Genomic DNA, 113,544 nt, shown 5'->3' on the forward strand with positions numbered 1-113,544 from the left:
GAGCGGGGTGAGTGGGGGGCGCGTGCCCGGGGACCCCGCTCCCCCCCGCGGCCCACTCCCGCGCGCGGGGCGGGCGGTTGCCCCCCGGCCCGCCCCTTCTCGCGTCAGTCGTCAGTTGCCGCCGGCGCCCTCGGCCTGGGAGGCGAGCACGGCGGGCGGCGGGGTCGGGGCCGGGCCGGTGGTCTTGCGGCCGCGGGAGAGGCGACGCTCGGCGTACTGCGCGAGCTTCGACAGCGTGTAGTTGATCGCGATGAAGAGCACGGCGATCACGGTGTAGACCTGGATGGGGTTGCCCAGTACGCCGATGATCTGCTTGCCGATGTTGAGCGTCTCCTCGTAGCTGATGATGAAGCCCAGCGAGGTGTCCTTGAGGACCACCACGAGCTGGCTGATCAGCGCCGGCAGCATGATCCGGAAGGCCTGCGGCAGCAGGATCAGCCGGGTGCTCTGGAACGGGGAGAGCCCGACCGCGGCGGCGGCCTCGGCCTGACCGCCGGGCAGCCCCTCCATGCCGGAGCGCAGGATCTCGGCGATGACCACCGAGTTGTAGACCGTCAGGCCGATGACGAGGTACCAGAGGTTGTCGAACGAGATCCCGAACTCGGGGAAGCCGCGCGCCACGAAGAAGATGGTGATGACGACCGGGAGGCCGCGGAACACCTCGACGCAGACCCGGGTCACCACGGCCAGCAGCCGGTTGAGCCCACGCAGGACGTAGGCCAGGGGGGTGGCCATGCCGGTGAACCGCCGCCGGGTCAGGCTCTTGAGCTGGATCCGCAGTACGGCGAGCAGGGTGCCGACGACGAGCGACGCGACGATGGCCAACGCGGCGGCGATCAGGGTGTTCTTCAGCCCGACCCAGAGCCGCTGCCAGACCTGGGAGAAGTTCTCGTTCGACGGGTCGACGAGCGGACCCCACAGCTCCATCGAGAGCTGACCCTTGTCCGCCAGCGGGCGGTAGATCAGGAAGTACGCGCCGATCAGCACCACCGCGACCGCGACCAGGCTGCTGATCAGCGTGATCCGGCGCTGGCGCGGGCCGGGGACGTCGTAGAGGACGCTGGTCTGCCGGCTCATCGGGCCACCGCCTGTCGCTTCTCGATCTGGTCCAACAGGGCGCCGAGCGGCACCGTCATGATCAGGTAGCCGACGGAGATGCCGATCGCCACCGGGATGAAGGCGTAGCCGCCCGCGGAGGTGAGCTGGTCGGCGGTCTGGGAGAGGTCGCCCACCACACCGAAGAAGCCGACGAGCGCCGAGTTCTTGATCATTGCGATGATCACCGAGCCGAGCGGCACGATGGAGGCCTTCCACGACTGCGGCAGCACCACGTGGCGCAGGTTCTGGCCGAACGTGAGGCCCAACGAACGGGCCGCCTCGGCCTGGCCGGCGGGCACCGCGTTGACGCCGGAGCGCAGCGCCTCGCAGACGAACGCCGCCGTGTAGAGGACCAGCGCGATCAGTCCGAAGCGGAAGTAGGGCAGGTCGGTGCCGAGGCGGCTGAAGACCGCCTCCAGCCCGGGGATCCGCAGGAAGTTGGCGTTCGAGCCGAGCGCCGGCAGGCCGAACGCGGCGAAGAACAGCACCACGGTCAGGGGCATGTTCCGGAAGATGTTCACGTACGTGGTGCCGACGGCGCGCAGCGGCGGCACCGGCGAGATGCGCAGCACCGCCACGACGGCACCCAGGATCAGGGCGCCGATCGCGGCGAGTACGCAGATCTGGAGGGTGAGCCAGAACCCGCCCGCGAAGACGTCGAACTTGTCGATGAGCACATTCACGGGTCGGTTTCCTCCCCACCCTCCGGATCGGACGGATCAGTAGCGGTTGACGGTCGGGGCGTCGCCCAGCGTGGCGCCGAACTTGCCGGCGGTGTCGTCCCAGGCCTTCTTCCAGCTACCGTCCTGGAACGCCTTGTCCAGGGTGTCGTTGATGAAGTTACGGAAGTCGGTGTCCTCCTTCTTGACACCGATGCCGTAGGGCTCCTTGGTGAAGTTGTCGCCGGCCATCTTGAAGGACGCCTCGTCCTTGGCGATGTAGCCGAGCAGGATGACGTTGTCGGTGGTGACGGCGTCGACCTGCTTGCCCTTCAGGGCGTCGCGGCACTTGTCGTAGGTGTCGAAGAGCACCAGCTGGGTGGCGACGTCCTTGACGTACTTCTTGATCTCCTCGGCCGGGGTGGAGCCGGTGACCGAGCAGACCTTCTTGGTGCCGTCCTTGAACGAGTCCGGGCCGGTGATGGCGGCCTCGTCCTTGCGCACCATGATGTTCTGGCCGGCCTCGTAGTACGGCCCGGCGAAGGCGATGCGCTCCTTGCGCTTGTCGTTGATCGTGTAGGTGGCCGCGACCAGGTCGACGGTGCCGTTCACGATGACGTCCTCACGGACCTTCGACGGCGTCTCGACGTACTCGATCTTGTCCTCGGGGATGCCGAGTTCCTTCACGATGAGCTTCGCGACCTCGACGTCGAAGCCCTCCGGCTTGCCGGAGAGGCCCTTCTGGCCGAAGCCCGGCTGGTCGAACTTCGTGCCGACCTTGATCTTCTGGGCCTTGTTCAGCCGCTCCATCGTGCTGCCGGCGGCGAAGTTCTTGCTGCCGGCGCCGGTGTCCTCGTCGTCACCGTCGCCGCCGCAGGCGGCCAGGCCGAGCGCCAGAGTCGCCGCCGCGGCGACCGCGGCCATGCGCTTGTATCGCATACACATCTCCTTCTTCGACGGAGCCGCCCGGGGACGACTCCACTACGGACGCTCAGTGCGTGAGGATCTTGGAGAGGAAGTCCTTGGCCCGCTCGCTGCGCGGGTTCGCGAAGAACTCGGCCGGTGGGGCGTCCTCGACCAGTTGCCCGTCGGCCATGAAGACGACCCGGTTGGCGGCGTGCCGGGCGAAGCCCATCTCGTGCGTGACCACCACCATGGTCATGCCGTCGCGCGCCAGCGAGGTCATCACGTCGAGCACCTCGCCGACCATCTCCGGGTCGAGGGCGCTGGTCGGCTCGTCGAAGAGCATCGCCTTGGGCTGCATGGCGAGCGCGCGGGCGATGGCGACCCGCTGCTGCTGGCCGCCGGAGAGCTGCGCGGGGTACTTGTCCGCCTGGTTGGCGATGCCGACGCGGTCGAGCAGGGCCAGGCCGCGCTCGCGGGCGGCGGCCGGCTTCTCCTTGCGGACCTTGACCGGCCCGAGCGTGACGTTCTCCAGGATGGTCTTGTGCGCGAAGAGGTTGAACGACTGGAACACCATGCCGACCTCGCTGCGCAGCTTGGCCAGGGGCTTGCCCTCGGCCGGCAGCGGCTGCCCGTCGAACGTGATGGTGCCGTCGTTGATCGGTTCGAGCCGGTTGATGGCCCGGCACAGCGTCGACTTGCCGGAGCCGGACGGGCCGATCACCACGACCACCTCGCCCCGGCCGACGGAGAGGGACACGTCGTCGAGCACGTGCAGCGGCCCGAACCACTTGTTGACCCCGTCGAGCACGATCAGCGGGTCGCCCGTCGTCACGTCGTCCACCGTCCCTGTCGGTCGTGCCGGAACCGGGGTCGGTCGACCGCCGGTTGGGCAACTGTAGGCGGCCTGATGTGGCGGTACGCAACCCAGATGGTCACGGAGCGGTAACACCGGTCACCGGCGTCCCGGCGCGTCCGAAATCCGGCACGGCCGGAGCGTCCGAGTGGCGGCGACGTCCGGTCGCGGAGATCATGAGGCGATGACCGACACGTTCCGGCTGACCGATCACGCACGCGGTGGCGGCTGCGCCTGCAAGATCCCGCCCGGTGAGCTGGAGGCGATGGTCGCCGGGCTCGGTCCGAGCGGCGGCACCGCCGACCTGCTGGTCGGCCTGGATAACGGCGACGACGCCGCGGTGGTCCGGCTGGACGAGCGCACCGGCCTGGTGACCACCGCCGACTTCTTCACCCCGGTGGTCGACGACGCGTACGACTGGGGTCGCATCGCCGCCGCCAACGCGCTCTCCGACGTGTACGCGATGGGCGGCACCCCGCTCGTCGCGCTCAACCTGCTCTGCTGGCCGCGCGAGGTGCTGCCGCTGGAGCTGGCCCGCGAGGTGCTGCGCGGCGGGCAGGACGTGGCCCGGGAGGCCGGCTGTCACCTGGCCGGCGGGCACAGCGTCGACGACGACGGCCCGAAGTACGGCCTGGCGGTCACCGGCGTGGTCCGACCCGACGAGCTGATCACGCTCGACGCGGGCCGGGCCGGGCTGCCGCTGTCGCTGACCAAGCCGCTCGGCGTCGGCGTGCTCAACACCCGGCACAAGCAGACCGGCGAACGGTTCGCCGAGGCGGTCGAGTCGATGGTCCGGCTCAACCGGGACGCCGCGCGCGCGGCGGTCGAGGCCGGCATCCGCTGCGGCACCGACGTGACCGGCTTCGGCCTGCTCGGACACGCCTCGAAGCTGGCCCGGGCCAGCCGGCTGACGGTCGTGATCGACACCGCCGCGGTGCCGTACCTGCCCGGCGCGCGGGAGGCGCTGCGCGACGGGTACGTCAGCGGCGGCACCCGGCGCAACCTGGAGTGGGTGACGCCGTGGACGGACGCCGGCGACGCCGACGAGTCGGAGCGGCTGCTGCTGGCCGACGCGCAGACCTCGGGCGGGCTGCTGGTCGCCGGCGAGGTGCCGGGCGGCACGGTGATCGGCGAGCTGCTGCCCGCCTCCGACCGCCTGATCCGGCTGCGCTGACGCGCCGCGTCGGTGCGCGCGGCGGAGCACGATACCCGATAAACTGTCATCTTCCCGCTACTCAGGGCAACGTCGCCCAGGGAAATTTTGCCCGGAATGGTCACAGACCGGTAACTTGCCCCCGGTCGAGGTCAAATGCCCCCCACCATCGTCAGTAAGGCCCGATCCGGAGGCCGGTGGGACGAGCGCAGCGAGGAGGCGGCATGACCGAGCTGTGGAACTGGAGAATCGACGGCGGCGCGCCGGTGGAGGTCTACCCGGCGATGGCCGAGGCGCTCGGCCGGGTGGTGATGCCCCTGGCCGTCGCCGACCCGGTCCGGCTCCCCGCGTACGCGGTGGTCTGCGACGTGTGGGAGGCGCCCGGGGCGTACGGCACCGTGGTCGACTGTTACGGCGTGCCCGAACGCCTGGCCGAGCTGCCCGCGATCGCGGCGCTGGCCCGGGTGCTGGGCCGCAACTGCCTGATGCGCGACGACACGCTCGACGCCGGACGGCACCTGCTGGTCGCCCCGGACGGCACGATCCGCCCGGTGCACTTCGACGTGGTCGAGACCGACGACGGCGAGGTGCTCAGCAACCAACGCCTCTGCACCGAGGCCGACCCCGGCTGCCGGGGCTGGTCGCGCTGCCACCGCTCCCGGTGGGCGCCCGACTCGGTCGGGCCGGCGCTCGCCGCCGCCTGACCGGGTCCGCCCGTCGCCGGCCGTCGACCCGCCCGGATACGCTGTCCGGGTCATGACTACCGCAGCCGCGGGCAGCCCGCGCACCTATCAGGTGCGCACGTACGGCTGCCAGATGAACGTGCACGACTCCGAGCGCATCTCCGGCCTCCTGGAGGACGCCGGCTACGTGCGCGCCCCCGAGGCCGGCGACCAGCCCGACGTGGTGGTGTTCAACACCTGCGCGGTCCGGGAGAACGCCGACAACCGGCTCTACGGCAACCTGGGTCACCTGCGCCCCGTCAAGGCGAAGCACCCCGGGATGCAGATCGCGGTCGGTGGCTGCCTCGCCCAGAAGGACCGCGGCGACATCGTCCGCAAGGCCCCCTGGGTGGACGTGGTCTTCGGCACGCACAACATCGGCTCGCTGCCGGCGTTGCTGGACCGGGCCCGGCACAACGCCGCCGCCGAGGTGGAGATCCTGGAGTCGCTGGAGGTCTTCCCCTCCACGCTGCCGACCCGGCGCGAGTCGACGTACGCCGGGTGGGTCTCCATCTCCGTCGGCTGCAACAACACCTGCACGTTCTGCATCGTGCCGTCGCTGCGCGGCAAGGAGAAGGACCGCCGTCCCGGCGACGTCCTCTCCGAGGTGCGCGCGCTGGTCGCCGAGGGCGTGCTGGAGGTGACCCTGCTCGGGCAGAACGTCAACTCCTACGGCGTCGAGTTCGGCGACCGCTACGCGTTCGGCAAACTGCTCCGAGCCTGCGGCGACATCGACGGGTTGGAGCGGGTCCGGTTCACCAGCCCGCACCCGAAGGACTTCACCGACGACGTGATCGAGGCGATGGCCGAGACGCCCAACATCTGCCACTCGCTGCACATGCCGTTGCAGTCCGGCTCCGACGACGTGCTGCGCGCGATGCGCCGCTCGTACCGGTCGGAGCGTTACCTGGGGATCATCTCCAAGGTCCGGGCGGCGATGCCGGACGCGGCGATCACCACGGACATCATCGTCGGCTTCCCCGGCGAGACCGAGGACGACTTCGCGCGCACCCTGGACGTGGTCCGGGAGGCCCGGTTCTCGTCGGCGTTCACCTTCCAGTACTCCAAGCGCCCCGGCACCCCGGCCGCCACCATGGACGGTCAGTTGCCCAAGCAGGTCGTGCAGGAGCGCTACGAGCGGTTGGTCGCCTGCGTCGAGGAGATCACCTGGGCGGAGAACAAGAAGCTGGTGGGCGAGACCGTCGAGGTGCTGGTCGCCGTCGGCGAGGGCCGCAAGGACGAGCGCACCGGCCGGATGTCCGGGCGGGCCCGCGACGGCCGGCTGGTGCACTTCGCCACCGGCGACCTGGCCGGGCAGATCCGTCCCGGCGACATCGTGCACACCGCCGTCACGTACGCGGCCCCGCACCACCTGAACGCGGACGGTGCGCCGCTGGCGCACCGGCGCACCCGGGCCGGCGACGCGGCCGACGCGGGGCGCGCCCCGCGTACCCCCGGGGTGCTGCTCGGGCTGCCGACGATCGGCGCGCCGGCCGAGTCGCCCGCCCCCACCACAGGCGGTTGCGCCGTCCGCTGACCCGCCCGCGTCGAAGGAGGGGCCCCTTCTTAACACCGAGTGTTAAGAAGGGGCCCCTCCTCTACCGAATGCGTTAAGAGGGGGCCCCTCCTTACACCATCAGCAGGCGGTGCCGTTGAGCTTGACGGTGGCGGGGGTGGCGGCGGTGCCGTTGGCGGTGAAGCCGACGGTCACCGAGGCACCCGGCGCCAGCGACGACGCCCAGTTCGGCGCGGCGGCCGTGACCGTCGTGCCGGACTGCGTGACGGTGGCGTTCCAGCCGCTCGCAAGCGTCACCCCGGACGGCCAGGTCCAGGTGACCGACCAGGGGTTCACCGCGGCGGTGCCGGTGTTCTTCACGGTCAGCTCGCCCTGGAAGCCGCCGGCCCACGCGTTGACCTGCTTGTAGCCGGCGGTGCACCCGCCGCTCGGCGCCGGCGTGGTCGGCGTCGGGCCGGGCGTGGTCGGGTTCGGCGTGGGGGAGCCGGTGCCGGTCGGCGTCGGGTTCGGATTGCCGCCGCCGGACGGCGGGATCAGGTAGGGCTGGAGGATGGACTGCTTGGCCTGGTTGACAGTGGTCCAGTCGTCGTTGGCGATGCCGCCGGTGTCACCCGAGTTGGGGTTCCACGACCAGTAGGTGAACGACATGCCGTTGACCCCGGTGCCGGTGTAGGCCATCAGGTTCTCCAGCCAGATCCGGTCCTTCGGGTCCTGGAGCGTGGTGCCGAACTCGCCCATCATGATCGGCGCGATGTTCTGCTTGTAGAGGTAGCCCCAGTACTTGTCCCAGATCGCCGGCATGTTCGCCGGGTAGCTCGGGTCGTCGAACCAGGCCTGCCGGTAGACCGAGGTGGCGTACTCGTGCGGCGAGTAGACCAGCCGGTTCGCCACGTTCAACCGGACCGGGAACTGCCCGGCCTTGGAGAGGTTGCCGCCCCACCAGCCGCAGTCCTCGTCGTTGCTGGGGTCGTTGTCCCAGACGTTCGACAGGCCGCCGCTCGGGCAGCTCACCCCCTCCACGAAGATCAGCCAGTTCGGCTGCACGCCGAGGATCGCGTTGCCGGCCCGCTCGGCGGCGAGCCGCCAGTCGCGGGCGGTGTCGCCGCAGCCCCAGCAGGCGCCGGTGGCGGCCGGGTTGGTGCCCTCGGCGTGCGGCTCGTTGTGCAGGTCGGCGCCGATCACTGTGGGATTGTTGGCGTACCGCTGGGCCATCGTCTTCCAGTCGTTGATCCAGGTCGCCTCGGAGACCCCCGAGGTGTACCAGAGCGGCGACTGCCCGGCCGAGGTCGGCCGGTGGCGGTCCAGGATGACCCGCATCCCCTTGCTTCCCGCGTAGTCGATGACCTTGTCCAGGATCTGCAGCGGGGAGAGCCCGATCAGGTCCGGGTTGACGAAGTCGTTGATCCCGGTCGCGGTCGCGCCCGGCTTGATGGCGTCGTTCGAGTAGGGGATGCGCAGCGTGTTGTAGCCCAGGCGGGCCATGGTGTCGAGCTGGCCGCGCCACGGGTTGCTCGACCACAGGCCGTGGAAGGTCTTGTTGTCGGTCTCCATGCCGAACCAGTTGATGCCGGTGAGCCGGACGGTCGCGCCCGTGCTGTCGACGATCTTGTTGCCGCTGGTGTGCAGGTAGCCGGTTCCGGTGCCGCCGGCCGCCGCGGCGGCCGGGGTGGTGCTGACGGCCACGGCGACGAGGATGCCGGCCGCGGCGGTGGCGAGCGCCGTCAGGGCGCCGCCGAGGGCGGTGCGTCGGTGCATGGAAGCTCCACTTCGGATGCCCGCGCCGCACAGGCGCCGCGGGCGGCAGGACCAGGAGACACGGCACGCTCGTCATCGAGTACGCGGACAGCGTCCACCGGGCCGTGACGTGGACGGCCACCCAGCGGGAGGCACCGGCGACAGTCGACGGCGGTGATCAGCCGTCGACGCCCTCGCGCCGGTGTCGGAACCTGGCTCCGCCGCTCATTCTGATCAGCCCACCTCGATGCGTCAACCCGACCCCGACCGGCCCGGCTCCGGCCGCGGGCCCGCGCGGTCGGCCGGCAGGGGCGTGCGCGGCCGGTGCGCGCGTGTCCGGGCTGCCCGGCGCCCGGACACGCGGGAGCCCCCGGGTCGGGCGACCCGGGGGCTCCGTCGTGCGTGCGTCAGCCGGCCTGCTCGGCGAGCTGGAGGAACTGCCGCTTCGAGGCGAGCGCCGACTCGGCCTCCTTGACCCGGCGGTTGTCGCCGGCCGCCTGGGCCCGGGCCAGCCGGTCCTCGGCCTCGGCGACCTGGGCGCGCATCTGCGCCAGCAGCGGGTTGTCCTCCTTGGAGGTGCGCCGCCACGCCGAGTCCATCACCTCGCGGACCTTGTCGTCCACGGCCCGCAGCCGGCGCTCCAGACCGGCGGCCGCCTCGCGCGGCACCCGGCCGGCCTCGTGCCACTGGGCCTGGATCTCCCGCAGCTTCGCCTGCGCGCCCTTCGGGTCGCCGTCGACGTCGAGCGCCTCGGCCTCGGCCAGCAGCGCCTGCTTGCGCTCCAGGTTGCCCCGCTGCTCGTTGTCCCGCGCCGAGAAGACCTCACTGCGGCGGGTGAAGAACTCGTCCTGGGCGGCCCGGAACCGTTCCCAGAGCTTCTGCTCGGCCTCCTTGGCGGCGCGCGGCGCGGCCTTCCACTGGGCCATCAGGTCCTTGAGCTGGCCGGCGGTGACGCCCCAGTCGGTCGACTCCTTGAGCTTCTCCGCCTCGGCGACCAGCTCCTCCTTGACCGTCTGCGCCTGCTTGCGCTGCTGGTCGAGGGAGGCGAAGTGGGCGCCCCGGCGGCGGGTGAAACCGTCGCGCGCGGCGGCGAACCGCTTCCACAGCTCGCCGTCGGACTTCTTGTCGACGCCGCGGATGGTCTTCCACTCGTCGAGGATCTCCTTGAGCCGGTCACCGGCGGTCTTCCAGCCGGTCGACTCGGCGGCCAGCTTCTCGGCCTCCTCGACCAGGGCGGTCTTGCGGGCCAGCGCCTCACCCCGGGCGGCCTCGCGGGCGGCCTTGGCCTCGCCGGCCTTCTCCTCGGCGACCGTGGCCAGCTTGTCCAGCCGGGCGGCCAGGGCGTCGATGTCGCCGACCACGTGCGCCTCGGGCAGCGACGCCCGGATCCGGCGGATCGTGGCCAGCGAGCCGCCGGCGTCCGCCGCGCCCGAGTTGAGCCGGGCCTCGGTCAGGTCGACCTCCGTCACCAGGTCGGAGAAGCGCCGGGCGAAGTGGGCGAGCCCTTCCTCCGGGGCGCCCGCCTGCCAGGATCCGACCACCCGCTCGCCCTCGGCGGTCTTGACGTAGACGGTGCCGTCCTCGTCCACCCGGCCGAAGGCAGTCCAGTCGCTCATGTGCCCATCCTCGTTCTCCCGGCGTCGAGGGACCAGCCCCCGGTCGCCGCCACGGCGCAGCAAACTTTCTCCCGGCATTGTCACAGGTCCGCCCCCGTCCGTGTCGAGCGCCTGTCGTCGACCGTGACCATACGGTGTCGTACGCCCTCGATGACCGGATCGGCGCGGGGACGCACCGGGCGGCGACGATAGGTTGGAGCCGTGCCCCTGGTCGCCGCCGCCGTCTGCCCCCACCCGCCCCTGCTCGTGCCCGAGGTGGCCGGCGCCGCCGCGCCCGAGCTGGACGACCTGCGTGCCGCCGCCGACGCCGCGGTCGCCCGGCTGCTCGCCACCGAGCCCGAGGTGCTGCTGCTGGTCGGCGCGGGCCCCGGGACGGAACGTCTCGGCACGGCCGACTACGGGTCGTTGCGCCCGTTCGGGCTTGACCGGTTCGTCCGGCTCTGGAAGGTCAACTGCTCGGGTGTCGACGCGCTGCCGCTGAGCCTCACCATCGGGGCCTGGCTGGTGCACCGGTCCGGCGCCGAGCTGCCCCGACTGGCCTGGACGGTCGCCGCCGACGCCTCCCCGGCCGAGGCGGTCGCGCTGGGCGCGACGCTGGTCCCGGACGACGATCCCCGGTGCGCGCTGCTGGTGCTCGGCGACGGCTCGGCCTGCCGGGGTGTCACCGCTCCGGGCTACGACGACCCGCGCGCCGAGGCGTACGACGAGGGGGTCGCCGCGGCCCTGGCCAGCGCGGACGCCGACGCGTTGCGCGACCTGGACCCGGTGCTCTCCGCCGAGTTGCGGGCCGCCGGACGGGCGGCCTGGCAGGTGCTGGCCGGCGCGGTCGGCGCGGCGGGCGGCGACTGGCGCGGTGAGCTGGGCTACCACCGGGCGCCCTACGGCGTCGCCTACCTCGTGGCGAACTGGGAGCGGGCGTGAGCGCGGACGGGATCGTCGTCGCGGTGGTCGGGCCGACCGCCGCCGGGAAGTCGGCGCTGAGCATCGCGCTGGCGCACGCCCTCGGCGGCGAGGTGGTCAACGCCGACTCGATGCAGCTCTACCGGGGCATGGACGTCGGCACCGCCAAGCTGACCCCGGCCGAGCGCGAGGACGTGCCGCACCACCTGCTCGACATCTGGCCGGTGACCGAGCCGGCCAGCGTGGCGGAATACCAGAAGCTGGCCCGCGCGGCGGTCGACGACATCCTGGCCCGGGGGCGGGTGCCGCTGCTGGTCGGCGGCTCCGGGCTCTACGTGCGGGCGGTGCTGGAGCAGTTCGAGTTCCCCGGCACCGACCCGGCGCTGCGGGAGCGGCTGGAGGCGGAGCTGGCCGAGGTGGGTCCGGGCCCGCTGCACGCCCGCCTGGCCGAGGCGGACCCGGAGGCGGCGGCCGGCATCCTGCCCAGCAACGGCCGGCGGATCGTCCGGGCGCTGGAGGTGATCGAGCTGACCGGCGCGCCCTTCACCGCGTCGCTGCCGGCGCCCACGCCCTACTACCCGTCCGTGCAACTCGGGGTCGACCTGGACACCGCCCGGCTGGACGAGCGGATCGCGCTGCGGGTCGACCGGATGTGGGCCGACGGCCTGGTCGACGAGGTGCGGACGCTCGTCGGCGAGGGACTGCCGGCCGGGCGTACCGCCGGCCGGGCGCTCGGCTACCACCAGGTGCTGCGCTTCCTGGCCGGTGAGCTGACCGAGACCGAGGCGTACGAGGAGACGATCCGGGCGACCCGGCGCTTCGTCCGCCGGCAGCGCTCGTGGTTCCGCCGCGACCCGCGCGTGCACTGGCTCGACTCCGCCGCGCCCGACCTCTTCGGGACGGCGCTGCGGGTGGCCGCCGGGGATCGGGGATGATGGGGAGCGTGGAGTTCACCAAGGGCCACGGCACCGGCAACGACTTCGTCGTCCTGCCCGACCCGGACGGCACGCTCGACCTGACGCCCGGCCTGGTCGCCGCGCTCTGCGACAGGCGACGCGGGATCGGCGGCGACGGCGTGCTGCGGGTGGTACGCGCCGCGAAGCACCCCGACGGCGTCGCGCTGGCCGACGAGGCCGAGTGGTTCATGGACTACTGGAACTCCGACGGCTCGTTCGCCGAGATGTGCGGCAACGGGGCCCGGGTTTTCGTGCGCTACCTGCTGGCGACCGGGCTGGTCGCCCCGTCGGGCGGGACGCTGCCGGTGGCCACCCGGGCCGGTCTGGTCCGGGCGCGCGTCGAGGGCGCGGACGTGGCGGTCGAGATGCGGCGTCCGCGGCTCCACGACGCGGCCACCGCCACCCTGGGCGGGCTGACCCTGACCGGCGCTGCGGTGGACGTCGGCAACCCGCACCTGGTGTGCGCGCTGCCCGCCGCGTTGGATCTGGCCGGACTGGATCTCACCCGCGCGCCGGAGATCGACGCGTCGGTCTTCCCGACCGGGGTGAACGTCGAGTTCACCACGCCGGGCGAGTCGGTCGACGGCGCCGACGCGCACGTGCTGATGCGGGTCTACGAGCGGGGTTCGGCCGAGACGCTCTCGTGCGGCACCGGCGCCTGCGCGGTGGCGGCGGTGGCGCTGCGCGACGCCGACCGGGAGACCGGTGTGGTGGCGGTGGACGTGCCGGGCGGCCGCCTCACCGTCACCGTGACGCCCGACTCGTGCTGGCTGTCCGGTCCCGCCGTGCTGGTGGCCACCGGAACCCTCACCCCGAACGCGCTGCGCCCCTGACGCTCGGCGGCACCGCGCCGCGCCCGTCGTCGCCGGCGGCGTGCCGGCTCGACCCCGCTCGACCCCGCTCGGTCCCGCTCGGCAGGTTCGCCCGCTTCGGTCCGGCGGCCGGACTCGTGCGGTCGCGGCACTGCGGCTCCGCGGCACTGCGGCTCCGCGGGTGACCACGCAGCGTGAATCTCCGCGATCGATGTGCACTTTTGGTTGGTATGCCTCTCAGTCATAAATATGACTGAGAGGCATACGGCTCTCCGGGCGATCCTTCTTTACCGAACCGACACGCCGAGACTGCGCGTGCCGTGGGTGCCTCGGGCGACCACCCGGCCTGGCCCGTCGTGAGCCCCGTTGCCGCAGACGGCGTCGAGGCCGGCCCCGCCCTCCGCCGTGCGGCGGCCCCGGTGGGGCCCAGATCAGCCGATCCGCGACGGTCAGGTTCGCGGGCAGGTTCTGGGCGGCAGGTCCGACAAGCGGGTTCCGCCGGCAGGTCCGGGCGGCATGTTCGGTCGGCGGGCTCGGTCGCCCGGCGGGCTCGGTCGGGTGCCGCGGATCGGGACCTCGGCAACGCTGGTCAGGACGCCGCGCCGTGCTGGTCAGGACGCCGCGCCGTGCTGGTCAGGACGCCGCGCCGTGCTGGTCAGGACGCCGCGCCGTGCTGGTCAGGACGCCGCGCCGCGCTGGTCAGGATCCTGGACCGCGAGTCGGATCCTGGACCGCGCGGGTCGGGACCCTGAATCGCGCGGTCGGCGCGCGAGGCGGGAGGCCCGGCCGCCGAACGGAGCCGGCCTCAGGGGGTGGCGCTGGCGTTGGCGGCGATCTCGGGGAGGTCGGCGGGGCCCGGGTCGGCGGCCGGCGGCGGCGTGACGGCCGGGTTCTGCGCGGCGGCCCGCACGGCGGCGGCCACCGCGGGCGCGACCCGCGAGTCGAAGACGCTGGGCACGATCACCGTCGGGTTGATCTTGTCCTCGCCGACCACGTCGGCGATGGCCCGGGCCGCCGCGATCGCCATCTCCTCGGTGAACTCCTCGGCGTGCGCGTCGAGCATGCCGCGGAACACGCCCGGGAAGGCGAGCACGTTGTTGATCTGGTTCGGCTGGTCGGAGCGGCCGGTGGCCACCACTGCGGCGTACTTGCGTGCCTCCCGGGGGTCGACCTCCGGGTCCGGGTTGGCCAGCGCGAAGACGATCGCGTCCTTGGCCATCGCGGCGACGTCCTCGCCGGTGAGCAGGTTGGGCGCGCTCACCCCGATGAACACGTCCGCGCCGCGCACCGCCCCGGCCAGGTCGCCGGCGTAGTTCTCCCGGTTGGTGTTCTCGGCCAGCCACTGCCAGGCCGGGTTCAGGTCGGGCAGTCCGCGGTGCAGGGCGCCCTGCCGGTCGTACGCGATGATGTCGCCCACGCCCTGGCGCAGCAGCAGCTTCATGATCGCGGTGCCGGCCGCGCCGGCGCCGGAGACCACGACCCGGACGTCCGCGAGCTGCTTGCCCACGACGCGCAACGCGTTGGTGAGCGCGGCCAGCACGCAGATCGCGGTGCCGTGCTGGTCGTCGTGGAAGACCGGGATGTCCAGGGCCTCGCGCAGCCGGGCCTCGATCTCGAAGCAGCGCGGCGCGGCGATGTCCTCCAGGTTGATCCCGCCGTACGCCGGCGCGATGGCCTTGACGATCGACACGATCTCGTCGGTGTCCTGGGTGTCCAGCACCACCGGCCAGGCGTCCACCCCGCCGAAGCGCTTGAACAGGGCCGCCTTGCCCTCCATCACCGGCAGCGACGCGGCCGGCCCGAGGTTGCCCAGGCCGAGCACGGCGGAGCCGTCGCTGACCACGGCCACCGTGTTGCGCTTGATGGTGAGCCGGCGGGCGTCGGCCGGGTTCTCGGCGATCGCCATGCAGACCCGGGCCACCCCCGGCGTGTACGCGCGGGACAGCTCGTCGCGGGTGCGCAGCGCGACCTTCGGGGTGACCTCGATCTTGCCGCCGAGGTGCAGCAGGAACGTCCGGTCGGAGACCTTGCGCACGTCCACCCCGTCGAGCCCGGTGAGCGCGTCGACGACCTGGTCGGCGTGCCCGGCGTCGGCGGTGTCGCAGGTCAGGTCGACGATCACGTTGGTGGGGTCGGAGTCGACCACGTCCAGCGCGGTCACGATGGCGCCCGCCTCGCCCGCCGCGGTGGTCAACCGGCCGATGGAGGAGGCGTCCGCGGGTACCGCGATCCGGATGGTGATCGAGAATCCGGCACTCGGCAGTCGGGTGATGGCCACGAGAAAACACTCCTCCGTCGGCGCTGAGCGGCTCGACTGGCATTTCTACCCGCAGGTCCGGGCCGGCCGGCAGCCGGCCCCGCTACCGGTGGGTAGCGCCACGGGCATAACGCGGATGCGTCCGGCGTTGTCACATGTCAGGATTGCTGTCACGCGCCGAAAATTCTCGGCGATGCACATAACGGACAGGAGACGCGGTTTGCGCGAGCAGGAGACCTTCCATCCCTACGAGGACGACGAGCTCGACGCCACCACAGGTGACTACGAGCTGTCGGAGCGGCAGGCGCTGCGGCGGGTCCCCGGCCTCTCCACCGAGCTGACCGACATCACCGAGGTCGAATACCGCCAGCTCCGGCTGGAGCGGGTCGTCCTGGTAGGTGTCTGGACCGAGGGCAACCAGTCCGACGCGGAGAACAGCCTCACCGAGCTGGCGGCGCTGGCCGAGACGGCCGGCTCGCAGGTGCTCGAAGGGCTGATCCAGCGTCGCAACCGGCCCGACCCGGCCACCTACATCGGTCGGGGCAAGGTCGACGACCTGGGTGCGGTGGTGCTCTCCACCGGCGCCGACACGGTCATCTGCGACGGTGAGCTGTCGCCGTCGCAGCTTCGCAACCTGGAGCAGCGCACCAAGGTCAAGGTGGTCGACCGCACCGCGCTGATCCTCGACATCTTCGCCCAGCACGCCAAGAGCAAGGAGGGCAAGGCGCAGGTCGAGCTGGCCCAGCTCGAATACCTGCTGCCGCGCCTGCGTGGTTGGGGTGAGAGCCTCTCCCGGCAGACCGGTGGTAGCGGTCGTGGCGGTGGCGCCGGCGGCGGCGTGGGTCTGCGTGGTCCCGGTGAGACGAAGCTGGAGACCGACAGGCGTCGCATCCGGCACCGGATCGCCCGGCTGCGTCGCGAGATCAAGAGCATGACCACGGTACGCCAGACCAAGCGCGCCCGGCGCTCCCGCAACGCCGTGCCGGCCGTGGCCATCGCCGGCTACACCAACGCCGGCAAGTCCAGCCTGCTCAACCGCCTCACCGGGGCGGGCGTGCTGGTGGAGGACGCGCTCTTCGCCACGCTGGACCCGACCACCCGACGGGCGACGACGTCCGACGGCCGGCTCTACACGCTCTCCGACACGGTCGGCTTCGTCCGGCACCTGCCGCACCAGATCGTCGAGGCGTTCCGCTCGACGCTGGAGGAGGTCGGCGACGCCGACCTGGTGGTGCACGTGGTCGACGGCACCCACCCGGATCCGGAGGAGCAGGTCCGGGCGGTCCGCGAGGTGCTCGCCGAGGTGGGCGCCGACCGGCTGCCGGAGCTGCTGGTGGTGAACAAGACCGACGCCACCGACGAGGAGACGATGCTGCGGCTCAAGCGGCTCTGGCCGGACGCGGTGTTCGTCTCGGCGTACCGCGGGCGCGGGATCGACGAGCTGCGCGAGGCGGTCGAGCGGCGGCTGCCGCGGCCGGCCGTCGAGGTCCGCGCGGTGCTCCCGTACGACCGGGGTGACCTGGTGGCCCGGGTGCACCGGCAGGGCGAGGTGCTGAGCACCGCGCACCTGCCCGAGGGCACGTTGGTGCACGTGCGGGTGGGTCAGGCGCTCGCCGCCGAACTGGCCCCCTACCGGGCGGGTGACCGACTCACCAGCGAGGAGCGGGTGGGCGCGGGGCGGTGAGCCGTCCGGCGTCACCCGCCCGAAACCCCTGTCGTGCGACACTGAGCGCCATGCGGCACGTTGTCTCCTCGGTCATGCTCGCGCTCGGCCTGGTCGGCGCGGTCGTGGCGCCGGCCGGGCCGGTCGCGGCGGCCCCCGCCGCGGCCCCGGTGCTGGCCGCGGCTCCCAAGAAGAAGTGCACGGTCACCGACGACCGGCTGCGTGAGCTGTCCGGCCTGGTCGCCACCGCCGACGGCTATGTCGTGATCAACGACGGCTCGGACGATCCCGGCCGCAAGCGGGTCTTCTACCTGGACGCCAAGTGCAAGGTCGACAAGGAGGTCCGATACTCCGGTGACGGTCCCCTCGACACCGAGGACCTGGCGCTCGGGCCGGACCGTAAGACGCTCTGGATCGCCGACACCGGTGACAACATCGAGAAGAAGACCCGGCGCGAGCGTGTCGCGGTCTGGACGATGCCGCTGAGCGGGTCCAAGGAGCCGGTGCTGCACCGGCTCAGCTATCCGGGCAAGGAGCCGCACGACGCCGAGGCGTTGCTGGTCGGTGACGACAACCTGCCGCTGGTGATCACCAAGGATCTCTCCGGCAAGTCGGAGATCTTCACCCCGACCGTGAAACTGAAGGCGAGCGGCGACACCGAGCCGATCCCGATGAAGAAGGTCGGCGAGGTCACCCTGCCGAAGACCAACACGGAGAACAAGCTCGGCTCGCCGGGGCGGGCGCTTGTCACCGGTGCGGCCCGGTCGCCCGACGGCACGCGGGTCGTGCTCCGCACCTACGCGGACGCGTTCGAGTTCGACGTGGCCGGCGGCGACATCGTCAAGGCGATCAGCTCCGGCAAGCCCCGGGTCACCCCGCTGGCCGACCCGTTCGGCGAGGCCATCTCCTACACCCCCGACGGGAAGTCGTACGTCACCGTCTCCGACGGCGGCTCGCTGGACCCGACCGACCCGATCGACATCCTCGGCTACACGCCGTCCACCAGCGGGGTGGAGGCGCTGCCCAACGGCGGCAAGGTCGCGACAAAGGCGGCCGCCTCCCAGAAGTCCTGGCTCGAAAGCCTCTCGCTCGACGAGATCACGTACCTGATCGCCGCGGTCGGGGTGCTCGGCGCGCTCCTGGTCGGCGCCGGGGTGTTCGGCATCCTGCGGGCGCGACGCAAGCCGGCGCCGGTCGCCGCGGCCGACGGGTCGGAGCGCAGTGGCGAGTTCCCGGTGAACAGCGGCTTCCCACCCGGCAACCGGCCCGACGCCCCGCCGCGCGGCGGGGTCTACGGCGGCGGTCAGGGCGGCGTCTACGGCGGCTCCGCCAACGGCGAGCGGCCGGCGGGCGGCGGTGTCTACGGCGGCGGCCGCCCCGCCGGCGGCGCGGTCTACGGCGGCGCGCCCCAGGGCGGCCAGCCGGGCGGTGGCGGCGCGCAGGGTGGTCGGCCTCCGGGTGGTGGCGGCGCGCAGGGTGGTCGACCGCAGGGTGGTGGACGACCGCAGGGTGGTCGCCCGCCGGCCGGGGGCGGCTCCCAGGGCGGTGGGGTCTACGGCGGCGGTGGCGCGGACCGGGCCGGCCCGGGCGGCGTCTACGGCGGCGGCGGTGGCCAGGGCGGTGCGCGTCCGGCCGGTGCGCCGGGTGGCGCCGGCTACCGCGGGCAGCCGGGTGGCGGTGGCCGGCGTGGTGACGGCGGCCGGGCCGAGCCGCCGCGACGCGACTCCCGGGACCCGCGTGGCGCCCGCCGCGACGACGACCCCGGCCGCTACGGCCCGGTGCCCGGTGGCCGGGAGCCGCGGGGCGACCGCTACTGAGTCGACACGAGGGGAGGGGGCGACCGCCGGTCGCCCCCTCCTCCGTTCGTCAGCGGTCAGATCCGGCGCAGCACCGCGACCACGCGGCCCATGATGGTGGCGTCGTCGCCGGGGATCGGGTCGAAGGCCGGGTTCTGTGGCATCAGCCAGACGTGCCCGTCGCGACGCCGGTAGGTCTTCACGGTCGCCTCGCCGTCGAGCATGGCGGCCACGATGTCGCCGACCTCGGCGTTCGGCTGCTGGCGCACCACCACCCAGTCGCCGTCGCAGATCGCCGCGTCGAGCATCGAGTCGCCCTTGACCTGGAGCATGAAGACCTCGCCCTCACCGACCAGCTCGCGGGGGAGGGGGAAGATGTCCTCCACCGCCTGCTCGGCGAGGATGGGACCACCGGCGGCGATCCGGCCCAGCATCGGCACGTAGGCCGGCGCGGGTCGCTGCGCGCGGGCGGCCTCGTCATCCACGTCGCCCGGGGAGCGGACGTCGACCGCGCGCGGCCGGTTCGGGTCGCGGCGCAGGAAGCCCTTCTTCTCCAGCTCCTTGAGCTGGTAGGCGACGCTGGACGGGGAGACCAGGCCGACGGCCTCGCCGATCTCGCGCACGCTCGGCGGATAGCCGTGGCGCTCCACCCAGGTGCGGATGAACTCCAGGATCCGGCGCTGCCGGGCGGTGAGGTCGACCGTGGCCGGGTCGGGGAAGCTGCTCACCACCGGGGTGACCGGGCGCACCGCGGGCTGGGCGGCTCGGCTGCGCGCGGTGCGGGGGCGGCGGGACGCCGGCGGACCCGCCCCGTCGATCGGCTGCGGGTTCTTCTGCCGGCTGGCCCGGTCCTCGGTCACGTCCGTCCTCCCTGGTCGGCGCTGGGTGCCTCGTCGGCTCGTGGTGCGTGTGGTCTGACCGTATAGGTGAGATCAGCCATTTTCAAACATCTGTACGACGTCATGTCGGCGTGTCGCGTCGAAATCCTGGATTTCCGAACGGGTGTTCTGGTAGATGGTACGTCCCACTCGAACGAATGTTCCATCCCGCTGTGCCGTGACCGGGGGTGGCGGGTCGCCGTTTAGCTCCTCGGCGGGTGACGCGCCGGACACGCCCACCAACTTGACCTCGCTTGGGGGACGGCATACGGTCAACCCCTAGATGTAGTAGTCACATGGGCGTAAGTTGCCTACAGGTTGGGTTCAACTACCGAACGCACTCCCGCACGACGCACGCGGCGACGGCCGTCGAAGGACGGCTCCGCCGGGTCGAACCGTGCCCGGGGGTCGGTGGTGGTGCCCGTGGTCGATGAAGGAGGTCGGGCGATGCGGTGTCCGTACTGCCGGCACGCCGACTCCCGGGTGGTCGACTCGCGGGAGGCCGACGACGGCCAGCTCATCCGGCGGCGACGCTCCTGCCCGGAGTGCGGCAAGCGGTTCACCACCGTCGAGGAGGCGGTGCTCGCGGTGGTCAAGCGCAGCGGGGTGACCGAGCCGTTCAGCCGCACGAAGATCATCGGCGGGGTGCGCAAGGCGTGCCAGGGCCGGCCGGTCGACGACGACTCGATCGCGCTGCTGGCACAGAAGGTCGAGGAGACCGTACGCGCCAAGGGGGCGGCCGAGATCCCCAGCCACGACGTGGGGTTGGCGATCCTCGGTCCGCTGCGTGACCTCGACGAAGTGGCCTATCTGCGGTTCGCCAGCGTCTACCGGTCGTTCGACTCGCTCGCCGACTTCGAGCAGGAGATCGAGACGCTGCGGGCCGCCGCGCGCGCCCGTGAGGGCGCCGGTGCGCCGGTGGCGGATGCCGCCGGCGCGATCTAGCTGACATTTTCTGATTTCCGACAGTGTGACCAGGCGCGGTGGGTGACCGTGCCGACGAGGGGGGCGAGGGCGTGACGACCAGCAAGTCACGGAACAAGGCCGGGGCGGGGCTGAAGATCGAGCGCGTCTGGACGACCGAGGGGGTGCATCCCTACGACGAGGTCGCCTGGGAGCGCCGCGACGTCGTCATGACGAACTGGCGGGACGGCTCGATCAACTTCGAGCAGCGTGGGGTGGAGTTCCCCGAGTCCTGGTCGGTCAACGCGGCCAACATCGTGACCACGAAGTACTTCCGGGGCGCGGTGGGGACCCCGGAGCGCGAGTGGTCGCTCAAGCAGCTCATCGACCGGGTGGTCGACACCTACCGCACCGCCGGCGAGGAGTACGGCTACTTCGCCTCCCCGGCCGACGCGGAGGTGTTCGCGCACGAGCTGACCTGGATGCTGCTGCACCAGGTGTTCAGCTTCAACTCGCCGGTCTGGTTCAACGTCGGCACGCCGTCGCCGCAGCAGGTCAGCGCGTGCTTCATCCTGGCCGTCGACGACTCGATGGACTCCATCCTCGACTGGTACAAGGAGGAGGGGCGGATCTTCCAGGGCGGCTCGGGCGCCGGGGTCAACCTCTCCCGCATCCGGTCCTCCAAGGAGCTGCTCTCCTCCGGCGGCACCGCCTCCGGCCCGGTCAGCTTCATGCGCGGCGCGGACGCCTCCGCCGGCACCATCAAGTCCGGTGGCGCCACCCGGCGGGCGGCCAAGATGGTCATCCTCGACGTGGACCACCCGGACATCGAGGAGTTCGTGGCGACCAAGGCGCGCGAGGAGGACAAGATCCGCGCGCTGCGGGACGCCGGCTTCGACATGGACCTGGGCGGCGCGGACATCGTCAGCGTGCAGTACCAGAACGCCAACAACTCGGTCCGCGTCTCCGACGAGTTCATGACCGCGGTGGAGAACGGCGGCGGCTTCGACCTGCGCGGCCGGCTCGACGGGCAGACCATCGAGACGATCGACGCGAAGAACCTGTTCCACACCATCTCCCAGGCCGCCTGGGAGTGCGCCGACCCGGGCCTGCAGTACGACGACACGATCAACGACTGGCACACCTGCCCGGAGACCGGGCGGATCACCGCGTCGAACCCGTGCTCGGAATACCTGCACCTGGACAACTCCTCGTGCAACCTGGCCTCGCTGAACCTGATGAAGTTCCTCCGCGCCGACGGCGGCTTCGAGGTGGAGAAGTTCGTCAGGTCGGTCGAGTTCGTCATCACCGCGATGGACATCTCGATCTGCTTCGCCGACTTCCCGACCGAGAAGATCGGTGAGACCACCCGCGCCTACCGGCAGCTCGGCATCGGGTACGCCAACCTCGGCGCGCTGCTGATGGCCTCCGGCCTGCCCTACGACTCGGAGCAGGGGCGGGAGGTGTCCGCGTCGATCACCTCGCTGATGACCGGCACCGCCTACCGCCGTTCCGCCGAGCTGGCCGGCATCGTCGGCGCGTACGACGGCTACGCCCGCAACGCGGAGCCGCACAAGCGGGTCATGCGCAAGCACGCCGCCGCCAACGACAGCATCCGGCCGACCGGCACCGTGGCGACCGCCGTGCAGCGCGAGGCCACCAAGCAGTGGACGCTGGGCAACAAGCTGGGCGACAAGAACGGTTGGCGCAACTCGCAGGCCAGCGTGCTCGCCCCGACCGGCACCATCGGCCTGATGATGGACTGCGACACCACGGGCGTCGAGCCGGACCTGGCGCTTGTCAAGTTCAAGAAGCTGGTCGGCGGCGGCTCGATGCAGATCGTCAACCAGACCGTGCCGCGCGCCCTGCGCAGCCTCGGCTACCCCGAGGAGCAGGTCGAGGCGATCGTGGAGCACATCGCCGACCACGGGCACGTGGTGGACGCCCCCGGCCTGAAGCCGGAGCACTACCCGGTCTTCGACTGCGCCATGGGCGAGCGGTCCATCGCGCCGATGGGCCACGTGCGGATGATGGCGGCGGTCCAGCCGTTCATCTCCGGCGCCATCTCCAAGACGGTCAACATGCCGGAGCAGGCCACCGTCGCCGACGTCGAGAAGATCTACTTCGAGGGCTGGAAGCTCGGCCTCAAGGCGCTGGCGATCTACCGGGACAACTGCAAGGTGGGCCAGCCGCTGTCGGTGGCCAAGCCGAACAAGGGCGCCGCCGAGACGCAGGCCCCGGCCGCCGAGGTCGAGAAGGTCGTGGAGAAGGTCGTCGAGTACCGCCCGGTGCGCAAGCGGCTGCCGAAGAAGCGCCCGTCGCAGACGGTCTCCTTCTCGGTCGGCGGCGCCGAGGGCTACCTCACCGCCTCGTCCTACCCGGACGACGGCCTCGGCGAGGTCTTCCTCAAGATGTCGAAGCAGGGCTCGACCCTGGCCGGCGTGATGGACGCCTTCTCGGTGGCCATCTCCATCGGTCTCCAGTACGGCGTCCCGCTGGAGACGTACGTCAGCAAGTTCACCAACATGCGCTTCGAGCCGGCCGGCATGACCGACGACCCGGACGTGCGGATGGCCGCCTCGGTGATGGACTACATCTTCCGTCGCCTGGCGCTGGACTTCCTGCCGTATGAGCGCCGCGCGGAGCTGGGCATCTTCACCGCCAAGGAGCGGGCCGCCCAGCTCCGGGCCGAGGCGGAGGCGGAGGCGAGCGGTGCGGACCTCACCGCGATGGCCGCCTCCGCCCCGGTCGAGGCGCCCGAGCCGAAGACCGGCCCGGTGGCCCAGCCGGCGCAGGAGATGGCCGACGTCGCCGCCGCCAAGCCCGCGCCGTCGGTGGGCTCCAGCACCGAACTGCTGGAGGCCGTGATCGGCAAGGCCGCGGACGCGCCGCTCTGCTTCACCTGCGGCACCAAGATGCGGCCGGCCGGTAGCTGCTACGTCTGCGAGGGCTGCGGCTCCACCAGCGGTTGTAGCTGACATCGGGCCGAGTCGCATTCGGTGCGACGTCCGGTTCGTCGATGACGACGGCGGCGGGAAGACCAGCGACCGCCCGACCCGGTAGGGGTCGGGCGGTCGCTGTGGCGCGGACCGTCACCGAGGTGTTCGCTCGGAACAGCTCACTGCGTCGCGGACCGCAGAACGCGTCGTGTCGATCTAGGGTGATGCGATGACCGCCAAGCCCGTGACGACAGTGCTGTTCGACTTCGCCTGGACGCTGTTCGCCAGAAGCTCGGAGCGCTGGGTGGGCAACGCGGCGGCATCGATCGACCGGACACTGGCTGCCGGTGAGGCGCACCGGATTGCCGGCGACTTCGCGGAACTGTTGCGGGAGACGGCCACGGATCCGGCCCACATCGCCCGAGACCTGGATCCGCGAGTCTGGGATCGAGCGATCCTCGCCGTGCTGGAGCAGATTCCTGGCGTGGACCGGGCGCTGGCATCGGTCTTGCACGAAACACACGCCGAAGCGATCGAGCCGTACGCCGACACCGCCACCACCCTGTCCGCGTTGCGGGACAGCGGTGTTCGCATCGGCGTCGTCAGCAACGTCGGCTGGGACATCCGCAAGTGCTTTGCGCGCCACGGACTCGACGGCCATGTCGACGCGTTCGTCCTGTCCTACGAGGTCGGCTTCGTCAAACCGGACCCTCGGATCTGGGGCGTCGCCCTCGAAGCCCTCCATGCCGCACCGGGCGAGACCCTGATGGTCGGTGATCATCCCGCCGGTGACGGCGGATCGGTCGCCGCCGGCATACCGGCGCTGATCCTGCCGATGGTGGATTCGACCGCGCAGAAACGCGGCTTCGAATACGTGCTCAGGCTTGCCCGGGTTCCGTCCTGACAGGTCTGCCGCCGGCACCCGGAATTCCCGGCCCGGGTGGGCACGGTCACAGAACGGGGCGTGCCGGAAGCTGGGATGCTCGGGCGATGAGCACCGCCGACGCCTATCAGGCGTTCGCCGACCGCGAGGCGCGCGACGTCTCCCCGACGTACCACCGGTTGTCGCGGGCCGTGGCGCGCGACCCGGACCTGCTCGCGTCGCTCGACACGCTTCCACCTGCCAAGCGCCAGCCGAACCTGCTCTTCGGCGTGGTCCGGCTGCGCGGCGGCCCGGTGGACGACCCGGCGGCGTTCCGCGAGCACGTGCTGGCCCACTGGCCGGACGTCGCGGCGCAGATGCGGGCGCGGGCGACGCAGACCAACGAGGCCGGGCGCTGCGCGGTGCTGCTGCCGGTGCTGGCCGCGCTGCCGCAGCCGCTGGCGTTGCTGGAGGTCGGCGTGTCCGCCGGCCTGTGCCTCTACCCCGACCGGTACGCCTACCGCTACGGCGACCGGCGCGTCGGCGACGGCGAGCCGGTGCTCGACTGCGCGCTCACCGGCGCGGCCCCGCCGGCCCGGCGGCCGGAGGTGGTGTGGCGGGCCGGGCTGGACGTGAATCCGCTCGACGTCACCGACCCGGCCGACCTGGCCTGGCTGGACGCGCTGATCTGGCCGGAGCACCGGCACCGCCGGGACCGGCTGCGGGCCGCCGCGGCGGTCGCGGCGGCCGACCCCCCGCTGCTGGTCCGCGGCGACCTCGTCGACGACCTGCCGGCGCTCGCGGCGCGGGCGCCGGCCGGCGCGACGCTCGTGGTGTTCCACAGCTCGGTGCTCTACCAGGTGCCGTCCGCGCGTCGGGCGGCGTTCACCGCGCTGGTCGGCACGCTGCCCGGCCACTGGCTCGCCAACGAGGACCCGGCCGTGCTGCCGCACGCGCAGACGCCCGCGCCGCCGGACGGCGGGTTCCACAACGTGCTCGCGCTGGACGGCCGGCCGTTGGCCTGGACCCGGGGCCACGGGCAGGCGGTCACCTGGTTCGCCCCGGTGCGGCCATGACCACGCGCCCGGCCGCCGTCGACGCGTTCACGCGGGAGGTGGCGGCGCTCGGCTGGGTGTCCGACCTGCTGGTCGCCGGGTCGCTCGCCACCGGTGGCTACCGGCCCGGCGTCAGCGACCTGGACCTGGTCGCGGTGGCGGACGGGCCGGTCGACGCGACCCGGCGGACCGAGCTGACCACCCTGCACCGCCGGTTCGACGCCGGTCCGGCCGCGGGCCTGCACCTGGGCTGCGTGTACGTGGCAACCGCCGCCGTCGAGGACGTCCAGGCGCGCCATCCCACCTGGACGCATGGGCAGCTCGTCCACCGGATCCTCTCCGGCGTCACCCGCGCCGAGCTGGTCCGGCACGGTCATGCCCTCCTCGGCCGGCCGCCGGATCAGGTCCTGCCGCCGATGACCGACGACGACGTGCGCGCCGCGGCCCGGGCCGAACTGACCGGCTACTGGGCCTGGGCGGCCCGGCGGCCCTGGTTGTGGCTGGACCCCGACCTGGCCGACCTCGGGCTCACCTCGATGGCCCGGGGGCGGCATGCGGTGCGGCACGGCGAGCTGATCGGCAAGGACCGGGCCGTTCCCGCCGTGGCCGCGCCGTCCTGGCTGGTCGAGCAGGTGCGGGCACGCCGCCGGGGCGAACCGGTCACCTCACCGCGGATCCGCACCGCGCTGATCGCCTGGCGGGACGCTCGCCGGACCGTCGCCGCGGCCCGCCGGGAAACGGCCGGTCGGGGCGGCCGCTGACCTGCGGGCCGCCCGCCGTCCCGGCTCAGTCGGGCAGCGAGTCGACCGCCGAGGCGAGCACCCCGCGCAGGTCGGCCTCCGCGCCGGCCGGCAGCGTCTCCGGCTTGACCACCTGGTACGCGACGCGCACCTCGTAGGTGTCGCCCCGCCAGGCGTAGCCGTCGAACCGGGTCTCCCCGCCGTCCCACGGCGTCACCGCCACGCAGGAGTTGTCGCCCGGTCCCTCGCCGGTCAGGTCGACGGCGATCCGGGAGCACCGGTTCCGTCGCCACGTCTCGTCGTACATGCCCTCGGCGTCGACGCCCACGGTGACGAGCAGGTCGCCCCGCATGGAGGTGCCGCTGGTCAGGTCGACCGCGCACTCCCGGGTGCCGCTGCGGTCGCCGAGGTTCGCCGAGGCGGTGGGTCGGGCGCCGGGCGCGAGCCGGGCCAGCAGGTCGGCCGGGAGCAGCGCGCAGGGGTCGCGAAGCTCGTCCGGCGTGGCTGTCGCGTCGGCGGCACAGCCGGCGGTGGCCAGGAGCGCACCGGTGACCACGAGCATTGCGGCCGATCTCGTCATCTGTCCTCCTTGGACGGTCGCCGGGGACCGTAGCAGCGCCGTGCTACCCGCAGATTTCGCGGTGACCCCCCGTCCACATCCCGTTCGACAGTGCGGGGTGGGTGAGTAGGGTTCGGGCGTGGACGAGACGGGCTGGCTGACCGAGATCCGCACGGCCTACGACACCGTCGCCGAGGACTACGCGCGGGTGCTGCCGGACGTGGTGGAGCCGCCGCTGGACCGGGCGGTGCTGAGCGCGTTCGCCGAGACGGTCGGGCCGGGCCGGCCGGTGCTGGAGGTCGGGTGCGGTACCGGTCGGGTCACCGCCCACCTGCGACGTCTCGGCCTCGACGTGGCCGGCGTCGACCTCTCACCCGGCATGGTGGCGGTGGCCCGCCGGGACCACCCGGAGCTGAGTTTCGACGTCGGCTCGATGACGGAGCTGACCGCGCCGGACGCGTCGCTCGCCGGGCTGGTCGCCTGGTACTCGATCATCCACCTGCCACCGGAACTGCTGCCCGGGGTGTTCGCCGGCTTCCGCCGGGTGCTCGCCCCTGGCGGTCACCTGCTGCTCGCGGTGAAGGCGGGCGACCGGCTCGACCGGCGGGAACAGGCGTACGGGCACCGCGTCGGCCTCGACGTGCACTGGCTGCCGCCGGAGCGGCTGGCCGCCCAGCTCACCGACGCCGGGTTGGCGGTGTCGGCCACGCTGGTCCGCGAACCGGTCGGCGCCGAGCGCCAGCCGCAGGCGTTCCTGCTCGCCGAGCGGGCGGCCCGATGAGCGTCACGCTGTTCACCCTCGGCGGGACCATCGCGATGGCCGGCGCCGGCGCCGGGGGAGTGGTCACCCGGCTCACCGGCGCCGACCTCACCGCCGCCGTACCCGGTCTCGCCGACGTTCCGCTCGACGTGCGGGACGTGGCGGCGGTGCCCAGCGCCGCGCTCGCGTACCGGCAGGTCCTCGACCTGGTGGACGCGGCGGCCGCGGCGGTCGACGGCGGGGCGACAGGCGTGGTGGTCACCCAGGGCACCGACACGCTGGAGGAGACCGCGTGGCTGGCCGACCTGGTCTCCCCGCGTGCGGCGCCGCTGGTCTTCACCGGCGCGATGCGCAACCCGACGCTGGCCGGCCCGGACGGGCCGGCGAACCTGCTCGCGGCGGTCCGGGTGGCGGCCGCGCCGGCCGCGCGGGACCTCGGCGTGCTCGCGGTGCTCAACGACGAGATCCACGCCGCGCGGTTCGTCCGCAAGACGCACAGCACGAGTACGGCGACGTTCGCCTCGCCCGACGCCGGGCCGCTCGGGCACCTGGTCGAGGGGCGGGTACGGGTGCTGACCCGACCGCCCCGGCACGCGCCGCTGCCGGCGGTGGACACCGACCGGCTCGCCGCCACCCGGGTGGCGCTGCACACGGTCACGCTCGACGACGACGTGACGCTGCTCGACGCGCTCGCCACCGGCCTCGACGGGCTGGTGGTGGCCGGGTTCGGGGTGGGGCACGTGCCACCCGCCTTCGCCCCGGCGTTGGGCGCGCTGACCGGGCGGATGCCCGTGGTGCTGACCTCGCGGACCGGGGCCGGGCCGGTGCTGCGGGACACCTACGGCGCGGTCGGCTCGGAGCGGGACCTGCGGCGGCGCGGGCTGGTCGACGGCGGGTTGCTCGGCCCGTACCGGGCGAAGGTGCTGCTGCGCCTGCTGCTCGCCGCCGGCGCGGACCGGGCGACGATCACCGAGGCGTTCGCGCGCCACGGTTGAGAGGTGTTAAAAGGGGCCCCCGCCTATGCGGAAAACGTTAAGAAGGGGCCCCTCCTTACACTCCAGCGGTGAGTGACGAGCTGGCGGACCGGCCGCTGACCGAGCCGCACCCGTCGCGCCTGCCGCCGGGGCATCCCGCGCGGGAGCGGATCCTGGCCGCGCACGCCGCCGCGCTGGCCGCCGGGGAGGCCGGCTACCTCGACCCGGACACCGGGCTGTTCGTGCTCAGCGCCGGCTTCCTGGCCCGGCGCGGCACCTGCTGCGGGCGAGGCTGCCGGCACTGTCCGTACGTGGCCGATTAGGGGCCTTCCGTCCCGGCCGGTCGGGCCGTACGGTGTCCGACGGAACTCCGGCGGGCCGTCCGCCCGCCGCCGATCGCGGAGGTCTCCCCGTGCGCGCCCGTACCTGGCTGGCCGTCTCGGCCGTCCTGCTCGCCACCGGCTGCGGCGAGGACGCCTCGGAGGTCGAGGTGCCGGCGGCCGCGCCGCCGGCGGTAGAGGTCGCCGCGGCGTCCTCCGGCGGCGCCTGCCGGCTGCTCGACTTCGCGGTGATCGCCGCGCACACCGGCGGCGAGTTCGACGTGGCCGCCGCCACCGACCGGGGCGACACGCACACCTGCGTCGTGCGGGCCCAGGAGGCGGCGCTGCCGGAGCTGACGCTGTCGGTGACCGACACGTCGATCGACGCGGCCACGTTCACCGCCGACGTGCAGCCGCGCGGCGCGGCGAAGGTCACCAAGCTGGGGAAGGTGGCCTACCGGCGCACGGTGTCGAAGACCGCGAAGGTCGGCCCGGTCGCCGAGGTGGGCTGGCTGGCCGGTGAGGACCGGCTGGCCAGCCTGCGCTGGGCCACCCCGCCCGGCACCGCCGCCGCGGAGGCGGAGAAGGCGACCGCCAAGCTGGTCGCCCTGGCCAAGGTGATCGACACCCGCCGGCTCTGAGCCCCGGCCCGCGGGTCAGCGGGCCGCGACGAAGACCCGGGAGGCCACCTCGCGGGGCAGCCGCACCCGGTCACCGGAGCGGTCGATGGACACGCCGTCGCGCTCCTGCGCCACCGTGACGGTCGCGCCCGGGTCGACGCCGGCGGCGTGCAACTGGCGGAGCACGTCGGCGTCGGTCTGCACGCTCTCGCAGATCCGTCGCACCACCACCGGGCCGGACAGGCCGGGGAAGGCCAGGTTGCGCTCGGCCTCGACGGTCTCGGCCGTCGGCTGGCCCGGGTCGCCCAGCTCCTCCAGGCCCGGGATCGGGTTGCCGTAGGGCGACCGCGACGGGCGGTTGAGCAGGTCGTAGACCCGCTTCTCGACCGCGTCGCTCATCACGTGCTCCCAGCGGCAGGCCTCCTCGTGGGCCTCCTCGTAGGGCATCCCGATCACGTTGACCAGCAGCAGCTCGGCCAGCCGGTGCTTACGCATCACCGACACGGCGGTGTTGCGGCCCAGCGCGGTGAGGGTCAGGTGCCTGTCGCCCTCGACGGTGAGCAGCCCGTCCCGCTCCATCCGGGCGACGGTCTGGCTGACGGTCGGACCGCTCTGCCGCAGCCGCTCGGCGATGCGGGCGCGCAGCGGCGGCACACCTTCCTCCTCCAGCTCGAGGATGGTGCGCAGGTACATCTCGGTCGTGTCGACCAGGTCATGCTTCACGTCAGCGGCCTCCCGGCGTCCGATGCTACCCGTAACGACCGACCGGCTGCCGCAGGCGAACCCGGAGGTCGCTGCCCGGATGGTGTTCACTGGACCGCATGTCCGGAACCGCAGAGCTGCTGGTCGAGCCGGAGCGGCTCGCCGCCGAGCTCGACCGCGCCGACCCGCCCGTGCTGCTCGACGTCCGCTGGCGGCTCGCCGGCCCACCCGGCCGCGACGACCACACCGCCGGCCACCTGCCCGGCGCCGTCTTCGTCGACCTGGACACCGAGCTGTGCGGGCCACCCGGCGCCGCCGGGCGGCACCCGCTGCCCGACCCGGCCGCGTTGCAGGCCGCGCTGCGGGCCGCCGGGGTCCGCGCCGGTCACCCGGTGGTGGTGTACGACGGCGGCGACGGGATGTCCGCCGCGCGGGCCTGGTGGACGCTGCGCTGGGCGGGGCACCGGGCGGTGCGGGTGCTGCACGGCGGCTTCCCGGCCTGGACGGCCGCCGGGCTGCCGGTGGACGCCACGGTCCCCGAGCCGACGCCCGGCGACGTGACGGTCACCCCGGGCGCGCTGCCGGTGCTCGACGCCGCCCGGGCGGCCCGGCTCGCCGCCGCCGACACCGGGGTGCTGCTCGACGTGCGGGCCGCCCCGCGCTACCGGGGCGAGACGGAACCGGTCGACCCGGTCGCCGGGCACGTCCCGGGCGCGGTCAACCTGCCCGCTCCGGGGTACGTGACGCAGGGCCGGTTCCCCGCCGCCGAGGCGCTGCGGGCGCGCTTCGCCGAGGCCGGGGTGGACCCGGACGCGCCGGTCGGCGCGTACTGCGGCTCCGGGGTGACCGCCGCGCAGGCGGTGCTGGCGCTGCACCTGGCCGGCCGGCCGGACGCCGCCCTCTACGTCGGCTCGTGGAGCGAGTGGGTGGCCGACCCGGACCGTCCGGTGGCGACCGGCGACGCCGCCGGCCGGTGAGCGCGCGGCTGGTGGGCGCGCCCCGACCCGCGTGCGACGATGGCCGCATGTCCGACGACACGGTGGTGGTGTGGGATCCCGCCCTCCTCGCCTACGACATGGGGGACCATCCCCTCGACCCGGTCCGGGTCGAGCTGACCATGGCGCTCGCCCGCGAGCTGGGCGTGCTCGACCGGCCCGGGGTGCGCCTGGTCAAGCCCGAACCGGCCGACGACGCGCTGCTGACCCGGGTGCACGACCCGGCCTACCTGGACGCGGTCCGCGCCGCGCCGCACGACCCGCTCTTCGCCGGCTTCGGCCTCGGCACCTCGGACAACCCGGTCTTCGACGGGATGCACGAGTCCAGCGCGCTGATCGCCGGCGCCACCGTGGCCGCCGCCGAGGCGGTCTGGCGGGGCGAGGCCCGGCGCGCGGTGAACGTGGCCGGCGGCCTGCACCACGCCATGCCGGCCCGGGCCGCCGGCTTCTGCGTCTACAACGACCCGGCGGTGGCCATCGCCCGCCTGCTCGACCTCGGCGCGGAGCGGATCGCGTACGTGGACGTGGACGTGCACCACGGCGACGGTGTGCAGGAGGTCTTCTACCGGGACCCCCGGGTGCTCACGGTCAGCCTGCACGAGACCCCGCTCGCGCTCTTCCCCGGCACCGGGTTCCCGGACGAGACCGGCGGGCCGGGCGCGGAGGGCACCGCGGTCAACGTGCCGCTGCCCCCGGGCGTCGGCGACGCGGGCTGGCAGCGGGCGTTCCACGCGGTGGTGCCGTCGGTGCTGCGCGCGTTCCGGCCGCAGGTGCTCGTCACCCAGTGCGGCGCGGACGGGCACCGGGTCGACCCGCTGGCCGACCTGCACCTGTCCGTGGACGGGCAGCGGGCCACCTACCTGGCGCTGCGGGCGCTCGCCGACGAGCTGTGCGACGGCCGCTGGGTGGCCACCGGCGGCGGCGGGTACGCGCTCGTCGAGGTGGTGCCCCGGGCCTGGACGCACCTGCTCGCGGTGGCCACCGGTGAACCTGTCGACCCGGCCACGCTCACCCCGCCGGGCTGGCGGGAGCTGGCCGCGCGACGGCGTCCCGGCCACGACGTCCCGCTGCGGATGACCGACGACGTCGACCCGTCCTTCCAGCCGTGGCAGCCCAGCGGTGAGCCGAACGCGGTGGACCGGGCGGTCGCGGCCACCCGCAAGGCGGTCTTCCCGCTGCTCGGCCTCGACCCGCACGATCCCCGCGACTGATCCCGTGACCACCGTCGAGCAACCGGTGGACGTGCTGCTGAGCGACGGCACCACGGTCCAGTTGCGACAGATCCACCCGGACGACGCGGCGGCGATCGTGGCGATGCACGCCCGGTTCTCCGAGCGCACCCGGTACCTGCGCTACTTCTCGCCGTACCCGCGCATCCCGGAGCGGGACCTGAGGCGCTTCGTCACGGTCGACCACCGGGACCGGGAGGCGTTCGTGGTGCTGGCCGGCGAGCGGATCGTCGCCGTCGGCCGGTACGAGCGGCTGGGCCCCGCCTCGCCGGAGGCCGAGGTGGCGTTCGTGGTGGAGGACGCCTACCAGGGGCGGGGCATCGGGTCGGTGCTGCTGGAGCATCTGGCCGACGCGGCGGGCCGGCACGGCATCGCGCACTTCGTCGCCGAGGTGCTCCCGGCCAACGGGCAGATGCTGCGGGTCTTCGCCGACTTCGGCTACCAGGTCCAGCGCCAGTACGCCGACGGCGTGGTGCACCTGAGCTTCCCGATCGCGGCCACCGAGGCGACGCTCGAGGTGCAGCGCGGTCGGGAGCACCGCACCGAGGCGCGGTCGATCGCCCGGCTGCTCGCCCCGCGCGGCATCGCCGTCTACGGCGCCAGCACCACCGGCCAGGGTGTCGGCGCGGCGCTGCTCGGGCACCTGCGCGACGGCGGGTTCACCGGGGCGATCGTGCCGGTGCACCCGGGCGCGGCGACCGTGGCCGGGCTGCCCGCGTACCCGTCGGCTGTCGACGCCGGCCTCGACGTGGACCTGGCGGTGGTGGCGGTCGCCCCGGAGGCGGTGACCGAGGTGGTGCAGGACGCCGCCCGGGCCGGCGCGCACGGCCTGGTGGTGGTCTCCGCCGGGTTCGCCGAGTCCGGCCCGGCCGGGGCGGCGTCGCAGCGGGCCCTGGTCCGCGCCGCGCACCTGGCCGGCATGCGGGTGGTCGGCCCGAACTGTCTCGGCGTCGCCAACACCGACCCGGCGGTACGCCTCAACGCCACGCTCGCCCCGGTGCTGCCCGCGGCGGGTCGGGTGGGCGTGTTCAGCCAGTCCGGCGCGTTCGGGGTGGCGTTGCTGGCCGAGGCGTCCCGGCGCGGGCTCGGCCTGTCCAGCTTCGTCTCGGCCGGCAACCGGGCCGACGTGTCCGGCAACGACCTGCTGCAGTATTGGCAGGACGACCCGGGCACCGACGTGATCACGCTCTACCTGGAGACGTTCGGCAACCCGCGCAAGTTCGCCCGGCTGGCCCGGCGGATCGGCCGGAGCAAGCCGGTGGTGGCGCTGGCGTCGCCGGCCCGGCCGCCGGGTGTGGGCGAGGCGCCGGCGCTGGACGCCGCCGCGGTCAGCGCGCTGTTCGCCCAGTCCGGCGTGATCCGGGTGGACACCGTGTCCGAGCTGCTCGACGTGGGCGTGCTGCTGGCCCACCAGCCGTTGCCGGCCGGGCGGCGGATCGCCGTGGTCGGCAACTCGTCGGCGCTGACCGGGCTGGCCGCGACCGCCGGCGCCGGGCAGGGCCTGGTCGTCGCCGACGGCTACCCGCACGACGTCGGGCCGACCGGTGGCGCCGCCGCGTACGCCGCCGCGCTTGCCGCCGCCGCGGCCGACGAGCGGGTGGACGCCGTGGTGGCGGTGTTCGCCCCGCCGCTGCCCGGCCAGCTCACCGATCCGGAGGCCGACTTCGCGGCGGCGCTGCCCGACGCGCGGGCCACCGGCAAGCCGGTGGTGGCGACGTTCCTCGCCGGCCGGGTGCCCACCGGGGTGCCCGCCTACCCGAGCGTGGAGGAGGCGGTGCGGGCGCTGGCCCGGGTCACCCGGTACGCGGACTGGCTGCGCCGGCCGCCGGGCGTGCTGCCCGAGCTGGCCCGGGTCGACCGGTCGGCCGGGCAGGCCGCGCTGGGGCCGGACGGCGCGGAGACCGCCGCGCTGCTCGGCGCGTACGGCATCGACGTGGTGGAGTCGGCGCCGGCCGGCTCGGCCGACGAGGTGCTGGCGGCGGGGGAGCGGCTCGGCTGGCCGGTGGCGCTCAAGGCGGCCGACCCGGGGCTGCGGCACCGCCTCGACCTGGGCGCGGTCCGGCTCGACCTGGCCGACGCCGACGCGCTGCGCCGCGCGTACGCCGAGATGGCCCCGGTGTTCGGCGCGCGGGTGCTGGTCCAGCCGATGGTCGCGCCGGGCGTGGCGTCCGTGGTGGAGCTGGTGGAGGATCCGGCGTTCGGGCCGGTGGTGGGGTTCGGGCTGGGCGGCGTGGCGACCGAGCTGCTCGGCGACCGGGCCTGGCGGGCGGTGCCGCTGACCGACCGGGACGCCGCCGAGCTGGTCGACGAGCCGCGTGCCGCGCCGCTGCTGCACGGGCACCGGGGCGCCGCCCCGGTGGACCGGGCGGCCCTGGTGGACCTGCTGCTGCGGGTCGGCCGGCTGGCCGACGAGCAGCCCCGGGTGCGGTCGCTCACGCTCAACCCGGTGCTGGCCCGCCCGGACGGGATCTCGGTGCTGCACGCCACCGTCCGCACCGGCGCCGATTCCCCACGCCCCGACACGGGCCCCCGGAGGTTGTAAGGAAGGGCCCCCGCTTAACGCATTCGGTATAGGCGGGGCCCCTTGTTAACAGGTTCAGGCCCGCGAGGAGATCTGCTGCACGGTCCACTCGTTGCCGTCGGGGTCGCGGAAGAACACGAAGCCGACGTTGTCCAGCGGGTGCGGCACCGGGCCGGGGTTCCGCCCGACCACCTGGATCTCGCTGACCTCGACGCCGCGCTCGACCAGCTCCGCGCGCGCCGCCGCAAGGTCGGCCACGACAAGTTGCAGGCCCTTGAGGGAGCCCGGCGGCATCTCCGGCACGACGCCCCGGCCCAGCACGATCGAGCACCCGGAGCCGCGGGGCGTGAGCTGCACGATCCGTCCCACCCCGCCCAGGTCGGTGTCGTGGTCGACGGCGAAGCCGACCCGCCCGGCGTAGAACTCCTTTGCCCGGTCCACGTCGGAGACCGGCACGATCACCACTTCCAGGGTCCAGTTCACCGCCCCAGCGTGGCGGCGACGACCTGGCATTTCAAGCACGACAGGCCCCGGCGAACCGCCGGGGCCGGTCGAGGGGTCGTCGGGTCAGCAGGCGTACGCCTCCAGCCGGTTCGCCCGCTCCGGGTCGCGCAGCTTGAGCAGCGTCACCTTCTCGATCTGGCGGATCCGCTCCCGGGACAGCCCGAACTCGCGGCCCACCTCGTCCAGGGTGCGCTGCCGGCCGTCGTCCAGGCCGAAGCGCAGCCGGATCACCGCCTGCTCCCGCTGGGAGAGCGTGGCCAGCACGATGCGCACCTCGTTGCGCAGCTCGCCGTTGGCGGCGGCGTCACCGGGCTCGGTGCGCGGGTCCACCGCGGCGACGAAGTCACCGAGCGCGCTCTCGCCGTCCTCGCCGACCGCCTGGTCCAGGCTCACCGGCTCCCGGTCGAAGGAGATCAGCTCGATCACCTGGTATTCCGGCACCTCCAGCGCGGTGGCCACCTCGCTCACCGTGGGCTCGCGGCCCAGCGTGACCGACAGCTCGCGGCGGACCCGGACCATCCGGTTGACCTGCTCGACCATGTGCACCGGGATGCGGATGGTGCGGGCCTGGTCGGCCATGGCGCGGGTGATGGCCTGGCGGATCCACCAGGTCGCGTACGTGGAGAACTTGAAGCCCTTGGTGTAGTCGAACTTCTCGACCGCGCGGATCAGGCCGAGGTTGCCCTCCTGGATCAGGTCGAGGAAGGCCATGCCCCGCCCGGTGTAACGCTTGGCGATGCTCACCACGAGCCGCAGGTTCGCCTCCAGCAGGTGGTCCTTGGCGGCGCGGCCCTCGGCCGCGATCAGCGCCAGGTCCGCGCGCAGGTCGGCGGAGACCGGGGTGCAGGTGGACAGCTTCTCCTCGGCGAAGAGCCCGGCCTCGATCCGGCGGCTCAGCTCGACCTCCTGCGCGGCGCTGAGCAGCTTGGTGCGGCCGATGCCGTTCAGGTACGCCCGGACCAGGTCGGTGGAGACGCCGCGATCGTCGGTGGCGTCCAGGTCCGTGAGGGTGACGTCCATGTCCTTGTGCTCGATCATCTGCTGGGTCATCTCTGTCTCTCCCCGTGTCCTACGAGCCGTACCGGCCCCCGCGCCGCCCGGCGCGGTGGGCCGGTGACAAACAGCTTGGCGGTCGGGGCGTGAGACGGGAGTGAGGCGATCGGGGACCCGACACCAATCCGGGGCGAACTCCGACGTGGCTTGCCGCCGCCGGTTACCGTGCCAGCGAACCGGCCGGCCGGGCCGGACCGCACAGGTGATCGGAGTGAAACAGGTGGTCTTCAAGCGGCTCATGCAGGCGATGGGTGTGGGCGGTCCGTCGGTGGAGACGGTCCTGGCCAACCCGAACTGCCGTCCCGGCGGCCTGCTGGAGGGCCGGATCCAGGTGGTCGGCGGCGACCACCCGGCGGATGTGAGCTGGGTCTCGCTCGGCCTGGTCACCCGGGTCGAGGTGGAGAGCGGCGACTCGGAGTACGACACCAACCAGGAGTTCGGCCAGGTCCGGGTGACCGGCGCGTTCCGGCTGGAGCCGGGGCAGCGCCACGACGTGCCGTTCCGGTTCCAGGTGCCGTGGGAGACCCCGCTCACCGACCTGTACGGCCAGCACCTGCACGGCATGACAATGGGTCTGCGCACCGAGCTGGAGGTGGCCCGGGCGGTCGACTCCACCGACCTGGACGCGGTCGCGGTGCACCCGCTACCGGCTCAGGAGCGGCTGCTGGAGGCGTTGCTGCGGCTGGGCTTCCGGTTCGCCCGCGCGGACGTCGAGCGGGGGCACATCTACGGCGTACGCCAGCAGTTGCCGTTCTACCAAGAGATCGAGTTCTACCCGGCGCCGCAGTACGCGGGCGCGATGAACCAGCTCGAGGTCACCTTCGTCACCGACCCGCACCAGATGCAGGTGGTGCTGGAGGTGGACAAGCGGGGCGGCCTGTTCACCGAGGGACGGGACGCGTTCGGGCGGTTCACCGTGGACCACGCCACGGCGGACCGCACCGACTTCGCCGCCCAGCTCGACGGCTGGCTGCGCCAGTCGCTGTCGCGGCGCGGCCTGTTCTTCTGACCGGCCGGGAGGTCAGAGGTCCAGCAGGAGGGTCCGGGGGCCGACGTTGACGCTCTCCACCAGCATGTGGGTGCGGAAGCGGCCGGTCTCCACCTTGGCGCCCCGGGCCCGCAACTGCTCGACCACGGCCTCCACCAGGGGCTCCGCGACGTCCGCCGGGGCGGCGGCGGTCCAGCTCGGCCGCCGGCCCTTGCGGGCGTCGCCGTAGAGCGTGAACTGGCTGACCACGAGCAGCGGCGCGCCGGTGTCGGCGGCGCTGCGCTCGTCGTCCAGGATGCGCAGCTCGTGCAGCTTGCGGGCCATGGTGGCGGCCACCTGCGGGGTGTCGGCGTGGGTCACGCCGAGCAGCACCAGCAGTCCGTCGGTGATCTCGCCGACCACCGCGCCGTCGACCGTGACGGAGGCCCGGGCGACGGTCTGCACCACCGCCCGCATCAGTCGACCACCGGCTCGACCAGGCCGCGCTCGACCAGGTGCGCCACGATCGGGCCGGCCGCCTCGGCCAGCTCGCCGGGCGTCACGTCGTGCGCGGCGGCGAGCAGGGCGAGCTGGTCGCGCAGCGGCAGCCGGCCGTCCGCGCCGCCGACCAGGGCCAGCACCAGCGGGTCGATCTCCTCGGACCAGCGCAGCCCGCGCGGCGCGGCGAGGACCTGCCGGTCCACCGCCCAGCCGTCGTCGCCCATGGTGGCCTCCTGGCGCAGTTGCAGCCCGTCGGCGGCCCGGTAGCGGGCGGCGAGCAGCTCGTCGGTGTCCCGGGCGCGCAGCCAGTCCTGCCTGTCGAACCACTCGCCGATCCGGTCGCCGAGCGGCGGCTCCACCCGTTGGCGCAGGTCCTCGACCCGGACGATCGGCCGGTCGTGCCCGGCGCGGCGCAGCGACACGATGCCGAACCCGACCGCCTCCACCTGGTGCGCGTCGAACCAGTCCAGCCACGCCTCCATCCGCTGCGGGTCGGCGCTCTCCCCGACGTCGGTGAGCCAGAGGTTCACGTACGCCATCGGGTCGGCCACCTCGCGCTGGATGACCCAGGCGTCCAGCCCGGTGCCGGCGAACCAGCCGGTGACCCGCTCGGCCCAGTCCTCGCCGGTGACGTGCACCCAGTTCGCCAGGTACTGCATGGTGCCGCCGTCGGTGAGCAGGTGCGGCGCGGCAGCGGCCAGTTCCGCGCCGATCGCGTCGCCGACCCGGCCGGAGTCACGGTAGACGTGCGTGGTGGTGCCGGGGCCGACCACGAACGGCGGGTTGCTGACCACCAGGTCGAAGCGCCGACCGGCGACCGGGGCGACCAGGTCGCCGCGGAGCAGTTCCCAGTCCTGCCCGTTGAGCGCGGCGGTGGTCGCGGCGAAGCGCAGCGCCCGCTCGGAGACGTCGGTGGCGGTGACCCGGCGGGCGTGGGTGCTCAGGTGCAGCGCCTGCACGCCGGAGCCGGTGCCGAGGTCCAGCGCGGTCTCCACCGGGCGGCGTACGGCGGCGCCGATGAGCGTCTGGGTGGCCCCGCCGATGCCGAGCACGTGCTCGGCGTGCAACGGCCGGCCGGGCCGGGCGCTGGCCGGCACGTCGGCGAGCACCCACCAGTCGTCTCCGTACGGCTCCAGGTCGACGCCGGCGCGCAGGCCGTCGCCGTGCCGCTCGACGATGCCCCCGGCCAGCGCCTCGTCCACGCCCAGCGGGGCCAGCGCGGCGGCCACCACCGGCTCCGGTTCGGTCTGGTCGCAGATGAACACCCGGATCAGGGTGGCCAGCCGGTCGCGGTCCTCGGTGGCGCGCAGCGCGGCCCGGTAGTCGTTGCGGGCGACGCCGCCGGTGGCCTGCGAGCCGAGCCGCCCGGCGATGCCGTTGGCGGTGAAGTCGGCGAGCGTGAGCGCGGTGCGCAGCGCGTCGACCCCGGCGGGGGAGAGCAGCATGTCGTGACGGTCCACGTCGTCATCCTGCCTCGGCCGCCGCCGGGCGTGGCGCGCACCCGCCGGATCCGGCGGGCGGACGGTATTACCCGGCAACTATCTCTTTCGATAGATGTCGATGTGTGGTTAGCATTCCCGTCAACATCCGTCGATGGGCGGCCCGCCGGCCACGAACCGGCCCGCCCGGTAGGGAGCCAGACGATGCCCGACGTGTCCGTTCCCCGGCGTCGCGCGCTGCGCGCGCTCGCCGTCACGGCCGCCGCCGCGGCCCTCACCGCCGCCGCCTCCACCCCCGCCCTCGCCGCGCCCACCGGGCAGATCCGGTACGCCGGGGCGGCCGACGCCGTCAGCGGCAGCTACCTGGTCGTGCTCAAGGGCGACGCGGTCGGCGCCGCGAACAGCCGTACCGCCCGCACCGCCGTGCCGGACCGGGCCGCCGGCCTGGCCAAGCGCTACGGCGGCAGCGTCGGCGCGGTGTGGACCGCCGCGCTCACCGGCTACAGCGCGACGATGAGCACCGGGCAGGCGCGCCGCCTCGCCGCCGACCCGGCCGTCGCCTACGTGGAGCAGGACCGCCGGGTGACCGCGCAGGGCACCCAGACCGGCGCCACCTGGGGCCTGGACCGGATCGACCAGCGCAACCTGCCGCTCAACGGCACCTACACCTACCCGAACACCGCCACCAACGTGCGCGCCTACATCATCGACACCGGCATCCGGACCACCCACAGCCAGTTCGGCGGCCGGGCCACCTGGGGCACCAACACGGTGGACAGCAACAACACCGACTGCAACGGCCACGGCACGCACGTCGCCGGCACGGTCGGCGGCAGCACCTACGGCGTGGCCAAGGGCGTTCGGCTGATCGCGGTGAAGGTGCTCAACTGCTCCGGCAGCGGCACCACCGCCGGCGTGGTCAACGGCGTCAACTGGGTCACCTCGAACGCGGTCAAGCCGGCCGTGGCCAACATGAGCCTCGGCGGCGGCGTCAGCACCTCGCTGGACAACGCGGTGGCCAACTCGATCAGCTCCGGCATCACGTACGCGCTGGCGGCCGGCAACTCCAGCGCCAACGCCTGCAACTCGTCGCCGGCCCGGGTCGCCTCGGCGATCACGGTCGGCTCGACCACCAGCAGCGACGCGCGGTCGTCGTTCTCCAACTACGGCTCGTGCGTGGACATCTTCGCCCCGGGCTCCTCGATCACGTCGTCGTGGAACAGCAGCGACACCGCGACCAACACGATCAGCGGCACCTCGATGGCCTCGCCGCACGTGGCCGGCGCGGCGGCGCTGGTCCTGTCGGCCAACCCGTCCTTCAGCCCGGCGCAGGTGGCCAGCTACCTGACCAGCAACGCCACCACCGGCAAGGTGACGAACCCGGGTTCGGGCTCGCCGAACCGGCTGCTCTTCGTGGTGAACTGACCGCGTCACGGGTCACGCGGCCCGGTGGACCCCGTGGGAGTCCACCGGGCCGCCTCGTGCGGGTCGGGGAGTCGGCGACCCGACCGGCGCCCGGGACGGCAGGATGGGGGCATGACGCTCTCCCTGCCCATCGACCCGCAGGCCAACGAGTTGTTGGCGCGCAGTCCGCTGGCCCTGCTCCTCGGCATGGTGCTGGACCAGCAGGTGCCGATGGAGAAGGCGTTCTCCTCGCCGTACGTGCTGGCGCAGCGGCTCGGCCACGAGCCGGACGCCCGGGAACTGGCCGGGTACGACCCGGAGGCGCTGGTGGAGTTGTTCGCCCGGCCGCCCGCGCTGCACCGCTTCCCGAAGGCGATGGCGGCCCGGGTCCAGGAGGTCTGCCGGGCGCTGGTGGACCGCTACGACGGTGATCCGGCCCGGCTCTGGTCCGACGCGTCCGACGGCGGTGAGCTGCTGCGTCGCGTCGGTGAGCTGCCCGGCTTCGGCCGGCAGAAGGCGCAGATCTTCGTCGCGCTGCTGGGCAAGCGCTTCGGCGTGACCCCGGCGGGGTGGCGGGAGGCGGCCGGGAGCTACGGCGACGCGGACGCGTACCGGTCGGTGGCCGACGTGACCGACCCGGAGTCCCTGCGCCGGGTGCGCGAGTTCAAGCAGCGGATGAAGGCGGAGGCGAAGGCCGCGAAGGGGTGAGCGGACAGCGGGGCGGGGCGCTGCTGCGCACCACGTCCAGCGCCGAGCGGGCCACGTTCCTGGAGCTCTTCTTCGACCTGGTCTTCGTCTTCGCGCTGACCCGGGTGTCCCAGCGCCTGGTGGCCGACGTCGACGGCGCGCACATGACGGCCGGCGTCCTCCGGACGCTGCTGCTCTTCCTGGTGCTCTGGCACGTCTGGACCATCACCACCTGGGTGACCAGCCGGTACGAGCCGGAGCGGGTGGTCATCCAGGCGGTCGTGGTCGGCGTCATGTTCGGCAGCCTGGTGCTCGGGGTGACGTTGCCCCGCGCGCTGGAGGAGCGGTCGCTGGCGTTCGCGCTCGCGTACGTGGTGATCATGGTCGGCCGTCCGCTGGTCCTGGTGGTGGCGTTGCGCGGGCATCCGCGGCGGATGGTGCCGGTACGGCTCACCGGCTGGGCCGTGGCGACCGCCCCGCTCTGGCTGGTCGGCGCGCTGGTGCCCGACCTGCGCCTGCCGCTCTGGGTGGCGGCGCTGGCGGCGGACTATCTGGGCGCCTTCCTGGGCTGGCCGCTGCCCCGGATCGGGGCGTCCCGCATCCGGAGCTGGCTGGTCGCCGGGGAGCACCTGGCCGAGCGCTACCAGCAGATCTTCCTCATCGCGTTGGGCGAGTCGATCCTGGTGATCGGCGTGTCGTACAGCGGGGAGCGGTTCTCCGGCCGGTCGGCCGCCGCGTTCGCGCTCGCGTTCGGTGTCACCGCGCTGCTCTGGCGGCTCTACTTCCACCGGGCCGGACACCTGCTCGCGGAGGCGCTGCGGCGGGCCGGCACGCCGGGGCGGCTGGCCGAGTCGGCCGCGCAGACCCACCTGTTCATGGTGCTCGGCGTGCTCACCGCCGCGGTCGGCTACGAGCTGGTCATCGCCCATCCGCACGAGGACGCCGACCCGCGCTGGCTGGTCTTCGTGGTGGGCGGCCCGGCGCTGTTCCTGGCCGCCCGGTGCCGCTTCGAGTACGAGATCTTCGGCCGGGTGTCCCGTTCCCGGCTGATCGGCCTGGCGGCGCTGGTGCTTGTCGCGCCGGTGCTGACGACCGGGCCGGCGGTGCTGGCGCTCGGTGTGGTGGCCGGCGTGCTGGCGCTCGTCGCGCTCGCCGACGCGCGGCGGGCCCGGGGCGCGCCACCGGAGTCCTCCGCGTCGCCGGTCGGGCGGGAGGCGCTCGGCGAGGCCGGCCCCGAGGCCTGAGCGCTCAGGCGGCGGTCGGGCGGGACAGCGAGGCCAGCGCGCGCCGCACGTCGGCCAGCGAGACCGTGGCCGAGTCGTCCAGGTCGGCCAGGCCGGCCTCGATCCACTGTCGCATCAGCGTGGTCACCCCGATGCCGCGCGCCTCGGCGGCGGCCCGGACCCGGTCGTACGTCTCCAGCGGGAGGCGGACCGACCGGCTGACCATCGGCACGTCGGTGTCGGGGGTGGGCAGTTGCGCCGGCGACGTCTCGTCGATCAGGTCGGCGAACGCGTCACCGCCGTCGTGGAACCGCTTGGTCGCCTCGTCACGGTGCATGGTGACCGCCTCCTCGTCGGCGTGACCTCCGCACCGCCTCGTCGTAGCGCTTGGCCTCGACGTCGCTCAGCTCACGGGCGGAGAGGATGTCCCAGTCGTTGTCGGTGCCGTCGGCCTCGGCCAGCAGCACGGCGAGACGCCGGCCGCGGTGGTCGGTGGCGTAGACCACCATGACGTCGTCGCCGAGGTGCCGGATGACCCGGCGGTTGCTGTGCAGGGCCTCCCAGACTTCCCCGGGTGTGACGTCGTAGACCCGCAGGTTGGCCAGCGCCTCGTCGGTGAAGCTGAACCGGTTGGCCACCTTCGCAGCGTACCACGCGCGTAACACGTCACCCGATTGTCGCCGATCGTCCCCACGGAGTGACAGGATGGGTCCCATCCCCTCGTAGGAGGTCCGTGGTGAAGCATCAGGCCTACCAGCCGATCCTGATCACCGACGCCTCGCGCAGCCAGGACGACCAGCTCAACAGCCGGCAGAAGCGCTACGTGCTGATGATGAGCGTCCGGGTCGCCTGCCTGGTCGCGGGCGCGATCCTGGTCGGCGTCCGGGCCCCGCTGCTGTGGCTGTGGTTGTCGCTGTGCGCGCTCGGCATGGTGCTGATCCCGTGGCTCGCGGTGCTGCTGGCGAACGACCGCCCGCCCAAGGAGGAACACCGCCTGGCCAACCGGTTCCAGGCCCGCGGTCGGGACGAGACCCCGCCGATGGCGCTGTCCGCCGAGGAGCGCCCGCACAAGGTCATCGACGCCGAGCCCTGACCCGGACCGTCACCCGCCGGGGCGGGCCCCCACCGTGGTCACGGCAAGCGCGCCCAGGTCGCCGGCCCGGGCCAGCGCCGCGCCGGGCGAGGTGCCGGCCAGCCAGGCGGTGAGCAGGCCGGCGGCGAACGCGTCCCCGGCCCCGGTGACGTCCACCACGGCCACCCCGGGCGCCGGCGCGGTCTCCACCCGGCCGCCGCGCTCCACCCAGACCGCCCCGGCCGCGCCGCGCTTGACCACCACCCGGTGCGCCACCGCGGTCAGCGCCCGGCCCTGCGCCGCCGGGTCCAGGCCGCCGGCCAGCACCGTCGCCTCGTCCGTGTTGACCAGCAGCAGGTCGACGTCGCGTACCCAGGTCAGGAACGCCCCGCCGACGCGCCGCAACGGCGCCGCGGAGGCCGCGTCGACGCTCACCGTCAGCCCGCGCTCGCGGGCGGCGGCCAGCGCGCGCAGGCCCGCGCCGCGCGACCCGACGTCCAACAGGGTGTACGCGGACAGGTGCAGGTGCCCGGCGTCGGGCGCGGCGGCCAACGCGGCGTCCACGTGGCGGGCGGTCAGCCGCAGGTTCGCGCCCCGCTGGCTGACCATGGTGCGCTCCCCGTCGTGGGTGAGCGCGATCACCGTGCCGGTCGGGTAGCCCTCGTGCCGCTCCACCGCGCAGTCCACGCCGGCCCGGGTCAGCTCGGCGACCCGCTCCCGGCCGGTCTCGTCGTCGCCCACCGCGGCCACCAGCGTCACGGCCGCGCCCTGCCCGGCGAGCCAGGCGGCGGTGTTGGCCGCCTGGCCGCCGCCGCTGAACCGGATCCCGGCGGCGGTGTCCGAGCCGGTCGCGAGCGGCCCGGACAGCATCGCGACCACGTCGGTGATCACGTCACCGACGACGACGACACGCGGTACCCCGCTCATGGGGTGCCGTCGCGCCGGCCCGCGGCGGCCACCGCGATCCGGGCCGCCAGGTCGGCGTTGCGCAGGATGATCCGGACGTTCACCGCCAGGCTGGCGCCCTCGGTGGCGGTGTGGAAGTGGGACAGCAGGAACGGCGTCACCGCCTTGCCGGTGACCCCCTCGCGGGCCAGCGCGGCCAACCCGTCGGCGAGCGTGCGGTCGTGCAGCGCCGGGTCGAGCTGCTCGTGGACCGGGAGCGGGTTGGCCACGACCAGCCCGCCCCGGTGCACGCCCTGCGCGGCCCGCGCGGCCAGCACGTCGGCCGCCTGCTCCGGCGAGTCCACCGACCAGTCCAGGTCGAAGCCGGCGTCGGTGAGATAGAACCCGGGGAACCGGCGGGTGCGGTAGCCGACCACGCTCACCCCCAGCGTCTCCAGCCGCTCCAGGGTGGCGCCCACGTCGAGGATCGACTTCACCCCGGCGCAGACCACCGCGATCGGGGTGCGGGCCAGCGTGACCAGGTCGGCCGACTCGTCGAACGTCTGCGTCGCCTCCCGGTGCACGCCGCCGAGCCCGCCGGTGGCGAACACCGCGATCCCGGCCGCCGCCGCCACCGCGCTGGTGGCCGCGACAGTGGTGGCCCCGTCCGCGCCGGTGGCCGCCGCCGGGGCCAGGTCACGCACCGAGAGCTTGCTCACGCCGTCGACCGTGGCGAGCCGGGTGAGCTGGGCGTCGTCCAGTCCGACCCGCAGCTCGCCGGCGACCATGCCGATGGTGGCCGGCACCGCGCCCGCGTCCCGGACCGCCTGCTCGATCTCCCGGGCCACGCGCAGGTTGTCCGGCCGGGGCAGGCCGTGCGAGACGATCGTGCTCTCCAGCGCCACCACCGGGCGGCCGTCGCGCAGGGCGTCGGCCACCTCACCACCGAGGCTGATGCGAAAGTTGGTCACTTCCGTTACGGTACGGGCCGCCCGCCGGAGGGCTCCGGTGGACCCGGCCCGGCCGGCCTGCGAAACTGGTAAGCCGGAGGTGGGACATGAGCACTCAGATTCTCGAACGCCCGGAGCAGAAGGACGCCGACACCGGCCCCGAGATGTTCCACTACGTGCGCAAGGACAAGATCGCCGAGAGCGCGGTCATGGGCACGTACGTCATCGCGCTGTGCGGGGAGACCTTCCCGGTCACCAAGGCCGCCAAGCCCGGCTCCCCGGTCTGCCCCAAGTGCAAGGAGATCTACGAGTCCTGGGGCGAGTGATCGCGGGCGGCCCCGCCGCCCGCCCACGTAACCTGCGGCGGTGACCACCTCCACCGCCCTGCTCGTCGCCGACCTGACCGGCGTGTCGGTCTTCGCCGCCTCCGGCGCCTCCGCGGCGGTCGCCAAACGGCTCGACCTGTTCGGGGTGGTCTTCGTCGGCGTGGTCGCCGCCCTCGGCGGCGGCATCTTCCGCGACCTGGTCATCGACGAGGTGCCCCCACTGGCGTTCGCCGACTGGCGGTACGCGGTCACCGCCGCCGTCACCGCCGCCGCCGTGTTCCGGCTTCACCCCCAGCTCGCCCGGCTGCGCACCACAGTGCTGGTGCTCGACGCGGCCGGGCTGGCGTTGTTCACCGTCACCGGCACGCTCAAGGCGCTCGACGCGCACGTGCCGGCCGTCGGGGCGTGCATGATCGGCATGCTCACCGCGATCGGCGGTGGGCTCGGCCGGGACCTGCTCACCGGCGAGATCCCGGTGGTGCTGCGCCGGGAGATCTACGCCGTGGCGGCGCTCGCCGGCTCGGTCGTGGTGACGCTGCTGTCGACGTACGGGCGGGCCACCACCGTGCCGCTGACCGGCGCCGCGGTCTTCGTCTTCGGGCTGCGCCTGATCTCGTTGCGCCGGCGCTGGTCCGCCCCGGTGGCGACGCTGCGCCCGCCGCGCACCGGCGCCCGTGGAGAGTGGTCCTGACCCACCCGCACCGGGGTGGGCGATTGTGACAGGCGTGGCGTCGGGTGGGGCCCGACGGCCCCGCTGGTTATGCTGGGTCGGCCTTCGCGGCACGGGTGCGCGAGGGCGTTTTCATGGGGAGAGGAGCACGCGTGCCACCGCGGTTGCCGGCGCTCGACACGTTCCCGCCCCTGCGTTCCTGGCAACGCAAGGCGATGGTGGAATACCTGCGTCGCCGGGCCGAGGACTTCACCGCGGTCGCCACGCCCGGCGCCGGCAAGACCACCTTCGCCCTGCGGATCGCCGCCGAGCTGCTCGCCGACGGCACCGTCGAGGCGGTCACCGTGGTCGCGCCGACGGAGCACCTGAAGACCCAGTGGGCGCAGGCTGCGGCCCGGGTCGGCATCCAGCTCGACGCCGCGTTCCGCAACGCCGACCTGCACTCCGCCGCCGACTTCCACGGCGCGGTGGTCACCTACGCCCAGGTCGGCATGGCGCCGCAGGTGCACCGGCGCCGCACCATGACCCGGCGCACGCTTGTCATCCTCGACGAGATCCACCACGCCGGCGACGCCCGCACCTGGGGCGACGGCGTCAAGGCGGCGTTCGAGCCCGCCGTCCGCCGGCTGATGCTCACCGGCACGCCGTTCCGCTCGGACGACAACCCGATCCCGTTCATCGGCTACGAGCGCGGTGGCGACGGGCTGCTGCGCTCGCGCGCCGACTCGGTCTACGGCTACGCCGACGCGCTGCGCGACGGCGTGGTCCGGCCGGTGCTGTTCCTGGCCTACTCCGGGGAGACCCGGTGGCGCACCAACGCCGGCGACGAGCTGGCCGCCCGGCTGGGCGAGCCGATGACGCAGGACCTGATCGCGCAGGCGTGGCGGACCGCGCTGGACCCGGCCGGCGACTGGATGCCGCAGGTGCTGCGCGCCGCCGACGCCCGGCTGAGCGTGCTGCGGGCCAACGGCATGCCCGACGCGGGCGGCCTGGTCATCGCCAGCGACCAGCAGGTGGCCCGCGCCTACGCCAAGCTGCTGGAGCAGGTGACAGGCGAGAAGGCGGCCGTGGTGCTCTCCGACGACCAGGGCGCGTCCGCGCGGATCGCGACGTTCGCGGCGTCCGAGCAGCGCTGGCTGGTCGCGGTGCGGATGGTGTCCGAGGGCGTGGACATCCCCCGACTGGCCGTCGGGGTCTACGCGACGAGCGCCAGCACCGCGCTCTACTTCGCCCAGGCGATCGGCCGGTTCGTCCGTGCCCGTCGCCCCGGCGAGACCGCGTCGGTGTTCCTGCCCAGCGTGCCGCACCTGCTCGGGCTGGCCAGCGAGATGGAGATCGAGCGGGACCACGTGCTCGGCAAGCCCAAGGACCGCGAGGGCTTCGACGACGACCTGTTGGAGCGTGCCCAGCGCGACGACGGCGCCAGCGGCGAGCTGGAGAAGCGGTTCGCCGCGCTCTCCGCCACCGCCGAGCTGGACCAGGTGATCTTCGACGGCGCGTCGTTCGGCACCGCCGCCCAGGCCGGCACGCCGGAGGAGGAGGAATACCTCGGCCTGCCCGGTCTGCTCACCGCCGACCAGGTCTCCCTGCTGCTGACCAAGCGGCAGGCCGACCAGCTCGCCGCGCAGAAGCGCCGGGCCGCCCAGCGGACCGCTGAGCCGGCCGCTGCCGCCACCGTGGCGGCGCCCCCACCGATGAGTGCGGCCCAGCGTCGGGTGGCGCTACGGCGGCAACTGAACGCCCTGGTGGCCGCGCGGCACCACCGCACCGGCCAGCCGCACGGCAAGATCCATGCCGAGCTGCGCCGGCTCTGCGGCGGCCCGCCCAGCGCGCAGGCGACGATCGAGCAGCTCGAGGAGCGCATCGCCACCGTGCAGACGCTGTAAGGAGGGGCCCCTTCTTAACGCCTGCGGTAGAGGCGGGGCCCCTTCTTAACGCGCGGCAGGCGGGCACGAAAACCGACCGGAGGCGCCCGTCTGGGCGTCTCCGGTCGGTTATGTCGCGTTGCGGATTGTTTGTCGGCTCAGTTCGCCATCAGATCGGTGCCCCGCCAGCTGAACTCCGGGTCCGTCGCGTACCGCACGGTGATCTTCACGAGATCCTCCGCGTACTTGTTCGCGTGGTGCCCACAGAACACCAGCTCACTCCCACCCGACAGGGTGATCCGGAGCTTGCCGGCAGCATTACAGCGGTCGCACCGTTCATCGGCGGCCGGGGGGCTCACCGTCTCGGGCGGCGGCGTGAGGGTCGGGGTCATCGCCTTCCTCCTCTGGTCGTCACCGATGAACACACTCGTCGGTCGTTGCTCACCTATCGTGCAACACCCATCTCGGGCCCTGCCTTCCCTGTGTGCCCGCGGGGGACCGAGGTCACACCTGGCGTGGAAGACAGTGTGCCGTGCACCAAGGGTGCCACGTCAACGATCACAAACGTGCAACCGACCGATCACCGATCAGTGTTCTACGGCTGGTGATCAAACCGACACGACTGGTTGACGTGTGCGGTCAGTCCAGGTAGTCGCGGAGCACCTGGGAACGCGAGGGGTGCCGCAACTTGGACATGGTCTTGGATTCGATCTGCCGGATGCGCTCCCGGGTCACGCCGTACACCTGGCCGATCTCGTCCAGGGTGCGCGGCTGGCCGTCGGTGAGACCGAAGCGCAGGCGCACCACGCCGGCCTCACGCTCGGACAACGTCTGCAGGACCTGCTGGAGCTGGTCCTGCAGCAGCGAGAAGGACACCGCGTCGACCGCCACGACGGCCTCGGAGTCCTCGATGAAGTCACCGAGCTGGCTGTCGCCCTCGTCGCCGATGGTCTGGTCGAGCGAGATGGGCTCCCGGGCGTACTGCTGGATCTCCAGCACCTTCTCCGGTGTGATGTCCATCTCCTTGGCCAGCTCCTCCGGGGTGGGCTCGCGGCCCAGGTCCTGGAGCAGCTCGCGCTGGATCCGGCCGAGCTTGTTGATCACCTCGACCATGTGCACCGGGATACGGATGGTGCGGGCCTGGTCGGCCATGGCGCGGGTGATGGCCTGCCGGATCCACCAGGTGGCGTACGTGGAGAACTTGTAGCCCTTGGTGTAGTCGAACTTCTCGACGGCGCGGATCAGGCCGAGGTTGCCCTCCTGGATCAGGTCGAGGAAGGCCATGCCCCGCCCGGTGTAGCGCTTGGCCAGCGAGACCACCAGCCGGAGGTTCGCCTCCAGCAGGTGGTTCTTGGCCCGCTCGCCGTCGCGGGAGATCCACATCAGGTCGCGCTGCATGTCGCGGACCAGCTTCTCCTCGCCCTCGTCGGCGGCGCGCAGCCGCTCGGCGGCGTAGAGGCCGGCCTCGATCCGCTTGGCGAGCTCGACCTCCTGCTCCGCGTTGAGCAGCGGGACCTTGCCGATCTGCTTGAGGTAGGCCCGGACCGAGTCGGCGGAGGCGGTCAGCTCGGCGTCCCGACGCGCCTGCTTGAGCGCCTCGGACTCCTCGTCGTCCCACTCGAAGTCGCCGTCGGTGGCGGAACTGGCCGCGTCGGCCGCGGCGGCCTGGGCCAGCTCGGCCGGCTCCTCGACCACCACGTCCTCGATCTCGGCGGCCAGCTCCTCCGGGTCGACCTCGCCCTCGGCGCCGGGCTTCGCCGGCTTGGCCGCGGCGGTCTTGGCGGCCACGGTGGCCTTGGTGGCCCGGGTCGCCTTGGTGGCCTTCACCGGGACGGCGGTCTTGGCGGGCGCCTCGGCGGTGGCGCCGGTGGCCTTGCGGGCCGTCGCCTTCCGCGGGGCCGGGGCCGGTGACTCGTCGGCGGCCGGCGCCTGCTTCGGGGCCGGCGCGGCGGCCTTCTTGGTGGTCTTGGCGGTGGTGGCCCGGGAAGCCGGCGTGGCGGACCGGGCCGCGGCGACCCGGCGCCGGGTGCTCGCGGAGCCGTCCACCACCACCGTCACGCCCGCCTCGGAGAGCGCGCGGAGGATCTTCTTGGCCTGGGCCGGGGTCACCTCAGCGGACTCGACGGTGCGCGCGAGCTGGGCCGACGTGAGCTGACCGCCGGCGCTCTGCGCGTGGGCGATCAGGGTGTCGGTGAGCGAGCGAACGTCGGCGCCGGTCTGGCGGGGTTCTGTCACGAATGACCTTCCGGAGGCGAAGAGCGAGCACGGCCGGGTCGTCCGGCGCAGCACGAACGGCCGTGCCGGGCGAGTGTTTGAGGGACCCCCGTGTCCCGGTCCGTCCGGTCGCTGGCGGTCCGTGGCGCGTGGGCAGGGTGAATTGTAACGCCGTCTGGCGCGATCATCCTGCGCCGCACGGCGTAACCGCGGCCGGGACCGCCGATTCGGCGCAGATGTGGACTTTGTAAGGATGATACCCACGCGCGAACCGGGCGGTCCCGATCGTGCGGGAAGGGGACAAACATGATCACCTCCGCGCCCTCGCCGCGGGAACTGCTCACGATCGCCGTCGAGGTGGCCCGGGACGCCGCCGCCACCGCCCACCGCATGCGGTCCGAGGGCGTGTCGGTGGCCGCGACCAAGAGCACCGTGACCGACGTGGTCACCGCCGCCGACCGGGCGGTGGAGCGGCAGGTGCTCGCCGCGCTGCGCGACCGCCGGCCCGGCGACGCGGTGCTGGGGGAGGAGTACGGCGCCGGGGAGACCGGCCCCGCCGCGCCGGACGGGGTGCGCTGGGTCGTCGACCCGATCGACGGCACCGTCAACTATCTCTACGGGCTGCCCTACTGCGCGGTCTCGCTCGCCGCCGAGGTGGCCGGCGAGGTCGTCGCCGGGGTCGTGCGCAACGTGTTCACCGGCGAGGAGTGGACCGCGACCCTGGGCGGCGGCGCCTGGCGGGACGGCCGGCGGCTGCGCTGCTCGGCCGAGACCGATCTCGGGCAGGCGCTCGTCGCCACCGGCTTCGGCTACGACGCCGGCCGCCGGTCCCACCAGGCCCGGGTGGTCACCGAGTTGATCCCGCACGTGCGGGACATCCGCCGGATGGGCGCGGCCGCGCTCGACCTGTGCCTGGCCGCCGAGGGGCGGGTGGACGCCTACTTCGAGAAGGGGCTGGCGGCCTGGGACCTCGCCGCCGGCGGGTTGGTGGCCCGGGAGGCCGGGCTGCTGGTGACCGGCGTGGCCGGCCGCCCGGCCGGACCCGACCTGGTGCTCGCCGCGCCGCCGGCGCTGCACGGGCCGCTGCACACCCGGCTCACCGACCTGGACGCCTCCGGCGGCCCGTGACGGCACCGGACACCTGGCGCCGGACACCTCCGGCGGCCCGTGACACCGGCCCCGGACACGGGACAGGGCGGCCTCCGGCATCGCGGAGACCGCCCTGGTCGTCATCGGGGCCGGCGGGCCGGCCCGCCGGTCACTTGTCGACCGGCATGGGGCACGTCTCGGCCGGCGCCACCGGCGCGCCCAGGTCACCGAGCGACTGGTTCACCTCGGTGGTGGTGGCCAACTGCTGGAAGCCGTTGCCGAGCACCACGTCGACCGTGTCGTCCTTGCGATCGGCCTGGAACACCTGCTCGGCGTTGTTGAGGAAGTAGGCCCGCAGCAGGTGGGCCGAGCCGACGCCCTTGGGGCCGAAGCGCAGCACCGCCACGCCGTCGACCGCCTTCTTCTCGTTGCCGACCTTCTTGACCTGGAACTTCCGGTTGCGGAAGTCGTCCGCCACGCTGCCGGCCCGGCCGGCCTCGTCGGTGGCGTTGTAGACGTTGATCTTGACGTCCTTCTGCTCCCGCAGCCGCAGGTCGACGAGGGGCCAACCGTCCGGACAGCCGGCGGCGGTGCCGGCCTTGCTCTGACTGTCGCGGACCACCGCGACGACCACGAAGACCAGGGCGATGACCGCCAGCAGTCCGACGACAACGAGTGCCCGCACTCGCGCAAAACTCATCCTGGGCGCTCCCCGGACAGTGATTGGGTGGCGGCGGCCGCCGCGGTCGGGCCGCGTCTGTCGACCGTCGGAGTACGCCGCTGAGGTTAACCCTTGTCCGGCTCCCGCGTGGAAACAGTCCGACATGCCGGCGCGCCACTGAAGGAACGGGTAGGACTACCCCTATCTTCGTGTCGCCTGAGTCACATTGGGAACAACTTCGGGCGCAGGGGCGTACATCTCTCCCGCGAGGGCGGTATACATGCCTCGCCCAAGGGGGGGTAAGGTTCCGCGCTCGCCGGGGGGTTCCGCTCCGGCGAACCCGGCCCAACGGTCGTCGGGTCGGGTGCCCGACACAGATGGTGGCCGGCCAGGGGAACCGAAACGGCGTCGTCCGGCGTTACAACCGGCAGCGACCATATCGATATTGGAGAGTGAAACCGATGGCCACCGACTACGACGCCCCGCGTCGCGACGAGGTCGACCTCGGCGAGGACAGCCTCGAAGAGCTCAAGGCCCGGCGGGTCGACTCACAGTCGGGCGCCGTGGACGTGGACGAGGCCGAAGTGGCCGAGAGCTTCGAACTGCCCGGCGCCGACCTGGCCGACGAGGAACTCACGGTCAAGGTGCTCCCGATGCAGCAGGACGAGTTCCGGTGCGCCCGCTGCTTCCTGGTCCACCACCGCAGCCAGCTCGCGGTCGAGCGCAACGGCGACCTGATCTGCCGCGAGTGCGTCTGATCCCGAGCCGGGACACCGGCGGCGGCCTCCTCGACGGGGCCGCCGCTGTTCGAGCCGCCGTGCGCCGGTGGCCGGAAGCTGCTTGACTCGTACGGGCGGCTGCCACGCCGCGCGGAGCAGGAGGGCGGACGGGTGAGCGAGCGCAGCGAGCGGACCGGCGAGACCGACCGGACGCCGGTCCCGGGAACGGGACCGACACCGTCCGCCCCGGAACCGACGACCGACCCGACCGGCGCGGCGCCGGTCCGTACCCCGGCCGGTGACGACGGCGAGGAACTCGGCGCCACCGTCGCCGCGCTGACCGCCGACGACATCGCGCCGGCCCGCCGCCGGCAACTGCTGGTCCGGCTGGTCGGCCAGGCCCGCGCGCGCGGGCTGACCGACCTGTTCAAGCCCAGGGCGGCGCTGCGCTGGATGACCGAGACCATCGCCGAGGTCGCGCCGCACGTGCCGATCCGGGACGTCGCCACGCTGCGGCGACACTTCCCCGGCCTGGACGACGACGCGATCGCCGACCGGCTGGTCCGCAACGCGTCCCGCGCCACCGCGGGCGTCGGCGCGGCCGGCGGCGGCGTCGCCGCGGTCGAGTGGGCGGTCACGCCCACGCTGCTCTCCGCCCCCGTCCTGCTGGCCGCCGAGACGGTCGCCGTGGTGTCGATCGAGCTGAAGCTGATCGGCGAGCTGCACGAGCTGCACCGGATGCCGCTGCCCACCGGTGGCACCGCGCGCACGGTCGCGCTGGTGCAGTCCTGGGCCGGCCAGCGGGGGATCAACCCGATGATGCCCGGGGTCGGGGTGAGCGCCGTGCTGGGCACCGCCGCCCGCCGGGAACTGCGGGACAGCCTGCTGCGCCGCTTCGGCCGCAACCTCACCACGCTCGGCCCGTTCCTGACCGGCGCCGCGGTGGCCGGCTATCTCAACCGGCGGGCCACCCGGGCGCTGGGCGAGCAGCTCCGCAAGGATCTCCGGCACACCGCCCGCGGCCTGCCGGGAAAGCCGACCTGACCGTCCCGGGCGGGCTCAGGCGGCGTCGCGGGCGGCCAGCAGCGCGGCCGCCAGCTCCACCGGGCGCCGGGTGCTGACCACCCAGAACGGGGTGGGATCCGCCGGGTCGTCCAGCACCACCTGGACCGCGCCGCCGACCCACGGGCGCTGCACGACGAACGCCAGCGGGTCGGCGCCGACGCCGAGCACCTCACGACGGCCGGCCGCGTCCAGCGGCACCGCGTCGGCGACGTGCCGCACCGGCAGGCGGGCGTCGTCCACCCGCAGCTCGCCGTCGCGGACGGCCACCCGGATCCGGCCCAGCCACCACAGGGCGGCCACGGTGGCCGGGATCAGCAGCACGAACGGCAGCCAGGCCCGGAACCCGGTCGCGCCCAGCCACAGCTCGGCGGCGAGCAGACCGGCCACGGCCAGCCCCGCGGGCCAGGCCCACCAGGGCAGCCCCAGACGCTCCGCGTAGGGCGCGGGGGTGGCCGTCGGGGCGGCCGGAGATGACGACTGACGCACACTGCGAGGGTACGGCGCGCGGCGGCCGTGCCAACCGGCAGGATGGCAGGGTCACCCCGCGAGGACCGGACGGAAGAGGATGACCGTGACAGATGTCGTGCCCGTGCCCGTACGGCAGCTCGACCCGGAGCTGCCGCTGCCGGCGTACGCCCATCCCGGCGACGCCGGCGCGGACCTGGTGGCCGCCGCGGACGTGGAGCTGCCGCCCGGCGGCCGGGCCCTGGTGCCCACCGGCGTGGCCGTGGCGCTGCCGGAGGGGTACGTCGGGCTGGTCCACCCCCGTTCGGGGCTGGCCGCCAGGCTCGGCGTGACGGTGCTGAACGCGCCCGGTACGGTCGACGCCGGCTACCGGGGTGAGATCCTGGTCAACCTGATCAACCATGATCGGGACACGCCGGCCACGATCAGCCGGGGCGACCGGATCGCGCAGCTCGTCGTGCAGCGGGTCGCCCGGGCCGAGTTCCGGCCGGTGGCCGAGCTGCCCGGGTCGCGTCGCGGCGCCGGCGGCCACGGGTCCACCGGCGGGCACGCCGGGCTGGTTCCGGCTCCGGCCGGTGGGCAGAGCGAAGAGGTGGCAGGGTGAGTGCGAACAGCGGAGGGTGGACGCAGTGATCTTCTCCCGGAAGCGGGCCGACGAGGCGCGGCAGGCGCGTGACAGCGACGCCCTGGCGGCCGAGGCGACCTCGACGGCGCCGGCCCGCGGGCCGTACGACGTCAGCGAGGCGCCCGACGAGCCCCGGCTCGACCTGGGCAGTCTCCAGATTCCGGCGGTGCCGGACGTGGAGGTGCGGGTGCAGGCCGACCCGCAGGGCGTGATCCAGCAGGTCGTGCTGGTGCACGGGGAGAACGCGCTGCAGCTCGGCGTCTTCGCCGCGCCCCGGTCGGATGGCATCTGGGACGAGGTGCGCGAGGAGATCCGCACCTCGCTGGCGAACGACGGCGCCGCGGTCGACGAGGTCGAGGGGGAGCGCGGTCCCGAGCTGCGCGCCCGGGTCCGCACCCCGGACGGCGTGACCGACCTGCGCTTCGTCGGCATCGACGGGCCGCGCTGGATGGTGCGCGGCGTCTTCCAGGGCCGGGCGGCCGCCGACCCGGCCGCCGGCGGCGCGCTCGCCGCCTGCCTGGACGGGCTGGTCGTGGACCGGGGCCAGGAGGCCAAGCCGGTCCGTGAGCCGCTGCCGCTGCGACTGCCCCGCGAGGTCGCCGAGCAGCAGGCCGCGGAGCAGCAGGCCGCGGGCCCGCAGGAGGTCTGAGTCACCACGTCGGGCCCGGTCCGTCGGCGCGCCAGCCGCCGGGCCGGGCCCGACGCGTGTCCGCCCCCGGCCCGCCGGTCCGGGCCGCGGACGCGTCCCCGGCCCGCCGGTGGACCGGCAGGTCGGGCCCGCGACGCGTGCGCGCCGGTGCCCGGCGGTGCCGCCGACGGGCCGGTTCGGCGTACGCTGGCCTGACGGCTCCGCCCCCCGGCGGAGCCCCCGCCGGTGGAGAGGGTGACGCGGAGGTCATGACGACCGACCAGGGCCGGGTGTCGCTGCGGCGGCTCCTGCAACGGCTCACCGCGAGCGAGGCCGAGATCGAGGCGCAGGAGCTGCGCCGGGAGAGCGCCGAGTCCGGTGGCACCCCCACCCACCAGTGCAACCGGGGGCAGGTGGTCTCGGTGGCCGGGCGGCTGCGCACGGTGGTCTACACGCCGCGCACCAACCTGCCCACGCTGGAGGCCGACCTCTACGACGGCAACGACGTGGTCACCCTGGTCTGGCTGGGCCGGCGGCACATCGCCGGGATCGAGCCGGGCCGGCACCTCACCGCGCACGGCCGGGTGGCCGTGCGCGACGACCGCAAGGTGATCTACAACCCGCACTACGAGCTGGAGCCGCCGAAGTGACGACCGGACAGCAGCAGACCCCGTCGGGCCTCGACCCGCAGGACGAGGAGCGGCTGCCCAGCATCGCCGAGCAGATGGCCGACCAGATGGGCGGTTGGCGCGGCCTGGTCGAGTCGAGCATCCCGGTGGTGGTCTTCGTGATCGCCAACGTGGTGGGCGAGCTGCGGCCGGCGCTGATCGCCTCGATCGCGGTGGCGCTGCTGATCGCCGCGATGCGGCTGGCGCAGCGCAAACCGGTGCGGCACGCGCTGAACGGGTTGTTCGGCATCGGCGTCGGCGCGTTCTTCGCCCTGCGCAGCGGCGAGGCGCGCGACTTCTATCTGCCCGGCATCCTCTACGGCATCGGCTTCGGGCTTGCGCTGCTGCTCTCCGCGGTGTTCCGGCAGCCGATCGTCGGCTGGATCTGGTCGGTACTGGTGGCCAAGGGCCGCTCCGAGTGGCGCGACGACCCGAAGCTGGTGCGCACCTTCACCCAGCTCACCGTGCTCTGGGGCGTGGTGTGGCTGGCCAAGGTCGGGGTGCAGGCCGGCCTCTACCTGGCCCACCAGGACACCGCGCTCGGCGTGGCCCGGCTCGCCCTGGGCTACCCGCCGTACGCGCTGCTGCTGCTGATCACGGTCTGGGTGGTGCGCCGGGTCACCCGCGAGGGCGCCCCGGTGACCCCGCTGCCGGGCGCCTGACCGCAGGCCGTCAGGCGCGTTCGCGCTGCCGGTCGGTGCTCTCCGGGCCGAGGATCACCGCGCGCACGTCGTCCTCCACCTCGGCGGTGCACACGAAGACCAGCTCGTCTCCGGCCTCGATCGGGTCGTCAGGCGTGGGCACCAGCACCCGCTTGCCGCGCAGGATCGCCACCAGCGCCGCGTCCCGGGGGATCGGCACCGCGTGGATCGGCTGCCCGACGTAGGGCGCGGTCGGCGGCAGGGTGATCTCGACCAGGTTGGCCTCGCCCTGCCGGAACGTCATCAGCCGGACCAGGTCGCCGACGGTGACCGCCTCCTCGACAAGCGCCGCCATCACGCGCGGCTTGCTGACCGCCACGTCGACGCCCCACTGCTCGGTGAAGAGCCACTCGTTCTCGGCCCGGTTGACCCGGGCCACCACGCGGGGTACCGCGAACTCGGTCTTGGCCAGCAACGAGACGACCAGGTTGACCTTGTCGTCGCCGGTGGCCGCCACCACCACGTCGCAGCCGGCCACGTTCGCCTCCTCGAGGCTGGCCAGCTCGCACGCGTCGGCGAGCACCCAGTCAGCGGTGGGCACCCGGTCGGGCCGCAGCATCTTGGGCTGCCGCTCGATCAGCATCACCTGGTGGCCGTTGTCGATCAGCTCCTGGGCGATCGAGCGGCCCACGTTGCCGGCGCCGGCGATGGCGATCCGCATGGCTCAGTGCCCCCCTTCCGGCGGCGCCGCCGCCACCGAGGTGACCGAGGCGGTGATGTCGTCGGTCACCAGCATGAAGACCTGGTCGCCCTCCTGCACCACGGTGGAGGCGGTGGGCAGGGTGCCGATGCCGAACCGGGTCAGGTAGGCCACCCGCGCGCCGGCCGACTCCTCGAGCTGCCGCAGCGGCCGGCCGATCCAGTCCTTGTGCACCGGCACCTCGACGATCGACACGGTGCTGGTCAGGTCGCGGAAGATCTCCACGTTGCCCTCGGGGACCAGGTGGCGCAGCATCCGGTCGGCGGTCCACCGGACGGTGGCCACGGTCGGGATGCCGAGGCGCTCGTAGACCTGGGCCCGGCGCTGGTCGTAGATCCGGGCCGCCACCCGGGACACCCCGAACGTCTCCCGGGCCAGCCGGGCCGAGATGATGTTGGAGTTGTCGCCGCTGGAGACCGCCGCGAAGGCGTCCGCCCGCTCGATGCCTGCCTCGCGCAGCACCTCGCCGTCGAAGCCGGCGCCGGTGACCGTGATGCCCGCGAAGTCGGGGCCGAGACGGCGGAACGCGTCCGCGTCCTGGTCGATCACCGCCACCGAGTGCCCCCGGGACTCCAGGCTGTGGGCCAGGGTCGACCCGACCCGGCCGCAGCCCATGATCACGACATGCACGGTGTCCGCTCCTCCCACGGTGCCGCCCGGCGACCCGTTCCCTGCGAAGCCTGCCACGTCCCCGCTCCCGGCGGGGCACCGACCGTACCGTGCGGGCGCGCGCGACAGTGATCAGCCACCCCACTGTCCCGCGCCGGGTGGCCGTACGCTTGTCGGTTGTGGCCAGCCCCACCTCGCTGCTGAAGCGACTCCTCCTCGGTCGACCGTTCCGGTCCGACCGCCTCCAGCACACCCTGCTGCCGAAGCGCATCGCGCTGCCGGTCTTCGCGTCCGACGCGCTCTCCTCCGTGGCGTACGCCCCGGACGAGATCCTGCTGACGCTCTCCATCGCCGGCGCCTCGGCGTTCTTCTTCTCGCCCTGGGTCGCGCTCGCCGTCGTCGTGGTGATGCTCACCGTGGTGGCGAGCTACCGGCAGAACGTGCACGCCTACCCCTCGGGCGGCGGCGACTACGAGGTCGCCACCGTCAACCTGGGGCCGCGCGCCGGTCTCGCGGTGGCCAGCGCGCTGCTCGTCGACTACGTGCTCACCGTCGCGGTGTCGGTCTCCTCCGGGGTGGCCAACCTCGGCTCGGTGGTGCCGTTCGTGGCCACCCACAAGGTGCTCATCGCGGTCAGCGCGGTGGCGCTGCTCACCGCGATCAACCTGCGCGGCCTGCGCGAGTCGGGCACCGCGTTCGCCATCCCCACCTACGGCTTCGTCATCGTCATCGGTGGCATGCTGCTGACCGGCGCGGTCCGGATCTTCGTGCTCGGCGACGACCTGCGCGCGCCCAGCGCCGGCCTGGAGATCCACGCCGAGCACAGCGTGACCGGGTTCGCGTTGATCTTCCTGCTGCTGCGCACGTTCTCGTCCGGCTGCGCCGCGCTCACCGGCGTGGAGGCGATCTCCAACGGCGTACCGGCGTTCAAGTCGCCGAAGTCGAAGAACGCGGCGACCACGCTGCTGTTGCTCGGCGGCATCGCGGTCACCATGCTGGTCGGCATCATCCTGCTGGCCCGCCGGACCGGCCTGCAGTTCGTCGAGAACCCCAGCCAGATCGTCTCCGGCCCGGACGGCTACGTGCAGAAGACGGTGACCGTGCAGCTCGGCGAGACCGTGTTCGGCGGTGGCTCGGTGCTGCTCTACGTGGTCGCCGGGATGACCGCGCTGATCCTGTTCCTGGCCGCGAACACCGCGTTCAACGGTTTCCCGGTGCTCGGCTCGATCCTCGCGCAGGACCGCTACCTGCCGCGCCAACTGCACACCCGGGGTGACCGGCTGGCGTTCTCCAACGGCATCGTCTTCCTCGCCGTCTTCGCGGTGGTGCTGATCGTCGGCTTCCAGGCCGAGGTGACCCGGCTCATCCAGCTCTACATCGTCGGGGTGTTCGTCTCGTTCACGCTGTCGCAGGCCGGCATGATCCGGCACTGGAACCGGCACCTGCGCAACGAGCGGGATCCGGAGGCGCGGCGGCGGATGGTCCGCTCCCGGGCGATCAACGCGTTCGGCATGGCTATGACCGGCGTGGTGCTGGTCATCGTGCTGGTCACCAAGTTCCTGCTCGGCGCCTGGATCGCGATCGTCGCGATGGCCGTGATGTACGTGGTCATGCTGGGCATCCGCCGGCACTACGACCGGGTCGCCGCCGAGCTGGAGCCGACCGAGCAGCGGGCCGTGCTGCCCGCCCGCAACCACGCCATCGTGCTGGTCAGCAAGCTGCACCAGCCCACGCTGCGGGCCGTCGCGTACGCCCGGGCCACCCGGCCGGACACCCTCACCGCGGTCACCGTCAACGTGGACGAGAAGGACACCCGCGACCTCCAGGCCGACTGGGAGCGGCGGGAGCTGCCGGTGCCGCTGACCGTGATCGACTCGCCGTACCGGGAGATCACCCGGCCGATCATCAACTTCGTCGCCTCGGTCCGCCGCGAGTCGCCCCGCGACGTGGTCACCGTCTTCATTCCGGAGTACGTGGTGGGCCGCTGGTGGGAGAACCTGCTGCACAACCAGAGCGCGCTGCGGCTCAAGGGCCGGCTGCTGTTCGAGCCGGGCGTGATGGTGACGAGCGTGCCCTGGCAGCTCGCCTCGACCGCCACCAAGAACCTGGACCGCCTGGACGCCACGCTCAGCCGGGGTCCGGCCCGTGGGCCCCGGGTGGCGCCGCAGAGCACGTTGCCGCCACCGGTCGGCGCCGCGCCTCCTGGTGAGCAGGAGGGCCGGTCATGACTGCGCCGTCGCGCCCCGGGCTGGAGGAGGCCGAGCGGGTCGAGTTGACCGTGGACGCGGTCGCCCCCGGCGGGCACTGCGTGGCCCGGGTCGGTGGGCAGGTGGTGTTCGTCCGGCACGCGCTGCCCGGCGAGCGGGTGGTGGCCGAGGTGACCGAGCTGCACCGGGGCTTCGCCCGCGCCGACGCGGTGGAGATCCTCGACGCCTCGCCGGACCGGGTCACCCCGCCGTGCCCGTACGCCCGGCCGGGCGCGTGCGGCGGCTGCGACCTCCAGCACGTCGCGCCGGCCGCTCAGCTCGACTGGAAGGCGTCGGTGGTGCGCGAGCAGCTCACCCGCCTCGGTGGGCTCACCGACGAGCGGGTGGACGCGCTCGGCGTCCGGGTCGAGGCGCTTCCCGGCGGGCCGCTGGGCTGGCGGTCCCGGGTCCGCTACGCGGTCGACGCCGCCGGCCGGGCCGGGCTGCTCAAGCACCGCTCGCACGAGGTGGTGCCGATCGACCGCTGCCTGATCGCCCACCCGGCGATCCAGGAGCTGCCGGTGCTGCCGCCCAGCGGCGTGAGCTGGCCGGACGCCGACGCGGTGGAGACGGTGGCCAGCAGCGGCGGGGACGTCGCCGTGGTCGCGTACGCCGACGGGGTCGCCACCGCGGTGAGCGGGCCGGAGCGGGTCCGGGAGACGGCGGCCGGGCGGTCGTTCACGCTGCCCGCGTCCGGCTTCTGGCAGGTCCACCCGGCCGCGGCGGACGCCCTGGTCGACGCCGTGGTCGAGCTGCTCGACCCGCGGCCCGGCGAGACCGCGTGGGATCTCTACGGCGGGGCCGGGCTGTTCGCCGCCGCGCTCGCCGGCCGGGTCGACGGGGCCCGGGTGACGGTGGTCGAGTCGGCCCCGGACGGGGTGGCCGGGGCCCGGACGAACCTGGCCGACCTGTCCGGCGTCGAGGTGGTCGCGGCCCGGGTGGAGACCGCGCTGGCCCGCCGCCGGATCACCGGCCCGGTCGACCTGGTGGTGCTCGACCCGCCGCGCGCGGGCGCCGGCGCGGCGGTGGTACGCGGCGTGGTGGCCGCGAGCCCGCGCGCGGTGGCGTACGTGGCCTGCGACCCGGCCGCGTTCGCCCGGGACGTGCGAACGTTCGCCGAGGCCGGGTGGCGGCTGACCGGGTTGCGCGGGTTCGACCTGTTCCCGATGACCCAGCACGTCGAGCTGGTCGGCCTGTTCCTGCCCCCGGAGCGTTGAGCGGGGGCCCTTCCTCTACCGGATCCGTTAAAAGGGGGCCCTTCCTTGCGCATCGTCGGGTTGATGTCGGGGACGTCGTACGACGGGGTGGACGTGGCCGCGGGCGAGTTCACGCTCGACGGGGACACGCTGCGGCTGCGGCCGCTCGGTCACCGCGAGCTGGCCTACCCGGACGACCTGCGGGAGCGGATCGGCGCGTTGCTGCCGCCGGCGGCCACCACGATCGAGGCGGTCTGCCGGCTGGACAACCGCCTCGGCGAGGTGTTCGCCGAGGCGGCTTCCGTCGGCGTCGAGCTGGCCGGCGGCGCGGCCGACGCGGTCGTGTCGCACGGGCAGACCGTCTTCCACTGGGTCGACGGCGGCCGGGTGCGCGGCACGCTCCAGCTCGGCGCGCCGGCCCGGGTGGCCGCGCGGGTGGGCGTACCGGTGCTGCACGACCTGCGCTCGGCGGACGTGGCGGCCGGCGGGCAGGGCGCGCCGCTGGTCCCGGCGTTCGACGCGCTGCTGCTCGACGCCGGCACCTCCCCGCGCGCGGCGCTGAACCTCGGCGGGATCGCGAACCTCACCGTGGTCGCGCCCGGGGCGCCGGTCCTCGGGTACGACGTGGGCCCGGCCAACGCGCTGCTGGACGCCGCCGCCCGTCGGTTCCTGGGTCGGCCGTGCGACGTCGACGGGGCGCGGGCCGCCGCCGGCCGGGTGCACGAGGCGCTGCTGGCCCGGCTGCTCGCCGAGCCCTACTACGCCGCGCCGCCACCCAAGTCGACGGGGAAGGAGCTGTTCCACGCCGGCTACCTGGACGCCGCGCTGGCCGCGGTGGGCGAGCCGGTGGCCGCCGACGACGTGCTTGCCACGCTCACCGAGCTGACCGCCCGCACGGTCGCCGACGCCTGCGACGGGCACCTGGTGACCGAGGTCGTCGCCGCCGGCGGGGGAGTGCGTAATCCCACACTTCGGGCGCGGCTGGCCACGCTCGGGGCGGGCCGCTGGCGGCTGCGCGTCACCGACGAGCTGGGCGTGCCGGCCCAGGCCAAGGAGGCGTACGCGTTCGCGCTGCTGGGCTGGCTGAGCTGGCACGGGCTGCCCGGCGCGGTGCCCTCGGTGACCGGCGCGAGCCGGGCCGCGGTGCTCGGCTCGTGGACCCCGGCCGGGCCGCCGTCCGGCGCGCCCCGGACCGCGCCGCCGCGCCGGCTGGTGGTCGCCTCCTGATCCACGGCTCGGCTGCGGACTGGGGCGCGGCCGATAGACTCTCCGGTCATGAGTGTTGAAGAGGGCACGGCCAACCACGGTCGACTGCTGGGCGCCGTCCGCGGCCCGCAGGACGTGAAGCGGATGACCGCCGAGCAACTGGACATCCTCGCCGCCGAGATCCGGGACTTCCTGATCGCCAAGGTCTCCCGCACCGGTGGGCACATCGGCCCCAACCTCGGCGTCGTCGAGCTGACGCTGGCCATGCACCGGGTGTTCGACTCTCCGCGCGACCGGCTCCTCTTCGACACCGGCCACCAGTCGTACGTGCACAAGATCCTCACCGGCCGGCAGGAGGGCTTCGACAAGCTCCGCCAGCGCGGTGGCCTCTCCGGCTACCCCAGCCAGGCGGAGAGCGAGCACGACCTGATCGAGAACTCGCACGCCTCCACCGCCCTGTCCTACGCCGACGGCCTGGCCAAGGCGTACGCGCTGCGCTGCGAGAAGCGGTCCGTGGTGGCCGTGGTCGGCGACGGCGCGCTCACCGGCGGCATGTGCTGGGAGGCGCTGAACAACATCGCCACCGCCGGCAACCCGCTGGTCATCGTGGTCAACGACAACGGCCGGTCCTACTCGCCGACCATCGGCGGTCTCGCCGACCACCTGTCGTCGCTGCGGCTCAACCCCGGCTACGAGAAGGTGCTCGACACCGTCAAGGACGCGCTGGGCAACACGCCGTTCGTCGGCAAGCCGATGTTCGAGGTGCTGCACGCGGTCAAGAAGGGCATCAAGGACGCGGTCGCCCCGCAGGCCATGTTCGAGGACCTCGGCATCAAATACGTGGGCCCGGTCGACGGCCACGACGTGCCGGCGGTCGAGGCGGCGCTGCGCGCGGCGAAGAACTTCGGCGGCCCGGTGATCGTGCACGCGGTCACCCGCAAGGGCTACGGCTACCGCCCCGCCGAGGACGACGAGGCGGACTGCCTGCACGGTCCCGGCGCCTTCGACGTGGAGACCGGCCAACTGGTCGCCGCGCCGTCGGTGAAGTGGACCCACGTCTTCGCGAACGAGCTGGTGACCATCGCCGACGAGCGCCCCGACATGGTGGGCATCACCGCCGCCATGGCCGAGCCGACAGGCATCGCCACGCTGGCCCGCAAGTACCCGGAGCGGGTCTACGACGTGGGCATCGCCGAGCAGCACGCGGCCACCTCCGCCGCCGGCCTGGCCATGGGTGGCCTGCACCCGGTGGTCGCGGTCTACGCCACGTTCCTCAACCGCGCCTTCGACCAGGTCCTGCTGGACGTGGCGATGCACAAGCTGCCTGTCACGTTCGTGCTGGACCGGGCCGGCATCACCGGCCCGGACGGGCCCAGCCACTACGGCATCTGGGACATGTCCGTCTTCGGCGTGGTGCCCGGCCTGCGCATCGCCGCGCCCCGCGACTCGGCCACGCTGCGCGAGGAACTGCGCGAGGCGATCGCCGTCGACGACGGCCCGACCATCCTGCGCTTCCCGACCGGCACCGTCGCCGCCGACCTGCCGGCCGTGCGCCGGGTCGGCCCGGTCGACGTGCTGGCCGAGTCGGCGCGTACTGACGTGCTGCTGGTCGCGGTCGGCTCGTTCGCCGGCCTCGGCATGGAGGTCGCCGCCCGGGTCGCCGAGCAGGGCTACGGCGTCACCGTGGTCGACCCGCGCTGGGTCCGCCCGGTCCCCGCCGAGCTGGTCGAGCTGGCCGCCGGGCACCGCCTCGTGGTCACCGTCGAGGACGGCGTGCGGGTCGGCGGCGTGGGCTCCGCGCTGGCCCAGGCGATGCGGGACGCCGACGTCCGCGTGCCGGTGCGCGACCTGGGCGTACCGGCCGACTGGCACCCGCACGGCAGCCGCGCGCAGATCCTGTCCGACCTGGGGCTGACCGCGCAGGACGTGGCCCGCGACGTCACCGGCTGGATCTCCGGCCTGGACGCCGCGCCGGTCGACCCGGCCACCGACGGGGCCGCCGCGCAGAACTGATCCGGTCTACGGTGCTCGGGCGGTCCCGCTGTCGCGGGGCCGCCCGTTCCCTGTCCGGAGGCGTGATGGATGTTCGTGCGGCCAGCCCGGCCGACCTGGACCGCATCGTCGACCTGCACACCCGCGCCCGGATCACCTACTACGGCGAGGGCGGGCTGCCCGTCGGGGAGATCGTCACCCCGGAGCTGGCCCGGGAGCAGCGCGCCGGATGGACGGCGGCGATCGACGCGCCCGACAAGCACGTCCTCTGCGCCACCGTGGACGGTCGGCTGGTCGGACTGCTGGCCATGGGGCCGCCGCACACGCCGGAGGCGAACGCCGCCCAGCTCTACCAGATCCACGTCGCACCGGAATGGTGGGGCCGAGGCGTCGGCAGCACGCTGCACGGCCACTTCCTGCGTCACCTGGAGATCGAGCGCCTGGCCGTGGGCGTCCTGGAGGTGTGGGTGCGGAACACCCGGGCCCGCGCCTTCTACACCCGACACTGCTGGCATCTGGACGGCACCACCCGCCCCGGCCCCGTCGACGCCCCCTACCTCGGCATGCGCCGCTCCGCTCCCTGACCGGCCCGTCGAGCCCCGACCCCTGGTCCCGAGCCGCTGTTCCCGGCCGCCGGCCGCGGGCCGCGCCTCGCGCCCGTGCCCCGTGCCTCGCACCTGTGCCCCGTGCCCCGTGCCCCGTGCCCCGCACCTGTGCCCCGCGCCTTGCGCCTATGCCCCGTACCTGTGCCCTGTGCCCCGCGCCCGTGCCTTGCGCGCCCGTGTCCTTGGCCCGCGCCCACGCGTCTCCACCGCTCGGGCTCAGGCCGAGGCCCTCGATCGCGGACTTCTGGCGCCCGTGATCTCCATCAATCCCGACTCCACATGCGCCACAACCCCAAGATCGCGTCGCGCGACCCTTCGACGGACGACGGTCTCGTCGATCATGAGGTTGGCGGGGCCTGCCGTCCGATTTGTCGCCGCCAACTTCATGATCGACGCTTCCTGGCCGGGCGAGGCTTGGTGATCAAGGAGTTTTTGGGAGGGGGAGTGCGGGATTGTGACGCAAAGTCCTTGATCGGCGGGGAGGGGCGGGGCGGGAGGGTGGGTGGGGTGGTCAGGGGCGGGTGGTGTAGGTGCGGAGGGCTCGGAGGAAGTCGAGTTCGCGGAAGCCGGGCCAGTAGACGTCGCAGAAGTACAGCTCCGAGTGGACGGCCTGCCAGAGCGGGAAGCCGGACATCCGCCGTTCCCCGCTGGTGCGGATGACCAGGTCGGGATGGGGCCGGCTGCCGGTGTAGAGGCGGGCGCCGATGGCCTCCTCGGTGAGGCCGTCGGCCACGTCGCCGAGCGTGGCGCCGTCCTCCGCCGCCTCGTGCAGGAGGGTCCGGACCGCGTCGGTGATCTCCACGCGCCCGTCGTAGCCGATCGCGACGGTGAGGTGGAAGCCCCGGTCCCGGTCACGGGTGGCGTCCTCGGCCAGCTTCAGCGCGTGCCGGGTCGACTCGGGCAGGATGTCGGTGCGGCCCGCCACGTGCAGTCGCCACGGGCTGGCCGGGCGGAGCAACGGCTCGGCGATCACCTCCTCGACCAGCCGCATCAGGTGGGCCACCTCGCCGGACTCACGCTTGCGCACGTTGTCGACGGACGCGACGAACAGGGTGATCTGGCGGATCCCCAACCCGGCGCACCAGCCGGCCACCTCGTGCAGGTGCGCGGCGCCGTACCGGTGACCCACCGACGGGTCGTCGAAGCCCATCTGCCGGGCCCACCGGCGGTTGCCGTCCATCACCATCGCCACGTGCCGGGGCAGTGCCGCGCCGACGAGCCGCGCCCGCAGGCGGCGGGCGTGCAGCCGGCGAACCAGGTCGGTCAGCACGGTCATCGCGGGGCGGAGAGGGAGCGGTACCAGGTCTTCTCGGTGCCGGCCAGGCTGAACGTCTGCTTGGCGTCGGTCTGCTCCACCACCACCAGGCCCGGTCGGTCGACCAGGCGGGTGGTGCCGGGCGGGGCGGCGAACGAGGCGTCCCGGGTCCGCCAGGTCAGCACCGCGAGCGGCTGCCCGGGCAACGGCAGGTGGTAGGCCTGCAACGTGGTGGAGCGGTCGGCGGGGGAGACCACCGGCGTGCCGCCGCCGGCCGGGCGGTAGAGCACCGCGGTCATCGTCCCGCTCGGCGTCTCCCAGGTGAGCTGCTCCAGGTCGCCCGGCTCGCCGCCGCCGAGGGCCACCGAGCCCAGCGACCGGGTCGCGAGCTTCGCCATCGGCCAGGACTCCGGCGCCGAGCGGGGCGCCGCACGGTCGCCGATGCGGCGCGGCGCGCTGCCGAACGGGCCCTGCTCGCCGCCCAGGACACAGGTGTCCAGGCCGGTCAGGGCACGCCTGCCGGAGCCGGTCTCGTCGCGGACCAGCGGGTAACGGGGCGCTTCGGTGGCCGTACCCAGGTCGAGGACGCGGTCGGCGGCCCGGCCGCGCGGCAGCGACGGCGTGGGCCGCAGCGTCGCGGTCAGCTCGACGGCCTGGCAGGCCGGCACGGCGACCGGGTCGGTGACGCCGTCGGCGCCGGACACCGTCCGGCCGTCCGGGCCGAGTAGGCGCTCCACCCGGGCGGAGGTGAGGTAGCGGCGGCCGGTGGGCTCCCGCACCGGCAGCACGTCGGAGTAGATCAGGTAGCCGGGGTCGGTGTACTCGGTGGCGTGCGCCACCCGCCACCGCTGCCCGTCCCGGTCCAGTTGCAACAGCCAGGAGGCGGAGTCACCGGGCACGTCGGCGGCGACCAGCGCCAGCGGGGCGCCGGCCACCTCACCGGAGAAGAGGATGCCGGAGGAGGGCAGGTGGGCGCGGTCGTCGACAGGTGAGCGCCAGTCCCGCACCGCGGCGGTGATCGCGGCGGTCGCGGCGGCGTCGCGGGCCAGGCTGCCGCGCGGCGGCCAGACCGCGAGCGTGCCGTCCAGGCTGTCGTAGCCGACCCGCAGATCCGCCGGCCGCCGTTCGGCGACCGGCCCACAACCGGCCGTGGCCAGCAGCAACGCGGCCAGCGCGGTGCCCGTCACAGCGCCTCGGCGGGCTGAAAGCACCCTGATCCCCTCGCCGGTCGTCGGTCGGAAGCCCACATGGTACGAGACGACCGGGCATCCGGGCGCGCCCGGCTCTACCCCGCGGCCGGCCCTCCGTCGCGGAACGTGACGCGCGATTCGTGACTCAATATCCGGCTCCGGTAGACTCCGCCGACTGTGACGCCTGCCGAGACCCGCGGCGCCTCGACGCCGGCCGCCGACGCCCCGACGGGCTCCCGATCCGTCACGCTCGACCCACCTCCGGTCACCCGGCGTGAGCCTCCCGTCGACCCGCCCGCGCCGGTGGAGCCCACCGGAGACCGGCCGGCCGCCCGACGCCGGTGGCGCTGGCGGTGGACCCGCCGCCGCATCGACCTCGTCGTGTACGCCGCCTTCGCCCTCGCCGCCGTCTGGGTGACCAGCGGCATCTGGGCCGACCCGGCCGGCCGGGTGGCCGCGCTCTACAGCAGCGACCCGGCGCAGGTGCAGTTCTTCCTGGCCCACTCGGTGCGGGTGGTGCTGCACGGCGAGTTCCCGTTCTTCACCGAACAGTTCAACTATCCCGACGGGGTCAACCTGATGGCGAACACCGCCATCCTGGCGCTCGGCATCCCGATGGTGCCGGTGACCCTCCTGTTCGGACCGGCGGTCTCCTTCGTGGCGCTGGTCACCATCGGCCTGGCCGGCACCGCCGCGGCCTGGTACCGGGTGCTCTCCCGGCACCTGGTCCGGCACCGGCCGGCCGCCGCGGTCGGCGCCTGGTTCTGCGGCTTCTCGCCGGCCATGCTCTCGCACGCCAACTGGCACCCGAACATCATCAGCCAGTTCCTGCTGCCGTTCATCGTCTGGCGGGTGCTGGTGCTGACCCGGTCCACCCGACCGGTCCGCGACGGCACGCTGCTCGCCCTGCTGGTCGTCGCGCAGGCGTTCGTCAACGAGGAGATCCTGCTCTTCACCGCGCTGGCCCTGGGCGTGTTCCTGCTCGCCGTGCTGGTGCAGCAGCGCGGGCGGTGGGCCGCCGCGTGGCGGCCGCTCGGCGCCGGGCTGGCGGTCTGCGCGGTGCTGGCCGGCGCGCTGCTGGCGTACCCACTCTGGGTGCAGTTCGCCGGGCCGATGGCCTACCACGGGCTCAGCGACGCGGTGCGCGACTACGGCAACGACATCGCCGCGTTCGTCTCGCCCGGTTCGCCGACGTTCGGCGGCAACGAGCGGGCCAACGTCAACCTCGCCCCGAACTACTCGGAGGAGAACGCCTTCTTCGGGTGGAGCCTGACGCTGCTGACCGTCGGCATCGTCGTCTGGCTGCGCCGGGACGTGATGGTCCGGGCGCTCGCCGCGACCGGGCTGTTCTTCGCCGTGCTCTCCCTCGGCGAGCGGATCTCCTGGTGGGACCGGGACCTCGCCACCGGCCCGTGGGAGCTGCTGGTCCGGCTGCCGCTGCTGGACGCCGTGGTGCCGACCCGGTTCGGCCTGATCACCAGCGTGACCGTCGCGGTGCTGCTGGCGTACGCGGTGCGCAGCGCCTGGGTGTTGCGCGGCGTCGAGCGGCGGACCGCGCGGACGCTCACCGCCGCGGGCCTGGTCTTCGCGCTGCTGCCGATCGCGCCGACGCCGCTGCGGGTCACCACCCGCCCGCCGGTCCCGGAGTTCATCACCGCCGACCGGTGGCGGCAGTACGTCGGCCCGGACCAGACGCTGGTCTCGGTGCCGGTGCCGGCGATGGGCAACACCGACCCGATGCGCTGGGCGGCCAGCACCGACCTCGACTTCAAGATCCCCGGTGGCTACTTCCTCGCCCCGCGCAACGGCGTCACCGGCGACCCGGGCCGCTTCGGCGGCCGGCGCAGCGGCATCGGCGAGATGCTCGCCGACGTGGCGTCCACCGGGCGTACGCCGAAGCTCGACGACCGGCAGCGCCGCCGCTTCCTCGACGAGTTGCGGCACTGGAACGCGGCGGTGGTGGTGCTGCCGCTTGACGAGCAGAACGCCGAACCGCTGCGCCGCACCGTGGAGCAGTTGGTCGGACCCGCCCGGCAGGAGCTGGACGTGTGGGTGTGGGACGTCCGGACACTTACCGACCGGTCCGCCTGACGCCGGCGGCGGGCCGCCCCGAGCCCGTGCCCCGGCGCCGGTGGTGGCCCCGACCCGTCGACGGACTCGTCGCGGCCGGCTACCTCGCCCTGGCCGTGCTGCTCACCGCCGACCAGTGGCGGCGGCCGGACCGGCTGTTCCACCAGGCCGGCGACCAGATGCTGTTCGAGTGGATGCTGGCCCGGGCGGCCCGCGCGGTCACCGGCGGCGAGAACCCGCTGCACAGCGCCGCGCTGAACGCGCCGCACGGGGTGAACCTGATGGCCAACACCTCGGTGCTCGGGTTGGGCGTGCCGCTCACCCCGGTCACCGTGGCGTTCGGCTCCCAGGCGGCCTTCCTGGTCGCGGTGGCGCTCAGCCTCGCCGGCACCGCCACCGCCTGGTACGCGCTGCTCGCCCGCCGGCTGGTCCGCTCCCGGGCCGCCGCCGCGGTGGGCGGGCTCTGCTGCGGCTTCGCCCCCGGGATGGTGGCGCAGGCCGGGGCGCACCTGCACATGGCCGCCCAGTTCCTGGTGCCGGTGATCCTCGCGCTGGTGTTCCGACCGGCCACCGACCGGGTCCGCCGCGACGGCGTGCTGCTCGGGCTGGCGGTCGCCTACCAGGTGTTCCTCGGCGAGGAGGTGCTGCTCTTCCTGGCCCTGGCCACCGGCGTGCTGGCCGGGGCGTACGCGCTGGCCGACCGGGCCGCCGCGCGTCGGCTGGCGCCCGTGGTGGCCCGCCGGCTGGGGCTCGGCGCGCTGGTGGCCGGCGCGCTGCTGGCGTACCCGCTGTGGTTCCAGTTCTTCGGGCCGGGCCACTACAGTGGGATGCCGTTCCACACCCGGGGCTACCGGCTGGACCTGGCCTCGTTCACCGCCGCCGCCCGGCAGACCGTGGTCGGGGACGCCCACCGGGCCGGGCTGCTGTCGCCGAACCCGACCGAGCAGAACTCGTTCTTCGGGCCGTTCCTGCCGCTGCTGGCGCTGCTCGTGGTGGTGCGGCTGTGGCGGCGTCCGCTGGTGCGCGCGCTGGCCGCCTGTGGGCTGCTGTTCGCGTCGCTCTCGCTCGGCGTCACGGTGGTGGTGGGTCGGCGCGACACCGGGCTGCCCGGCCCGTACCGGCTGCTCGCCGACGTGCCGCTGCTCGACCTGGTGGTGCCGGCCCGGTTCGCGCTGGTCTGCGTGCCTGTCGCCGGCGTGCTGCTGGCGCTGGCCGTGGACCGGGTCCGGCGGGGCGGTCTCCGCGCCTGGGCGCCGTGGGCCGGCGCGGTCGCCGCCGCGCTGCTGCCGCTCACCCCGACCCCGATCCGCACCGTGCCGGTCACGCCGGTGCCGGCCGTGGTGGCCGGCGGCGACTGGCGGGCGTACGTGCCGGCGGGCCGGACGCTGGTGCCGGTCCCGCCGGTGACCGGCGCGGCGGTCAGCCCGGCGATGTTCTGGTCGGCACGCGCCGGGTTGGCCTTCGACGCGCCGGGCGGCTACTTTATCGGGCCGCGTTCGGCAGGCGACCCGACCGCCCGGTGGGGCGCGCCGGACCGGCCCACGTCGCTGCTGCTGCGCCGGGCCGCGGAGAGCGGGCAGGTGCCGCCGGTCGGTGACGCGGAACGCCGGCAGGCGGTGGCGGACCTGCGCCACTGGCGGGCGGCGGCGCTGGTGCAGGCCGACTCGTCACCTGCCGACCCGGTGCGGCTCACCGTGGACGCTCTGGTCGGCCCCGGGCGGGACGTCGCCGGCGGCTACCTGTGGGACGTCCGCCCCCTGCTCGGCTGACCCCCGCTGCGCCCTTCTGCTGGTGAGAGGGGGCACCTTCTCTACCGGAGGCGTTAACAGGGGGCCCTTCCTTACACCCGGTCGCGGACGTCCCAGAGCCAGACGTCGTCGACGCGCTGTGCGGGGCCGAGCAGCGCGGTCATCAGGTCGCGCAGCACGGCCTCGCGTGGGCCGGCGCCGAGCACCACCACCGACGCCCGCCAGAAGCGCAGGTCCTCGACGGCCTGCCGGCGGTTCTCCGGGGTGATCTCCGGGACCCGGTCGGCGTCCATGGTGGCGTAGATCAGCGTGCTGGTCGGCCGGTTCGGCGCGCCGAAGACCCCCTCACCGGCCGCGTTCGGACCGATGAAGTAGCCGGCCGGGATCGGGAACTCCTGCCCGGTCAGCGCGCTCCAGCGCAGCGTCGGCAGCCCGTGCACGTTGCTCGGGATCGGCACCGGCACCAGCGTCCGACCGGCCGGCACGTAGGGACGCCAGCCGCCGGCGGTGACGAAGTGCGGCGGCGGGTCGATCCGCTGCGCCGGCAGCGGGCGCGGGAACAGCGGCAGCAGGGCGGCCACGATCGCGGCGTAGCCGACCAGGCGTACCGCGCGCCGCCGGCCCGACCCGTCACCGCCGGAGACCGTGTCGGCGTCGGCGTCGTGGTCGCCGGCGCGGGGCGTGGGCACCGGCGGTCGGCCGGCACGTGCGAGCGTGTCCCAGGCCAGCGCCAGCAGCACGCCGACCGCGCCGACCACCACCAGGCTCAACCGGGTCGGCATCATCATCTCGACCAGCGGCAGGTCGTCCGGCACGTACGCCCACGGCCCGGCGACGTCGGTCTCCACGCCGTCGAAGCGCACCACCGGCCCGATCGAGGCGACGGTGAACAGGGCCACCAGCACGGCCAGGATCCGGGCCGGCACCGAGCGGCGGACCAGCAGCACCAGCGCGGCGAGCGCGACCAGCACCAGCGGCCAGCCGAACCAGGTGTTCTGCTCGGTCAGCCCGATGGTCTTCTCCACCGCCTCGTCGCCGGCCACGGTGTCCCGGGCGAACGTGACGAAGGCCATCAGGTCCTCGCCCCAGTTGTGGAAGACCCCGCCCTGCAACCCCCGGTAGGACTGCGGGCCGTTGAACTGGAACCAGATCGGATACGCGGTGAGCAGCAGCGCCACCCCGCCACCGACGCCCATCGCGGCCAGGAACGTGCCGGCCCGCTGCCGCGCCGCGCGCGGTCGCTGGACCGCGTACGCCACCACCACGACCAGGCAGGCCAGCGCGGTGAGCAGCAGCATCTCCTCGTTGATGAAGATCTGGTACGCCACCAGCAGCCCGAGCGCCAGGCCGTTGCGCCGCCGGCGGCCCGGCTCGCCGAGGCGCAGCACCCGGGACACGATCAGCGGGAGCAGGAAGTTCGACACGAAGTTCGGCTGCCCGTTGGCGTGGTGCACGATGCCCGGCGCGAAGCCGAGGAACGCGCCGCCGGCGAACGCCGCAGCCCGGGAGCGGACCAGGTGCCGGGAGAGCATCCAGTAGGACGTGGCGGCGGTCGCCGACAACGCCGCGCCGAGGTAGAGCGCGTACATCACCTGCGGGCCGAGCAGCATGGTCAGCGGCGCCAGCGGCAGCGTCACCCCGAGCAGCGAGGTGTTCGCCATCATGTTCACCCCGTCCGGCGCGTTCTGCCGGGCGGTGAACAGCGGGTTCTCCAGGTGGCGCACCGAGTACGCGCCGTGCGCGAACAGCCACTCGAACCAACTGTGGTCGGTGGGCAGGTGCGAGGACACCCGGTGCTGCACGTCGACCCAGTAGTTGAGGCAGACGAGAACGCCGAGCAGCGCATAGGCTCCGATGGCCAGCATGTCGGCGCGCGCCGGTCGGCGACGGGGCCGGCGCGGCGAGTCCGCCGCGACGGCGTCCACCTCGACGGACGAGGAGTTCAGAGGAGGGTCTACCACCGGCACGGCCACGACGGGCCATCGTACAGGCGGCCCGGCGTCGGTCCGGTCACGGCTGGGCGGCGGTGCGGCGGCGCGGAAAGGGGAGTTCGTGACCGTCATCGATCTGGGCGAGCTGCGCGACGAGGCCCCCGCACCGGGGACCGCGGACCGGCCGCCGCGCGCCGTGGGCCGGCCGTTCCGCGTCGCGGCGGTGCTGCTGGTGGCGCTGGTCACGCTCGCCGCCGCGGTGCCGTCGGGCCGCCCGGCGCCGCGCCGGATCCCCGGTGGCACCGGGGCCGCCGCGTTCCTCTCCGGCGACCGGGCGTACGTGGTGCGGCGGGCCGAGCGGGAACCGGGTTGGGAGGTCGTCGCGTACCGCGAGGGCCGTCCGCGGTGGCGGGCCGCCGTGCCCGCCGGCGGGGACGTCGTCGGGCTGTGGGAGCAGGGCGGGCGGGCGCTGGCCGTGGCCCGCACCGGCGTCGGCGCCGGCGACAGCGGATGGGAGACGGCGGCGTTCGACGCCGGCACCGGCGCGCTGCGGTGGCGGCAGGCCGGCGTCGCGTTCCCGGCCGGCGACGCGCTGCTGCTGCGCCCGGACGGCGAGACGCCGCTGCGTCGGGTGGCGACGGACGACGGGCGGACGCTCTGGAGCGCGCCCGCGAACCGGGACGTGCTGTTCGGCTTCGGTCCGTCCGGAGTGGACCGGATCCTGCTGGTGCCGGGATCCGGCGAGACGGTGGTGCTGAACGCCGCGACCGGTGCCCGGCTGGCCGAGCGTGACCTGCACCCCGATGAGGAGTTGCCCGGTGGGCGTGGCCTCCAGAGCACCGACGGGCTGCTCCTGGAGACCCGGGGTGCTGGCGCGCGCGTGCAGGCGTACGAGTTGGACACGCTCCGGCCGCGCTGGACCGCCGAGCTGCCGCTCGTCGATCACCTGGAGCGGTGCGGGGCGCTGCTCTGCGCGGCCCGACAGACCGGCGGGATGTGGGCGCTCGACCCGGACACCGGCGCGGTCCGCTGGACCGTCGAGCGGTGGCAGAGCGTGCTCTGGGCCGACGCGGGTCGCCTGCTGGTCGCCACCGGCGGCAGCGACGGCGACCGCCTGGCGGTGCTGGACGCGGCGGACGGGCGGCTGGTCGCCGACCTCGGCGACTGGGCGGTGCTGCCGCAGAGCGAGATCGCCGGGCGGCTCTTCCTGACCCGGCCGCTGGGCGGCGGCCGGCAGGTCCTCGCCGAGCCGGACCTGTCCGGCGGTCCGCCCGTGGTGCGCGACGTGCTCACCGGCACCGACTGCACGGCCGGTACGACGCTGCTGGTCTGCCGGCAGCCGGACGGCGACTTCACGCTGCGGCCGCTGCCGTGAGCCCGGTCATCGAGCTGGGCGAGTTGCGACCCGCCGAGGACGGTGACGAACCGCTCCCCGCGCCGCCCCGGCGGCCCCCGGGTCGGACCGTCCGCGCGGTGGCGCTCGCCTGCCTGGTGCTGCTCTCGATGGCCGGTGCGGCGGGGCCGGCCCAGCGGCCGGCGCCGATCCGGGTGCCCGCGCCGCAGGGCGCCGCCTTCGTGGCGCTGGCCGGCCGGCTGGTGGTGGCCGACGGCCCGGGCGCGGTGCACCGGGGCGGTCGGGAGGTCACCGCCTACCGGTTGCCCGGCGGCGAACCGGCGTGGCGGTTCACGCTGCCTGCCGGCGACCAGGTGCTGGGGCTGGCCGGCGCGGTCGGCGGGCTGCTGGTGACGAGCAGTCCGACAGGTGTCGGTGACACGCTCTCCACGCTGCTCGACCCGGTGACCGGGGCGGTGCGCTGGCGGCAGACCGGTTACCCGGTCGCGACCGCCGCCGGCGGGGTGCTGGTGGAGAATCCCCGGCCGGGCGGCACGGGCAGCGTGCGGGCGGTCGACCCGGTGTCCGGCGCGGTGCGCTGGACGCTGTCGGTGCCCGCGCAGGGGGTGGCCTACCGGCGGGACGCCCGGGGGGTGACGCAGCTCGTGCTGGTCGAGCCGGACGGCCGGGTCGTGGTGCACGACGCCGACTCCGGTGCGCGGGTGCGCGACGGCCGGGTGGCGTCCGCGCCGGACGGCGTCGCCCACCGGTACGCGCAGGTCGTCGGCGGTCTGCTGCTGGTCGACGACGGCGCCGGCGCGGTCACCGCGTACGGGCTGGACCGGTTGGACCGGCTCTGGACGGTGCCCGTGGACCCGCGCGCCGTGATCTGGTTCACCGACTGCGCCGGGGTGATCTGCCAGCGCGACCAGGTCGGCGGGGCGAAGGCCCTCGATCCCGCCACCGGGCGTCCCGCCTGGGCGCAGGAGCGGTGGATCGGGCTGGCGCCGGTCGGCGGCCGGCTGATCGCCGCCGCGTCGGGGGACGGCCCGGAACTGGACCTGTCGACGCTCGACCCGGCGACCGGCCGGGTGCTCGGCCGGCTCGGCCGCTGGCGCGCCACCGGCCGGGACGACGGTTCCGGCACGCTGCGCGGGCTGCTCGGGCTGCGGCATCTGGCCGGTGACTGGACGCTCGTCGCCGTGCTGGACGTGCCGGCGGGGGAGGCGCGGACCCGGGCGGTCCTGCCCGGCTCCTGGGACGAGTGCGCGGACGCGGGCGAGGCGCTGGTGTGCCTGCGGCCGGCCGGCGGCCTGGCGGTCTGGCCGATCGCCCGCTGATCACCAGTTGGCCTGCCGGGGGGCGGGCGGCAGCGGCACCGACTCCGGCCGCAGCACGTACGCGATGCCGCCGCTGCCGGCCTGCCAGGCGGCCTCGAACGGCGCGCGGGGCACGGTGCGGCGGACCCCCTCGTCGTCCGGCGCGTACGGGTCGTTGAGCACCGGGTCGCCGTCGGCGCTGAAGCCGACCAGCACGATCAGGTGTCCCCGGGTGTCGTAGTCCAGTCCGGGCACCTGGCCGCGGGCGAACGCCGCCGAGACGACGAGCGGGATGCCGGCGGCCACGAAGCGTTCCGCCTCGGCCAGCGAGCGCAGCCGGGTGACGAACGCGTCCACCCCGTGCGTGCCGGCGTACGCGGTGTTGAACGGCCAGTTGCCCGCCCCGCCGTACGCGTGGTCGTAGCAGTGCCGGGCGGCGTGCACCACCACCGGGCGGGGGCCGGGCGGGTCGACCCAGGCGTACCGGTCGGGGGTGGGGCCGGCCTGCCAGAAGTCGAGCACCATGGACACGCAGGTGGGGCTGCACCAGGAGTCGCCGCCGCCACCCCAGCGGGTCTCCCCGCCGGCGTGCAGCCGCTGCGCGTAGCGGGGCACGTCCAGCACCCGTCCCCACGCCCCGGTCGCCGGTTCGGGCGCCCCGGGGCCGCCGGGGGCGGGATCGGCGGAGGCGACCACGCCGAGGGTGCGCAGCACCGGGTCGCCCGGTGCGTCGGCGGGGCGGTACAGCGTCACCCGGGCCTGCCACCCGGTAACCGTCGCGCCGGTCATCCGGAGCGTGTCCGCGTCGACGCGGGCCCGGCCGTCGGACTGCCCGGGCACCGAGGAGCGGCGCACCGTGCCGTCGTCGGCGGCCCAGTCGCCCAGCGCGTACCAGCCGGTGGTGGCGGCGTCGTCGGCCCAGCCGCGCAGCTCCACCCGCAGCCAGCAGCCCGGCGGCGTATCGGCGGTCCACGAGGGCACCAGCTCGGTGGCGGCGAAGCCGACCGGCACCACGGGTGAGGTCCAGCTCCCGGTGTGCCGGCCGGCCGGCGTCAGCCCGTCCGCGCCGGCCCGCAGCCCGTCGGCCACACCCCCGTCCCCGTCGGCGGGAAACCGGAAACGGCGGTACGCGACGTCCCGGCCGGGGCGGTCGGCGGTCATCGGGGCTCCGCTCGGCTCGGCCCGGCCGGTCGGGCGCGGGCGGTGGTCGATCGTTGCCGGCGAGCATCGCGTACCCGAAGGTTTTCTGCAACGGCGGCGGGTGCCGGCCGTTTGGTCGCCCGCACTAGGTTGTGGGAGGTCACGAGGTGGGAGGCCGGGATGCGGGTACTGGTGGTCGAGGACGAGCGCAACCTCGCCGACGCGATCGCGCGCGGGCTGCGCAAGCGCGGGATGGCGGTGGACGTCGCCTACGACGGCGACGCCGGGCACGAGGCGGCGTTCGTCACCCGCTACGACGTGGTGATCCTGGACCGGGACCTGCCCGGCGTGCACGGCGACCGGATCTGCGCCGACCTGGCCGCCTCCGGCGCGCTGACCCGGGTCCTCATGCTGACCGCCAGCGGGACGGTCGCCGACCGGGTCGAGGGGTTGCAGCTCGGCGCCGACGACTACCTGGCCAAGCCGTTCGCCTTCGACGAGCTGGTGGCCCGGGTGCAGGCGCTGGGCCGGCGGGCCACCCCGGCCGCGCCGCCGGTGCTGGCGCTGGGCGACCTGGAACTCGACCCGGCCCGGCGGGTGGTGACCCGGGCCGGCGTGCCGCTCGACCTGACCAACAAGGAGTTCGGCGTGCTCGCCGAGCTGCTCAAGGCGCGCGGCGCGGTGGTCTCCAGCGAGGAGCTGCTGGAGCGGGTCTGGGACGCGAACACCGACCCGTTCACCACGATCGTCCGGGTCACCGTGATGACGCTGCGCAAGAAGCTCGGCGACCCGCCGCTGATCGACACCGTGGTCGGCGCGGGCTACCGCGTCGGTGAGCCCGCCTGATGGGCACCCGGCGGGTACGGCCGACGCTGCGGCTGCGGTTGACCCTGCTCAACGGCGTGCTGCTGGTCGGCGCCGGGGCGATCCTGGTGCTGCTGGCCTGGCTGCTGGTCCGCGACGCGCTGCGCCCCACCGACGAGCTGCTGCCCGGCACCACCGTGGTGCTCACCGACGGCCGCACCCTCGACGCCGGGCAGTGGCAGCGGCAACTGGTCGACGCGGCGTCGCGGGAGCTGCTGGTCAAGGGGCTGCTGGCGTTGCTGGCGATAAGCGTCGTCGGGGTGGCCGGGGCGTACCTGGTGGCCGGCCGGGCGTTGCACCCGCTGCACCAGGTCACCGCCACCGCCCGCCGGCTCGGCGAGACCACGCTCGACGAGCGGATCGGCTGGTCCGGGGCGGACGACGAGGTGGCCGAGCTGGCCGAGACGTTCGACGCGATGCTGGACCGGATCACCGCCGCGTTCGAGGCGCAGAAGCGGTTCGTCGCCAACGCCTCGCACGAGCTGCGGACCCCGCTCGCGGTGATGCGTACCGAGATCGACGTGACGCTCAGCGACGACGACGCGGACCTCGGCGAGTACCGCCGGATGGCCGGCGTGGTGCGCGAGGCGTCCGAGCGGGCCAACGGGCTTGTCGACGCGCTGCTGGTGCTGGCGCGCAGCGAGGCGCAGACCGGCCGGCGGCTGGCCCGCCGCGCGGAGAGCGACCTCGCCGTGGGCACCGCCAACGCGCTCTCCGCGGTGGCCCGCGAGGTGGAGCGGATCGGCCTGAAGGTGCACACCTCGCTGCGCCCGGCGCCTGTCGTCGGCGACCCGGGGCTGCTCGACCGGCTGGCCGGCAACCTGGTGGAGAACGCGGTCCGCTACAACCACCTGCACGGCCGGATGTGGGTGCGCACCGGCACCGACGGGCAGCGGTCCTGGCTGGTGGTGGGGAACACCGGCTTCGAGGTCGCCCCGGCCGAGGTGCCCGGGCTGTTCGAGCCGTTCCGGCGCGGCGGGCAGGAACGCACCGGGGCGCGCGGCTCCGGCCTCGGCCTGTCCATCGTGCGGGCGGTCTGCGACGCGCACGGCGGCACGGTCAAGGCGGTCGCCCAGCCGGGTGGCGGCCTGGAGGTGACCGTCACCCTTCCGTCGGCCGACCCGCCCGCGGCCACCTGACCGCCGATCCGCGCCCGTCCGCGCGTACCCCCGGCCCCACCTGATCGTGCGGCCCGGCCCGGCTGTCCCGGCCGGAGCCGGCGGGTGGTCGGGCGTGGCGGTGCGGTGGTCGGTCAGAAAGCGTGCCGGGCGCTGGACGGCGGTGCGGGCGTGGCCCAGGGTGAGCGGAGCGACACGCCTCCCCGCCGAACCTACGGAGTTGCCCGTGACCCACCCCTCGGCCCCGCGCCGCCGCGCCCTCGCGGTCCTCGCCGCCGTCGCGCTCACCGCGGCCGGCCTGGCCCCGGCCGCCCCCGCCGGCGCCGCCCCCGACCACACCACAGTGGTCAAGGCCGTCCCCTCCACCGCCTCGCCGGACATCATGGACGGCACCGTCGACGCGATCCACGACGCCGGCACGAAGATCATCGTCGCCGGTTCGTTCAGCACCGTGCAGAACCGCAACTCCGACACCGACATCACCCGCAACTACCTGCTCGCCTTCGACAAGGCCACCGGCACGGTCGACACCGCGTTCGCGCCGACCGTCGACAACGAGGTGTACGCGGTCGTCGCCGGCCCGACCGCCGGCACGGTCTTCGTCGCCGGCAAGTTCAACACCGTCAACGGGGTGACCCGGCGCAAGGTGGCGCTGCTCGACGTCGCCACTGGCGCGCTGGTCACCGGCTTCACCCCGCCGGCGTTCAACGGGCTGGTCAACGACATCGCGTTGGCCGGCAACCGGCTGCTGGTCGGCGGCATCTTCACCACCGCCGGCAATCCCAACCCGCGCGCCGGGCTGGCCTCGCTCAACGCCACCACCGGCGCGGTGGACAGCTACCTGACCACCGCGCTGACCGAGCACCACAACTACGACGGGGTCAGCGGATCCAACGCCGGCGTCGGGGTGGAGAAGATGGCGCTCTCCCCGGACGGCACGAGGCTCGTGGTGATCGGCAACTTCAAGAAGGCCGACGGGGTGCTGCACGACCAGATCGTCCAGCTCGACCTGGGCGCCACCGCCGCCACCGTCGCCGACTGGAACACCAGCCGGTACACGCCCCGCTGCAAGTGGCAGGCGTTCGACTCGTACATGCGGGACGTCGCGTACGCGCCGGACAGCAGCTACTTCGTGGTGGTCACCACCGGTTCACCGTACGGCGGCACGCTCTGCGACGCCGCGGCCCGCTTCGAGGGCGGCACGACCGCCACCGACGCGCAGCCCACCTGGATCGACTACACCGGCGGCGACACCTTCCTCTCGGTCGCGGTCAGCGAGCAGGCGGTCTACGTGGGCGGCCACTTCCGCTGGCTCAACAACAGCGCCGGCGGCGACAACGCCCGGGCCGGCGCGGTCGGCCGGGCCAGCATCGCCGCGCTCGACCCGCGTACCGGCCTGCCGCTGTCCTGGAACCCGGGGCGGCACCCGCGCGGCATCGGCGCCTCCGAGATGCTCGTCACCCCGACCGGCCTCTGGGTCGGCGGGGACACCTCGTGGATCGGCAACTTCCAGTACCGCCGGGAGCGGATCGCGTTCTTCCCGCTGGCCGGCGGCACCGCCCCGCACCCGACCACCTCGGCCACCCTGCCCGGCACGGTCTACCAGGCCGGCGTGCCGAAGCCGACGAACGTGCTCTACCGGGTGAACGCCGGCGGCCCGGCGGTCGCCGCCACCGACGGCGGGCCGGACTGGGCGGTCGACGACGGCGGCAGCCCCAGCCCGTACCACAACAGCGGCAACTCGGCCGCCGGCTTCGCCGCGGTCGGCTCGTTGGACGCCACCGTGCCGGCCGGCACGCCCGCCGCGCTCTACAGCGACGAACGGTACGACCCGGCCGGCGCGCCGGAGATGACCTGGCAGTTCCCGGTGCCCGCCGGGACCGAGGTGCAGGTGCGGCTCTACCTGGCCAACCGGTACGACGGCACCGCCGCCGCCGGCTCCCGGGTCTTCGACGTGGCGCTGGACGGCACCACGGTCCTCGACGACCTCGACCTGTCCGCGAGCGTCGGGCACAACGTCGGCACCATGCGCGAGTTCACCGTGGTCAGCGACGGCACCGTGGACCTGGAGTTCCGGCACGTGGTGGAGAACCCGCTGATCGACGGCATCGAGATCGTCAAGACCGGCGCCCCGCCGGCCGGCACCGGCGACGAGGTGCAGGCCCGCTCGTACGACGGGGCGAGCACGGTCGGCGCGGCGACGTCGGTGGCGAACCCGGACGGCACCGCGTGGTCCACCGCGCGGGGCGCGTTCTGGGTCGGTGGCACGCTGTTCTACGGCATGAACGGCGCGCTGTGGCGGCGCACGTTCGACGGGACCACGTTCGGCACGCCGTCGCTGGTCGACCCGTACCACGACGCCTACTGGGACACCGTGGTCACGGACTCCGGCCCGGCCGACCAGACGTACGCCGGGGTGACCACCGGCTTCTACGCCGAGATCCCCAACGTGACGGGCATGTTCCACTCCGGCGGGCGGCTCTACTACACGCTCGCCGGGCAGAGCGGCCTGTTCTGGCGCTGGTTCACCCCGGACAGCGGCACGGTCGGCGCGGACCGGTTCACGGTGGCCGGCTCCGGCGGGCTCGCCGACTCGGGCGCAGTCTTCGTCGCCGGCAACACGCTCTACAAGGTCAACCGGACCACCGGCGACCTGTCCGCGACCGACTGGGCGGGTGGCGCGCCCGCCGCGACGTTCACCGTGCGCAGCGGGCCGTCGCTGGACGGCGTCGACTGGCGCGCCCGCGCCGTCTTCCTCGGCCCGTGAGTGAGTAAGGAGGGGCCCCTTCTTAACGTTTTCGGTAGAGGAGGGGCCCCTTCTTAACGGCTTGCGAGGCGGGCGCGGGCGGTGGCAGGATCGTCGCGTCAGCCGAGAGGTGGAAGGGGGTGTGGTGATGTTCAATTCGTTCCGTCCCGCGCCCCGCGTTCCCCGCTGACTCTTCCCACGGGGCGCGTCCCCACAGGAGGAAGCACCGTGAGTGCACAGATCCACTGCGTGACCGTCGAGTCCGACGACCCGTACGCCCTGGCGACCTGGTGGGCCCGGGTGCTCGACCGCAAGCTGGCCGACGACGACGTCCCGGGCGACCCGGAGGCGGTTCTCGTCGCGCCCGGCGGGCACGGCCCGGACCTGCTCTTCGTCGAGGTCGGCGAGCGGCACGGCAAGGGCGCGTTCCACCTCGACCTGCACCCGGCCGAGGGCACCCGGGACACCGAGGTCGCGCGGCTGCGTGACCTCGGCGCCACGGAGGTCGCCGACCGGCGGCGGCCGGACGGCACCGGCTGGGTGGTGCTGGCCGACCCGGAGGGCAACGAGTTCTGCGTCTGCCGGAGCCAGGCGGAACGCGCCGCCTCGGCCTGACCCGGAAAACGGCGCCGGGCCCCCGCCGTCGGCGGGGGCCCGGCGCTCCGGACGCCGATCAGTCCTGCTTCTCGACCTCGCCGCGCAGCGTGACGAACTCCGACTGGAACTCGGCGGCGCTCTTGAAGTAGACCACCATCATGCCGAGGCTGCCCTTGTCGGCCCAGACGCAGACGCCGACCGGGACGTCCTCGGCCTTGCCGTCGCTGCACTTGGCGTCGCCGCCGAGCGGGCCGGCGTCGACCGTCTTGAACTCCTTGGTGCCGAGGTCCGGGGTGACCGCCGTGATGGCGTCGGCCATCTCCTTCTTCGGGTCGGCGATGATGCCGGAGACACCGACGATCATGACCAGGTCCTTCTTCGCCGGGTCGCCGTAGAAGGCGCCCGCCGTGCTCGTCGCGTTCGGCACGTCCTTGCCGAGCTCGGACTTCATCTGCACGGCCGCGTTCTGCAGCGTCGGCTCGGTCACCTTCGGCCGGCCGCCCAGCGTCGCGGGCTCGACGACCCGGGTCTTGCTGGCGGTGACGGCCTCCTTGACGTCGCCCCCGGCGGCGGCCCAGATGGCGATGCCGCCACCGACGCAGAGCACCAGCACGACGGCCAGGACGATCAGCAGGATCTTGCCGACGCCGAACTTCTTCTTCGGCGGGACCGGCGTCCCGAACTGGTCGCCGCCGAACGGCTGCTGCTGCGGGTGGTCGCCGCCGTACGGCGGCTGCTGCGGGTAGTCAGCGCCGTACTGCGGCTGCTGCGGTGCCGGCGGGTAACCGCCGCCGTGCTGGGGCTGCTGCGGCGGCTGGTAGCCGCCGTGCTGCGGGGGAGTGGGGTTGTTGCCGGGGTAGGGGTTGGACGGCGGTTGGGACATGAAGGCAGCTCCTGTGAGAATCCTGGACGCGTGATGGTAGCCATGGGCACCGACGGTCCGCTGTCCGCCCGGGACCGGTGTGACGAAACCGGGACCCGTCCGTGACCGGTCCCGGAACGACGACAGCGGCGGCCGCACCGTCCGAAACGGACGGCACGACCACCGCTGTCGATGGCCCGTCGGTCAGCGCAGGCTGGCCACGCCGCGCGGCAGGAACCGCCGGCCGGTCACCCGCTCGGAGGTCCCGGTCCGGTCCAGGTACGGCGTGACGCCGCCCAGGTGGAACGGCCAACCGGCGCCGAGGATCATGCACAGGTCGACGTCCTGCGCCTCGGCGACGACGCCCTCGTCGAGCATGAGCCGGATCTCCTGCGCCAGCGCGTCCAGCGCGTTCTGCCGCACCTGCTCGGCGGTGAGCGGCTGGTCGCCGACCACCAGCAGCTTCGCCACCTCGTCGTTGATCTGGTCGTCGACCACGATCGGCTGGCCCGAGTCGGCGATCCGCTTCAGGTTCTCGCTGACGCCGAACCGGTCCGGGTACGCCTCGTGCAGCGTGCCGCCCACGTGGTAGGCCACGGCCGGCCCGACGAGCTGGAGCAGCGCGAGCGGACGCATCGGCAGGCCCAGCGGGTCCAGCGCGCTGTTCGCCACGTCCAACGGCGTGCCGGCGTCGACGGCGGCGAAGACGGTGCCCAGGAATCGGGTCAGGAGCCGGTTGACCACGAACGCCGGGGCGTCCTTCACCAGCACCGACGACTTCTTGAGCTGCTTGCCGACCGCGAACGCGGTGGCCAGGGTGGCGTCGTCGGTCCGCTCGCCGCGGACGATCTCCAGCAGCGGCAGCACCGCGACCGGGTTGAAGAAGTGGAAGCCGACGACCCGCTCCGGGTGCTCCAGGTCGGCCGCCATCTCGGTGATCGACAGCGAGCTGGTGTTGGTGGCGAGCACCGCCTCCGGCTTGACGATCTTCTCCAGCTCGGCCCAGACCTGCTTCTTGACGCCCAGGTCCTCGAAGACCGCCTCGATGACGAAGTCGGCGTCCGCGAAGACGGACTTGTCGACCGAGCCGGACACCAGGCCGTAGAGCTTGGCGGCGGTGCCCTTGTCCATCCGGCCCTTGCTGACGGCCTTCTCGATCTGGGTGTGCACGTAGCCGACACCCTTGTCCACCCGGGACTGATCAAGGTCGGTCATGACGACAGGCACCTGCAACCGCCTGGCGAACAGCAGCGCGAGCTGGCTGGCCATCAGGCCGGCGCCGACGATGCCCACCTTGGTCACCGGCCGGGCCAGGCCCTTGTCCGGCGCGCCGGCCGGGCGCTTGGCCCGCCGCTGCACCAGGTCGAACGCGTACAGGCCGCTGCGCAGCTCCTCGGAGAAGACCAGGTCGGCCAGGGCCTCGTCTTCGGCGGCGGTGCCGGCGGCGAAGTCGGCGTCCTTCGCGGTCTCCAGCAGGTCCAGCGCCTTGTACGCGGCCGGGACCGCGCCGTGCAGCCGCTGGTCCAGCGTCTGCCGGGCGAAGTAGAGCACGCCCGCCCACATGTCCTTGTCGACCTCGGGACGGGTCACGGTGACCTCGCCCCGGACCACGCCGGCGGCCCACTCCAGCGACCGCTCCAGGAAGTCGGCGGGCGCCAGCAGCACGTCCGCGATGCCCATCTCGGCGGCCTGCTTCGGCTTGAGCATCCGGTTCTGCATCAGCGGGTTCTGCAGGATCACCTGGGTGGCGGCCGGGATGCCGATCAGGTTCGGCAGGAGCTGGGTGCCGCCCCAGCCGGGCACCAGGCCGAGCGAGACCTCGGGCAGCGCGAGGGCCGCCGCGCCCGCCGACAGCGTCCGGTAGTGGCAGTGCAGCGCCAGCTCCAGGCCGCCGCCCATGGCCGCGCCGTTGACGAAGGCGAACGTCGGCACGTCGCTGTCCTTGAGCCGGGCGAAGACCCGGTGGCCCAGGCGGCCGACCTCCAGCGCCTGCTCGCGGTTCTCCAACTGCGGCAGGCTGGTGATGTCCGCGCCCACGCAGAAGATGTACGGCTTGCCGGTGACCGCGACGAACGCCGGCTTCGCCGCGAGGGCGGCGGTGATCGCCTCGTCCAGGCTGGTCAGGCCGCCCGGGCCGAAGCTGTTCGGCTTGGTGTGGTCGAAGCCGTTGTCCAGGGTGATCAGTGCGGCGGGCCGGTCCAGCCCCGGTACGTTCACCTGCCGCAGCAGCGCCTTGGTGACGACCTCGTTCGGTGCGGCGAGACTCACTTGTCGTCACCCTTCCAGTTCGGGTTCTCCCAGATGACCGTGCCGCCCATGCCGATGCCGATGCACATGGCGGTGAGGCCGTAGCGCACCTCGGGGTGCTCGGCGAACTGCCGGGCGAGCTGGGTCATCAGCCGGACGCCGGAGGACGCGAGCGGGTGCCCGATGGCGATCGCGCCGCCCCAGGCGTTGACCCGGGGGTCGTCGTCGGCGATGCCGAAGTGGTCGAGGAACGCGAGCACCTGCACCGCGAACGCCTCGTTCAGCTCGAACAGGCCGATGTCGTCGATGCTCAGGCCGGCGATGCGCAGCGCCTTCTCGGTCGACGGGATCGGACCGACGCCCATCACCTCCGGCTCGACGCCGACGAAGCCGTACGACACCAGCCGCATGCCGACCGGCAGGCCCAGCTCGCGGGCGGTCTCCTCGGCGACCAGCAGCGCGGCGGTGGCGCCGTCGTTCAGGCCGGCCGCGTTGCCCGCGGTGACCTTGCCGTGCGGGCGGAACGGGGTCTTCAGCCCGGCCAGCTTCTCCATCGAGGTGTCCCGCGGCGCCTCGTCCACGGTCGCCAGGCCCCAGCCGCCCTCGTCGTCGCGGATCGCGACCGGCACCAGGTCGCCCTGGAGCTTGCCGTTGGCGTACGCCTTGGCGGTCTTCTGCTGGGAGGCGAGCGCGAACGCGTCGGTGCGCTCCTTGGTGACGTGCGGGACGCGGTCGTGCAGGTTCTCCGCGGTCGCGCCCATCACCAGGGCCGACGGGTCGACGAGCTTCTCCGCGACGATGCGCGGGTTGGGGTCGACGCCCTCGCCCATCGGGTGCCGGCCCATGTGCTCGACGCCGCCGGCGATGGCCACGTCGTAGGCGCCCATGGCGATGCCGGAGGCCACCGTGGTGACGGCGGTCATCGCGCCCGCGCACATCCGGTCGATGGCGAAGCCGGGCACCGTCTTCGGCAGGCCGGCCAGCAGGGCGGCGGTGCGGCCGATGGTCAGGCCCTGGTCGCCGATCTGGGTGGTGGCGGCGATCGCCACCTCCTCCACCTTCTCCGGCGGCAGCTGCGGGTTGCGGCGCATCAGCTCGCGGATGCAGCGGATCACCAGGTCGTCGGCGCGGGTGTTGCCGTACATCCCACCCGCCTTGCCGAACGGGGTACGGACGCCGTCGACAAAGACGACATCTCGAACTTCACGGGGCACTTGGAGCCTCCCTCGGCACTGGCCATTTCTCCGGATGCTACTCGCCAGTAACCAACCGCGTCACCACCCCCCGTGTGGCCCACCCCACACCCCGACCGGCCCCGGGTCAGGGCGCGGGCGGGCGCAGGGCCTCGGTGAGCGCGGGCAGGAGCAGGCCGAGCTGCCACTCCCGCGCGCCCAGCCCCCGCAACGTCTCGGCGACCGTGTCGTCGGTGATCTCCTCCGGCGGCTGCCAGGCCAACCGGCGGATCGAATCCGGCGTGATCAGGTTCTCCGCCGGCAGCGTGTGCGCCACCGCCGTGCCGACCACGACCTCCCGGCAGCGGGCCAGCCGGCCCGCCGCGACCGGGTCACGCTCGGCCCACCGGTGCGGCGGGGGCGGACCCTCCACCGCCGGGCTCACCGGCAGCGCGTCGTCCGGCAGTTGGCGTGCGTCGTCCAACGCCGCCAACCAGGTACGCGCCAGCCGGCGCACCGAGCGCCCCCCGAACCCGGGGAGCGTCAACAGCGTCTTCTCGTCCTTCGGGTCCAACTCGGCGGCCGCCACGATGGCCGAGTCCGGCAGCACCCGACCCGGCGCGGCGTCGCGCCGCGAAGCGATCTGGTCCCGGGCGTACCAGAGGGACCGGACCCGGGCCTGGGCGCGCGCCCCGCGGACCCGGTGGATCCCGGACGTGCGCCGCCACGGCTCGGCGCGCACCCGTGGCGGGCGGGCGCCGTTGCGCACCAGCGCGGCGAACTCCTCCGCCGCCCAGCCGGACTTGCCCTGCCGGTCCAGCTCCTCGTCGAGCGCGTCGCGCAGGTCCACCAGCAACTCCACGTCCAGCGCCGCGTACGTCAGCCAGGACTCCGGCAGCGGCCGGCTGGACCAGTCGGCGGCCGAGTGGTGCTTCTCCAGGCTGAAGCCGAGGAGCTGTTCGGTCAGCGCGGCCAGGCCGACCCGCTCGAACCCGGCCAGCCGGGCGGCCAGTTCGGTGTCGAACAGCCGGCGCGGGCGCAGCCCCAGCTCGGCCAGGCAGGCGAGGTCCTGACTGGCGGCGTGCAGCACCCACTCGGCGTCCGCGATCGCCGCGTCGAGGGCGGACAGGTCGGGCAGTGGCAGCGGGTCGACGAGCGCGGTGCCGGCGCCGGCACGACGCAACTGCACCAGGTAGGCGCGCTGGCTGTAGCGGTATCCGGAGGCGCGTTCGGCGTCCAGGGCCACCGGGCCGGTGCCGGCCGCGAAGCGGGCCACCACCTCGTCCAGCTCGGTCGGGGAGGCCACCGGCGCGGGGGTGCCGTCGCGCGGCGCGGTCAGCGGGACGGCGGCGCCCGTGTCGGTCTCGGTCCCCGCGTCCGCCGGCTCCGGCACGGCCGACGACGGATGCGGAGACACCTCTCCCGTACGGCTTTCGGCGGCCCGACGGCGCAGGGGTGGTTCGTCGGTCACCTGACAACCCTAGTGGGCCGGGCGATCCGGTGCGCGCAGCCGGTCCGGCGCGTGTCGACGAGATGTCCGCCAGGTGTCCGGAACGGGGCGGGTTGCGCGGGGGTGAGAGGGTCGGACAACGGGGGAGACAAACCCCGTTCCCGCCGGTACGGTCCATCGAGCCGTGAGCGGCGCGGGGGCGACCGGGCAGCGGTCGGTGCGCCGGCACGGCCGGCGGGGAGGGCGGACGATCATGGCAGGCGGCTACGGGACCGGCGACGGCGTGCCGGGGCGCGACGGCGACGGAACGGCCGACCGACCGGGGCCGCTGCCCCCACGCATCGGCGCGCCGGGCACGAGCCATCCGTCGTACCCGACCTTCGGTGCCGGCCAGCCCAGCCCGCCCCCGCCCCCGGCGGCCTTCGGCGCGACCCACCCGCCCCGGTCCGACGCCGCCGGCGCGCCGTCCCACGGCGCTGCCGCCCGCGCCGCGGCGCCGGTCGTGCCGGCCCAGCCGAACTCCGGCCCGTCCCACCCCGGCTCGTCCTCCTACCCGGGCTCGTCGGCTTACCCGGGCTCGTCGGCTTACCCGGGCTCGTCGGCTTACCCGGGCTCGTCGGCTTACCCGGGCTCGTCGGCTTACCCGGGCTCGTCGGCCTACCCGGGCTCGTCGGCCTACCCGGTCCAGCCCGCGCCGGGCTCGTCGATTCCGGGCCAGTCGTCGGGCTCGTCCTACCCCGGCCAGCCGTCGGGTCCGTCGTACCCGGGTCAGCCGACGTCGGGGCCGGCCCATGCCGGCGGGTCCGTGGCCGGTTCGTCGTATCCGGCGCCGAGCGCCCCCGGAGCCCCGCCGGCGTCCGCCTCCCCGTATCCCGGACCGCCGCTGTCCGGCCCGGCGTTCCCGGGTCAGCCGATCTCCGGCCCCGCCTACCCGGGTCAGGCCCCCACCGGCCAGCCGGGATTCGGCGGGCCACCGCCCGGTGTACGCCCGGAGCGGGCCGGCCGCCGCGGTCGGCTCCCGGTGCTGGCGCTGGCGCTGGCCGGGGTGCTGGCCGTGGTCACCGGCGTGCAGGCGTACCAGATCCACCGGCTCGACGACCGGCTCGCCGCCGCCGACCGGCGGGCGGCCGAGGGGCAGGGCGCGGACGCCCGCCGGCTCGACGGGCTGGAGCAGCGCGCCGGGAGCCTGGAGAAGCAGGCCGGCGCAGCCTTCAATCCCGAGGCGGTGGCGAGCGCGGTGCTGCCCAGCGTGTTCCGGGTGCGGGCCGGCCAGTTCACCGGCACCGCGTTCGCGATCGGCAAGGCCCCGTCCGGCGGGGGCACCACGCTGCTCACCAACTTCCACGTGGTGGAGTCGGTCTTCGCCGCCGGTGAGCGCAAGGTGTTCCTGGAGCGCAAGGACCAGCGGTTCGAGGCGACGATCGTCGCCACCGACAAGGAGAAGGACCTGGCGCAGTTGCGGACCACCGCGAAGTTCGGCGGGCTGGTCGCCGCGCGCACCCCGGTCAAGTCCGGCCAGCAGATCGTGGTCGTCGGCGCGCCGCTCGGACTGCAGGACAGCGTCACCACCGGTGTGGTGAGTGCCTTCCGGCAGGACGAGGGAGGTTCCGGCCCGGTGATCCAGTTCGACGCGCCGATCAACCCCGGCAACTCCGGCGGTCCGGTGATCAACGGGTCGAAGGAGGTCGTCGGCATCGCCACGGCCAAGGCGCGCGACGCCGAGGGCATCGGGCTGGCGGTGCCGATCAAGACGGCCTGCGACCGGTTCGACCTCTGCTGAGCGGCGGACCGACCGCGTCGCTCGCCGTGCGGGCGTGGCCCCGACCGCGCCGCCTCGACCCCGGCCCGTAGGGCCACCCCGCGGGGGACCAGCACATCTGGAGGAACGACATGTCCCAGCCACCGACCGGAGCGGGTGACCACCCGCCCCAGCCGCCGGGCGGCACGGTCTACGGAGGTCGGCCCGCGCCCTCGCCGTACGGCCCGGCGCAGCCCGACCCCACCCGGCCGCAGCCGCCCGTGCCGGGCCAGTACGCGCCGGGCGCCGCCCCGGTCCCCGCGCCCGGCGCGCCGATGTCCGCCCCGCCGGTCTCCGGCGGCGGCTACCCGCCGGCGTCCGCCCCGCCGTTCTCCGGCTACCCGCAGGCGCCGGCCCCGCCCGGTCCTGGTGCGGGCTACGGCGCGCAGCCGATGTCGGCCCCGCCCGGTCCCGGTGCCGGCTACGGCGCGCAGCCGATGTCCGCGCCGCCGGTCTCCGGTCCCGGGTTCGGGCCGCAGCCGATGTCCGGGCCGCCCGGGTACGGTGCGCCCGCGCCGGCGCCGGCCGGCGGTGGCCGCGGACGGACCGCGCTGGTCCTCGCCCTCGTGGCCGGGCTGCTCTTCGTGCTCGGCGGCGTGATGACCGGCCTCTACGTCACCACCGACGGCAAGCTGGACAAGGCCGAGCGGCAGGTCAGCCAGCGCGACGGCACCATCGCGGCGAACCAGCGGGAGCTGGAGAAGCTCCGGGGTGAGATGAAGACGCTCCAGGACCGGCTGGCCGACACCGAGCAGGACCTGACCGGCACCAAGAACGACCGGGACGAGCAGACCCGGCAGAAGAAGGTCATCGCGAGCTGCCTGGACAAGCTGACCACGGCCATCGCGGCGGCGTCGCGCGGCGACAAGGCGGCCTTCGAGGCGGCCAACAAGGGCCTCGACAAGGTGTGCGACGAGGCCGAGAACTACCTCTGAAGCGACCGAAGGGTCGCCCCGGCTCCCCGGGGCGGCCCCGGTCGTTCGCGCCGCCACCTCGGCGGGCTCAGGGCGCACCGGTGACCTCCCACTCGGGCTCCAGGAAGCGCATGAAGAGAAAACCGTTCCGGGTGAGGCAGTACTCCTCCTGGAAGCCGGACTCGCCGGACAGCGTCCGCCAGTCCACCAGCAACCCGTTGTTCGCCAGGTCGGCCAGGCAGACACGCAACAGGCCGTCCTGATACGTCTGCGTACGCAGGTCGGTCAGGCCGACGGGCACGTTCTTCAGGCGTCGCCTGCCGAGGCGGTCCGACGGGGCGACGTTGCGCTGCCGATCGAAGATGCTCCGGAGCACGACGAGGTGGGCGCCGGAGAGGCGCGTGATGTACCGGAAGAAGATGTCGATCCACCCCTCGTCGGGACGGCTGTCGAGGCTTCCGGCGACGAGGAACCGGCGCAGGAAAGCCAGCCGTTCCTGGTCGCGACTCGCGATCACCTGCTCCAGCGTGTCGTGCAGGAGTTCCGCGTACTCCTCGGAGTCGACCCGTTCGACGACGGACTCCTGTCGCGTGCGCAGCCCTTCCAGGTCGGCGACCAGGTCGAGCAGGAACCGGCGTAGTCGCTCCTCCCGGCGCTGCTGCATCCGGCCGGCGAGGGTCGAGCCGATGCCGCCGGCGTAGGGCAGTGTGCCGAGGATGAGCTGTGCGATCGGGCTGGCGCTCAGGCGTAGCGCGGTGTTCGGCTCCCGATCGACGGCGGCGAGATCCCGCCGCAGGTCCCGCCCGTCGTCCGCCGGTTCCATCCCTCACAGCCGCCCGACCACGGTGGTGTCCTTGAAGATCTCCCGCATGATCCGCATCAGGATCACGTCCCGGTAGAACTCGGGCAGGATGCGGCCGAACTCGTTGAAGTCGCTCTCCGTCACGCCCGTCTTGTCGCCCGGCGTGTCGCCGACGCGCAGTGAGACCGACAGGTCGATGTCCCGCTGGATGATGTTCCAGGGCGCCTGGAAGATGATGTACAAGGTCCTGTCCCGGCCGACGAGCTCCTTCTTCATCGAAAACGACGCGTCGGCCCGCAGCACCGAGTCGGGTTGCAGGATCGACCGGATCGACTCGCCCTCCGCCGAGAGGTTGGTGAACCAGTTGGCGATCTCGAGGTTGGTGTTCGACTCGGCCGAGTCGGAGAGCTTGGGCCCGATCTGCAGGCGGAAGGAGAAGGCGTGGCCGGCTCGGTAGATCCAGTCGAAGAAGCGATGTTGCCGCAGCGACGCGCGACTGTCCTTGCCGAGGATCTGCCGCGCGATGGACTCGATCAGCGGCATGGTCATGAACAGTTCTTCGAGTGAGCACGACACTTTCCCGAGCATCAACTGGTTGTCGGCAATGTTGATCTGGAAGTCGTAGAGGGGATGGTTGAACGACAGCGAGTACAGCCACTCCGTGCTGGCGACCTGGTGCAGCGCCGACAGGTTCAGGTCCGGATGGCCGGCAACGGTGTTGATCGCGGCTTCCGTGATCTGATTGGAGATCATCTGAATGGTGTCGGCGTCGGGCGCGAACTTCACGAACTCGACCGAGTAGCGGTATGCGTCGATAGGCACGATCGCCAGCCTGCTCGGTACACCCTTGATGAAATCTTCCCATGAACCGGCCATGGGCTCCCCATCTTCTCGGTGCGATGGCCTACGCCCTCGTCCAGATATGGATCGCCGCCGCTGGGCGAGCGCCGCGTCTGCCATTCGGGTGATGGAATGTGAAACCGTGTCGACGGCTGCGTTCAACGATGGGTCCTGTGCAGGGGACTGTCAAGATTCGGAACTGCCCGTGCGACCTTCGAGGATGCGGACCGTTCTTTCGGTCATCTTCCGGTAGGCCGATGATTCGACGTCGTGTCGGAAAGCGGACCTCAGCGAGTGCGGCCCACGTACTGACCGGGATGGTCACCGGCCGGGTGCGCCGACGACCGTCCGCCCCGGCACGCGCCGGCCGGGGTCAGGCGGCGCCGGCGGCGCGGCGGGTGGGCAGCGCGGTGACGCCGGGCGGCGGCAGGCCGGCCGTCGAGGCCAGCAGCGTGCACCAGCCCAGCAGGTGCGGGCCCAGATCCGCCCGCAGCGGCGTCCAGGAGGCGCGGATCTCGATGTCACCGGCCGCGGGCGGCCCGGCCAGCTCGCCGAACCGGGTGGAGAGCGTCTGGGTGACCGTGCCGCCGATCGCCCGGTGCCCGGCGCCCTGCGCGTCCAGCGCGTCGGTCAGCCAGGTCCAGCCCACGCCGGGCAGCAGCGGGTCACTGGCCAGGTCGACCTCCAGCTCGGCGGTGACATAGGTGACCAGCCGCAACGTGCCCTGCCAGGCCTCGTGCCCGGCAGGGTCGTGCAGCAGGATCAGCCGGCCGGTGGCCACCTCGTCGTCGTCGCGCAGGACGGCGGCGGAGAGCGCGAAGGCGTACGGGGCGAGGCGCTGCGGAGCGCCCACCTCCTCCAGCACGATCTCCGGGCGGGGTGTGGCCGACCGCAGCCCCGCGACCGCGCGAGCGAACGTTTCCGGGAGCGCGATCGGGGGGGCCATGCCGGCAGCCTATGCCGCCCGCACCGTGCGGTGGGTGAGGGCGCGCCGGGCGCGTCGCGGTGTTAGACGGGGCCCCTTCTCTACCGGAGGCGTTAACAAGGGGCCCCTCCTTCTACGTCACAAATGGGGGCGGTGCGGGTGGGCGCCGTCCGGACCCGTGGCACGATTGCCGCGATGAGCACGGACACCACGGGCACTGCCGCCCGAGACGGAGAACCCCGCCGGGGCCGGCCGGCCGACTCGCCCTTCGTGCGCGCCTGCCGGCGGGAGCCGGTGCCGCACACCCCGGTCTGGTTCATGCGCCAGGCCGGCCGCTCGCTGCCGGAGTACCGGGAGATCCGGGCCAGCGTGCCGATGCTGGAGTCCTGCCGCCGGCCCGAACTGGTCACCGAGATCACCCTCCAGCCGGTCCGCCGGCACGGCGTCGACGCGGCGATCCTGTTCAGCGACATCGTGGTGCCGGTGGCGGCGGCCGGGATCGACCTGGACATCGTGCCCGGCACCGGGCCGGTGGTGGCCGAGCCGGTGCGGGCCGCCGCCGACGTGGAGCGGATCACCCCGATCGGCCGCGACGAGGTGTCCTACGTGGACGAGGCGGTCCGGCTGCTCGTCGCCGAGCTGGGCGACACCCCGCTCATCGGTTTCGCCGGCGCGCCGTTCACGCTCGCGAGCTACCTGGTCGAGGGCGGGCCGTCGCGGACCCACGCGAAGACCAAGGCGATGATGTACGGCGACCCCGACCTGTGGCACGCGCTCTGCGCCCGGCTGGCCGAGGTGACGCTCTCCTTCCTGCGGGTGCAGATCGACGCGGGCGTCTCCGCCGTGCAGCTCTTCGACTCGTGGGCCGGCGCGCTCTCCGAGGCCGACTACCGCCGCTTCGTCATGCCGCACTCGTCGTACGTGCTCGGCGGCCTCGCCGACGCCGGCGTGCCGCGGATCCACTTCGGGGTGGGCACCGGCGAGCTGCTGACCGCGATGGGTGAGGCCGGCGCCGACGTGGTCGGCGTCGACTGGCGTACGCCGCTGGACGTCGCCACCGGCCGGATCGGGCCGGACAAGGCGGTGCAGGGCAACCTCGACCCGACCGTGCTGCTCGCGCCCTGGCCGGTGGTGGAGGCCGAGGTGCGGCGGATCGTCGAGCAGGGCCGGGTCGCGCCCGGCCACGTGTTCAACCTCGGCCACGGCGTCCTGCCGGAGACCGACCCCGACGTGCTGACCCGGGTGGTCGCGCTGGTGCACGAGCTGTCCGCGCGACCGGCCCGCTAGGGGCGCCGTCGTGGCGCGACCGTGGCGGGTGGCGATCGTCGGCGGCGGGATCACCGGGCTGGCCGCCGCCGTCCGGTTGCGCGACCGCGCCCCCGCCGGCACCGAGATCACCGTGTACGAGCAGTCCGGCCGCCTCGGCGGCAAGCTGCGCACCGGTGAGCTGGCCGGCGGGCCGGTCGAGTTCGGGGCCGAGTCGTTCCTGATGCGCGACCCGACCGGCGGCGAGTCGGCGGCGGTGACGCTGGCCCGCCGGCTCGACCTCGGCGCGCGGATCGTGCACCCGAGCGTCGGGCAGGCCGCGCTGCTCGTCGACGGCGGGTTGCGCCCGGTGCCGGGCGGCACGCTCGTCGGCGTACCCGGGGATCTGGCGAAGGTGGCGGCGGTGGCCCGGCCGGCGGCGGACGCCGACCGGGACGCGGGCCGCCCGCTGCTGGCCCCGGGGGAGGACCTCGCGGTCGGCTGGCTGGTCCGGGACCGCCTCGGTGACGCCGTGGTGGACCGGCTGGTCGACCCGATGCTCGGCGGCGTCTACGCCGGCCGCGCCGACGACCTGTCGCTTGTCACCACCATGCCGGCGCTGGCCCGCGCGGCCCGTCAGGAGCACACGCTCGTCGGCGCGGTACGCGCCGCCCAGGCCGCCGCGCCGCGCGCGCCCGGCGCGCCGGTCTTCGGCACCCTGGCCGGCGGGCTGAGCACGCTCGTCGAGGCGGCGGCGGAGGCGAGCGGGGCGACGATCCGCCGGGACGCCGCGGTGCGGGAACTGCGCCGCACCCCGACCGGCTGGCGGCTCACCGTCGGACCGACCCGGGACGCCGAGCTGGTGGACGCCGACGCGGTGGTGCTGGCGGTGCCGGCCCGGCCGGCGGCCCGACTCCTCGCCGCCGAGGCCGCCGAGGTGGCGGACACCGTCGGCGCGCTGGACTACGCCAGCGTCGCGCTGGTCACGCTCGCGCTGCCCGGCCCGGACCTGCCGGAGCTGTCCGGCTTCCTGGTGCCGGCCGCCGAGGGCCTGCTGATCAAGGCGGCCACGTTCTTCACCACCAAGTGGGGGCACCTGCGCCGGCCCGACGGGTCGGCGCTGGTCCGCGCCTCGGTGGGCCGGTACGGCGACGAGACCTCGCTCCAGCTCACCGACGACGACCTGGCCGCCACCGTACGCCGGGAGTTGTCGGCGGCGTTGGGCACGGCGCTGCCGGAGCCGGTGGCCCGGCACGTGCAGCGGTGGGGCGGCGCGCTGCCGCAGTACACGCCCGGGCACGCGGCCCGGGTGGCGGCGGTGCGGACCGCGCTGCGCGGCGCCCACCCGACGCTGGCCCTGGCCGGGGCCGGCTACGACGGCGTCGGCATCCCGGTCTGCGTCCGCTCCGGCGAGACCGCGGCCGAAGAGATCATCACGGCACTGGGAGGATCGGCAGCATGACCGAGCAGACCAACGCGGCGCGGCTGCGGGAGCTGAACGACACCATCCGCTACACCATGTGGTCGGTGTACCGGGCCACCAGCCCGCTGCCCTCGCTGCGGGAGAACGTCGTCGACGAGGTCGAGTCGCTCTTCGCGGAGCTGGCCGGCAAGGACGTGACCATCCGGGGCACGTACGACGTGGCCGGGCTGCGCGCCGACGCCGACCTGATGATCTGGTGGCACGCCCCGACCAGCGACGCGCTGCAGGACGCGTACCTGCGGTTCCGCCGCACCACGCTGGGCCGGGCGCTGACCCCGGTCTGGTCGCAGATGGCGCTGCACCGCCCGGCGGAGTTCAACCGCAGCCACATCCCGGCGTTCCTGGCCGACGAGGAGCCGCGCGCCTACCTCTGCGTCTACCCGTTCGTGCGCTCCTACGAGTGGTATCTGCTGCCCGACGCCGAGCGGCGGGAGTTGCTGGCCGAGCACGGCAAGATGGCCCGGGGCTATCCGGACGTGCGGGCCAACACGGTCGCCTCGTTCGCGCTCGGCGACTACGAGTGGATGCTGGCGTTCGAGGCCGACGAGCTGCACCGGATCGTCGACCTGATGCGTGACCTGCGGGCCTCCCGGGCGCGCCGGCACGTGCGCGAGGAGGTCCCGTTCTACACCGGCCGCCGCCGGCCGATCGCCGACATCGTCACCTGCCTGGTGTGAAAGGCGGGGCCCCCGGTTAACGCCTCCGGTAGAGGAGGGGCCCCTTCTCACACCTGAGTGTTAAGAAGGGGCCCCTGCTTACCCGAGGGCGGGCCGGCGGGTCAGGCGGTGGTGGTGCAGGAGAGGATGCCGGGCGCCGGGTTGGTGCCTGTCGACGTGCCGGTGAAGCCGAACGACGTGCTCGCCCCCGGCGACAACGCGCCGTTGTAGGCGACGTTCCGCGCCGTGACGAGCGTTCCGCTCGTGGTCACCGTGGCGTTCCACGCCGAGCTGACCTGCTGGCCGTTCTGGTAGTTCCAGCTCACCGACCAGCCACGGATCGGCGAACCGCTGCCGTTTGTCACCTTCACCTCGGCCTGGAAGCCGCCGCCCCACTGACCGGTGACCTGGTAGGTGGCGGTGCAGCCGCCGGCCGGGTTCGGCGTCGACGGCGGGGTGGACGTCGGGGTCGGGCCGGCGGTCGGCGACGTGGTGGGGGACGCGGTCGGCGAGGCGGTCGGCGAGGTCGTCGGGGACGGGCCGGCGCCGCCGAAGTCCACGTCGCTGCACAGGTAGTAGGACTGGTCCAGGTGGCTGGCCTGCCAGATGGTGTAGACGATGTGCCGGCCGGTGCGGCCCGGCGCGTTCGCCGGCACCTGGATCGACACGCCCGACGTCTCCGGCGTCCACTGGCTGGCCGGGGTGTTGCCGATCTGGCCGACCTGCTCCAGGTCGCTCCAGCGCAGCGGCGTGGTCAGCGCGTTGAAGCCCTGCTTGGTCACGTACACCCGGATGTAGTCGGCACCGTGACTGGCCTGGTCGAACAGCTTGATCCGGAAGTTGTTGGAGATCGGCGTGGTCTTCCAGGCCCCGACCGTGTCGAGCGCGTTGTAGCGGCCGGCGGAGGTGCGGCCGCCGCTGCAGAGTTGGCCGTCCGGGATGGCGCCTTGGTGGTTGCCGGCCACGCCCTCGCGGAACAGCCCGTTCCAGTTCCACATGGCGGACGGGTCGGCCTGCCAGGCCTGCCAGCACATGGGGTCCTGGGTGGCCATCGCCGGGTTCTGGAAGTCGCTGCCCCAGCGCTGCCAGCAGCCGTAGTTGCGGGATGCGGGGTCGACCACGGACCCGTGCGCCGAGGCCGGGCCGGAGAACGCGGTGGTGAGCAGCGCGGCGACGACCGCGCAGACGCCGAGGATCGCTGCGCCGAGCGGGATCCGACGGCGGTGGGGAGTGGACATGTGAAGCCTCCGGGTGGGGGTCGGTGCACGACGCCCGGACTGTCGGGAGTTGCCCTCTCCCGCGTGGCGGCTCGGTCCGCACGCTGCCACAGAAAGTGACAAACGTCAATTAGTTGGGATTCCGGCGCATCGGCGTGTGCGGGATGCCGTCCTCGACGTAGCCGGGGCCGTCGACCGCGAAGCCGTGCCCGGCGTAGAACGGCACCAGATGCGTCTGCGCCTCCAGCACGCACGGCCGGTCACCCACCACCGCGAGCGCCTCGGTCATCAGCGCGCCGGCCAGGCCCGCGCCGCGGGCCGCCGGCGCCACCACCACCCGGCCGATCCGCGCCAGGCCGTCCGGGTCGGCCAGGATCCGCAGGTACGCCACCACGGCGCCGTCCCGGGTCAGCCAGAGGTGCCGGGTGCCGGGCTCGACGTCCCGGCCGTCGAGTTCCGGGTACGGGCAGGACTGCTCGACCACGAACACGTCGATGCGCAGCCGGAGCAGGTCGTGGAACGTGCGGGCGTCCAGCTCGGCGAAGCCGGCCAGGTGGGACTCGACGGGCATCCCGCCAGGCTAGGCGGCGGCCGTCGGGTGGACGCGACCCGGGCCGGGTCAGCGCGCCGGGCGCAGGCCGGCTCCGGTGGCGACGACGGCCCGGTCGAACCAGGTCGCGGTCGCGGCGGTCGAGCGGGTCCAGACCCCCACGCACTGGGTCACCCGGCCCCGGTGCACGCAGCCGTAGCGGTGCGGAAACCGGGTGCCGTCGGGGAGCGTCATGGTGGCGGCGACCGCGCGGCCCGGCGCGCCCACGCCGGCGGGCAGCTCGACGGCGGAGTGTCCGGCGGTCACCTGACCGTCCTCGGAGTCGCGGTCGCACGACTCGAGCAGGTCGAAGACCCGGCGTACGGCGTCGGCCGCGGTGGCGTCGTCCGGGTAGACCACGGTCTCCTGGGCCAGTTCCACGAACTCGTCCGCGTCGGTGCCCTTCGGTGTGCCGAAGACCCGGGTGGCGGCCGCCAGCCGCCGGTCGAGCAGGGGCAGCGGCCGGCCGCAGGCGACGCCGTCCGAGTCGAGTCGCTCGCTGGCGTGCTCCGGCTTCTCGGTCAGGCCGGCGAGGCTGCCGGTGGCGGCGTGCCGGTCCCGCAGCGCGACGGCGGCCCCGCCGTCGGTGGGCGCGGGGGCGACGAGCGCCGGGGCGGCGCCAGCCGGTGGTGCGGCCGGGTCGGAGGCCGGCGCGCAGCCGCCGAGCGTGACGAGCAGGGCCGTCGCGATGATCGGGCGTCGGAGCACCGCCGGATGGTAGCCGGAGATCGACTCGGGTGGTGGCCCTCGCCGTGTCCGCTCAGGCGGGACGGGCGCCTACCGCGTCGCGGATCTCGGCTCCCTGGTCGCCCTCGACCGCGCGGGCGCAGTGGGCGCAGCAGAAGAAGCGGCCGGAGACCTCGACGCCGTGCCCGACGATCTTGGTCTGGCAGTGCTCGCAGATCGGCGCCATCTTGTGCACCGCGCACTCGAAGCAGTCGAACGTGTGGCGGGCCCCGTCGACCGTGCGCACCTCGAACGCCATCCAGTAGTCGTTGCCGCAGACCTCACACGTTGCCATCCGAAACCCCCCGAAAACGGACCTGTCACCACAGGGTCGTACGCCGGACACGCGCGAGCAACCGGAACCGGCGAACCTGGTCCGGCCCGACGGCGAGTCGCTCCCGGCGTGTCGCGCGTTGACAGTGGTGACGACCGCCGAGCATCTCCCGGAGGATCCGTGATCAAGCGCAACAAGCTCTTCGGCACCCAGACCAGGGTCACCTTCAGCCTGCCCCGGGACGTCCCGGCCGGCACGGTCAGCGTGGTCGGCTGCTTCAACGGCTGGGAACCCGGCCGGCACGAGTTGGTGCCCCGCCGCGACGGCACCCGGACCGTGACCGTCCGGCTCGGCCCGGGCGACCACCACTTCCGCTATCTCGCCACCGGCGGGGTGTGGCTGGACGACGAGGCCGCCGACCTCGTGGACGAGGCCGGCGGCCTGCTGCGCCTGTAGCGCGGTCAGCCGGCGTCCGGCTCCAGCCGCACCGAGATCGAGTTGACGCAGTGCCGGGTGTCCTTCGGGGTGAAGCCCTCGCCCTCGAAGACGTGCCCGAGGTGGCTGTCGCAGCGCGCGCAGCGGATCTCCACCCGCCGCATGCCGAGCGTGTTGTCGGGGATCTCCTTGACCGCACCCGGGATGGCGTCGTCGAAGCTCGGCCACCCGCAGTGCGAGTCGAACTTGTCCTGGCTGCGGAACAGTTCCAACCCGCAGGCCCGGCAGTGGTAGACGCCGGGCGTCTTGGTGTCGACGTACTCGCCGGTCCAGGGCGCCTCGGTGCCGGCCTGGCGCAGCACCCGGAACTCCTCCGGGCTCAGCCGGACCCGCCACTCGTCCTCGGTACGGGGCAGTTCGCTCTCGGAAAGACTCACGCCCCAACGGTACGTCGACTGTCGGTGCCATCGCATATGGTCGCCTGATGGCGGGCAGCAGAAGCGCCGTCGAGGAGATCGAGGTCGCCGGCCGTGCCGTGCGGCTGAGCAGCCCGGACCGGGTGATCTTCCCGCAGCGCGGCTTCACCAAGGCGGACGTCTTCCACTACTACCTCGCCGTGGGCGAGGGCATCATGCGCGCGCTGCGCGACCGGCCCACCACCCTGCAACGCTTCCCCGAGGGCGTCGAGGGGGAGATGTTCTTCTCCAAGCGCGTGCCGACGCGCGGCGTACCCCCGTGGGTCTCGACGGCGGAGATCAGCTTCCCCAGCGGCCGCAAGGCCGACGAGCTCTGCCCGGCCGACCTGGCCCACGTGGCCTGGGCGGCGCAGATGGGCACCGTGGTCTTCCACCCCTGGCCGGTGCGCGCCGCCGACACCGACCGCCCGGACGAGCTGCGGGTCGACCTCGACCCGCAACCCGGCACCGACTTCGCCGACGCGGTGACCGCGGCCGGTGAGCTGCGGGCCCTGCTCGACGAGCTGGGCGTGCCGGGCTGGCCGAAGACCTCCGGCGGCCGGGGCGTGCACGTCTACCTGCGCATCCAGCCCCGCTGGACGTTCGTCGAGGTGCGCCGCGCCACCATCGCGCTGGCCCGGGAGCTGGAGCGCCGCCGGCCCGAGCTGGTCACCACCGCCTGGTGGAAGGAGGAGCGCGGCCGCCGGGTCTTCGTCGACTTCAACCAGACCGCGCGGGACCGCACCATCGCCTGCGCCTACTCGCTGCGCGCCAACGCCCGGGCCACCGTCTCCACCCCCGTCGACTGGGCCGAGCTGACCGACGCCGACCCGGACGACTTCCACCTGGGCACGGTGCCGGCCCGGCTCGCCGAGCGCGGCGACCCGCACGCCGGCATCGACGACGCCCCGTGGGACATCACCCCGCTGCTGGAGTGGGCCGAGCGGGACGCCGCCGACGGCCTCGGCGACCTGCCCTACCCGCCGGAATACCCGAAGATGCCCGGCGAGCCGAAACGCGTCCAACCCTCCAAGGACCGCGACCGCCCGAGAGACGCCTGACCGCGGGCGTCGCATCTCCGACTGCCCGCACCGACCGCCGTCGATACCGTCGACCGCGTGTTCGGAGAGGCCGTACGGGAGCTGCGCCGCCGCTGCGCGCTGACGCAGGAGGCCCTGGCCGAGAAGGCGGGGCTGTCGGTCCGGCACGTCCGGGACCTGGAGGCGGGTCGGATCGCGCGTCCCCGACCGGCGACGATGATGCTGCTGGCCGACGCTCTCGCGCTGCACGGGCCGGAACGGCAACGGTTCCTCACCGGATCCCCACCCTCGGCCGACGGCGGCGCCGTGCCGGCGCAACTGCCCGCCGACGGCTTCGGGTTCGCCGGCCGGGCCGACGCGCTGGCCCGACTCGACGAGATCCTGACCCGAGCGGCGGACCAGCCGACCGCGATGGGTCTCGCGGTCGTCTCCGGCACCGCCGGAGTGGGCAAGACCGCGCTCGCGGTGCACTGGGCGCACCGCGTCGCCGCGCGCTTCCCCGACGGTCAGCTCCACGTCAACCTGCGCGGCTTCGACCCCGCCGGCACGCCGGTGAGCCCGAGCACGGCGCTCGCCGGGTTCGTCAACGCGCTCGCCGGAGCGGGCGAGCGCCCGCCCGCCGACCCGGAGGAGCAGATCGCCCGCTACCGCAGCCTGCTCAACGGCCGGCGGGTGCTCGTCGTCCTGGACAACGCCGGCGACGCCGAGCAGGTACGCCCGCTGCTGCCGGGCGCGCCCGGCTGCTTCGTCCTGGTCACCAGCCGGGCCCAGCTCCTGGGCCTGGTCAGCGTCAACGGCGCCGAGCCGGTCACCCTGGACGTCATGTCGGCGGCCGAGTCCCGCGACCTGCTCCGCCGACGCCTCGGCGCGTCACGGGTGACCGCCGAGCCCGACGCCGTCGACGCCATCGTCCTCGCCGCCGCCGGGCTGCCCCTGGCGCTGTCCGTCGTCGCCGCCCGCGCCGCCGTCCACCCCGGCTTCCGCCTGGCCGACCTGGCGGCGGAACTCCGCCCCGTCGCCGGACGGCTGGACGCCTTCGACGGCGGCGAGCCCGTCACCGACCTGCGGCGGGTCATGTCCTGGTCCTACCGGACCCTCGACCCGGACACCGCCCGGCTGTTTCGGCTGCTGAGCGTCCATCCGGGGCCGGACCTCACCCTGCCGGCGGCGGCCAGCCTCGCCGGGATCGCGCCCGCCCCGGCCCGCCGCCACCTGGCCGCGCTGACCCGGGCGCACCTGCTCACCGAGCACCGTCCCGGCCGGTTCGCCTGCCACGACCTGCTCCGCGCGTACGCCGGCGAGCTGACGGCGGCCGAGGACGACGAGGCCGAGCGGCACGCGGCCCGGACCCGGCTGCTCGACCACTACCTGTCCGTGGCGTACGCCGCCGACGAACTGGTCTACCCGCAGCGCGACCGGCTGCCGATCGACCCGCCCGGCCCCGGCGTCGCGCCGGTGCCGCTGGCCGACCGGGACCAGGCCACGTGGTGGTTCACCGAGGAACGGCCGGTGCTGCTCTCGGTCCTGGCGGCGGCGAGCGCCCACGGCTTCGACCGGCACACCTGCCACCTCGCCTGGGCCGTCACCACCTTTCTCAACCAGCGCGGCTACTGGGAGGACTGGACCGGCAGCCTGCGGGCCGCGTTGTCGGCGGCCGAGCGGCTGGGCGACGACCGGCTGGAGGCGTACGCCCACGGGGTGCTCGGCTTCGCCGGCATCTCGCGGGAGCGGTACGCCGACGCGCGGCGCCACCTGGAGTCGGCGTACGACAGGTACCGGCGGCTGGGCGACGTCGCCGGGCAGGCCCGGGTCGAACTCAACCTGGGGTGGATCCACGACCGGACCGGCCGGCCCGAGCGGGCGCTCGCCCACGCCCGGGAGGCGCTGCGCCTGCACCGGCAGGCCGGACACGTCACCGGCCAGGCCTTCGCGCTCAACGCGGTCGGCTGGTCCCACGCCCAACTCGGGGAGCACCACGCCGCGATCGAGAGCTGCCGGCAGGCCCTGGCGCTGTTCGAGTCCGCCGACAACGTGCTCGGCCAGGCCATCACCTGGGCCAGCCTCGGCCACGCCCACCTGCGGCTCGACGCGTTCGCCGACGCGGTCGGCTGCTACCGGCACGCCGTCCGGTTGCGTCGCGAGATCGGCCACCGGCGGTTGGAGGCGGACGCGCTGGTGGACCTCGGCGACGCGTACCTCGCCGCCGGCGACGCCGCGTCGGCCCGCCGGGTGTGGCGGCAGGCGCGGGACATCCTCGCCTCGCTCACGGAGGCCGGCACCGACGCCGTCGACGCCAAACTCGCCGCGCTGCGCTAGGCGGCGCGGAAGTGCCGGTCAATCTCCGGTCCGGCTCCTGTCCGGGCCCGGCGGCGGACGAAACCATTGTGGAGCAAGCCGCGTGCCGCAGCGTCGCGCGCGCGACCCTCACCCAGACCAGGGGGTTCTCCCATGCTCCGACGTCTCGTCCGCCTCGGCCTCGCGGCCGCGCTCACCGCCACGACCGCGGGCGGCGTGGTCGCCGTCTCCGCGCCCGCCCAGGCCGCCCTGCCGCACTGCAACGGCGCCGGCGTCTACACCTCGACCTGGTCCGGCGCCCGCGGCGCCACGGCCTGGATCCCGGCGTACGTCAGCAGCACCATCAACTTCAACTGCCTGCTGATCCGCGGCGACCACAGCTCCGGCGTCGGTGAGCTGCAGCGGACGTTGCAGGGCATCTACGGCCGGTACCTCGGCCCCAACGGAGTCGACAACGACTTCGGCGGCTACACCCAGAGCGCGTTGCGCAGCGTCCAGTCCGACCTCGGCATCTCCGCCGACGGCGAGTACGGGCCGCAGACCCGCGACCACCTGTGCTGGCGGTGGACCGGCAGCGACAACTCCTGCATCTGGCTCAACAACAACCACTGACCCGTCCCGCCCTCCGCCCCGTTGGACGGGGGCGGGGCGGAGGCGGGGTGGGATAACGATCATGTAACGGGCGCGAACCTTTTGCCAACGCTGACGAGTCTTCCTGGTCATCGGCTCACCGGGGCCAGGAGAGGACGTCGGATGAAGCTGGTGTGGAGGCGGGCGGTCGAGGCCCGTGGGCTGCTGCTCGCCGCCGCGGTCGCGGCGCTCGTCGCGGTCGGGCTGGTCACCGGGCTCTCCGACTACAACCGGCGGGCGGTCGAGGCGGGCGCCCGGGCGGTGCTCGACGCCGCCCCGGCGGAGGAGCGCAGCCTGCTGGTCAGCGGCTCCGGTGGCGCCGACGCCGACGCCTTCGCCGAGCGGGACCGGGCGGTCCGGGCACAGTTCGCCAGGGGTCTGGGCGGCACGCCGGTCGCCGTGACCGCCGCCCGTTACGGCACCGGTCGGGAGCTGACCGGCGACGTGGGCGCCGCCCGCACCGACGACGATCCGATGTTCGCCAACCTGGCCACGCTCGACGACCTGCCGGCGCGCGCCGAGCTGACGGCCGGGACGTGGCCCACCGCCGGCGCCGAGCCGTTGCAGGTGACCGTGCCGGAGAAGGTCGCGGCGCGGCTCGGCCTGGAGGTCGGGGAGCGGGTGCCGTTGTTCGACCGGGCCGCGGAGCGCGGCGGCGTGGTGACGATCGCCGGCACGTGGCGGCCCCGCGACGCCTCCGACGCGTACTGGCGGCTCGCGCCGGGTGTCGGCGACAGCCAGGGCGACGCGGCGAGCACGTCGTACGGGCCGTTCGCGCTGGACCAGGCGGACTTCGCGCGTACCTTCCCGGGGTCGGTCTCGGCGGCCTGGCTTGTCGATCCGGACCTGGTCGGCGTCGAGCCGGCCGCGCTGCCGGCGGTCACCGCCGCGCTTGCCGACGTCACCGACCGGCTGCCCGAGGCGACCGGCCTGGATTCCTCGGCGCAGCAGGTCACCCATCTGGACCGGTTGGTCGACAGGCTCGGGCGGGCCGACCTGGTGGGCCGCTCGGCCCTGCTCACCCCGCTGCTGCTGATCGTGGTGCTCGGCGGGTACGCGCTGGTGCTGGTCGCCGCGTTGCTCAACGAGGACCGGCGGGGGCAGACCGCGCTGCTGCGTGCCCGGGGCGCCGCGCGCGGCCAGCTCGCCGGGCTGGCCGTACGCGAGGCGACGCTCGTGGTGGCCCCGGCCGTGCTGCTGGCTCCGCCGCTGACCGGGCAGGCGGTGCGTCACCTCGGCGCGGACCTCGGGTTGACCGACGGCGGTGCCGCCCGGGTCTGGCTGGTCGCGGTCGGCGCCGCCGTCGGCTGCCTGCTCGCCATGGTGCTGCCGGCGCTGCGGCGGGCCGGCACCTACGTCGCCGACATGGCGGCCCGGTCCCGCCCCACCCGGGGCGCGGCGGTGCAACGCGCCAGCGTCGACCTGGCCCTGGTGGCGCTGGCCGTGCTCGCCTGGACCCAACTGCGGCAGTACTCGTCGCCGCTGGCCGGCGCGAACGGCAGCCTCGGCATCGACCCGCTGCTCGCCGCCGCGCCGACCATCGGCGTGCTGGCCGGCGCGGTGATCGCGTTGCGGCTGCTGCCACCGACCACCCGGTTGGCCGAGCGTTTCGTCGACCGGCGGCCGTGGAACGCCACCATGTTCGGCGTGTGGCAGGCCGGCCGTCGTCCGCACGCCGGTCCGGTGCTGCTGCTCGCGCTCGCCGTCGGCGGCAGCACGCTGGCCTGGTCGCTGGTGGCCTCCTGGGAGCGGTCGCAGCGCGACCAGGCGTGGCACACGGTCGGCACCGACCTGCGGCTGACCGAGCGCGACGGCACCGCCCCGGACGACCGGGCCGCCGGGCTGGCCGCCACGCCGGGGCTGGACCGGGTGCTGCCGGCCTGGCGGGACGACCTGCGGCTGGGCCGGGAGTCGCGGCCGGCGACCGCGGTCGCCCTCGACGCCGCCGCCGCGCGCGGCATGATCAGGCTCGACGACGCCGAGGGCGGGACGTCCACCGCCGGCCTGCTGGACCGCCTGGTCGGCGCGCGGAGCGCACCCGCCGGTGGCGTCCTGCCGACCGGGGCGCGGACCCTCGCCGGCACCGTCCGCACCCCGGTCGAGACCACGCTCACGCCGCCGACGGTGACCGTGAGCGCGCTGTTCACCACGGACTCCGGGGTGGCCTGGCGGCTGCGGCTGACCGAGGCCGGCGGGGACGGCCGCCCGGTGCGGTTCTCCGCCACGCTGCCGGACAGCGGCGGGGCGCCGCTGCGGCTGGCCGGTTTCGAGGCCGACGGCGGCGACATCATCGGCTCCTCCTACCGGCTGATCCTGGACGGCCTGCGGCTCACCGACGCCGGCGGCGCCGCGCTGCCGCTGCCGGTCGACGGCGCCTGGCGGGTGATCGACCCGGCGAACGGGCCGCGCGGCGCCGCGCGAGTCACCCCGACCGGAGTGGACGTGGAGCGACGGTTCGACGTCCCGGAGGGGCTGCTGCAGTACGCGAGCACGCCCCCGTCGCGGTTCGTCGTGGTGCCGCGCGGGGACGCCCCGCCGGTGCCGGTGCTGATCACGCCCGGGGTGGCCGCCGCGCTGAGCGTCGGCACCGGGGACACCTTCACGCTGCCGCTGGCCGAGGTGACGCTGAAGGTGACGGTGGTCGGCCGGGTCGCCGCGGTGCCCGGCACCGAGGGTGACGGCGTGCTCGTCGACCTGCCCGCCGCCACCAACCAGGTGCTCCAGCAGCGCGGCGGTGTCCGGCCGACTGCCGAGTGGTGGCTGCGGACCGGGCCGGGCGGGCACGCCACCGCCGTGCAGGCGCTGGCCGGGGTGGACGGCACCGTGCTGCACGACCGGCAGCGGGTGGCCGAGGAGGCCGCCCGGGACCCGTACTGGCGGGGCGCCCGCACCGGTCTGCTCGCCGCCGCGCTCGGTTCCGTGCTGCTCGCCCTGGTCGGCCTCGCCGTCGACGTCTGGGCCACCACCCGGCGCCGACTCACCGAGTTCGCCGTGTTCCACACGCTCGGCGCGACGACCCGGCTGCTGGGCCGCGCCTACCTCGCCGAGCAGACGTTCCTGGCCGCGATCGGCGTCGGCGTCGGGCTGCTCGTCGGCGCCGTGGTCGCGGCGACCATGGTGCCCCTGGTGATCCTCACCCCGGCGGCCGGCCGGCCGGTGCCCGAGGCGGTCTTCGTCGTGCCCTGGTCACCTGTCGGGGCGACCGCCGTCGGGCTGCTGCTCGCCGCGCTCGCCTTCGCCGCCGTCATCACCACCGGGATCCGTCAGCGGGTCTCGGCCGTGCAGCTCCGCATGGGGGGAGAGCAATGACGCTGCTGGGGGCCGCCGGCCGGGTCCGGGCGTACGGGGGGCAGTTCCTGCTGCTCGCCGTCCTGACCGTGGTGACCGCGCTGCTGATCACCGGGGTGCCGCGGGTCGCCGACCGGCTCACCGGTCAGGGGCTGCGGGAGTACGTCGCGAACCAGCCGGCCGTCCGGCGTGACCTGACGTACGCCCAGGCGCCGACCACGTTCGCGACCACGCAGCAGCCCGTCGTGGCCGCCCAGTCGGGTCAGCTCGACACGATCTCCGAGCGGATGCCGGGCGCGGTGCGGGAGGCGATCGGGCAGCGCTGGTACGCCGCCGACACCACCCCGGGCCGGCTGCGCGGCCCGACGCTCTCCGCCGACAAGGGTTTGATCGACCTGGTCCTGCGGACCGGCGACGGCCTGCGTGAGGCGGCCACCCTGACCGGCGGGCGGTGGCCGGAACGCGGCGTCACCGCCTCCGGCGCGGTCGAGGTGGCGCTCGCCGCCACCATCGCGGAGAACCTGGGCGTCGCCCCCGGCGACCGGTTCAGCCTGCTGATGCTGGACCCGACCGACCCGACCGGCCGACCGCTGAAGTCCCGTCCGGTCGAACTGGTCGGCGTGTGGCGGCCGAACGACCCGCGCGACGGGGTGTGGGACGGGCTGCCGTCGATGCTGCGGCTCACCCCGCCGGAGGGCGACGGCGACCCGTTCGTCGCGGTCGCCTACACCGCCGACGCCGGGGTGGACGCCGCCGTCGCGGTCGGCTGGCCGGTGAGCTTCACCTGGCGCTACCGGATCGCACCGGAGCGACTCGACCCGGGCCGGCTCGACGCGCTGATCGCCGGCCTCGACGGGCTGGACCGGGTCCGACCCGCCTCGGTCCGGCTGACCCAGGGCGTGGACATCGCGCTGCGGCGCTTCGCCGACGCGTACGCCGCCGCCCGCACGCTGCTCGCGGTGATCGCCGCCGGGCTGCTCGCCACGCTGGCCGGGTTGTCCCTGCTGGCCGCCCGGCTGGCCGCGCGTCGCCGGCGCGCGGAGTTCCACCTGATCCGGGCGCGTGGCGGCTCGACGGGCGCGCTGCTGCGCCGGGGCCTGGCCGAGTCGGCGCTGGTGCTGCCGGCCGCGGCCGGGATCGGCTGGCTGCTCGGCGGCCTGCTGCCCGGCACCGGGACGTCGGCGCCGTGGGTGGTGCTGGCCGCGCTGCTGGTCACCGCGGTTCCGCCGCTGGCGGCGCTCGCGGTCGGGCGGGGCGCCGCCGGCCGCGCCGACCTCGGCGGCCGGTCGCCGGCGGTCCGGCTCACCGTCGAGGTGGTGGTGCTCGGGGTGGCCGTGCTCGGAGCGTTCCTGCTGCGCCGGCGCGGGCTCGTCGCCGGATCGGTGGATCCGCTGCTGGTGTCGGTGCCGGTGCTGCTGGCGGTGGCCGCGGCGTTGCTGGCGCTGCGCGCGTACCCGTGGCCGTTGCGGCTGCTCAGTCGCGCCACGGTCCGGGCGCGGGGCAGCGTCGCGTTCCTCGGCACCGCCCGCGCGGGCCGGGCGGCCAGCACCGGGCCGCTGGTCGTGGTGGTGCTGGCGGTGGCCACGGCCGCGTTCTGCGGGGTGGTGGCGACCGGCATCGAGGCCGGTCGGGACACCGCCGCGGCGCGCGCGGTGCCCGGCGACGTGCTGGTCGGCGGCGAGCGGTTCGCGCCGGACACCGCCGACCGGTTGGCCGCGCTGCCCGGCGTGCGCGCGGTGGCGCCGCTGCTGACCGTGGCGGCGGAGCGCCCGTACGCCGACCGGGTGGGTCGGCCGACCCCGATCCGGGAGCTGCGGGTGCTGCTCGTCGACGCGGCCGGCTTCGCCGAGGTGGCCCGCCGCGCCGGCGTACCGGCGAGCGTGCCGGATGCGCTGCTGGCCGGCGGCGACGGCACCACCCCGCTGCCGGCGGTGGTCTCCCCGACGGTCGCCGGGGAACTGGCCGACGCGGGCCTCGCCGACGCGCGGGGCCGCCGTCCCGCCTGGCTGGACGTGCAGGGCAACCGGCTGCCGGTGCGGGTCGCCGCCACGGTCGACGGGTTCGCGCTCGTCGACCGCGACGTCGAGAGGTTCGTGGTGCTGCCCTGGCCGGCGCTGCCGGCCGACGCCGCGCACCCGCTCGCCCCGACCGGCTTCGTGCTGGCCGGGCCCGGCGTCGACACGGCCGAGGTGAACCGGGTGGCGGTCGACGGTCAGCGCCGCTATCTGCGGATCGGCACGGTGGACACCGGGGACAAGGCGCGCGCGCCGGAGGTGACCAGCCGGTCCGAGGTCCGCGCCGAGCTGGGCGGCAGCGGGGTGAACGGGCTGCTGGTCTTCGGGTTCGCGCTCGGCGCCGGTGGCGGGGCGGTGCTCGGCCTGCTCGGGCTGGCGTTCGCGGTGCTCGCCGGGGCCCGCTCCCGGGGTCAGGTGCTGTCCCGGCTGCGCACCATGGGCCTGTCCCGCCGGCAGTGGCGCGGGCTGCTGCTGGTCGAGCTGACCCCGCTGGTGCTGGTGTCGGTGCTCACCGGCGCGGTGGTCGGCGCGTTGCTGCCGCTGCTGCTCACCCCGGTGCTCGGCCTGCCCGCATTCACCGGCGGGGTGGGCGTGCGTCCCCGTTTCGAACCCGGCCTGGTGGCCGGGGTGTCGGCCCTGGCCCTGCTGGCCCTCGGCTTCGCGATCACCGTGGAGGCCGTGAACAACCGCCGGATGCGCCTCGGTGAGGTGCTGCGGCTCGGAGAGGAGAGCTGATGACCGCGACCGCGGAGGCTGCGCCGGACCTGGCCGCCCTGCAACGACGTGCCGCCGAGCGCGCCGCCGAACGGGCCGGCGGCCGGGACCGGCTGCGCGGGCACATCGTCTGCGACGGCCTGGTGCGCATCTTCAAGACCGAGGGCGTCGAGGTGGTCGCCCTGCAGGGCCTCGACCTGGTGATCGACCGGGGCGAGCTGGTCGCCATCGTGGGCGCCTCCGGCTCGGGCAAGTCCACCCTGCTCAACATCCTGTCCGGGTTGGACACGCCGACCGCCGGCATCGCCCGGGTCGCCGAGTACGACCTGCTCGCCCTGTCGCACCGGAAGCGGTTGGCCTACCGGCGGGAGATGGTCGGCTTCATCTGGCAGCAGACCGGCCGCAACCTGCTGCCGTACCTGAGCGCGGTGGAGAACGTCGAGCTGCCGATGAGGCTGGCCGGCCGGGGTGGCGGCCGGCGGGAGCGGCGGGAGCGGGCGCGGCGCCTGCTCGACATGGTCGGGGTCGGCTACTGCGCGGACCGGCGACCGGGCCAGATGAGCGGCGGCGAGCAGCAGCGGTGCGCGGTGGCCGTGGCGGTGGCCAACGACCCGGAGATCCTCTTCGCCGACGAGCCGACCGGCGAGCTGGACGAGGCGACCGGCGCGGAGGTCTTCGCCGCGCTGCGCACCATCAACGCCGAGCTGGGCGTGACCATCGTGGTGGTCACCCACGACCACGCCGTGGCCGGCCAGGTCCGCCGGACCGTCGCCATCCGCGACGGCCGGACCGCCTCGGAGGTACGCCGGACCGCGCGGACCACCGCCGACGGCGGCACCGAGCTGGTCAGCGAGGAGTACGCGGTGCTCGACCGCACCGGCCGGATGCAGTTGCCGGCGCCGTTCGTGGAGGCGTTGTCGCTGCGGGACCGGGTCCGGCTCGACCTGGAACCCGACCACGTCGCGGTGCGCCCCGGCGACCGGGCGCACGCCGAGGAGGGTGAGTGATGACCGAGCGGGCCGTGACGCCGCCGACCACGACCGTCGAGGACGTGGTGCGGGTCGAGGGGGTGAGCCGCACCTTCGGCCGGGGGGAGCACGCCGTGCACGCCGTGCGGGACGTCTCCTTCACCGCCGGCCGCGGTGAGCTGGTAGCGGTCCGCGGCCGGTCCGGCGCCGGCAAGACCACGCTGCTGAACCTGGTCGGCGGCCTGGACCGGCCGGACGCCGGGCGGATCCGGGTGGCCGGGCACGACGTGACCGCGGCGGGGGAGCGGGAGCTGCTGTCGCTGCGCCGGGGCACCGTCGGCTTCGTCTTCCAGACGTTCGGCCTGGTCCCGATCCTGTCCGCGGCGGAGAACGTCGGTGTTCCGCTGCGGCTGGCGAAGGTGCCGGCGGCGGAGCGGGAACAGCGGGTCGCGGTGCTGCTGGAGCTGGTCGGGTTGGGCGCGCACGCCGCGCAGCGCCCGTACGAGCTGTCGGGCGGGCAGCAGCAGCGGGTGGCGGTGGCCCGGGCGCTGGCGAACGAGCCGGACCTGCTGATCGCCGACGAGCCGACCGGGCAGCTCGACTCGGAGACCGGCCGCTCGATCATGGGCCTGCTCCGCGCGGTGGTGCACGCCCGGGGGATGACCGCCCTGGTCGCGACGCACGATCCGGCGCTCATCGAGTTGGCCGACCGCACCCTGGTCCTGCGGGACGGTCAGTTGGTGACCGACTGAGCCTGGGTGTTCGTCGCACAGTGCGCTACTTCTGAAGTAGTGTTGATGTCATGTCCATGCCGTTGGAGTCCGTGCCGTTCTCCGAGTTGCTGCGTCAGCCGGCGGAAACCACCGAGCGGCTGTCCCGGGCGCGCGCGCTGCGGTTGCGCCGCCGGGACGCCGCCGACCTGGTGCTGATGTCCGCCGACCGCGCGGCAGCCGAGGGCGAGGTGGTGGATCTGACCGCGCGGCTGCTGGCGTCCCTGGTCCGCCGGGACCCCGGGCTGGTCCGCGACGCGCTGCCGACGGTGCTGCCCTGGGTCCGGTTCCTTCCGGCGGTGGACGCCGAGCAGATGGCCGACGAGTTCGTCACCACGGCGGAGGCTGCCGCCGCGGTGGGCAACACCGCCGCGTTGTCGCAGCTGCTCGCCGAGTGGCGGCACACCGCCGAGATCCACGCCGACCCCGACCTGCTCCGGATCCTGGTGGCGCCCAGCGACGACGACTTCGGGCCGGTCACGCGCCCGGCCGGCGAGTGAGCGCGAAACGCGGTGACCGGGCCGCCCCACCGCCCCGCCCTGGCGGCTACACCATCCGGTTCGCCACCAACGACGCGGCCAAGGGCTGGGAGGAGTTGTGTCGCCAGGCGGCAGCCAACACCCGCGCCGCATTCGACGCCATGGAGACCGACCCCTGCCCCATGCCGCCGACCATCCGCCAGCATCCCCTCAAGGGTTCCCTGGCCGTCGGCGTGCACAACCGGCAGGCGCTGCCGCAGTGGCAGTATGAGGTCACCGCCGGAGGTCGTGTCTGGTACCTGGTCGACAAT

103 protein-coding genes (1 of these 103 only partly in view) are annotated in these 113,544 nt (G+C 74.1%); 63 read left to right on the forward strand and 40 right to left on the reverse strand.

Annotated features, from left to right (window positions below; genetic code table 11):
* Window positions 1-111: 111 nt before the first annotated feature.
* From ACIA5A_RS12770 to ACIA5A_RS12785, 4 genes are read right to left on the reverse strand one after another with little or no spacing between them, the layout of a single operon-like run.
* A complete protein-coding gene (locus ACIA5A_RS12770; RefSeq protein WP_396760346.1) occupies window positions 112-1,077 on the reverse strand; it encodes an amino acid ABC transporter permease in 966 nt (321 codons plus the stop codon).
* Window positions 1,074-1,781, reverse strand: coding sequence for an amino acid ABC transporter permease (locus tag ACIA5A_RS12775; RefSeq protein ID WP_396760349.1), 708 nt, complete (start codon window positions 1,779-1,781; stop codon window positions 1,074-1,076). Before ACIA5A_RS12775 ends, ACIA5A_RS12770 begins: the two co-directional genes overlap by 4 nt.
* Window positions 1,782-1,817: 36 nt before the next feature.
* Window positions 1,818-2,696: a glutamate ABC transporter substrate-binding protein gene (locus ACIA5A_RS12780; RefSeq protein ID WP_396760352.1), complete on the reverse strand. Its 879-nt coding sequence runs from the start codon at window positions 2,694-2,696 to the stop codon at window positions 1,818-1,820.
* A 52-nt stretch (window positions 2,697-2,748) separates the two neighbouring features.
* Window positions 2,749-3,504: an amino acid ABC transporter ATP-binding protein gene (locus ACIA5A_RS12785; RefSeq protein ID WP_396760354.1), complete on the reverse strand. Its 756-nt coding sequence runs from the start codon at window positions 3,502-3,504 to the stop codon at window positions 2,749-2,751.
* A gap of 196 nt (window positions 3,505-3,700) precedes the next feature.
* Here ACIA5A_RS12785 and selD point away from each other — a divergent pair, with 196 nt between their 5' ends.
* The 3 genes from selD (at window position 3,701) to miaB (ending at window position 6,928) form a co-directional block, all read left to right on the forward strand.
* Window positions 3,701-4,690 (forward strand): selenide, water dikinase SelD, encoded by a 990-nt coding sequence (gene selD, locus ACIA5A_RS12790; protein ID WP_396760357.1) that lies wholly within the window; start codon window positions 3,701-3,703, stop codon window positions 4,688-4,690.
* A 203-nt stretch (window positions 4,691-4,893) separates the two neighbouring features.
* The gene (locus ACIA5A_RS12795) at window positions 4,894-5,373 is read left to right on the forward strand and encodes a hypothetical protein (protein WP_396760360.1); all 480 of its coding nucleotides are present in this window, start codon (window positions 4,894-4,896) and stop codon (window positions 5,371-5,373) included.
* 52 nt (window positions 5,374-5,425) lie between these two features.
* Window positions 5,426-6,928, forward strand: coding sequence for a tRNA (N6-isopentenyl adenosine(37)-C2)-methylthiotransferase MiaB (gene miaB / locus ACIA5A_RS12800; protein WP_396760363.1), 1,503 nt, complete (start codon window positions 5,426-5,428; stop codon window positions 6,926-6,928).
* A 99-nt stretch (window positions 6,929-7,027) separates the two neighbouring features.
* Here miaB and ACIA5A_RS12805 read toward each other — a convergent pair whose 3' ends face one another.
* Complete coding sequence (locus ACIA5A_RS12805; protein ID WP_396760366.1) at window positions 7,028-8,662, reverse strand: cellulase family glycosylhydrolase; 1,635 nt, start codon at window positions 8,660-8,662, stop codon at window positions 7,028-7,030.
* 386 nt (window positions 8,663-9,048) lie between these two features.
* A complete protein-coding gene (locus tag ACIA5A_RS12810) occupies window positions 9,049-10,257 on the reverse strand; it encodes a DUF349 domain-containing protein (protein WP_396760369.1) in 1,209 nt (402 codons plus the stop codon).
* 201 nt (window positions 10,258-10,458) lie between these two features.
* Between ACIA5A_RS12810 and ACIA5A_RS12815 the strand changes: the two genes are divergently transcribed.
* Genes ACIA5A_RS12815 through dapF form a run of 3 tightly spaced genes read left to right on the forward strand, consistent with a single transcriptional unit; the run spans window position 10,459 to window position 12,946 of the window.
* Entirely contained in the window at window positions 10,459-11,178 is a 720-nt protein-coding gene (locus ACIA5A_RS12815; protein ID WP_396760371.1) for a hypothetical protein, read from the forward strand.
* Window positions 11,163-12,092 carry a tRNA (adenosine(37)-N6)-dimethylallyltransferase MiaA gene (miaA, locus tag ACIA5A_RS12820; RefSeq protein ID WP_396760656.1) on the forward strand — a complete coding sequence of 310 codons (930 nt, stop codon included), beginning with the start codon at window positions 11,163-11,165 and terminating at the stop codon, window positions 12,090-12,092. The genes ACIA5A_RS12815 and miaA overlap by 16 nt, the downstream gene beginning before the upstream one ends.
* An 8-nt stretch (window positions 12,093-12,100) precedes the next feature.
* On the forward strand, window positions 12,101-12,946 hold the full coding sequence (gene dapF, locus ACIA5A_RS12825; RefSeq protein WP_396760374.1) for a diaminopimelate epimerase: 846 nt from the start codon (window positions 12,101-12,103) through the stop codon (window positions 12,944-12,946).
* Between the two features lie 784 nt (window positions 12,947-13,730).
* Here the strand turns inward: dapF and ACIA5A_RS12830 are convergent.
* A complete protein-coding gene (locus ACIA5A_RS12830; RefSeq protein WP_396760377.1) occupies window positions 13,731-15,203 on the reverse strand; it encodes an NAD-dependent malic enzyme in 1,473 nt (490 codons plus the stop codon).
* Window positions 15,204-15,402: 199 nt separating this feature from the next.
* On the opposite strand from ACIA5A_RS12830, the gene hflX reads away from it, so the two are divergent.
* On the forward strand, window positions 15,403-16,866 hold the full coding sequence (gene hflX / locus ACIA5A_RS12835; protein ID WP_396760380.1) for a GTPase HflX: 1,464 nt from the start codon (window positions 15,403-15,405) through the stop codon (window positions 16,864-16,866).
* Window positions 16,867-16,916: 50 nt separating this feature from the next.
* Complete coding sequence (locus tag ACIA5A_RS12840; RefSeq protein WP_396760383.1) at window positions 16,917-18,662, forward strand: hypothetical protein; 1,746 nt, start codon at window positions 16,917-16,919, stop codon at window positions 18,660-18,662.
* A gap of 56 nt (window positions 18,663-18,718) precedes the next feature.
* On the opposite strand, the gene lexA is transcribed toward ACIA5A_RS12840, so the two are convergent.
* Window positions 18,719-19,501 (reverse strand): transcriptional repressor LexA, encoded by a 783-nt coding sequence (lexA, locus tag ACIA5A_RS12845; RefSeq protein WP_396760385.1) that lies wholly within the window; start codon window positions 19,499-19,501, stop codon window positions 18,719-18,721.
* A gap of 465 nt (window positions 19,502-19,966) precedes the next feature.
* Between lexA and nrdR the strand changes: the two genes are divergently transcribed.
* The 5 genes from nrdR to ACIA5A_RS12870 all read left to right on the forward strand — a co-directional run bounded on the left by nrdR (window position 19,967) and on the right by ACIA5A_RS12870 (window position 26,039).
* Window positions 19,967-20,464 (forward strand): transcriptional regulator NrdR, encoded by a 498-nt coding sequence (nrdR, locus tag ACIA5A_RS12850; protein WP_396760388.1) that lies wholly within the window; start codon window positions 19,967-19,969, stop codon window positions 20,462-20,464.
* A gap of 38 nt (window positions 20,465-20,502) precedes the next feature.
* Window positions 20,503-23,400, forward strand: coding sequence for a vitamin B12-dependent ribonucleotide reductase (locus ACIA5A_RS12855; protein WP_396760390.1), 2,898 nt, complete (start codon window positions 20,503-20,505; stop codon window positions 23,398-23,400).
* Window positions 23,401-23,590: 190 nt separating this feature from the next.
* Window positions 23,591-24,265 (forward strand): HAD family hydrolase, encoded by a 675-nt coding sequence (locus ACIA5A_RS12860; RefSeq protein WP_396760393.1) that lies wholly within the window; start codon window positions 23,591-23,593, stop codon window positions 24,263-24,265.
* Between the two features lie 86 nt (window positions 24,266-24,351).
* Complete coding sequence (locus ACIA5A_RS12865) at window positions 24,352-25,299, forward strand: DUF2332 domain-containing protein (RefSeq protein ID WP_396760396.1); 948 nt, start codon at window positions 24,352-24,354, stop codon at window positions 25,297-25,299.
* Entirely contained in the window at window positions 25,296-26,039 is a 744-nt protein-coding gene (locus tag ACIA5A_RS12870) for a nucleotidyltransferase domain-containing protein (protein ID WP_396760399.1), read from the forward strand. The genes ACIA5A_RS12865 and ACIA5A_RS12870 overlap by 4 nt, the downstream gene beginning before the upstream one ends.
* A gap of 25 nt (window positions 26,040-26,064) precedes the next feature.
* On the opposite strand, the gene ACIA5A_RS12875 is transcribed toward ACIA5A_RS12870, so the two are convergent.
* Window positions 26,065-26,598 carry a hypothetical protein gene (locus tag ACIA5A_RS12875; protein WP_396760402.1) on the reverse strand — a complete coding sequence of 178 codons (534 nt, stop codon included), beginning with the start codon at window positions 26,596-26,598 and terminating at the stop codon, window positions 26,065-26,067.
* A gap of 118 nt (window positions 26,599-26,716) precedes the next feature.
* Here ACIA5A_RS12875 and ACIA5A_RS12880 point away from each other — a divergent pair, with 118 nt between their 5' ends.
* The 4 genes from ACIA5A_RS12880 to ACIA5A_RS12895 all read left to right on the forward strand — a co-directional run bounded on the left by ACIA5A_RS12880 (window position 26,717) and on the right by ACIA5A_RS12895 (window position 29,272).
* Window positions 26,717-27,358: a class I SAM-dependent DNA methyltransferase gene (locus ACIA5A_RS12880; RefSeq protein ID WP_396760405.1), complete on the forward strand. Its 642-nt coding sequence runs from the start codon at window positions 26,717-26,719 to the stop codon at window positions 27,356-27,358.
* The gene (locus ACIA5A_RS12885; protein ID WP_396760408.1) at window positions 27,355-28,332 is read left to right on the forward strand and encodes an asparaginase domain-containing protein; all 978 of its coding nucleotides are present in this window, start codon (window positions 27,355-27,357) and stop codon (window positions 28,330-28,332) included. Before ACIA5A_RS12880 ends, ACIA5A_RS12885 begins: the two co-directional genes overlap by 4 nt.
* Before the next feature lie 68 nt (window positions 28,333-28,400).
* The gene (locus ACIA5A_RS12890; RefSeq protein ID WP_396760410.1) at window positions 28,401-28,634 is read left to right on the forward strand and encodes a DUF5522 domain-containing protein; all 234 of its coding nucleotides are present in this window, start codon (window positions 28,401-28,403) and stop codon (window positions 28,632-28,634) included.
* 89 nt (window positions 28,635-28,723) lie between these two features.
* A complete protein-coding gene (locus tag ACIA5A_RS12895) occupies window positions 28,724-29,272 on the forward strand; it encodes a hypothetical protein (protein ID WP_396760413.1) in 549 nt (182 codons plus the stop codon).
* A 15-nt stretch (window positions 29,273-29,287) separates the two neighbouring features.
* Here the strand turns inward: ACIA5A_RS12895 and ACIA5A_RS12900 are convergent, their stop codons facing one another.
* Complete coding sequence (locus tag ACIA5A_RS12900; RefSeq protein WP_396760417.1) at window positions 29,288-29,974, reverse strand: metal-dependent transcriptional regulator; 687 nt, start codon at window positions 29,972-29,974, stop codon at window positions 29,288-29,290.
* Window positions 29,975-30,072: 98 nt separating this feature from the next.
* Here ACIA5A_RS12900 and ACIA5A_RS12905 point away from each other — a divergent pair, with 98 nt between their 5' ends.
* The 3 genes from ACIA5A_RS12905 to ACIA5A_RS12915 are packed head-to-tail and all read left to right on the forward strand — an operon-like array spanning window position 30,073 to window position 34,719.
* Window positions 30,073-30,930, forward strand: coding sequence for a sulfurtransferase (locus tag ACIA5A_RS12905; protein WP_396760420.1), 858 nt, complete (start codon window positions 30,073-30,075; stop codon window positions 30,928-30,930).
* Window positions 30,931-30,977: 47 nt separating this feature from the next.
* Entirely contained in the window at window positions 30,978-32,159 is a 1,182-nt protein-coding gene (locus tag ACIA5A_RS12910) for an acetoin utilization protein AcuC (protein WP_396760423.1), read from the forward strand.
* A gap of 4 nt (window positions 32,160-32,163) precedes the next feature.
* Window positions 32,164-34,719, forward strand: a complete 2,556-nt coding sequence (locus tag ACIA5A_RS12915) for a GNAT family N-acetyltransferase (protein ID WP_396760426.1) — start codon at window positions 32,164-32,166, stop codon at window positions 34,717-34,719.
* 54 nt (window positions 34,720-34,773) lie between these two features.
* On the opposite strand, the gene ACIA5A_RS12920 is transcribed toward ACIA5A_RS12915, so the two are convergent.
* Window positions 34,774-35,181 (reverse strand): VOC family protein, encoded by a 408-nt coding sequence (locus tag ACIA5A_RS12920; protein ID WP_396760429.1) that lies wholly within the window; start codon window positions 35,179-35,181, stop codon window positions 34,774-34,776.
* Between the two features lie 84 nt (window positions 35,182-35,265).
* The gene (sigB, locus tag ACIA5A_RS12925; RefSeq protein WP_396760432.1) at window positions 35,266-36,252 is read right to left on the reverse strand and encodes an RNA polymerase sigma factor SigB; all 987 of its coding nucleotides are present in this window, start codon (window positions 36,250-36,252) and stop codon (window positions 35,266-35,268) included.
* 223 nt (window positions 36,253-36,475) lie between these two features.
* Between sigB and ACIA5A_RS12930 the strand changes: the two genes are divergently transcribed.
* Window positions 36,476-37,264 (forward strand): sporulation protein, encoded by a 789-nt coding sequence (locus tag ACIA5A_RS12930; RefSeq protein ID WP_396760659.1) that lies wholly within the window; start codon window positions 36,476-36,478, stop codon window positions 37,262-37,264.
* A 12-nt stretch (window positions 37,265-37,276) separates the two neighbouring features.
* Here ACIA5A_RS12930 and dtd read toward each other — a convergent pair whose 3' ends face one another.
* Together dtd and ACIA5A_RS12940 are read right to left on the reverse strand one after the other, a co-directional pair.
* A complete protein-coding gene (gene dtd / locus ACIA5A_RS12935; protein ID WP_396760435.1) occupies window positions 37,277-37,699 on the reverse strand; it encodes a D-aminoacyl-tRNA deacylase in 423 nt (140 codons plus the stop codon).
* Window positions 37,699-39,183 carry a methyltransferase gene (locus tag ACIA5A_RS12940; RefSeq protein WP_396760438.1) on the reverse strand — a complete coding sequence of 495 codons (1,485 nt, stop codon included), beginning with the start codon at window positions 39,181-39,183 and terminating at the stop codon, window positions 37,699-37,701. Before ACIA5A_RS12940 ends, dtd begins: the two co-directional genes overlap by 1 nt.
* Before the next feature lie 183 nt (window positions 39,184-39,366).
* Between ACIA5A_RS12940 and ACIA5A_RS12945 the strand changes: the two genes are divergently transcribed.
* The 3 genes from ACIA5A_RS12945 (at window position 39,367) to ACIA5A_RS12955 (ending at window position 42,497) form a co-directional block, all read left to right on the forward strand.
* The gene (locus ACIA5A_RS12945) at window positions 39,367-40,587 is read left to right on the forward strand and encodes a S8 family serine peptidase (protein WP_396760441.1); all 1,221 of its coding nucleotides are present in this window, start codon (window positions 39,367-39,369) and stop codon (window positions 40,585-40,587) included.
* A gap of 111 nt (window positions 40,588-40,698) precedes the next feature.
* Entirely contained in the window at window positions 40,699-41,274 is a 576-nt protein-coding gene (locus ACIA5A_RS12950) for an HhH-GPD-type base excision DNA repair protein (RefSeq protein WP_396760444.1), read from the forward strand.
* Entirely contained in the window at window positions 41,271-42,497 is a 1,227-nt protein-coding gene (locus tag ACIA5A_RS12955) for a low temperature requirement protein A (RefSeq protein WP_396760447.1), read from the forward strand. The genes ACIA5A_RS12950 and ACIA5A_RS12955 overlap by 4 nt, the downstream gene beginning before the upstream one ends.
* A 4-nt stretch (window positions 42,498-42,501) precedes the next feature.
* On the opposite strand, the gene ACIA5A_RS12960 is transcribed toward ACIA5A_RS12955, so the two are convergent.
* Both ACIA5A_RS12960 and ACIA5A_RS12965 read right to left on the reverse strand, forming a co-directional pair.
* Window positions 42,502-42,813, reverse strand: a complete 312-nt coding sequence (locus ACIA5A_RS12960; RefSeq protein ID WP_396760450.1) for a hypothetical protein — start codon at window positions 42,811-42,813, stop codon at window positions 42,502-42,504.
* On the reverse strand, window positions 42,803-43,114 hold the full coding sequence (locus ACIA5A_RS12965) for a hypothetical protein (protein ID WP_246248200.1): 312 nt from the start codon (window positions 43,112-43,114) through the stop codon (window positions 42,803-42,805). The genes ACIA5A_RS12960 and ACIA5A_RS12965 overlap by 11 nt, the downstream gene beginning before the upstream one ends.
* A gap of 98 nt (window positions 43,115-43,212) precedes the next feature.
* Here ACIA5A_RS12965 and ACIA5A_RS12970 point away from each other — a divergent pair, with 98 nt between their 5' ends.
* Window positions 43,213-43,569, forward strand: coding sequence for a DUF3099 domain-containing protein (locus ACIA5A_RS12970; RefSeq protein ID WP_396760662.1), 357 nt, complete (start codon window positions 43,213-43,215; stop codon window positions 43,567-43,569).
* A gap of 9 nt (window positions 43,570-43,578) precedes the next feature.
* On the opposite strand, the gene ACIA5A_RS12975 is transcribed toward ACIA5A_RS12970, so the two are convergent.
* Both ACIA5A_RS12975 and ACIA5A_RS12980 read right to left on the reverse strand, forming a co-directional pair.
* Window positions 43,579-44,475, reverse strand: coding sequence for a carbohydrate kinase family protein (locus ACIA5A_RS12975; RefSeq protein WP_396760453.1), 897 nt, complete (start codon window positions 44,473-44,475; stop codon window positions 43,579-43,581).
* Entirely contained in the window at window positions 44,472-45,404 is a 933-nt protein-coding gene (locus ACIA5A_RS12980) for a pseudouridine-5'-phosphate glycosidase (protein ID WP_396760456.1), read from the reverse strand. The genes ACIA5A_RS12975 and ACIA5A_RS12980 overlap by 4 nt, the downstream gene beginning before the upstream one ends.
* A gap of 86 nt (window positions 45,405-45,490) precedes the next feature.
* On the opposite strand from ACIA5A_RS12980, the gene ACIA5A_RS12985 reads away from it, so the two are divergent.
* The 3 genes from ACIA5A_RS12985 (at window position 45,491) to ACIA5A_RS12995 (ending at window position 48,265) form a co-directional block, all read left to right on the forward strand.
* Window positions 45,491-45,709, forward strand: a complete 219-nt coding sequence (locus ACIA5A_RS12985; protein WP_396760459.1) for a DUF3039 domain-containing protein — start codon at window positions 45,491-45,493, stop codon at window positions 45,707-45,709.
* A gap of 40 nt (window positions 45,710-45,749) precedes the next feature.
* Complete coding sequence (locus tag ACIA5A_RS12990; protein ID WP_396760462.1) at window positions 45,750-46,400, forward strand: trimeric intracellular cation channel family protein; 651 nt, start codon at window positions 45,750-45,752, stop codon at window positions 46,398-46,400.
* 113 nt (window positions 46,401-46,513) lie between these two features.
* Window positions 46,514-48,265, forward strand: a complete 1,752-nt coding sequence (locus ACIA5A_RS12995) for a DEAD/DEAH box helicase (protein ID WP_396760465.1) — start codon at window positions 46,514-46,516, stop codon at window positions 48,263-48,265.
* Between the two features lie 137 nt (window positions 48,266-48,402).
* On the opposite strand, the gene ACIA5A_RS13000 is transcribed toward ACIA5A_RS12995, so the two are convergent.
* Both ACIA5A_RS13000 and ACIA5A_RS13005 read right to left on the reverse strand, forming a co-directional pair.
* Window positions 48,403-48,636 carry a hypothetical protein gene (locus ACIA5A_RS13000; protein ID WP_091070720.1) on the reverse strand — a complete coding sequence of 78 codons (234 nt, stop codon included), beginning with the start codon at window positions 48,634-48,636 and terminating at the stop codon, window positions 48,403-48,405.
* Between the two features lie 247 nt (window positions 48,637-48,883).
* Window positions 48,884-50,479, reverse strand: coding sequence for an RNA polymerase sigma factor (locus ACIA5A_RS13005; RefSeq protein WP_396760469.1), 1,596 nt, complete (start codon window positions 50,477-50,479; stop codon window positions 48,884-48,886).
* A 285-nt stretch (window positions 50,480-50,764) separates the two neighbouring features.
* Here ACIA5A_RS13005 and ACIA5A_RS13010 point away from each other — a divergent pair, with 285 nt between their 5' ends.
* Complete coding sequence (locus ACIA5A_RS13010) at window positions 50,765-51,586, forward strand: inositol monophosphatase family protein (RefSeq protein WP_396760472.1); 822 nt, start codon at window positions 50,765-50,767, stop codon at window positions 51,584-51,586.
* Window positions 51,587-51,716: 130 nt separating this feature from the next.
* Here ACIA5A_RS13010 and ACIA5A_RS13015 read toward each other — a convergent pair whose 3' ends face one another.
* Window positions 51,717-52,232 (reverse strand): LytR C-terminal domain-containing protein, encoded by a 516-nt coding sequence (locus tag ACIA5A_RS13015; RefSeq protein WP_396760665.1) that lies wholly within the window; start codon window positions 52,230-52,232, stop codon window positions 51,717-51,719.
* A 437-nt stretch (window positions 52,233-52,669) separates the two neighbouring features.
* Between ACIA5A_RS13015 and ACIA5A_RS13020 the strand changes: the two genes are divergently transcribed.
* On the forward strand, window positions 52,670-52,966 hold the full coding sequence (locus ACIA5A_RS13020) for a DUF4193 domain-containing protein (RefSeq protein WP_013284790.1): 297 nt from the start codon (window positions 52,670-52,672) through the stop codon (window positions 52,964-52,966).
* A gap of 132 nt (window positions 52,967-53,098) precedes the next feature.
* A complete protein-coding gene (locus ACIA5A_RS13025) occupies window positions 53,099-53,971 on the forward strand; it encodes a hypothetical protein (RefSeq protein ID WP_396760475.1) in 873 nt (290 codons plus the stop codon).
* Between the two features lie 15 nt (window positions 53,972-53,986).
* On the opposite strand, the gene ACIA5A_RS13030 is transcribed toward ACIA5A_RS13025, so the two are convergent.
* Window positions 53,987-54,478 (reverse strand): DUF3093 domain-containing protein, encoded by a 492-nt coding sequence (locus ACIA5A_RS13030; RefSeq protein ID WP_396760478.1) that lies wholly within the window; start codon window positions 54,476-54,478, stop codon window positions 53,987-53,989.
* 85 nt (window positions 54,479-54,563) lie between these two features.
* Between ACIA5A_RS13030 and dut the strand changes: the two genes are divergently transcribed.
* From dut to ACIA5A_RS13050, 4 genes are all read left to right on the forward strand, one after another.
* Window positions 54,564-55,061, forward strand: a complete 498-nt coding sequence (gene dut, locus ACIA5A_RS13035) for a dUTP diphosphatase (RefSeq protein WP_396760481.1) — start codon at window positions 54,564-54,566, stop codon at window positions 55,059-55,061.
* A 25-nt stretch (window positions 55,062-55,086) separates the two neighbouring features.
* Window positions 55,087-55,731 (forward strand): DUF3710 domain-containing protein, encoded by a 645-nt coding sequence (locus tag ACIA5A_RS13040; protein ID WP_396760484.1) that lies wholly within the window; start codon window positions 55,087-55,089, stop codon window positions 55,729-55,731.
* 248 nt (window positions 55,732-55,979) lie between these two features.
* Window positions 55,980-56,360: an OB-fold nucleic acid binding domain-containing protein gene (locus ACIA5A_RS13045; protein WP_091070543.1), complete on the forward strand. Its 381-nt coding sequence runs from the start codon at window positions 55,980-55,982 to the stop codon at window positions 56,358-56,360.
* A complete protein-coding gene (locus tag ACIA5A_RS13050; protein ID WP_396760487.1) occupies window positions 56,357-57,040 on the forward strand; it encodes a DUF3159 domain-containing protein in 684 nt (227 codons plus the stop codon). Before ACIA5A_RS13045 ends, ACIA5A_RS13050 begins: the two co-directional genes overlap by 4 nt.
* 10 nt (window positions 57,041-57,050) lie before the next feature.
* Here the strand turns inward: ACIA5A_RS13050 and ACIA5A_RS13055 are convergent, their stop codons facing one another.
* Together ACIA5A_RS13055 and ACIA5A_RS13060 are read right to left on the reverse strand one after the other, a co-directional pair.
* Window positions 57,051-57,740, reverse strand: coding sequence for a potassium channel family protein (locus ACIA5A_RS13055; protein ID WP_396760490.1), 690 nt, complete (start codon window positions 57,738-57,740; stop codon window positions 57,051-57,053).
* A 3-nt stretch (window positions 57,741-57,743) separates the two neighbouring features.
* Complete coding sequence (locus ACIA5A_RS13060; protein ID WP_181572345.1) at window positions 57,744-58,409, reverse strand: TrkA family potassium uptake protein; 666 nt, start codon at window positions 58,407-58,409, stop codon at window positions 57,744-57,746.
* A 158-nt stretch (window positions 58,410-58,567) separates the two neighbouring features.
* Here ACIA5A_RS13060 and ACIA5A_RS13065 point away from each other — a divergent pair, with 158 nt between their 5' ends.
* The 5 genes from ACIA5A_RS13065 (at window position 58,568) to ACIA5A_RS13085 (ending at window position 65,612) form a co-directional block, all read left to right on the forward strand.
* On the forward strand, window positions 58,568-60,616 hold the full coding sequence (locus ACIA5A_RS13065; protein ID WP_396760493.1) for an APC family permease: 2,049 nt from the start codon (window positions 58,568-58,570) through the stop codon (window positions 60,614-60,616).
* A complete protein-coding gene (locus tag ACIA5A_RS13070; RefSeq protein WP_396760496.1) occupies window positions 60,613-61,851 on the forward strand; it encodes a class I SAM-dependent RNA methyltransferase in 1,239 nt (412 codons plus the stop codon). Before ACIA5A_RS13065 ends, ACIA5A_RS13070 begins: the two co-directional genes overlap by 4 nt.
* A 45-nt stretch (window positions 61,852-61,896) precedes the next feature.
* Entirely contained in the window at window positions 61,897-63,057 is a 1,161-nt protein-coding gene (locus tag ACIA5A_RS13075; RefSeq protein WP_396760498.1) for an anhydro-N-acetylmuramic acid kinase, read from the forward strand.
* Window positions 63,058-63,105: 48 nt separating this feature from the next.
* The gene (dxs, locus tag ACIA5A_RS13080) at window positions 63,106-65,049 is read left to right on the forward strand and encodes a 1-deoxy-D-xylulose-5-phosphate synthase (protein ID WP_396760501.1); all 1,944 of its coding nucleotides are present in this window, start codon (window positions 63,106-63,108) and stop codon (window positions 65,047-65,049) included.
* Between the two features lie 65 nt (window positions 65,050-65,114).
* Window positions 65,115-65,612, forward strand: coding sequence for a GNAT family N-acetyltransferase (locus ACIA5A_RS13085; protein ID WP_396760504.1), 498 nt, complete (start codon window positions 65,115-65,117; stop codon window positions 65,610-65,612).
* 532 nt (window positions 65,613-66,144) lie between these two features.
* Here ACIA5A_RS13085 and uppS read toward each other — a convergent pair.
* Window positions 66,145-66,909, reverse strand: coding sequence for a polyprenyl diphosphate synthase (uppS, locus tag ACIA5A_RS13090; protein WP_396760507.1), 765 nt, complete (start codon window positions 66,907-66,909; stop codon window positions 66,145-66,147).
* A complete protein-coding gene (locus ACIA5A_RS13095) occupies window positions 66,906-68,099 on the reverse strand; it encodes a hypothetical protein (protein WP_396760510.1) in 1,194 nt (397 codons plus the stop codon). The genes uppS and ACIA5A_RS13095 overlap by 4 nt, the downstream gene beginning before the upstream one ends.
* Before the next feature lie 156 nt (window positions 68,100-68,255).
* Here ACIA5A_RS13095 and ACIA5A_RS13100 point away from each other — a divergent pair, with 156 nt between their 5' ends.
* On the forward strand, window positions 68,256-70,169 hold the full coding sequence (locus tag ACIA5A_RS13100; protein WP_396760513.1) for a hypothetical protein: 1,914 nt from the start codon (window positions 68,256-68,258) through the stop codon (window positions 70,167-70,169).
* On the forward strand, window positions 70,127-71,917 hold the full coding sequence (locus ACIA5A_RS13105; protein ID WP_396760517.1) for a hypothetical protein: 1,791 nt from the start codon (window positions 70,127-70,129) through the stop codon (window positions 71,915-71,917). Before ACIA5A_RS13100 ends, ACIA5A_RS13105 begins: the two co-directional genes overlap by 43 nt.
* Before the next feature lie 71 nt (window positions 71,918-71,988).
* On the opposite strand, the gene ACIA5A_RS13110 is transcribed toward ACIA5A_RS13105, so the two are convergent.
* Entirely contained in the window at window positions 71,989-73,761 is a 1,773-nt protein-coding gene (locus ACIA5A_RS13110; RefSeq protein ID WP_396760667.1) for a hypothetical protein, read from the reverse strand.
* A gap of 187 nt (window positions 73,762-73,948) precedes the next feature.
* Here ACIA5A_RS13110 and ACIA5A_RS13115 point away from each other — a divergent pair, with 187 nt between their 5' ends.
* A complete protein-coding gene (locus ACIA5A_RS13115; RefSeq protein ID WP_396760520.1) occupies window positions 73,949-75,202 on the forward strand; it encodes a PQQ-binding-like beta-propeller repeat protein in 1,254 nt (417 codons plus the stop codon).
* Window positions 75,199-76,500: a PQQ-binding-like beta-propeller repeat protein gene (locus ACIA5A_RS13120; RefSeq protein WP_396760523.1), complete on the forward strand. Its 1,302-nt coding sequence runs from the start codon at window positions 75,199-75,201 to the stop codon at window positions 76,498-76,500. Before ACIA5A_RS13115 ends, ACIA5A_RS13120 begins: the two co-directional genes overlap by 4 nt.
* Here the strand turns inward: ACIA5A_RS13120 and ACIA5A_RS13125 are convergent, their stop codons facing one another.
* A complete protein-coding gene (locus tag ACIA5A_RS13125; protein WP_396760526.1) occupies window positions 76,501-77,640 on the reverse strand; it encodes a peptidase C39 family protein in 1,140 nt (379 codons plus the stop codon).
* Between the two features lie 159 nt (window positions 77,641-77,799).
* Between ACIA5A_RS13125 and ACIA5A_RS13130 the strand changes: the two genes are divergently transcribed.
* From ACIA5A_RS13130 to ACIA5A_RS13145, 4 genes are all read left to right on the forward strand, one after another.
* Window positions 77,800-78,465 (forward strand): response regulator transcription factor, encoded by a 666-nt coding sequence (locus tag ACIA5A_RS13130; RefSeq protein ID WP_396760529.1) that lies wholly within the window; start codon window positions 77,800-77,802, stop codon window positions 78,463-78,465.
* A complete protein-coding gene (locus ACIA5A_RS13135; RefSeq protein ID WP_396760532.1) occupies window positions 78,465-79,622 on the forward strand; it encodes a sensor histidine kinase in 1,158 nt (385 codons plus the stop codon). Before ACIA5A_RS13130 ends, ACIA5A_RS13135 begins: the two co-directional genes overlap by 1 nt.
* A 205-nt stretch (window positions 79,623-79,827) precedes the next feature.
* A complete protein-coding gene (locus ACIA5A_RS13140) occupies window positions 79,828-82,368 on the forward strand; it encodes a malectin domain-containing carbohydrate-binding protein (protein WP_396760535.1) in 2,541 nt (846 codons plus the stop codon).
* Between the two features lie 207 nt (window positions 82,369-82,575).
* Window positions 82,576-82,962, forward strand: a complete 387-nt coding sequence (locus ACIA5A_RS13145; protein ID WP_396760537.1) for a VOC family protein — start codon at window positions 82,576-82,578, stop codon at window positions 82,960-82,962.
* Between the two features lie 58 nt (window positions 82,963-83,020).
* Here ACIA5A_RS13145 and ACIA5A_RS13150 read toward each other — a convergent pair whose 3' ends face one another.
* The 4 genes from ACIA5A_RS13150 to ACIA5A_RS13165 form a co-directional block, all read right to left on the reverse strand.
* Entirely contained in the window at window positions 83,021-83,827 is an 807-nt protein-coding gene (locus ACIA5A_RS13150) for a hypothetical protein (RefSeq protein WP_396760540.1), read from the reverse strand.
* Between the two features lie 183 nt (window positions 83,828-84,010).
* A complete protein-coding gene (locus ACIA5A_RS13155) occupies window positions 84,011-86,074 on the reverse strand; it encodes a 3-hydroxyacyl-CoA dehydrogenase NAD-binding domain-containing protein (protein ID WP_396760543.1) in 2,064 nt (687 codons plus the stop codon).
* Entirely contained in the window at window positions 86,071-87,267 is a 1,197-nt protein-coding gene (locus ACIA5A_RS13160) for a thiolase family protein (RefSeq protein WP_396760545.1), read from the reverse strand. The genes ACIA5A_RS13155 and ACIA5A_RS13160 overlap by 4 nt, the downstream gene beginning before the upstream one ends.
* 106 nt (window positions 87,268-87,373) lie before the next feature.
* Window positions 87,374-88,642 carry a ribonuclease D gene (locus tag ACIA5A_RS13165; protein WP_396760669.1) on the reverse strand — a complete coding sequence of 423 codons (1,269 nt, stop codon included), beginning with the start codon at window positions 88,640-88,642 and terminating at the stop codon, window positions 87,374-87,376.
* Between the two features lie 739 nt (window positions 88,643-89,381).
* Between ACIA5A_RS13165 and ACIA5A_RS13170 the strand changes: the two genes are divergently transcribed.
* Window positions 89,382-90,455 carry a S1C family serine protease gene (locus ACIA5A_RS13170; RefSeq protein ID WP_396760671.1) on the forward strand — a complete coding sequence of 358 codons (1,074 nt, stop codon included), beginning with the start codon at window positions 89,382-89,384 and terminating at the stop codon, window positions 90,453-90,455.
* 110 nt (window positions 90,456-90,565) lie between these two features.
* Window positions 90,566-91,408 (forward strand): hypothetical protein, encoded by an 843-nt coding sequence (locus ACIA5A_RS13175; RefSeq protein WP_396760547.1) that lies wholly within the window; start codon window positions 90,566-90,568, stop codon window positions 91,406-91,408.
* A gap of 67 nt (window positions 91,409-91,475) precedes the next feature.
* Here ACIA5A_RS13175 and ACIA5A_RS13180 read toward each other — a convergent pair whose 3' ends face one another.
* The 3 genes from ACIA5A_RS13180 to ACIA5A_RS13190 form a co-directional block, all read right to left on the reverse strand.
* A complete protein-coding gene (locus tag ACIA5A_RS13180) occupies window positions 91,476-92,210 on the reverse strand; it encodes a hypothetical protein (RefSeq protein ID WP_396760550.1) in 735 nt (244 codons plus the stop codon).
* A 3-nt stretch (window positions 92,211-92,213) separates the two neighbouring features.
* A complete protein-coding gene (locus tag ACIA5A_RS13185) occupies window positions 92,214-93,065 on the reverse strand; it encodes a hypothetical protein (RefSeq protein WP_396760552.1) in 852 nt (283 codons plus the stop codon).
* A 337-nt stretch (window positions 93,066-93,402) separates the two neighbouring features.
* Window positions 93,403-93,975, reverse strand: coding sequence for a DUF3000 domain-containing protein (locus tag ACIA5A_RS13190; RefSeq protein ID WP_396760553.1), 573 nt, complete (start codon window positions 93,973-93,975; stop codon window positions 93,403-93,405).
* Between the two features lie 174 nt (window positions 93,976-94,149).
* On the opposite strand from ACIA5A_RS13190, the gene hemE reads away from it, so the two are divergent.
* From hemE to hemQ, 3 genes are read left to right on the forward strand one after another with little or no spacing between them, the layout of a single operon-like run.
* Window positions 94,150-95,241: a uroporphyrinogen decarboxylase gene (hemE, locus tag ACIA5A_RS13195; protein WP_396760556.1), complete on the forward strand. Its 1,092-nt coding sequence runs from the start codon at window positions 94,150-94,152 to the stop codon at window positions 95,239-95,241.
* Window positions 95,242-95,251: 10 nt separating this feature from the next.
* Window positions 95,252-96,661, forward strand: coding sequence for a protoporphyrinogen oxidase (gene hemG, locus ACIA5A_RS13200; RefSeq protein WP_396760558.1), 1,410 nt, complete (start codon window positions 95,252-95,254; stop codon window positions 96,659-96,661).
* On the forward strand, window positions 96,658-97,359 hold the full coding sequence (gene hemQ / locus ACIA5A_RS13205; protein WP_396760561.1) for a hydrogen peroxide-dependent heme synthase: 702 nt from the start codon (window positions 96,658-96,660) through the stop codon (window positions 97,357-97,359). Before hemG ends, hemQ begins: the two co-directional genes overlap by 4 nt.
* Window positions 97,360-97,460: 101 nt before the next feature.
* Here hemQ and ACIA5A_RS13210 read toward each other — a convergent pair whose 3' ends face one another.
* The 4 genes from ACIA5A_RS13210 to ACIA5A_RS13225 all read right to left on the reverse strand — a co-directional run bounded on the left by ACIA5A_RS13210 (window position 97,461) and on the right by ACIA5A_RS13225 (window position 100,165).
* Window positions 97,461-98,576 (reverse strand): lytic polysaccharide monooxygenase, encoded by a 1,116-nt coding sequence (locus ACIA5A_RS13210; protein ID WP_396760564.1) that lies wholly within the window; start codon window positions 98,574-98,576, stop codon window positions 97,461-97,463.
* 109 nt (window positions 98,577-98,685) lie between these two features.
* Complete coding sequence (locus ACIA5A_RS13215; RefSeq protein ID WP_396760567.1) at window positions 98,686-99,126, reverse strand: GNAT family N-acetyltransferase; 441 nt, start codon at window positions 99,124-99,126, stop codon at window positions 98,686-98,688.
* A 48-nt stretch (window positions 99,127-99,174) separates the two neighbouring features.
* On the reverse strand, window positions 99,175-99,852 hold the full coding sequence (locus tag ACIA5A_RS13220; RefSeq protein WP_396760570.1) for a hypothetical protein: 678 nt from the start codon (window positions 99,850-99,852) through the stop codon (window positions 99,175-99,177).
* Window positions 99,853-99,904: 52 nt separating this feature from the next.
* A complete protein-coding gene (locus tag ACIA5A_RS13225; RefSeq protein WP_181572372.1) occupies window positions 99,905-100,165 on the reverse strand; it encodes a Prokaryotic metallothionein in 261 nt (86 codons plus the stop codon).
* Window positions 100,166-100,324: 159 nt separating this feature from the next.
* Here ACIA5A_RS13225 and ACIA5A_RS13230 point away from each other — a divergent pair, with 159 nt between their 5' ends.
* Window positions 100,325-100,600 (forward strand): isoamylase early set domain-containing protein, encoded by a 276-nt coding sequence (locus tag ACIA5A_RS13230; protein ID WP_396760573.1) that lies wholly within the window; start codon window positions 100,325-100,327, stop codon window positions 100,598-100,600.
* A 5-nt stretch (window positions 100,601-100,605) separates the two neighbouring features.
* On the opposite strand, the gene msrB is transcribed toward ACIA5A_RS13230, so the two are convergent.
* Entirely contained in the window at window positions 100,606-101,016 is a 411-nt protein-coding gene (gene msrB, locus ACIA5A_RS13235; RefSeq protein WP_396760576.1) for a peptide-methionine (R)-S-oxide reductase MsrB, read from the reverse strand.
* 47 nt (window positions 101,017-101,063) lie between these two features.
* Here msrB and ligD point away from each other — a divergent pair, with 47 nt between their 5' ends.
* The 9 genes from ligD to ACIA5A_RS13280 form a co-directional block, all read left to right on the forward strand.
* Window positions 101,064-102,095 carry a non-homologous end-joining DNA ligase gene (ligD, locus tag ACIA5A_RS13240; RefSeq protein ID WP_396760579.1) on the forward strand — a complete coding sequence of 344 codons (1,032 nt, stop codon included), beginning with the start codon at window positions 101,064-101,066 and terminating at the stop codon, window positions 102,093-102,095.
* A gap of 57 nt (window positions 102,096-102,152) precedes the next feature.
* Complete coding sequence (locus ACIA5A_RS13245) at window positions 102,153-104,390, forward strand: ATP-binding protein (RefSeq protein WP_396760582.1); 2,238 nt, start codon at window positions 102,153-102,155, stop codon at window positions 104,388-104,390.
* A gap of 132 nt (window positions 104,391-104,522) precedes the next feature.
* Window positions 104,523-104,981 carry a peptidoglycan-binding protein gene (locus ACIA5A_RS13250; protein WP_396760585.1) on the forward strand — a complete coding sequence of 153 codons (459 nt, stop codon included), beginning with the start codon at window positions 104,523-104,525 and terminating at the stop codon, window positions 104,979-104,981.
* 141 nt (window positions 104,982-105,122) lie between these two features.
* Complete coding sequence (locus tag ACIA5A_RS13255) at window positions 105,123-108,308, forward strand: FtsX-like permease family protein (RefSeq protein ID WP_396760589.1); 3,186 nt, start codon at window positions 105,123-105,125, stop codon at window positions 108,306-108,308.
* The gene (locus tag ACIA5A_RS13260; RefSeq protein WP_396760592.1) at window positions 108,305-111,037 is read left to right on the forward strand and encodes an FtsX-like permease family protein; all 2,733 of its coding nucleotides are present in this window, start codon (window positions 108,305-108,307) and stop codon (window positions 111,035-111,037) included. Before ACIA5A_RS13255 ends, ACIA5A_RS13260 begins: the two co-directional genes overlap by 4 nt.
* A complete protein-coding gene (locus ACIA5A_RS13265) occupies window positions 111,037-112,023 on the forward strand; it encodes an ABC transporter ATP-binding protein (RefSeq protein WP_396760595.1) in 987 nt (328 codons plus the stop codon). The genes ACIA5A_RS13260 and ACIA5A_RS13265 overlap by 1 nt, the downstream gene beginning before the upstream one ends.
* On the forward strand, window positions 112,023-112,736 hold the full coding sequence (locus ACIA5A_RS13270) for an ABC transporter ATP-binding protein (protein ID WP_396760598.1): 714 nt from the start codon (window positions 112,023-112,025) through the stop codon (window positions 112,734-112,736). The genes ACIA5A_RS13265 and ACIA5A_RS13270 overlap by 1 nt, the downstream gene beginning before the upstream one ends.
* A 50-nt stretch (window positions 112,737-112,786) precedes the next feature.
* On the forward strand, window positions 112,787-113,254 hold the full coding sequence (locus ACIA5A_RS13275) for a hypothetical protein (protein WP_396760600.1): 468 nt from the start codon (window positions 112,787-112,789) through the stop codon (window positions 113,252-113,254).
* On the forward strand, window positions 113,251-113,544 hold the 5' portion of the coding sequence (locus tag ACIA5A_RS13280; protein WP_396760602.1) for a type II toxin-antitoxin system RelE/ParE family toxin. Its footprint extends 60 nt past the window's final position; 294 of the gene's 354 nt are visible here — the first part of the coding sequence; the start codon lies at window positions 113,251-113,253; its stop codon lies off the right edge, out of view. The genes ACIA5A_RS13275 and ACIA5A_RS13280 overlap by 4 nt, the downstream gene beginning before the upstream one ends.

Source organism: Micromonospora sp. NPDC051300 (assembly GCF_044455315.1).
Lineage (GTDB): Bacteria > Actinomycetota > Actinomycetes > Mycobacteriales > Micromonosporaceae > Micromonospora > Micromonospora robiginosa.

Bases quoted from the DNA above. Each gene is read 5' to 3' on its own strand.
- ACIA5A_RS12770 (WP_396760346.1), bottom strand. From the start codon at position 1,077: ATGAGCCGGCAGACCAGCGTCCTCTACGACGTCCCCGGCCCGCGCCAG.
- ACIA5A_RS12780 (WP_396760352.1), bottom strand. From the start codon at position 2,696: ATGCGATACAAGCGCATGGCCGCGGTCGCCGCGGCGGCGACTCTGGCG.
- selD (WP_396760357.1), top strand. From the start codon at position 3,701: ATGACCGACACGTTCCGGCTGACCGATCACGCACGCGGTGGCGGCTGC.
- ACIA5A_RS12795 (WP_396760360.1), top strand. From the start codon at position 4,894: ATGACCGAGCTGTGGAACTGGAGAATCGACGGCGGCGCGCCGGTGGAG.
- miaB (WP_396760363.1), top strand. From the start codon at position 5,426: ATGACTACCGCAGCCGCGGGCAGCCCGCGCACCTATCAGGTGCGCACG.
- ACIA5A_RS12805 (WP_396760366.1), bottom strand. From the start codon at position 8,662: ATGCACCGACGCACCGCCCTCGGCGGCGCCCTGACGGCGCTCGCCACC.
- ACIA5A_RS12810 (WP_396760369.1), bottom strand. From the start codon at position 10,257: ATGAGCGACTGGACTGCCTTCGGCCGGGTGGACGAGGACGGCACCGTC.
- ACIA5A_RS12840 (WP_396760383.1), top strand. From the start codon at position 16,917: ATGCGGCACGTTGTCTCCTCGGTCATGCTCGCGCTCGGCCTGGTCGGC.
- nrdR (WP_396760388.1), top strand. From the start codon at position 19,967: ATGCGGTGTCCGTACTGCCGGCACGCCGACTCCCGGGTGGTCGACTCG.
- ACIA5A_RS12860 (WP_396760393.1), top strand. From the start codon at position 23,591: ATGACCGCCAAGCCCGTGACGACAGTGCTGTTCGACTTCGCCTGGACG.
- ACIA5A_RS12865 (WP_396760396.1), top strand. From the start codon at position 24,352: ATGAGCACCGCCGACGCCTATCAGGCGTTCGCCGACCGCGAGGCGCGC.
- ACIA5A_RS12870 (WP_396760399.1), top strand. From the start codon at position 25,296: ATGACCACGCGCCCGGCCGCCGTCGACGCGTTCACGCGGGAGGTGGCG.
- ACIA5A_RS12875 (WP_396760402.1), bottom strand. From the start codon at position 26,598: ATGACGAGATCGGCCGCAATGCTCGTGGTCACCGGTGCGCTCCTGGCC.
- ACIA5A_RS12885 (WP_396760408.1), top strand. From the start codon at position 27,355: ATGAGCGTCACGCTGTTCACCCTCGGCGGGACCATCGCGATGGCCGGC.
- ACIA5A_RS12905 (WP_396760420.1), top strand. From the start codon at position 30,073: ATGTCCGGAACCGCAGAGCTGCTGGTCGAGCCGGAGCGGCTCGCCGCC.
- ACIA5A_RS12910 (WP_396760423.1), top strand. From the start codon at position 30,978: ATGTCCGACGACACGGTGGTGGTGTGGGATCCCGCCCTCCTCGCCTAC.
- sigB (WP_396760432.1), bottom strand. From the start codon at position 36,252: ATGACCCAGCAGATGATCGAGCACAAGGACATGGACGTCACCCTCACG.
- dtd (WP_396760435.1), bottom strand. From the start codon at position 37,699: ATGCGGGCGGTGGTGCAGACCGTCGCCCGGGCCTCCGTCACGGTCGAC.
- ACIA5A_RS12945 (WP_396760441.1), top strand. From the start codon at position 39,367: ATGCCCGACGTGTCCGTTCCCCGGCGTCGCGCGCTGCGCGCGCTCGCC.
- ACIA5A_RS12950 (WP_396760444.1), top strand. From the start codon at position 40,699: ATGACGCTCTCCCTGCCCATCGACCCGCAGGCCAACGAGTTGTTGGCG.
- ACIA5A_RS12960 (WP_396760450.1), bottom strand. From the start codon at position 42,813: ATGCACCGTGACGAGGCGACCAAGCGGTTCCACGACGGCGGTGACGCG.
- ACIA5A_RS12975 (WP_396760453.1), bottom strand. From the start codon at position 44,475: ATGAGCGGGGTACCGCGTGTCGTCGTCGTCGGTGACGTGATCACCGAC.
- ACIA5A_RS12985 (WP_396760459.1), top strand. From the start codon at position 45,491: ATGAGCACTCAGATTCTCGAACGCCCGGAGCAGAAGGACGCCGACACC.
- ACIA5A_RS12995 (WP_396760465.1), top strand. From the start codon at position 46,514: ATGGGGAGAGGAGCACGCGTGCCACCGCGGTTGCCGGCGCTCGACACG.
- ACIA5A_RS13000 (WP_091070720.1), bottom strand. From the start codon at position 48,636: ATGACCCCGACCCTCACGCCGCCGCCCGAGACGGTGAGCCCCCCGGCC.
- ACIA5A_RS13010 (WP_396760472.1), top strand. From the start codon at position 50,765: ATGATCACCTCCGCGCCCTCGCCGCGGGAACTGCTCACGATCGCCGTC.
- ACIA5A_RS13020 (WP_013284790.1), top strand. From the start codon at position 52,670: ATGGCCACCGACTACGACGCCCCGCGTCGCGACGAGGTCGACCTCGGC.
- ACIA5A_RS13045 (WP_091070543.1), top strand. From the start codon at position 55,980: ATGACGACCGACCAGGGCCGGGTGTCGCTGCGGCGGCTCCTGCAACGG.
- ACIA5A_RS13055 (WP_396760490.1), bottom strand. From the start codon at position 57,740: ATGCGGATCGCCATCGCCGGCGCCGGCAACGTGGGCCGCTCGATCGCC.
- ACIA5A_RS13070 (WP_396760496.1), top strand. From the start codon at position 60,613: ATGACTGCGCCGTCGCGCCCCGGGCTGGAGGAGGCCGAGCGGGTCGAG.
- dxs (WP_396760501.1), top strand. From the start codon at position 63,106: ATGAGTGTTGAAGAGGGCACGGCCAACCACGGTCGACTGCTGGGCGCC.
- ACIA5A_RS13085 (WP_396760504.1), top strand. From the start codon at position 65,115: ATGGATGTTCGTGCGGCCAGCCCGGCCGACCTGGACCGCATCGTCGAC.
- uppS (WP_396760507.1), bottom strand. From the start codon at position 66,909: ATGACCGTGCTGACCGACCTGGTTCGCCGGCTGCACGCCCGCCGCCTG.
- ACIA5A_RS13110 (WP_396760667.1), bottom strand. From the start codon at position 73,761: ATGCTGGCCATCGGAGCCTATGCGCTGCTCGGCGTTCTCGTCTGCCTC.
- ACIA5A_RS13125 (WP_396760526.1), bottom strand. From the start codon at position 77,640: ATGACCGCCGACCGCCCCGGCCGGGACGTCGCGTACCGCCGTTTCCGG.
- ACIA5A_RS13130 (WP_396760529.1), top strand. From the start codon at position 77,800: ATGCGGGTACTGGTGGTCGAGGACGAGCGCAACCTCGCCGACGCGATC.
- ACIA5A_RS13135 (WP_396760532.1), top strand. From the start codon at position 78,465: ATGGGCACCCGGCGGGTACGGCCGACGCTGCGGCTGCGGTTGACCCTG.
- ACIA5A_RS13150 (WP_396760540.1), bottom strand. From the start codon at position 83,827: ATGTCCCAACCGCCGTCCAACCCCTACCCCGGCAACAACCCCACTCCC.
- ACIA5A_RS13175 (WP_396760547.1), top strand. From the start codon at position 90,566: ATGTCCCAGCCACCGACCGGAGCGGGTGACCACCCGCCCCAGCCGCCG.
- ACIA5A_RS13180 (WP_396760550.1), bottom strand. From the start codon at position 92,210: ATGGAACCGGCGGACGACGGGCGGGACCTGCGGCGGGATCTCGCCGCC.
- ACIA5A_RS13185 (WP_396760552.1), bottom strand. From the start codon at position 93,065: ATGGCCGGTTCATGGGAAGATTTCATCAAGGGTGTACCGAGCAGGCTG.
- ACIA5A_RS13190 (WP_396760553.1), bottom strand. From the start codon at position 93,975: ATGGCCCCCCCGATCGCGCTCCCGGAAACGTTCGCTCGCGCGGTCGCG.
- hemE (WP_396760556.1), top strand. From the start codon at position 94,150: ATGAGCACGGACACCACGGGCACTGCCGCCCGAGACGGAGAACCCCGC.
- hemQ (WP_396760561.1), top strand. From the start codon at position 96,658: ATGACCGAGCAGACCAACGCGGCGCGGCTGCGGGAGCTGAACGACACC.
- ACIA5A_RS13210 (WP_396760564.1), bottom strand. From the start codon at position 98,576: ATGTCCACTCCCCACCGCCGTCGGATCCCGCTCGGCGCAGCGATCCTC.
- ACIA5A_RS13215 (WP_396760567.1), bottom strand. From the start codon at position 99,126: ATGCCCGTCGAGTCCCACCTGGCCGGCTTCGCCGAGCTGGACGCCCGC.
- ACIA5A_RS13225 (WP_181572372.1), bottom strand. From the start codon at position 100,165: ATGGCAACGTGTGAGGTCTGCGGCAACGACTACTGGATGGCGTTCGAG.
- ligD (WP_396760579.1), top strand. From the start codon at position 101,064: ATGGCGGGCAGCAGAAGCGCCGTCGAGGAGATCGAGGTCGCCGGCCGT.
- ACIA5A_RS13250 (WP_396760585.1), top strand. From the start codon at position 104,523: ATGCTCCGACGTCTCGTCCGCCTCGGCCTCGCGGCCGCGCTCACCGCC.
- ACIA5A_RS13255 (WP_396760589.1), top strand. From the start codon at position 105,123: ATGAAGCTGGTGTGGAGGCGGGCGGTCGAGGCCCGTGGGCTGCTGCTC.
- ACIA5A_RS13260 (WP_396760592.1), top strand. From the start codon at position 108,305: ATGACGCTGCTGGGGGCCGCCGGCCGGGTCCGGGCGTACGGGGGGCAG.
- ACIA5A_RS13265 (WP_396760595.1), top strand. From the start codon at position 111,037: ATGACCGCGACCGCGGAGGCTGCGCCGGACCTGGCCGCCCTGCAACGA.
- ACIA5A_RS13270 (WP_396760598.1), top strand. From the start codon at position 112,023: ATGACCGAGCGGGCCGTGACGCCGCCGACCACGACCGTCGAGGACGTG.
- ACIA5A_RS13275 (WP_396760600.1), top strand. From the start codon at position 112,787: ATGTCCATGCCGTTGGAGTCCGTGCCGTTCTCCGAGTTGCTGCGTCAG.